The organism is Plantactinospora sp. B24E8 (genome assembly GCF_039871735.1).
Classification (GTDB): domain Bacteria; phylum Actinomycetota; class Actinomycetes; order Mycobacteriales; family Micromonosporaceae; genus Plantactinospora.
In genome coordinates this window covers 1-114673 of record NZ_JBDPMH010000006.1, presented here as the reverse complement: position 1 = coordinate 114673, position 114673 = coordinate 1, and the positions used below count along the sequence as shown (strand labels likewise).

The 114673-nt window shown below is 71.4% G+C and carries 103 protein-coding genes, 2 tRNA genes, 1 other RNA gene and 5 pseudogenes (1 of these 111 cut by a window edge); 50 read left to right on the top strand and 61 right to left on the bottom strand.

Going from position 1 to position 114673, the window contains the following annotated elements:
* From ABGB21_RS12235 to ABGB21_RS12225, 3 genes are all read left to right on the top strand, one after another.
* On the top strand, positions 1-531 hold the 3' portion of the coding sequence (locus tag ABGB21_RS12235; protein WP_347651498.1) for a hypothetical protein. 15 nt of this gene lie to the left of the window's left edge; 531 of the gene's 546 nt are visible here — the last part of the coding sequence; its start codon lies off the left edge, out of view; the stop codon is at positions 529-531.
* A 25-nt stretch (positions 532-556) separates the two neighbouring features.
* A complete protein-coding gene (locus ABGB21_RS12230) occupies positions 557-1678 on the top strand; it encodes a M23 family metallopeptidase (protein ID WP_347651497.1) in 1122 nt (373 codons plus the stop codon).
* Between the two features lie 139 nt (positions 1679-1817).
* Positions 1818-2699: a DUF1963 domain-containing protein gene (locus ABGB21_RS12225; RefSeq protein WP_347651496.1), complete on the top strand. Its 882-nt coding sequence runs from the start codon at positions 1818-1820 to the stop codon at positions 2697-2699.
* 185 nt (positions 2700-2884) lie between these two features.
* Here the strand turns inward: ABGB21_RS12225 and ABGB21_RS12220 are convergent, their stop codons facing one another.
* Together ABGB21_RS12220 and ABGB21_RS12215 are read right to left on the bottom strand one after the other, a co-directional pair.
* Positions 2885-3679 (bottom strand): MarR family transcriptional regulator, encoded by a 795-nt coding sequence (locus ABGB21_RS12220; RefSeq protein ID WP_347651495.1) that lies wholly within the window; start codon positions 3677-3679, stop codon positions 2885-2887.
* 227 nt (positions 3680-3906) lie between these two features.
* On the bottom strand, positions 3907-4146 hold the full coding sequence (locus ABGB21_RS12215; protein ID WP_347651494.1) for a hypothetical protein: 240 nt from the start codon (positions 4144-4146) through the stop codon (positions 3907-3909).
* 781 nt (positions 4147-4927) lie between these two features.
* Between ABGB21_RS12215 and ABGB21_RS12210 the strand changes: the two are divergent.
* Positions 4928-5662 (top strand): annotated as a pseudogene (locus ABGB21_RS12210) (class I SAM-dependent methyltransferase); the annotation flags it as partial.
* Positions 5663-5668: 6 nt separating this feature from the next.
* Here the strand turns inward: ABGB21_RS12210 and ABGB21_RS12205 are convergent.
* Positions 5669-5989 (bottom strand): annotated as a pseudogene (locus ABGB21_RS12205) (SDR family oxidoreductase); the annotation flags it as partial.
* Positions 5990-6040: 51 nt separating this feature from the next.
* On the opposite strand from ABGB21_RS12205, the gene ABGB21_RS12200 reads away from it, so the two are divergent.
* The 6 genes from ABGB21_RS12200 to ABGB21_RS12175 all read left to right on the top strand — a co-directional run bounded on the left by ABGB21_RS12200 (position 6041) and on the right by ABGB21_RS12175 (position 12372).
* On the top strand, positions 6041-6961 hold the full coding sequence (locus ABGB21_RS12200; RefSeq protein ID WP_347651493.1) for a tetratricopeptide repeat protein: 921 nt from the start codon (positions 6041-6043) through the stop codon (positions 6959-6961).
* Positions 6962-7132: 171 nt separating this feature from the next.
* Entirely contained in the window at positions 7133-8836 is a 1704-nt protein-coding gene (locus tag ABGB21_RS12195; RefSeq protein ID WP_347677756.1) for an ATP-binding cassette domain-containing protein, read from the top strand.
* 87 nt (positions 8837-8923) lie between these two features.
* The gene (locus ABGB21_RS12190; protein WP_347651491.1) at positions 8924-9922 is read left to right on the top strand and encodes an RNA polymerase subunit sigma-70; all 999 of its coding nucleotides are present in this window, start codon (positions 8924-8926) and stop codon (positions 9920-9922) included.
* Between the two features lie 5 nt (positions 9923-9927).
* On the top strand, positions 9928-10779 hold the full coding sequence (locus ABGB21_RS12185; protein ID WP_347651490.1) for a DUF6069 family protein: 852 nt from the start codon (positions 9928-9930) through the stop codon (positions 10777-10779).
* Between the two features lie 2 nt (positions 10780-10781).
* The gene (locus ABGB21_RS12180) at positions 10782-11429 is read left to right on the top strand and encodes a hypothetical protein (RefSeq protein ID WP_347677754.1); all 648 of its coding nucleotides are present in this window, start codon (positions 10782-10784) and stop codon (positions 11427-11429) included.
* A gap of 67 nt (positions 11430-11496) precedes the next feature.
* Entirely contained in the window at positions 11497-12372 is an 876-nt protein-coding gene (locus tag ABGB21_RS12175) for an alpha/beta hydrolase (protein WP_347677752.1), read from the top strand.
* Positions 12373-12396: 24 nt separating this feature from the next.
* On the opposite strand, the gene ABGB21_RS12170 is transcribed toward ABGB21_RS12175, so the two are convergent.
* The 5 genes from ABGB21_RS12170 to ABGB21_RS12150 form a co-directional block, all read right to left on the bottom strand.
* Positions 12397-13185, bottom strand: coding sequence for a methyltransferase domain-containing protein (locus ABGB21_RS12170; protein WP_347677751.1), 789 nt, complete (start codon positions 13183-13185; stop codon positions 12397-12399).
* 75 nt (positions 13186-13260) lie between these two features.
* Positions 13261-13554: a DivIVA domain-containing protein gene (locus tag ABGB21_RS12165; protein ID WP_347651486.1), complete on the bottom strand. Its 294-nt coding sequence runs from the start codon at positions 13552-13554 to the stop codon at positions 13261-13263.
* 85 nt (positions 13555-13639) lie between these two features.
* Complete coding sequence (locus ABGB21_RS12160; RefSeq protein ID WP_347677750.1) at positions 13640-14251, bottom strand: GNAT family N-acetyltransferase; 612 nt, start codon at positions 14249-14251, stop codon at positions 13640-13642.
* A complete protein-coding gene (locus ABGB21_RS12155) occupies positions 14244-14510 on the bottom strand; it encodes a hypothetical protein (protein WP_347677749.1) in 267 nt (88 codons plus the stop codon). Before ABGB21_RS12155 ends, ABGB21_RS12160 begins: the two co-directional genes overlap by 8 nt.
* A gap of 82 nt (positions 14511-14592) precedes the next feature.
* Positions 14593-14754: a hypothetical protein gene (locus ABGB21_RS12150; RefSeq protein ID WP_347651483.1), complete on the bottom strand. Its 162-nt coding sequence runs from the start codon at positions 14752-14754 to the stop codon at positions 14593-14595.
* A 512-nt stretch (positions 14755-15266) separates the two neighbouring features.
* On the opposite strand from ABGB21_RS12150, the gene ABGB21_RS12145 reads away from it, so the two are divergent.
* Positions 15267-16601: a helix-turn-helix transcriptional regulator gene (locus ABGB21_RS12145; protein WP_347651482.1), complete on the top strand. Its 1335-nt coding sequence runs from the start codon at positions 15267-15269 to the stop codon at positions 16599-16601.
* Here ABGB21_RS12145 and ABGB21_RS12140 read toward each other — a convergent pair.
* Positions 16598-17308, bottom strand: a complete 711-nt coding sequence (locus ABGB21_RS12140; protein WP_347651481.1) for an HAD family hydrolase — start codon at positions 17306-17308, stop codon at positions 16598-16600. The two genes, ABGB21_RS12145 and ABGB21_RS12140, sit on opposite strands and share 4 nt — an antisense overlap.
* Before the next feature lie 271 nt (positions 17309-17579).
* On the opposite strand from ABGB21_RS12140, the gene ABGB21_RS12135 reads away from it, so the two are divergent.
* The 3 genes from ABGB21_RS12135 to ABGB21_RS12125 all read left to right on the top strand — a co-directional run bounded on the left by ABGB21_RS12135 (position 17580) and on the right by ABGB21_RS12125 (position 20880).
* Positions 17580-19034, top strand: coding sequence for an alkaline phosphatase PhoX (locus ABGB21_RS12135; RefSeq protein WP_347677748.1), 1455 nt, complete (start codon positions 17580-17582; stop codon positions 19032-19034).
* Positions 19035-19202: 168 nt separating this feature from the next.
* The gene (locus tag ABGB21_RS12130; RefSeq protein WP_347677747.1) at positions 19203-20102 is read left to right on the top strand and encodes a GyrI-like domain-containing protein; all 900 of its coding nucleotides are present in this window, start codon (positions 19203-19205) and stop codon (positions 20100-20102) included.
* A gap of 148 nt (positions 20103-20250) precedes the next feature.
* Entirely contained in the window at positions 20251-20880 is a 630-nt protein-coding gene (locus ABGB21_RS12125) for a hypothetical protein (protein WP_347651478.1), read from the top strand.
* Between the two features lie 14 nt (positions 20881-20894).
* On the opposite strand, the gene ABGB21_RS12120 is transcribed toward ABGB21_RS12125, so the two are convergent.
* A complete protein-coding gene (locus ABGB21_RS12120; RefSeq protein WP_347677746.1) occupies positions 20895-21479 on the bottom strand; it encodes a hypothetical protein in 585 nt (194 codons plus the stop codon).
* Between the two features lie 287 nt (positions 21480-21766).
* Here ABGB21_RS12120 and ABGB21_RS12115 point away from each other — a divergent pair, with 287 nt between their 5' ends.
* Positions 21767-24460 carry an FtsK/SpoIIIE domain-containing protein gene (locus tag ABGB21_RS12115; RefSeq protein ID WP_347677922.1) on the top strand — a complete coding sequence of 898 codons (2694 nt, stop codon included), beginning with the start codon at positions 21767-21769 and terminating at the stop codon, positions 24458-24460.
* Positions 24457-24774, top strand: a pseudogene (locus ABGB21_RS12110) (hypothetical protein); the annotation flags it as partial. The gene ABGB21_RS12115 and the pseudogene ABGB21_RS12110, both read left to right, overlap by 4 nt.
* Positions 24775-24994: 220 nt before the next feature.
* Here the strand turns inward: ABGB21_RS12110 and ABGB21_RS12105 are convergent.
* The 6 genes from ABGB21_RS12105 to ABGB21_RS12080 form a co-directional block, all read right to left on the bottom strand.
* Positions 24995-26041 (bottom strand): hypothetical protein, encoded by a 1047-nt coding sequence (locus ABGB21_RS12105; RefSeq protein WP_347677745.1) that lies wholly within the window; start codon positions 26039-26041, stop codon positions 24995-24997.
* The gene (locus ABGB21_RS12100; protein ID WP_347651476.1) at positions 26041-26541 is read right to left on the bottom strand and encodes a SigE family RNA polymerase sigma factor; all 501 of its coding nucleotides are present in this window, start codon (positions 26539-26541) and stop codon (positions 26041-26043) included. Before ABGB21_RS12100 ends, ABGB21_RS12105 begins: the two co-directional genes overlap by 1 nt.
* Positions 26542-26914: 373 nt before the next feature.
* Complete coding sequence (folE, locus tag ABGB21_RS12095; protein ID WP_347651681.1) at positions 26915-27520, bottom strand: GTP cyclohydrolase I FolE; 606 nt, start codon at positions 27518-27520, stop codon at positions 26915-26917.
* A gap of 188 nt (positions 27521-27708) precedes the next feature.
* A complete protein-coding gene (ftsH, locus tag ABGB21_RS12090; protein WP_347651475.1) occupies positions 27709-29739 on the bottom strand; it encodes an ATP-dependent zinc metalloprotease FtsH in 2031 nt (676 codons plus the stop codon).
* 394 nt (positions 29740-30133) lie between these two features.
* Positions 30134-30709 carry a hypoxanthine phosphoribosyltransferase gene (gene hpt / locus ABGB21_RS12085; RefSeq protein WP_347651474.1) on the bottom strand — a complete coding sequence of 192 codons (576 nt, stop codon included), beginning with the start codon at positions 30707-30709 and terminating at the stop codon, positions 30134-30136.
* A gap of 99 nt (positions 30710-30808) precedes the next feature.
* Positions 30809-30943: a hypothetical protein gene (locus ABGB21_RS12080; RefSeq protein ID WP_347651473.1), complete on the bottom strand. Its 135-nt coding sequence runs from the start codon at positions 30941-30943 to the stop codon at positions 30809-30811.
* 187 nt (positions 30944-31130) lie between these two features.
* Between ABGB21_RS12080 and ABGB21_RS12075 the strand changes: the two genes are divergently transcribed.
* Complete coding sequence (locus ABGB21_RS12075) at positions 31131-32108, top strand: helix-turn-helix domain-containing protein (protein ID WP_347651472.1); 978 nt, start codon at positions 31131-31133, stop codon at positions 32106-32108.
* A gap of 25 nt (positions 32109-32133) precedes the next feature.
* Here ABGB21_RS12075 and ABGB21_RS12070 read toward each other — a convergent pair whose 3' ends face one another.
* From ABGB21_RS12070 to dacB, 5 genes are all read right to left on the bottom strand, one after another.
* Positions 32134-32862 carry a hypothetical protein gene (locus ABGB21_RS12070; protein ID WP_347651471.1) on the bottom strand — a complete coding sequence of 243 codons (729 nt, stop codon included), beginning with the start codon at positions 32860-32862 and terminating at the stop codon, positions 32134-32136.
* Positions 32863-32911: 49 nt separating this feature from the next.
* On the bottom strand, positions 32912-34561 hold the full coding sequence (locus ABGB21_RS12065) for a gamma-glutamyltransferase family protein (protein WP_347651470.1): 1650 nt from the start codon (positions 34559-34561) through the stop codon (positions 32912-32914).
* Between the two features lie 71 nt (positions 34562-34632).
* Positions 34633-35658 carry a tRNA lysidine(34) synthetase TilS gene (tilS, locus tag ABGB21_RS12060; protein ID WP_347651469.1) on the bottom strand — a complete coding sequence of 342 codons (1026 nt, stop codon included), beginning with the start codon at positions 35656-35658 and terminating at the stop codon, positions 34633-34635.
* An 11-nt stretch (positions 35659-35669) separates the two neighbouring features.
* Positions 35670-36740, bottom strand: a complete 1071-nt coding sequence (locus tag ABGB21_RS12055; protein WP_347651468.1) for a zinc-dependent metalloprotease — start codon at positions 36738-36740, stop codon at positions 35670-35672.
* Between the two features lie 105 nt (positions 36741-36845).
* A complete protein-coding gene (dacB, locus tag ABGB21_RS12050) occupies positions 36846-38297 on the bottom strand; it encodes a D-alanyl-D-alanine carboxypeptidase/D-alanyl-D-alanine-endopeptidase (RefSeq protein WP_347677920.1) in 1452 nt (483 codons plus the stop codon).
* A 671-nt stretch (positions 38298-38968) separates the two neighbouring features.
* On the opposite strand from dacB, the gene ABGB21_RS12045 reads away from it, so the two are divergent.
* The gene (locus ABGB21_RS12045; RefSeq protein ID WP_347651467.1) at positions 38969-39475 is read left to right on the top strand and encodes an inorganic diphosphatase; all 507 of its coding nucleotides are present in this window, start codon (positions 38969-38971) and stop codon (positions 39473-39475) included.
* Positions 39476-39577: 102 nt separating this feature from the next.
* On the opposite strand, the gene eccD is transcribed toward ABGB21_RS12045, so the two are convergent.
* Positions 39578-41005, bottom strand: a complete 1428-nt coding sequence (eccD, locus tag ABGB21_RS12040; protein ID WP_347651466.1) for a type VII secretion integral membrane protein EccD — start codon at positions 41003-41005, stop codon at positions 39578-39580.
* Between the two features lie 291 nt (positions 41006-41296).
* On the opposite strand from eccD, the gene eccCa reads away from it, so the two are divergent.
* On the top strand, positions 41297-45295 hold the full coding sequence (gene eccCa, locus ABGB21_RS12035) for a type VII secretion protein EccCa (protein ID WP_347651465.1): 3999 nt from the start codon (positions 41297-41299) through the stop codon (positions 45293-45295).
* Between the two features lie 319 nt (positions 45296-45614).
* On the top strand, positions 45615-46817 hold the full coding sequence (mycP, locus tag ABGB21_RS12030; protein ID WP_347677918.1) for a type VII secretion-associated serine protease mycosin: 1203 nt from the start codon (positions 45615-45617) through the stop codon (positions 46815-46817).
* A 93-nt stretch (positions 46818-46910) separates the two neighbouring features.
* On the opposite strand, the gene ABGB21_RS12025 is transcribed toward mycP, so the two are convergent.
* From ABGB21_RS12025 to ABGB21_RS12000, 6 genes are all read right to left on the bottom strand, one after another.
* Positions 46911-48089, bottom strand: coding sequence for a MarP family serine protease (locus ABGB21_RS12025; protein ID WP_347651464.1), 1179 nt, complete (start codon positions 48087-48089; stop codon positions 46911-46913).
* A gap of 170 nt (positions 48090-48259) precedes the next feature.
* Positions 48260-48952 carry a CoA pyrophosphatase gene (locus tag ABGB21_RS12020; protein ID WP_347677744.1) on the bottom strand — a complete coding sequence of 231 codons (693 nt, stop codon included), beginning with the start codon at positions 48950-48952 and terminating at the stop codon, positions 48260-48262.
* Complete coding sequence (locus tag ABGB21_RS12015) at positions 48949-49746, bottom strand: TlpA disulfide reductase family protein (protein ID WP_347677743.1); 798 nt, start codon at positions 49744-49746, stop codon at positions 48949-48951. The genes ABGB21_RS12020 and ABGB21_RS12015 overlap by 4 nt, the downstream gene beginning before the upstream one ends.
* Positions 49743-50471 carry an endonuclease III gene (gene nth / locus ABGB21_RS12010; RefSeq protein WP_347651678.1) on the bottom strand — a complete coding sequence of 243 codons (729 nt, stop codon included), beginning with the start codon at positions 50469-50471 and terminating at the stop codon, positions 49743-49745. The genes ABGB21_RS12015 and nth overlap by 4 nt, the downstream gene beginning before the upstream one ends.
* 174 nt (positions 50472-50645) lie before the next feature.
* A complete protein-coding gene (locus ABGB21_RS12005; protein ID WP_347677742.1) occupies positions 50646-51845 on the bottom strand; it encodes a CapA family protein in 1200 nt (399 codons plus the stop codon).
* A 166-nt stretch (positions 51846-52011) separates the two neighbouring features.
* Complete coding sequence (locus ABGB21_RS12000) at positions 52012-52728, bottom strand: adenosylcobinamide amidohydrolase (RefSeq protein WP_347677740.1); 717 nt, start codon at positions 52726-52728, stop codon at positions 52012-52014.
* Positions 52729-52967: 239 nt separating this feature from the next.
* On the opposite strand from ABGB21_RS12000, the gene ABGB21_RS11995 reads away from it, so the two are divergent.
* Positions 52968-53645, top strand: a complete 678-nt coding sequence (locus ABGB21_RS11995; protein ID WP_347651459.1) for a Crp/Fnr family transcriptional regulator — start codon at positions 52968-52970, stop codon at positions 53643-53645.
* Between the two features lie 114 nt (positions 53646-53759).
* On the opposite strand, the gene ABGB21_RS11990 is transcribed toward ABGB21_RS11995, so the two are convergent.
* The gene (locus ABGB21_RS11990) at positions 53760-54068 is read right to left on the bottom strand and encodes a hypothetical protein (RefSeq protein ID WP_347677738.1); all 309 of its coding nucleotides are present in this window, start codon (positions 54066-54068) and stop codon (positions 53760-53762) included.
* Positions 54068-54268 (bottom strand): hypothetical protein, encoded by a 201-nt coding sequence (locus tag ABGB21_RS11985; RefSeq protein WP_347651457.1) that lies wholly within the window; start codon positions 54266-54268, stop codon positions 54068-54070. The genes ABGB21_RS11990 and ABGB21_RS11985 overlap by 1 nt, the downstream gene beginning before the upstream one ends.
* A gap of 320 nt (positions 54269-54588) precedes the next feature.
* On the opposite strand from ABGB21_RS11985, the gene ABGB21_RS11980 reads away from it, so the two are divergent.
* The 3 genes from ABGB21_RS11980 to ABGB21_RS11970 all read left to right on the top strand — a co-directional run bounded on the left by ABGB21_RS11980 (position 54589) and on the right by ABGB21_RS11970 (position 56898).
* Complete coding sequence (locus ABGB21_RS11980; protein ID WP_347651456.1) at positions 54589-55371, top strand: GntR family transcriptional regulator; 783 nt, start codon at positions 54589-54591, stop codon at positions 55369-55371.
* 10 nt (positions 55372-55381) lie between these two features.
* Positions 55382-56335 carry a DMT family transporter gene (locus tag ABGB21_RS11975; RefSeq protein ID WP_347651455.1) on the top strand — a complete coding sequence of 318 codons (954 nt, stop codon included), beginning with the start codon at positions 55382-55384 and terminating at the stop codon, positions 56333-56335.
* A gap of 272 nt (positions 56336-56607) precedes the next feature.
* Positions 56608-56898 (top strand): hypothetical protein, encoded by a 291-nt coding sequence (locus tag ABGB21_RS11970; RefSeq protein ID WP_347651454.1) that lies wholly within the window; start codon positions 56608-56610, stop codon positions 56896-56898.
* A gap of 15 nt (positions 56899-56913) precedes the next feature.
* Here ABGB21_RS11970 and ABGB21_RS11965 read toward each other — a convergent pair whose 3' ends face one another.
* The 8 genes and pseudogenes from ABGB21_RS11965 to ABGB21_RS11930 form a co-directional block, all read right to left on the bottom strand.
* Positions 56914-58377 (bottom strand): hypothetical protein, encoded by a 1464-nt coding sequence (locus ABGB21_RS11965; protein WP_347677736.1) that lies wholly within the window; start codon positions 58375-58377, stop codon positions 56914-56916.
* Complete coding sequence (locus ABGB21_RS11960; protein ID WP_347651452.1) at positions 58374-59309, bottom strand: transporter substrate-binding domain-containing protein; 936 nt, start codon at positions 59307-59309, stop codon at positions 58374-58376. The genes ABGB21_RS11965 and ABGB21_RS11960 overlap by 4 nt, the downstream gene beginning before the upstream one ends.
* A 150-nt stretch (positions 59310-59459) precedes the next feature.
* Positions 59460-61232, bottom strand: coding sequence for a protein kinase (locus ABGB21_RS11955; RefSeq protein ID WP_347677916.1), 1773 nt, complete (start codon positions 61230-61232; stop codon positions 59460-59462).
* A gap of 70 nt (positions 61233-61302) precedes the next feature.
* On the bottom strand, positions 61303-61746 hold the full coding sequence (locus ABGB21_RS11950) for a hypothetical protein (protein ID WP_347651451.1): 444 nt from the start codon (positions 61744-61746) through the stop codon (positions 61303-61305).
* Positions 61747-62521: 775 nt separating this feature from the next.
* Positions 62522-65821 (bottom strand): annotated as a pseudogene (locus ABGB21_RS11945) (adenylate/guanylate cyclase domain-containing protein); the annotation flags it as partial.
* Complete coding sequence (locus ABGB21_RS11940; protein WP_347651450.1) at positions 65818-66723, bottom strand: MBL fold metallo-hydrolase; 906 nt, start codon at positions 66721-66723, stop codon at positions 65818-65820. The pseudogene ABGB21_RS11945 and the gene ABGB21_RS11940, both read right to left, overlap by 4 nt.
* 56 nt (positions 66724-66779) lie before the next feature.
* A complete protein-coding gene (locus ABGB21_RS11935) occupies positions 66780-67241 on the bottom strand; it encodes a RidA family protein (protein ID WP_347651449.1) in 462 nt (153 codons plus the stop codon).
* Entirely contained in the window at positions 67238-67393 is a 156-nt protein-coding gene (locus ABGB21_RS11930; RefSeq protein ID WP_347651448.1) for a hypothetical protein, read from the bottom strand. Before ABGB21_RS11930 ends, ABGB21_RS11935 begins: the two co-directional genes overlap by 4 nt.
* A gap of 256 nt (positions 67394-67649) precedes the next feature.
* On the opposite strand from ABGB21_RS11930, the gene ABGB21_RS11925 reads away from it, so the two are divergent.
* From ABGB21_RS11925 to ABGB21_RS11915, 3 genes are all read left to right on the top strand, one after another.
* Positions 67650-68420: a hypothetical protein gene (locus ABGB21_RS11925; RefSeq protein WP_347677734.1), complete on the top strand. Its 771-nt coding sequence runs from the start codon at positions 67650-67652 to the stop codon at positions 68418-68420.
* Between the two features lie 88 nt (positions 68421-68508).
* A complete protein-coding gene (locus tag ABGB21_RS11920) occupies positions 68509-69483 on the top strand; it encodes an ArsA-related P-loop ATPase (protein ID WP_347651676.1) in 975 nt (324 codons plus the stop codon).
* Between the two features lie 155 nt (positions 69484-69638).
* On the top strand, positions 69639-70811 hold the full coding sequence (locus ABGB21_RS11915) for an ArsA-related P-loop ATPase (RefSeq protein ID WP_347677732.1): 1173 nt from the start codon (positions 69639-69641) through the stop codon (positions 70809-70811).
* Between the two features lie 63 nt (positions 70812-70874).
* On the opposite strand, the gene ABGB21_RS11910 is transcribed toward ABGB21_RS11915, so the two are convergent.
* A complete protein-coding gene (locus tag ABGB21_RS11910; RefSeq protein WP_347651445.1) occupies positions 70875-71171 on the bottom strand; it encodes a WhiB family transcriptional regulator in 297 nt (98 codons plus the stop codon).
* A 408-nt stretch (positions 71172-71579) separates the two neighbouring features.
* Here ABGB21_RS11910 and ABGB21_RS11905 point away from each other — a divergent pair, with 408 nt between their 5' ends.
* A complete protein-coding gene (locus ABGB21_RS11905) occupies positions 71580-74021 on the top strand; it encodes a transglycosylase domain-containing protein (RefSeq protein ID WP_347651444.1) in 2442 nt (813 codons plus the stop codon).
* A gap of 87 nt (positions 74022-74108) precedes the next feature.
* Here the strand turns inward: ABGB21_RS11905 and ABGB21_RS11900 are convergent, their stop codons facing one another.
* Positions 74109-74567 carry a GatB/YqeY domain-containing protein gene (locus ABGB21_RS11900; RefSeq protein WP_347651443.1) on the bottom strand — a complete coding sequence of 153 codons (459 nt, stop codon included), beginning with the start codon at positions 74565-74567 and terminating at the stop codon, positions 74109-74111.
* Between the two features lie 25 nt (positions 74568-74592).
* Between ABGB21_RS11900 and ABGB21_RS11895 the strand changes: the two genes are divergently transcribed.
* The 6 genes from ABGB21_RS11895 to ABGB21_RS11870 all read left to right on the top strand — a co-directional run bounded on the left by ABGB21_RS11895 (position 74593) and on the right by ABGB21_RS11870 (position 78247).
* Positions 74593-75486, top strand: coding sequence for a metallophosphoesterase (locus ABGB21_RS11895; RefSeq protein WP_347651442.1), 894 nt, complete (start codon positions 74593-74595; stop codon positions 75484-75486).
* 123 nt (positions 75487-75609) lie between these two features.
* Positions 75610-75686, top strand: a tRNA-Pro gene (locus ABGB21_RS11890).
* Positions 75687-76065: 379 nt separating this feature from the next.
* Positions 76066-77172: a hypothetical protein gene (locus tag ABGB21_RS11885; RefSeq protein ID WP_347651441.1), complete on the top strand. Its 1107-nt coding sequence runs from the start codon at positions 76066-76068 to the stop codon at positions 77170-77172.
* 117 nt (positions 77173-77289) lie between these two features.
* A complete protein-coding gene (locus ABGB21_RS11880; protein WP_347651440.1) occupies positions 77290-77571 on the top strand; it encodes a hypothetical protein in 282 nt (93 codons plus the stop codon).
* 39 nt (positions 77572-77610) lie between these two features.
* Positions 77611-77874: a hypothetical protein gene (locus ABGB21_RS11875; RefSeq protein WP_347651439.1), complete on the top strand. Its 264-nt coding sequence runs from the start codon at positions 77611-77613 to the stop codon at positions 77872-77874.
* A 61-nt stretch (positions 77875-77935) separates the two neighbouring features.
* Entirely contained in the window at positions 77936-78247 is a 312-nt protein-coding gene (locus ABGB21_RS11870; RefSeq protein WP_347651438.1) for a hypothetical protein, read from the top strand.
* A gap of 90 nt (positions 78248-78337) precedes the next feature.
* Here ABGB21_RS11870 and ABGB21_RS11865 read toward each other — a convergent pair whose 3' ends face one another.
* From ABGB21_RS11865 to ABGB21_RS11850, 4 genes are all read right to left on the bottom strand, one after another.
* The gene (locus ABGB21_RS11865) at positions 78338-78898 is read right to left on the bottom strand and encodes an SMI1/KNR4 family protein (RefSeq protein ID WP_347677730.1); all 561 of its coding nucleotides are present in this window, start codon (positions 78896-78898) and stop codon (positions 78338-78340) included.
* A 95-nt stretch (positions 78899-78993) separates the two neighbouring features.
* Positions 78994-79707, bottom strand: a complete 714-nt coding sequence (locus ABGB21_RS11860; RefSeq protein ID WP_347651436.1) for an LPXTG cell wall anchor domain-containing protein — start codon at positions 79705-79707, stop codon at positions 78994-78996.
* Between the two features lie 332 nt (positions 79708-80039).
* Positions 80040-80543 carry a GNAT family N-acetyltransferase gene (locus ABGB21_RS11855; RefSeq protein ID WP_347651435.1) on the bottom strand — a complete coding sequence of 168 codons (504 nt, stop codon included), beginning with the start codon at positions 80541-80543 and terminating at the stop codon, positions 80040-80042.
* A 41-nt stretch (positions 80544-80584) separates the two neighbouring features.
* A complete protein-coding gene (locus ABGB21_RS11850; RefSeq protein WP_347651434.1) occupies positions 80585-81031 on the bottom strand; it encodes a hypothetical protein in 447 nt (148 codons plus the stop codon).
* A 441-nt stretch (positions 81032-81472) separates the two neighbouring features.
* Here ABGB21_RS11850 and ABGB21_RS11845 point away from each other — a divergent pair, with 441 nt between their 5' ends.
* Positions 81473-82906: a diguanylate cyclase gene (locus tag ABGB21_RS11845; RefSeq protein ID WP_347651433.1), complete on the top strand. Its 1434-nt coding sequence runs from the start codon at positions 81473-81475 to the stop codon at positions 82904-82906.
* A gap of 196 nt (positions 82907-83102) precedes the next feature.
* Here ABGB21_RS11845 and ABGB21_RS11840 read toward each other — a convergent pair whose 3' ends face one another.
* A complete protein-coding gene (locus ABGB21_RS11840) occupies positions 83103-84164 on the bottom strand; it encodes an aspartate-semialdehyde dehydrogenase (protein WP_347651432.1) in 1062 nt (353 codons plus the stop codon).
* A 5-nt stretch (positions 84165-84169) separates the two neighbouring features.
* Positions 84170-85435, bottom strand: coding sequence for an aspartate kinase (locus ABGB21_RS11835; RefSeq protein ID WP_347651431.1), 1266 nt, complete (start codon positions 85433-85435; stop codon positions 84170-84172).
* 392 nt (positions 85436-85827) lie between these two features.
* Here ABGB21_RS11835 and ABGB21_RS11830 point away from each other — a divergent pair, with 392 nt between their 5' ends.
* The 4 genes from ABGB21_RS11830 (at position 85828) to ABGB21_RS11815 (ending at position 91130) form a co-directional block, all read left to right on the top strand.
* Entirely contained in the window at positions 85828-86685 is an 858-nt protein-coding gene (locus tag ABGB21_RS11830; RefSeq protein ID WP_347651430.1) for a hypothetical protein, read from the top strand.
* Between the two features lie 78 nt (positions 86686-86763).
* A complete protein-coding gene (locus tag ABGB21_RS11825; RefSeq protein ID WP_347677728.1) occupies positions 86764-87330 on the top strand; it encodes a nitroreductase family protein in 567 nt (188 codons plus the stop codon).
* A gap of 286 nt (positions 87331-87616) precedes the next feature.
* Positions 87617-89368, top strand: coding sequence for a 2-isopropylmalate synthase (gene leuA / locus ABGB21_RS11820; RefSeq protein ID WP_347651428.1), 1752 nt, complete (start codon positions 87617-87619; stop codon positions 89366-89368).
* A 166-nt stretch (positions 89369-89534) separates the two neighbouring features.
* On the top strand, positions 89535-91130 hold the full coding sequence (locus ABGB21_RS11815) for a glycosyltransferase family 39 protein (protein ID WP_347677726.1): 1596 nt from the start codon (positions 89535-89537) through the stop codon (positions 91128-91130).
* A gap of 20 nt (positions 91131-91150) precedes the next feature.
* Here ABGB21_RS11815 and ABGB21_RS11810 read toward each other — a convergent pair whose 3' ends face one another.
* A complete protein-coding gene (locus ABGB21_RS11810) occupies positions 91151-92638 on the bottom strand; it encodes an MFS transporter (RefSeq protein WP_347651426.1) in 1488 nt (495 codons plus the stop codon).
* A 105-nt stretch (positions 92639-92743) separates the two neighbouring features.
* Here ABGB21_RS11810 and ABGB21_RS11805 point away from each other — a divergent pair, with 105 nt between their 5' ends.
* The 4 genes from ABGB21_RS11805 to ABGB21_RS11790 all read left to right on the top strand — a co-directional run bounded on the left by ABGB21_RS11805 (position 92744) and on the right by ABGB21_RS11790 (position 95245).
* The gene (locus ABGB21_RS11805) at positions 92744-93385 is read left to right on the top strand and encodes an HNH endonuclease family protein (protein ID WP_347677914.1); all 642 of its coding nucleotides are present in this window, start codon (positions 92744-92746) and stop codon (positions 93383-93385) included.
* Entirely contained in the window at positions 93385-93735 is a 351-nt protein-coding gene (locus ABGB21_RS11800) for a hypothetical protein (RefSeq protein WP_347651425.1), read from the top strand. The genes ABGB21_RS11805 and ABGB21_RS11800 overlap by 1 nt, the downstream gene beginning before the upstream one ends.
* 77 nt (positions 93736-93812) lie before the next feature.
* A complete protein-coding gene (locus tag ABGB21_RS11795) occupies positions 93813-94367 on the top strand; it encodes a helix-turn-helix domain-containing protein (RefSeq protein ID WP_347651424.1) in 555 nt (184 codons plus the stop codon).
* Positions 94364-95245 (top strand): SRPBCC family protein, encoded by an 882-nt coding sequence (locus ABGB21_RS11790; RefSeq protein ID WP_347651423.1) that lies wholly within the window; start codon positions 94364-94366, stop codon positions 95243-95245. The genes ABGB21_RS11795 and ABGB21_RS11790 overlap by 4 nt, the downstream gene beginning before the upstream one ends.
* Positions 95246-95351: 106 nt before the next feature.
* Here ABGB21_RS11790 and ABGB21_RS11785 read toward each other — a convergent pair.
* The 9 genes and pseudogenes from ABGB21_RS11785 to ABGB21_RS11745 all read right to left on the bottom strand — a co-directional run.
* Positions 95352-95537 (bottom strand): annotated as a pseudogene (locus ABGB21_RS11785) (IS5/IS1182 family transposase); the annotation flags it as partial.
* A gap of 261 nt (positions 95538-95798) precedes the next feature.
* Complete coding sequence (locus ABGB21_RS11780) at positions 95799-96569, bottom strand: dienelactone hydrolase family protein (protein ID WP_347677724.1); 771 nt, start codon at positions 96567-96569, stop codon at positions 95799-95801.
* Between the two features lie 296 nt (positions 96570-96865).
* Positions 96866-97996, bottom strand: coding sequence for an ABC transporter ATP-binding protein (locus ABGB21_RS11775; protein WP_347651421.1), 1131 nt, complete (start codon positions 97994-97996; stop codon positions 96866-96868).
* The gene (locus tag ABGB21_RS11770) at positions 97993-99120 is read right to left on the bottom strand and encodes an ABC transporter ATP-binding protein (protein ID WP_347677722.1); all 1128 of its coding nucleotides are present in this window, start codon (positions 99118-99120) and stop codon (positions 97993-97995) included. The genes ABGB21_RS11775 and ABGB21_RS11770 overlap by 4 nt, the downstream gene beginning before the upstream one ends.
* Before the next feature lie 193 nt (positions 99121-99313).
* A complete protein-coding gene (locus tag ABGB21_RS11765) occupies positions 99314-100291 on the bottom strand; it encodes an ABC transporter permease (RefSeq protein ID WP_347651419.1) in 978 nt (325 codons plus the stop codon).
* Between the two features lie 289 nt (positions 100292-100580).
* Positions 100581-101585: an ABC transporter permease gene (locus ABGB21_RS11760; RefSeq protein WP_347651418.1), complete on the bottom strand. Its 1005-nt coding sequence runs from the start codon at positions 101583-101585 to the stop codon at positions 100581-100583.
* 135 nt (positions 101586-101720) lie between these two features.
* The gene (locus ABGB21_RS11755) at positions 101721-103385 is read right to left on the bottom strand and encodes an ABC transporter substrate-binding protein (protein WP_347677720.1); all 1665 of its coding nucleotides are present in this window, start codon (positions 103383-103385) and stop codon (positions 101721-101723) included.
* Positions 103386-103845: 460 nt separating this feature from the next.
* On the bottom strand, positions 103846-104439 hold the full coding sequence (recR, locus tag ABGB21_RS11750; RefSeq protein ID WP_347651416.1) for a recombination mediator RecR: 594 nt from the start codon (positions 104437-104439) through the stop codon (positions 103846-103848).
* Positions 104440-104449: 10 nt separating this feature from the next.
* Positions 104450-104761, bottom strand: coding sequence for a YbaB/EbfC family nucleoid-associated protein (locus tag ABGB21_RS11745; protein ID WP_347651674.1), 312 nt, complete (start codon positions 104759-104761; stop codon positions 104450-104452).
* Positions 104762-105309: 548 nt separating this feature from the next.
* Between ABGB21_RS11745 and ABGB21_RS11740 the strand changes: the two genes are divergently transcribed.
* On the top strand, positions 105310-105468 hold the full coding sequence (locus ABGB21_RS11740; RefSeq protein ID WP_347651415.1) for a hypothetical protein: 159 nt from the start codon (positions 105310-105312) through the stop codon (positions 105466-105468).
* 198 nt (positions 105469-105666) lie between these two features.
* Here ABGB21_RS11740 and ABGB21_RS11735 read toward each other — a convergent pair whose 3' ends face one another.
* Positions 105667-106047: a hypothetical protein gene (locus ABGB21_RS11735; protein ID WP_347651414.1), complete on the bottom strand. Its 381-nt coding sequence runs from the start codon at positions 106045-106047 to the stop codon at positions 105667-105669.
* 241 nt (positions 106048-106288) lie between these two features.
* On the opposite strand from ABGB21_RS11735, the gene ABGB21_RS11730 reads away from it, so the two are divergent.
* Entirely contained in the window at positions 106289-107224 is a 936-nt protein-coding gene (locus tag ABGB21_RS11730) for a hypothetical protein (protein WP_347677718.1), read from the top strand.
* Between the two features lie 56 nt (positions 107225-107280).
* Here the strand turns inward: ABGB21_RS11730 and ABGB21_RS11725 are convergent, their stop codons facing one another.
* Complete coding sequence (locus ABGB21_RS11725; protein ID WP_347651412.1) at positions 107281-107538, bottom strand: hypothetical protein; 258 nt, start codon at positions 107536-107538, stop codon at positions 107281-107283.
* A gap of 226 nt (positions 107539-107764) precedes the next feature.
* On the opposite strand from ABGB21_RS11725, the gene ABGB21_RS11720 reads away from it, so the two are divergent.
* Together ABGB21_RS11720 and ABGB21_RS11715 are read left to right on the top strand one after the other, a co-directional pair.
* Entirely contained in the window at positions 107765-108502 is a 738-nt protein-coding gene (locus tag ABGB21_RS11720) for an SDR family oxidoreductase (protein ID WP_347651411.1), read from the top strand.
* 50 nt (positions 108503-108552) lie between these two features.
* Complete coding sequence (locus ABGB21_RS11715) at positions 108553-109467, top strand: LysR family transcriptional regulator (protein WP_347677716.1); 915 nt, start codon at positions 108553-108555, stop codon at positions 109465-109467.
* 12 nt (positions 109468-109479) lie between these two features.
* On the opposite strand, the gene ABGB21_RS11710 is transcribed toward ABGB21_RS11715, so the two are convergent.
* Entirely contained in the window at positions 109480-111984 is a 2505-nt protein-coding gene (locus ABGB21_RS11710; protein WP_347651409.1) for a DNA polymerase III subunit gamma and tau, read from the bottom strand.
* Between the two features lie 245 nt (positions 111985-112229).
* Positions 112230-112319: signal recognition particle sRNA small type (gene ffs / locus ABGB21_RS11705), an RNA gene on the bottom strand.
* Positions 112320-112403: 84 nt separating this feature from the next.
* Between ffs and ABGB21_RS11700 the strand changes: the two genes are divergently transcribed.
* The 3 genes from ABGB21_RS11700 to ABGB21_RS11690 all read left to right on the top strand — a co-directional run bounded on the left by ABGB21_RS11700 (position 112404) and on the right by ABGB21_RS11690 (position 113939).
* Positions 112404-112488, top strand: a tRNA-Ser gene (locus tag ABGB21_RS11700).
* A gap of 337 nt (positions 112489-112825) precedes the next feature.
* Positions 112826-113356 carry a helix-turn-helix domain-containing protein gene (locus tag ABGB21_RS11695; protein WP_347651408.1) on the top strand — a complete coding sequence of 177 codons (531 nt, stop codon included), beginning with the start codon at positions 112826-112828 and terminating at the stop codon, positions 113354-113356.
* A 4-nt stretch (positions 113357-113360) separates the two neighbouring features.
* Positions 113361-113939 carry a PIN domain-containing protein gene (locus tag ABGB21_RS11690; RefSeq protein ID WP_347651407.1) on the top strand — a complete coding sequence of 193 codons (579 nt, stop codon included), beginning with the start codon at positions 113361-113363 and terminating at the stop codon, positions 113937-113939.
* A 338-nt stretch (positions 113940-114277) separates the two neighbouring features.
* On the opposite strand, the gene ABGB21_RS11685 is transcribed toward ABGB21_RS11690, so the two are convergent.
* Entirely contained in the window at positions 114278-114505 is a 228-nt protein-coding gene (locus ABGB21_RS11685; RefSeq protein WP_347677714.1) for a UTRA domain-containing protein, read from the bottom strand.
* Between the last annotated feature and the right edge of the window lie 168 nt (positions 114506-114673).

Here is a 114673-nt window from a genome sequence, read left to right as displayed (position 1 = left end):
GAGTATCTCTTCACCCGGGTGCTGCGGTCCCGGCTCGGGGTGGCGCTGGTCCTCGCCGTGCTCATCCTCGGCATCGTCGGCGCGACCAGGCTGATCGCCGGCCCGGGCGAGAACCGGTCCCTGCTGCCCGGCGGGGCGGTCCCCCCGATCACCACCACCGACGCGGAGGCCGGTGACGACGGTCTGAACGAGGTCGCCGAGCCGACACCGTGGACCAGCCCCGGCGCCCCGGAACCGGCCGAGGCGGCCCGCTCGTTCGCCGAGGCGTGGCTGCGGCACGACGGCGTGGACGCCCGGCAGTGGCACGACGGGCTGCGGCCGTACGCCACCGAGACGCTGCTCGGCAAACTCGCCGGGGTCGACCCGGCCGGTGTACCGGCGGACCGGGTCACCGGCGACGTGAGCGTCCGGCCGGTCAACGACAGCCTGGTCGAGGTGGTGATCCCGGTCGACTCCGGCGTGCTGCGGCTCGGCCTGCTCGCCACGGAGGGCCGGTGGCGGGTCGACACGGTCGACTGGCAGCGACGCTGAGACGATCCGGGGAGGTGGAGACGACATGGCCGCGCTGACCCGACGGCCCCGCCGGGCCGTCCTGGCGTTCGGGCTGACCGCCGTACTCGCCCTGCTCTGCTGTGCCGGCGGCACCACCGCGTTCCTGCTGACGATGCAGGCGGCCGAGGAGGGCAACCCGTACACACTCGCCCTCGGCTGCGGCACGGAGGGGCACATCACACTCGACGGCGAGATGCCGCTGGTGTCGCCGTACGACGCCCACCAGATGCGCAACGCCGCCATCATCATCAACGTCGGAAAGGACCGGGACCTGCCGCCCCGGGCCTGGGTGATCGCGGTGGCGACCGCGTTGCAGGAGTCGACGTTGCACAACTACGGGTACCTGGGCTCGAAGAACGACCACGACTCGCTCGGGCTGTTCCAGCAGCGCCCGAGCATGGGCTGGGGCAGCCCGAAACAGGTGCAGGATCCGGTGTACGCGTCGACGAAGTTCTACGAGAAGCTGGAGAAGGTACCGGACTGGCAGAACCTGCCGCTGACCGTGGCGGCCCAGCGGGTGCAGATCAGCGGCTACCCGGACGCGTACGCCAAGCACGAGGCGACGGCGACGCAGATCGTCAACGTGCTGACCGGCGGTGCTGGCCTGGCCGACGGCGCCAGCGTCGATCTGAGCTGTGCGGACGGCGCCGACATCGCCGCCTCCGGCTGGACCGCGCCGATCCCGGGCACCGTCGGCTCCGGGTTCCGGACCGCCGCCCGGCCGTCGCACCACGGGGTCGACATCGGGGCCGGCTACCGGACCGAGATCCGGGCGGCGGCGGCCGGCAAGGTGGTCGTCTCCACCTGTGACCCGGACAACCGGGGTCGGTTGAGCTGCGATGCCGAGGGTTGGCCGGGCAAGGGCGGCTGTGGCTGGTTCGTCGACATCCTGCACGCCGGTGACGTGGTCACCCGGTACTGCCACATGATCCGCAAGCCGATGGTGGGCAAGAACGACGAGGTCCGGGCCGGCCAGGTGATCGGCCTGGTGGGGTCGAGCGGCAACTCCTCCGGTCCGCACCTGCACTTCGAGGTGCACCTGAACCGCGACCGCACCAGCAAGGGCGCGACCGACCCGGTGCCGTTCATGAAGGCCAGGGGCGCCCCGTTCACGGCCGACGGCTGATGGAGGTTCTCATCGCCGATGGCGGATTCTCACGATCTTGGCCCCGGCGCTTCGGCGCAGCGGCGATCCCGGCGACAGCGCGTACAAGCCGTGGGGCGCCCGGGCGCCGGGCTCGCCCCTCGTGGCACCATGTTGCGCCATGGATCATCAGGGGCAGTTTCGTCGTGCAGCGCTCGCGTTGGGCATCCCGGACGACGAGGTCAGCCGGTTCATCCAGCACCTCCGTTTGTCGATCCGGTTGAGCGGAGGATCCAGCGGTGTTTTGGTCGGGCAGTTCGGTGGGCTGCCCCGGCTGCCGGTGGACATGGGCTGGCCGTCCGACGGGGTCAGTCCGTTGCCGTTCATCTTTTCGGTCGACTGTGCGGCGCTGCCAAGAGTCGACGGCTTCGGCCTGCCGGCAGACGGCTCGCTGCTGTTCTTCCTGGATCACGAGCAGGCCGCTGCCACCGGGGAGCGGAGGTACGGGCGAGTCGTGTATGTGCCGGCCGGCACCGATACCGAGGTGGCGGCAGGATCCACCGACCACGTGTTCGTCGACAAGCAGTACGACGTCGGCGCCACGCTGCGCGCGGAGTTCCCCGATTGGTTCGGGGCGGACGAGGACGACGAGGACGAGGACGACCTGTCGCCCTTCCAGCAGCAGTTGGCCCGTGACCTCGAGCGTGACCTGCCGCACCTTGACGAACTCCGTGCTCTGGCCAACGATCTCTGGCCGCCTGACAACGGGTACGCGAGCGCCTATATCGGCGGGTATGCCGACGCGGAGGTAATCAAGAGTATTGCGGAGCAGACCCTCGCGTGGCGCGAGAAGACCGGAGAGATCGTCATCCCGGTCGCGAAATGGTATTCCCACGTGGAGAAGGAGACGCACCGGCTGACGACTGAGTGGGTGTCGCTCGCCCGCTTCCCCGTAGACAACGAGTTCTACTACCGGAGCGACGGGAGTTTCGTGATCCGTCACGACGACCTGGCCGCTGGTCGGCTGGACGAGGCGGTTCCCGTGGCTGAGTTGATCCCGTAGCACACCGGCGGCGCCGGATACGGCCACGATCTGCGTTGCCGACGATGCCGACGCCAGGTGCCGGACATCCGCTATTGCCGCAGTGCGCTCGCTACCGGACCAACACATTCGAGTGACCGCGCGAAGAGCGACCGGCTGATCGTGGTGGCCACGCTGGCGGGGTCGTGGCCATGGCCTGCGCCCGTTCAGTGGTCGGTGGCCTGTAACGCGGTCGCGATCGGCTCGAGCCCTGCGACCAGTTCGTCGAGTTCGTCCCCGGTGAGCACGTCGTACGCCGACGCCGCCAGCTCGTCGGTGAGGGACTCGATCCGCTCCCTGGTCTCCCGGCCGGCGTCGGTGAACCCGCCGGCGGCGTCCACGAGGCCGCGACCGCGTAGCCCGTCGACGACGGCGGCCAGCTGTGCCTTGGGCAGGTGGTGGGTCCGGCCGAACTCCTCAGCCCGCATGCCGAGGGAGAGAGCGAGCAGGACGTGGGCCTCGGTGCCGCCGATGCCGTGGGCGAGCAGGGCGGCGTTGTGGCCGTCCCCGCGGTGCTCCCGCAGCAGCGTCGCCGCGTGCCAGAGCCGGGCAACCGGCTCCTCCGGCACGTCGAGCGCCCGGAGCCCGGCGTACAGCGCCCGGCCCTCGGTCGGCGCGCTGACCGAGGCCCGGGTAGCGAGGTCGGCGACCCGCACCAGACCGGGCGAGTCGGCGAGCTCCCCGATCATCTGCCGCAGCGCGGCGGCGCTGCTCCGCTCGCGCACGGCGATCGCCTCCTGAGGGGTGGTCTTCCCCCACACCCACGGGATGTGGCGCGCCACCTCGCCGTCCGCGAAGTTGTAGAAGACCGCGTGCACCACCTCCGCCGGTGCCATCCCCAGCGGCGCGGCCCGGCCCGCGAAGTAGCCGTCCCAGTAGTCGCGCACGCCGAGGGCCAGGAACGCCTGGTTCGGCACCTCGGAGAAGGTGACAGTGGCGATCGGCTCGACGAGCTCGAACATGCGGCGAACCTTGGCGTACGAGTGCGGCATTCGTCATCATCTCCTGTGATCGCGACAGCGCCCCTACGGGCTGCCCCTCACCCTGACTACGAACAGTCCTGTCCGAATACGACACCTCTGGTCGACATCAGTCCAGCCAGGATCAGCCCTACTCTCGTAGCCGCCAGGCGTGCGCCGGCAGGGCACGTTGTGCGCGCCGCTGGCGACTGACGTACGGGCAGAATCGACTACGAGCCTTGGACGAGGAAGCACCCGTGCCGGCCGTCGGTAGAGATGAACGCGAACGCCACCGGTGAGGCACCGAGGTTGAGGTAGGACGGCTTCCCATCCGCCTCCAGGCGCAGCAGGGGCCGCCACGGCCCGCCCTCGGGCCAGTCGTCCCCGTTGAACAGCAGTGCCGTCCCGCCGACCTTGTCCTGGTCCAACGCCTGGAAGTAGCGGTCCCGATCGTGTGGGGGCAGCGCCATGTAGGGGCGTCGAACGGCAGGTACTCAGGGTCCTCACCGCGGACCAGCTCGACAGTGAACTCCGCCGGCGACCCATCGCCGCGGTAGAGGGTTGGGCCGCTGGTCGGTGGGCTGGTGGGCCCGTCGAATACGCCACCGGGCTGGATGATGACGGCGTTCTCGCCGCCGTCGGGAAAGATGACGTCCGGATCGAAGTCCTCCACGTCCCTGCCGTGGTCGCCATGGGTGACGAACACGTAGGCCAGCCGCCCCGGACCGGCTCCGGCGAGCCCGGGCTCCAATGCGATCTGGCAGACAAACCGCATCGGGGTGTCCCAGCCTTGGCTGACCGGCCACTGGGGTTGGGTGAGCCAGACGGGCTGACCGCCGAACTTGGTGACCGGCTCAGTCACCGGCGCCTCGGCCCGGTGAAAGTTCGCGATCCGCCACACGGCAGCCATGGCGGCGACCATAGCAGGCACCCGCAGCACCCGGCCCGCGACCAATCGTGACAGCGTTGGTCGCCGGCTTTCCGGGTCGTCGCCGGCTTTCCGGGTCGCCGCCGGCTTTCCGGGTCGCCGCCGGTAGCGACGTTTTCGGCCGGGCGGGCGACGTCTCCGGGTTGGACCGGGCAGCAGGAACCTTGCCGGGCACTGTCCCAACGCGTACCTTTCGCTATATCGGGCCGATACATCGTGTAGATGCATCGCAGTGCCGTCACCGAGTCTCGGGACGGCGAGGCCGGGCCACGAACACGGCGCGGGATCGCGCCAATCAGGGAGGCAGCGAGATGTCCAGCGGGCAGTTGTACGACACCATCGGCGCCACCTACACCGTGACGCGGCGTACCGACCCCCGGTTCGCCGCACAGATCTGGGCCGCGCTCGGCGACGCCCGGACGGTACTGAACGTCGGGGCCGGCACCGGCTCGTACGAGCCCCCGGACCGTGACGTCACCGCGGTGGAGCCGTCGGCGCTGATGCGGGCGCAGCGCCCCGCCGGCGCCGCCCCGTGCGTGGCCGCCGGCGCGGAGAGCCTTCCGTTCGCGGACCAGTCCTTCGACGCCGCGATGGCCGTCTCCACCGTCCACCACTGGCCGGACCCGATCGCCGGGCTACGCGAGATGCGGCGGGTGGCCCGCCGGGTGGTGGTGTTCACGCACGACGGCACCGAGGCCGGATGGCGCAACCGGTTCTGGCTCACCCGCGACTACCTGCCCGAGGTCGCCGACCTGCTCACCGGCCGACCGTCGTTGACCGGGCAGGCCCGCGCGATCGGAGCCCGCATCGAGCCGGTACTCATCCCGTGGGACTGCACCGACGGTCTCTTCGAGGCGTACTGGCGCCGGCCCGAGGCGTACCTGGACGAGCAGGTACGCCGGGGCGTGTCGGTGTGGGCCAGAGTCGGTCCGGAGGCCGAGCAACGGGCGGTGCGCAGCCTGCGGGCCGACCTCGCCTCGGGCCGGTGGGTCGACCGGAACCGGGAGCTCGTCGCTCTCGACGCGGCAGAGCTCGGCCTTCGCCTGCTCGTCGCCTGACGGAGTTCAGCCGGCGCCGGTGCCGCCGCTGGCGGCGACGGCGGTGCCGGTGAGATAGGTGAGTTCGGGCGAGGCGACACCGACGGCGAAGGCGGCGATCTCCTCCGGGGTGGCCATCCGGCGCAGACCAGGTACGTTTGCCCGACCCCACCGGGCGGCGCCGATCTCCCAGGCCGCGTCCGGAACGCCGGCCATCCCGGCACTGCCTCGCACCAGTGCGGAGTTTGTCGTACCGGGCAGGATCGCGGTGACGCGGATGCCGGCGTCGCCGTGGTCGAGGGCCGCAGCACGCACGAGACCGATCAGGGCTGACTTGGTGGCGGTATACGCCCCGTGACGACCAACCCGTCAACCTCGGCCGGGGCTAGACTGTCGACCGTGTCGAAGTCGGGAACGCTCGCGTTCGCCCAGGTGATGGCCCACTGTGGCGGCTCACCCGAGGCAGCCACCAGCTTCGTCGCCAAGGCGGTCGCGGCGGATCCGCGCGATCCGGAGCCGTACGCGGCGCTGGAGAACCTGCGGCGTGAGATGCCCGCCGAGATGGCGGAGGTCGTCGCGACGGCGAACACGATCGGCCCGGTCCTGGCCCGCGCCTATCTGTCCTTCGTGGACGGTGACATGGACGAGGCCGCGATGTCGCTCGGCGCGGTCACCGGCTACCAGCCCGACGTCCCGTGGGCGTCCGCGCCCTGGTTCGGCGACGAGCGGTTCCTGGGTACGGTGACCGCGACCGCCTTCGCCGAGGCGACGATGCGGATCCGGGACTACCACCGTGGCCTCGACACCGCACCCGTCCGCGAGTGCCTGGCACCCTGGTTGCGGGCGATCGAGGTGGTCTGCGACCGGGATCCGGATCCCGACTCGATGGCCCGGATGGCGATCCTGTTGCGGGCGTGTGGCCGCGTCGACGAGTCATTCGCCCTGTGCGACCGGGCCGACGCCGTACGGCGGGTGATGTTCACCGAGGTTGTCCGGGCCGGCACCTGGCGGCAGTTGGGCGACCGCGCCGAGACGGCCGCCGCGTTCCGGCGTGCCCTGGCGCTCGACCCGGACAACTGGTCGCTCCACCTCGACCTGGCCGATCTCGCCGCCGAGGACGGCGACTTCGCCGAGGCCGCCGCCCTGGCCACCCGGGGCGAGGAACTCGAGCCGGGCGACGTCACGATGCGGGCGGCCGCCGCCGCGTACCGGGCCCGTGCGACGGGGTCGGTCGCCGACCTGGAGAGGTTCACCGAACTGGCGCCGCAGGTACCCGAGCCCTACCGTCGGACGCTCACCAGCCGTGCCCGGGGCGGTTGAGCTATGGTTGCCGCATGCATTCAGGCATCGCCGTGATGAAGCCCTGGTCCCTCCGCTGACGGCGGCAGGGTTGACCAACTTCCTCTGATGTAACTCTGCTCCGCCGTCCTGGCGTTCCCGTCGGGCGGCGTTTCTGTGCTGCCCGGCTCCACGACGAGCTGAGAGCACACGATGAAGAATCTTGAACGGGCATCTGCTGACCAACTGACCACCGATCTCGCCTGGGGCGGCCGACTACCGGCCGGTCACCGGGCGCATGTCCGGGCGGACGGCGTACGGGTCGTGCTGGGCGGGCGGGTGGTCCTCTCCGACGTCAGCGTGACGGTCTCCGCCGGCTCCCGGCTGGCCGTCGTCGGCGAGAACGGCCGGGGCAAGACCACCCTGCTGCACGTACTGGCCGGCATGATCCTGCCGGACCAGGGCACGGTGGAACGGAACGGCACCATCGGCGTCGCCCGACAGGCGTTGGAGGCGCGCGGCGGCGAAACGGTCGGCACCCTCGTCCGGGGTGCGATCCGGGACTCCGAGCGCGCCCTGCGGGCCCTCGACGACGCCGCGACCGCGCTGGCCGAGGGCAGGGCGGGCGCGGAGACGGCGTACGCCACCGCTCTCGACGCGGCCACCCGGCTGGACGCCTGGGACGCGCAGCGGCGGGTCGACGTGGCCCTGGCCGGGCTCGACGCCTGCCCCGACCGGAATCGTCCGCTGTCGACGCTGTCGGTCGGACAGCGCTACCGGGTCCGGCTGGCGTGTCTGCTCGGGGCACACCACGACCTGCTGCTGCTGGACGAGCCGACCAACCATCTCGACGCCGACAGCCTCGCGTTCCTCACCGCCCGGCTCCGGGAACATCCCGGCGGAGTCGCGGTGGTGACCCACGACCGCGCCCTGCTCCGGGATGTCGCCGTCGAGTTCCTGGACCTCGACCCGAGTCCGGACGGCCGACCACGGCTGTACGCCGGAGGCTATTCCGGCTGGCAGGAGGGTCGTCGGCGGGAACGGGACCGCTGGGAACGGGACCACGAGGCGCAACAGGCCGAACACCAGCGGCTGGCCGACGCGGTGCAGGAGGCGCAGGGCCGGCTCAGCACCGGCTGGCGGCCGGAGAAGGGGCACGGTAAGCACCAGCGCCAGTCCCGGGCTCCCGGTCTCGTCCAGGCGCTCCGGCGGCGGCAGGAGGCGCTCGACGCCCACCGGATCACCGTGCCGGAGCCGCCGCTGCCGCTGCGCTGGCCCGGCACCGGCACCCGGCCCGGGATGCCCGTCCTGGCCTGCCACGACGTGACCGTTACCGGGCGTCTGCACCGGCCGGTCTCCCTCGCCCTCGACGGCGGGGACCGGCTGCTGGTCACCGGTCCCAACGGGGCGGGCAAGTCGACACTGCTGGCGGTGCTGGCGGCGGATCTCGCACCGACGACCGGGGAGGTCCGCCACCTGTCCCGGGCCCGGATCGCCCACCTCGGGCAGGAGGTACCGGACTGGCCGGCGACCGCGCTCGCTCACGAACTGTACGACCAGCACGTCGGCCGGCTCCGGTCCGCCGGACGGCTCGGCGGCGACGAGGCCGTCTCCCTGACCGGGACCAACCTGCTCGACCGGGAGGCCCTCCGTACCCCGGTCGGGCGAATGTCCCAGGGGCAGCAGCGGCGGCTCAACCTCGCGCTGCGGCTGGCCGAGCGGCCCGACCTGCTGATTCTCGACGAGCCCACCAACCACCTGTCGGCGTCACTTGTCGACGAGCTGACCGCCGCACTGGTCGGGACCCCGGCGGCGGTGGTCGTCGCCACCCACGACCGTCAGCTGCGCGCCGACCTGGCGGCCTGGCCCACCCTGCACCTCACCGTGCCCTCCGTGTCGTCCTCCGGCGCGGGATGAGCCAGGTTCACCGACCCTGGTGATGAGTTGTCGCGCCCGCACCCGTCACACCTACGACGGGACACACCACGGCGGAAGGATGACGTGATGGGTGCGGAGACGCGGCTGGCGGAGCTGGGCGTGAGCGGTCTGGGCGAGGTCGACGAGCCGACCTTCTCGGGGCTGGCGGAGCGGCACCGGCGGGAGCTGCACGTGCACTGCTACCGGATGCTCGGGTCGTTCGAGGACGCCGAGGACACTGTGCAGGAGACGTTCCTGCGTGCCTGGCGGCGGCGGGAGACCTTCGAGGGGCGGTCGACGTTCCGGGCCTGGCTGTACCGGATCGCCACCAACGCCTGCCTGGACCTGCTCGCCAGGTGCCGCCCGGAGCCGGCGACCGGCGGTGAGGTGCGGTGGCTGCAGCCGTATCCGGACCGGCTGCTCGACGAACTGCCCGCCGGCGACGCGGACGAGCCGGAGACCGTGGCCGTCGCCCGGGAGACGATCGAGCTGGCGTACCTGGTCGCGGTCCAGCATCTCGCGCCGCGCCCGCGGGCCGTGCTGATCCTGCGGGACGTGCTCGGCTGGCCGGCGAAGGACGTCGCGGAGTTGCTCGGGGACTCCGTCAACTCGGTGAACAGCGCGCTCCAGCGGGCCCGTGCCGGCATGCGGGAGCACCTGCCCGCCGAGCGGCAGGACTGGACCGGCGACGAGGTGGACGCCGGAACCCGCGAGCTGGTACGCCGCTTCACCGACGCCGCCGTGGCCACGGACGTCGGCCGGCTCGCCACGATGCTGCGCGACGACGTCCGCTGCTCGATGCCGCCCACACCGGGTCTGTACGTCGGCCGCGACGCGGTCGTGAACGACTGGATCGCGGACGGCTTCGAAAGCATGACGGGCCTGCGTGGCATTCCCACGTCGGTGAACCGGCAGCCCGCCGTCGCCTTCTACCACTGGCGGGAGGCGGAGGGCGCGTATCTGCCGCTGACGCTCGACGTCCTGCGGATCACCGGTGGGGCGATCACCGAGATCGTCACCTTCCACGACGACCAGTTCCCGCGGCTCGGGCTGTCGGAGCGGCTGCCGGCGGACGGCACGGAGTAGCCCCGGTGCGGACCTTCGCACTGCGCGGTGGCGCGCGGGTCGAGGTGGTCGCGGCCCAGTGGTACGACGCGTTCGGCGTCGTCACCCACGGACGGGTGCAGCTGGAGCTGCGCGACGGCCGGCCCGGCCCGGTCCTCGGACGCAGCGCCGGATTCTGGCTGCGCGGCACCGGCGTCCGCGCCCTGCGCAACCCCGGCCGCCGTACGGCGAGGGTGCGCGTGTTCACCCGCCAGGGCCAGGGCCGTCACACGCCGGTCGCCACATTCCCGCATCCAGTTACCGAATTGTGGAGGAACGACATGCACAGCATGAACGACACCGGGGGCGTCGTAGCCCCGGCCTCGGACCGGACCAGCCACCGCCACCGACTCCTCGGCCTCGTCGGCACGGGCCTCGTCGCGGTGTTCGTGGCGACGGCGGCCACCACCCTCGCCGCTGCCCTTGCCCGGGCGATTGGCGTCGATTTCGAGATCCCCGACGGCGGCGAGACGATCCCGTTGGGCGGGTTCGCCGTGGTGACCGGCTTCTTCTCGGTCGTGGGGATCGTCATCGCCGCCGCCCTCCTGCGGTGGAGCGCTCGGCCCGCCGAGCGATTCGTCTGGACGACGGTGTCGCTGACCGCTATCTCGATGGTCCCGCCCTTCCTCTCCGGGGCGAACACCGCCACCATCGTCGCCCTGCTCGGGCTGCACCTCGTCCCTGCGGCGGTGAGCCCGACCGGGCCGCCCCGCAAGGTCTACGCCCTGACCGCTCCCGGGCGACACCACCTGGATGCCTGGCAGAAGCAGTGGACCCGGTTCGTCGAAACCGTCGACGGCATCCTCAGCGCACCCGATCCCACGCCGACGAGGAGTTGATCGTGGAATCCATCAACAGCATCCTGGCCGAGGCCGACCGCGCGTGGCGGGCGTACGGGGTCAGCTCCGCCGACCGGGCGGCCTTCGCCGCCGAACTCCGCCTCGACCTGCAGGCCGCGGCCGACGACGGACGCGACCCCGGGGAGCTGCTCGACGGTGACGTGGCCGGCTTCGCCCGCCGGCTCGCCGACGAGGCCGGTGTCCACCGGGTACGCGGCGACTACTCCCGTCTGCTCGGCACCGCACTGCTCGGTGCGGTGGCCGGCGTGGTGCTCGGCTTCGGCCTCCTGTCCGTGCTGTATCCGCTGCTCGTGCACTTGATCGACATCCCCCGCTCGATCGAGGTACCGGTGCTGCTCGCCGTCACGGTCTACTACGGTGTGCCGGCCGCCGTGGTGGTCGTCGGAGCGGTCACCGCGGTACGACTCCTGCTCGGCGACCTGCCCCGGATCCGGCAAACCACCCGGCTGATGACTCTGCTGGTGCCGGTCACCGGCATTCTCGTCACCCCGGTCACGATCCTCTACGCGCGGTCCACCGACTACAGCACCGCGCCGTCCGTACTCGTCGCGGAGGTCGCCATCGGGCTGGCAGCGTTCGCCGGCGCCACGATGCTGGCCCGTCGCCTGTCGCTGCGCCACGCCGGATGATCGTGGGCTCCGGCGACCGGACCACACACAGCAGATTTTGTCGCCCACGGACCGTAGTCTCACCGGCATGACAGAGGCCCAGACCCACACCCTCGCCGTGCCCGGCGCCGACCTGGTCTACGACGTACGCGGCCCGCTCCCGCCGGCCGGCGGACGCCCGTCGTTGCTCATGATCGGCCAGCCGATGACCGCCGAGGGCTTCGACGCCCTCGCCGCCCACTTCACCGACCGGACCGTCGTCACCTACGACCCGCGTGGACTGGGCCGCAGCACCCGCAGCGACGGGCGGTCCGAGCACACGCCGCAGCAGCAGGCGGCCGACCTGCACCTGCTGATCGAGGCGCTCGGCACCGGCCCGGTCGACGTCTTCGGCAGCAGTGGTGGTGCGGTGACCGCGCTCGAACTCGTCGCCGCGTACCCCGGCGACGTGGTCACGTTGGTGGCGCACGAGCCGCCGATCAACGCCGTACTGCCCGACGCGGCGGGCGCCGAACGGGCCCGGGCCGCCTTCCACGAGGCGTACCAGGCGAAGGGCGCCGGCGCGGGCATGGCGTCGTTCATCGCGATGACGTCCTGGCAGGGCGAGTTCACCGACGCCTACTTCGCCCAGCCGGCCCCGGACCCGGCGATGTTCGGCCTGCCGACCGAGGACGACGGCAGCCGCGACGACCCGCTGTTGTCGAAGAACTCGTGGGCGATCACCGACTACCGGCCCGACGCGGCCGTCCTCACCGCCGCACTGACCCGGATCGTGATCGCGGTCGGCGAGGAGTCGGCGGGTACGTACACCGCGCGTACCTCGCTGGGCCTGGCGGCGCTGCTCGGCCAGGAGGCCACCGTGTTCCCGAGCCACCACGGCGGCTTCCTCGGCGGCGCGTTCGGGTACGCCGGCAAGCCCGAGGAGTTCGCCGCGAAGCTGCGCGAGGTGCTGGACGCCGGCTGAGGCGCCCGCACCCACGCCCCCGGACTATGCCGTCCGGGGTTTCACCGCCCGGGTGGCGTAGTAGCCAGGCAACCAGCCGGCGGTGGCGTCGGAGTGGTGCGGCGCCTCGGAGAAGCCGACGATGGTGAAGCCGGCGGCGAGCTGGCCGCCGAGCTGCTCGCCCATGGTGTGGCTGAACTCCAGCGGGGCGTCCGGACCCCACAGCCGTTCCCGCTCCTCCGCCGGTACGTGCGTCAGGTCGCTGTACGGCAGCCGGTGCCGCACCACCAGCTCGCCGCGCCTGTCCAGCGCCTCGCTGTCGAAGAGGTAGACGTCGGGGTTGAGGAAGCCGCAGAGCAGCGCACCGCCGGGCCGCAGCACCCGGAAACACTCCCGCCAGACCGGTGCCAACTCGGGCACGAACAGGTTCGAGACCGGGTTGAAGACCAGGTCGAAGGAGGCGTCGACGAAGACCGCCAGGTCCCGCATGTCGCCGAGCACGGTACGCAGCTCCAGGCCCTCCCGGTCGGCGACCGTCCGGTCCTGTTCGAGCTGGCGCGGCGAGTTGTCGAAGACGGTCACCCGCGCGCCGGCCGCCGCGAGCGTCGGACCCTGCTGCCCGCCCCCGGAGGCGAGGCAGAGCACGTCGACGCCGGTGAGGTCGGCCGGAAACCAGGACCGGTCGACGGGCTGGTAACCGATCAGCACCACGGACCAGTCCCCGGCCCGCGCCCTGGCGATCGTCTCCGGGGAGACCGGGCGGGACCACTCGTTGCCCCGCTCGACCTGCCGGTCCCAGGCGGCCCGGTTGTGCGCCACCGGATCAGAAGTCATCGGCCCACGCTAGCGGCCCCGACGACTCACGCGCCTCCGGAACTCCCCGCTCTACCAGCCGCCGCCGGAATCTACTCACCAGTGGCCGCCGTTCGGTGGCGGGTCACCCCTCCCCGCCCGGCCATGTCGCCCTGTCCCGTCGTACGGCTGCCCGGCCTGTCGGGACTGCCACTGCCGCAGCCCCTGCCGGATCCGTTCCGCCTCGGTCCGGGCCGTGGCCGCCTCCCGGTGCAGCCGGTCCATCTCGTCGGCGACCCGCCGCAGGAAGGCGTACACCTGGTCGGGGTCGAGGCCGCGCCATCGTCGTACCCGGAACGTCGCGGCCCGGACCAGGTGCGGGCCGAGCCGTTCGCCGGATCGGTAGATCATCGCCGTTCCTCCAGGATGTCCGGTGCTGTCGCGGCTGTGCGTCCATTGATCACGTAATCGCCGGCCGGTCCTGGCCGGCCGGCGATTACGTGATCATGGGCGTCTGTGTCGGAGGTGCCGGTCGCCACAGCACGCAGACCGCGCTGCCGCCCGGGACCCGGACCAGCCGGGTGGGCCGGTAACCGAGCCGCCGGTGGAAGTCACGGCCGCCGGTGGTCACCACCTCGGCGTACGTCGGGATGCCGGCCGCGTCGAGTCGGGCCAGATGGTGGGTGACCAGCGCACGCCCCCGGCCCTGGCCGCGCGCCCCGGGTGCGACCGTGACAACCGCGAGGCGCTCGTAGCCGGCGGCGGGCCGGTGGTCGGCCAGCAGCGTGTCGAGCCGGACGAAGCGGCGGGTGTTACTGCCGGCAACCTCGGCGAGCCGCCGGCCGTAGTCCGGTGGCGCCGGCAGCGCCCGGTGGTGGTCGAACCAGACCGCGACCCCGCTACGGTCGGCAAGCAGGTGCACGGCGCCGTGGAACATCGCGTGCTCGACATGGATCCGAGCAACCTCGCCGAGGATGGTCCGCCGCTGTCTGCGGTTCGGCACCAGCCAGGCGGCCTGGTCGAACTCGGCGCACGAGTCGGCGATCAGGCGGGCGATCCAGTCGACGTCGGCCGGTTCGGCGGCGACCACCCGGGCCGAGTCAGCCACCGGCGCCGGCCGTCGGCTGGGCCGCGACCGGGGGTCGGCGCAACGCGGTGGCACGGACGATCAGCGGGTACGGTTTCCCGTCCGGCTTCCCGAGGTTGACCGCAAGAATGCGGATCCATTCGAGACCGGGAAACCGGTCCAGGCCGGGGTCGATCCCGGCGACCCGCACCGTGACGGCGCCCGCGCCGTAGAGGTAGTCACCGTCGGGGATGCACACGATGTCACCGGGGCCGGCCAGTGGTGCCGGTGGGCTGGGCACGACAAAGTCCCTTCGTGAGTGGAGGAGTGGAGTCCTGCCCGCCGCCGCGTCCTGCGGTTGACAACGACGGCGGGCAGGAGCCTCAGGTACGCCAGACGAACGTCAACTCGTCCGGCAGCGCGCCGACCCGTACGGCCGCCAACGTCCGGGCGAACAGGTCCGGCCAGTTCGGTTCCGGTACGCCGTCGGCGGGCACCAGGCCGCGCCGTTCCAGCGCGGTGCAGGTCAGCCGCTCGACCGTCACCGCGTCGACCGGGCACAGGCGGCACCCGCACGGCGACCGGTAACACCGCCGCCCGTCAACCGCCACTATCGGGTGGAGCCGCAGGTCACAGCCACCGCAGACCAGCAGCCCCGACAACGGATGACGCTGACTCGGGCACCCAGAGCCGCCGAGCATCACAACGGTCGCCCTGTGATCAAGACCCGAGGAGACATTGCCCACGCCCGCTAGATCGCCGGCAGGTACGCGCAGTAGGCGGCTATGGCGGGCTGGCGATACACCTCGGTGAGGTTGCCCGTGTCACCCTGGAGCCGGTTGCCGCCACGCATGATCAACATGGGCGAATGCCATCGAGCTGCCTGCATCTGTCCCTCCGCGTCGCTTCGCTGTCGACTCGACCAGTGCCATCGACACCGCTTCCCGCCGTGACACCTGGCTCGCTCTCAGCAAACATGACGCGTAGGGTGTCACCTACGCGCGCTCGCCATCGTTGACAATCCATTGACAGCGTCTGACGTGCACCCGGGGGATCCGTGGCCGATTCCGAGGCAACCGACGAAGCTCGCCGCCTTCTTGGCCGACAGTTGGCGGCCTACCGCCGCGCCGCTGGCTACAACCAACATCAGTTCGCCTCCCTCGTCCGATACACTCGCAGCACCATCGGCAACGTTGAGACGGGTCGGCAAAAACCGCCGCGCGACTTCTGGATGCTGTGTGACGAACTGCTGGACACAGGCGGCGTCCTCGTTGCGAGCCACGACAGCATCCATCGCCGAGAGCGCCAGCAGGAGATCGAAGCCGTCGGCCCTCTCTCGGTCGGCAAGTTCGATTCCTTGGCGACAGATCCTCAACGGCAACAAACCTCACCAGAAGCCGATGCAGAACCAAGTACCCCATCGCACGTCGAAACCCTGCTCGCCGGACTCACCATCGGCCAATTCTCCTCGAACACATCCATTGACGACCAAGCTCTTGACGACCTGTCAGTCACCGAGCAGGCAGAGCTGCTACTGAAGCTCTTTTTGAAGCTGGATGACGAGCAGGGCGGGAACGAACTGATCCTGCCCCTGTCGCGCTACGTGGCCGACATGGCTCGCAAAGTAGACCGCGAACCCGGCATAGGGCTGAGTGCTTTTGGGCAACTCAGCCAACTTGCCGGTTGGATCGCACTCGACAGTGGTCGACAGAGCGCGGCGCGACGCTATTGGAATGCCACCGTCTACGCAGCCCACGAGGCGGATGATTCCGCGTTGGCAGCCAGCGCCCTTGCCTATATGAGCTTACAAGACACTTATCGTGGTCGAACCAAGTCCGCGTTGTCCCTAGCTCAGACAGCGTTTGAAACGAGCGGGGGCAGCATCACACCCCTCGTCCGGACCATGCTCGCGACCCGTCTGGCCCGGGCGCATGCCGCAGCAGGGAACAAAACAGCCGCCCTGCGCGCACTTGAGTTGGCTCGACGCGCTTTCGGCACGCCATCCCAACAGGTCGAGCCGCTGTGGATCTCGTACGTCGACCAAGTCGAGGTCACCGCGCAGATCGGGGCCTGCTATCTCGAACTGGGCATGACCAAGCCGGCCGGCAAGGCGCTTGTTCACGCACTCCGGTTAATCGACACAACAGCACCGGACCGGACGCGAGACTCCGTCCACTATCTCTCCCGCCTGGCCCGCTGCCATCTGCTCGACTACGAGGTGGAGCGGGCTTGCGAAACGGCGACCGAGGCCGTAAGCCGAGCAGCTACGCTCGGGTCAGCACGTGTGGTTGCCCAACTGCAGGAGTTCTTCACCGCACTCGAGCCGTTTAGCGATAATCGCGCGGCCAAAGAATTTCGCGCGCTGTTTGAGGCGGCCAGATCAGGCGACTAACCATGGTCGCCAACGATAGCCGCCCGCAGTTCGGCGACATTTCGGAGATCGGGCAGCACAACGTCAGCGTCAGCTTTATGCAGCGCTTCTATCGAACTATTTCCAGATGCCACGCCGACCGAACGAACGCCAACATCTCGCGCTCCCCTGATATCGTGTGGCGTGTCTCCGATCACAAAAGTCCGATTGGCGGAGAAGTCCTGACCATAAAAGGCCGCAGAGCGCTGCCGCGCCAGCCGCACCAAGGTCGCCCGATCGATTCCGTCCGAGCCGTAACCGCCCACCTCGAAGTCTATGTATGAGTCGAGTCCGAACGACTCGAGCTTGATCTCGGCGATCCGCCGAATATTGCCGGTGACTACCGTCTGAATGAACCCCTCGACAGTAAAGGCGGTAAGCGCCACCTCCGCACCAGGCATCGCCCTTCCCTCTTGAATAATGGTCGGGCGCAGTTCCTGTGCAGCTTCCGCCAATCTTGAATAAAAAACCTCGAGCATCTCGTCGTGTGCCGACAGGCCGTGTAGAGCCAGCGTATCGGTCACGATCGCCCGCTCGGTACGACCAGCCATGTCAGCCAGCACCTGAAGTGTATGCCCCGTCGCTTTGCGGAACGCCACCTCGTACAACTTCCGGCTCGCGCTGCCGATATTGACAAGCGTTTGGTCGATGTCCCAAAGGATGAGGATCGGGTCCGGTCGGCTCCGCATCCGACCATGGTGACACGTACATCGACACACAGGACATCGATTGTCGTGCCCGCCTCTCGGAGACCCTGGTTCACCCCGCTACCACCTCACCGGTCCGGTTCCTCCGACGGCACGGCCCACGCCGTGACCAGCACGACGTTGCCGGGTCGATGCGTGATCAGCAGCGTTTCTTAACGTCGATGTCGCCTGTCCATCGCCTGGATGACGCGTCGGTGTCGGGCCGCCGGGGTTGGTTGGTCCTCGCACCCCTCGTGAACAGGAGCTCATCGACGTGTCTTCGTCTCGTCGTACCTTCCTTACCGGCGCTGGCGCCGCTGGCGTCGGCATCGCCGTCGCCGGCGCTCTCCCGTCCCTGGCCCAGGCGCACCCGGGCCGGCCGCACACGCCGGGCAAGACCGGCCACGTGCCGTTCCCGCCGCTCGTCGACGACCCCGACGGCATCCTGGCCCTGGCTGAGGGCTTCAGCTACACGATCGTGACCCGGACCGGCGTCACCCGGCTCGACAAGGGCCAGGGCCTGACCCCGGCCGACCACGACGGCATGGCGGTCTTCGACGCCGGCCACGGCCGCTACACCCTGATCCAGAACCACGAGCTGGACCCGGGCGCAGAGTTCGGCGTACCGCACGTCAAGGGCACGGTCTACGACCCGGGCGCGGTCAACGCCGGTGGCTGCACCGTGATCAGGACCGACCGGGCAGGTCGCAACCTCGGCGAGTTCGTCGCCCTCTCCGGCACCGTCGCCAACTGCGCGGGCGGCCCCACCCCGTGGGGGACCTGGCTCAGCTGCGAGGAGACCGAGGACCGGGCCGGGGACGACTGGGAGGAGGACGGCCGGACCGGCACGTTCCAGAAGGACCACGGGTACGTCTTCGAGGTCTGGGCCGACGGCAGCGCGGACCCGAAGCCGATCAAGGCGCTGGGCCGCTACTCGCACGAGGCGCTGGCGATCGACAAGGACCGCACCAGGATCTACCTCTCCGAGGACGCCGACGAGCCCAACGGTCTGTTCTACCGCTGGACCGCCCCGCGCGGTGTCAAGCTCGGCCCCGGCGTGCTCACCCGGCTCGCCCCGAACGCCGGCACCCTCGCCGCGATGCAGATCATCATGGACGACGGCTCGGTGCTGCCGGACGTCGCCTACCTGACCTCCTCCCAGCTCGGCCGCCCCTTCAAGGTGCGGTGGATCGAGGTGCCGGACCGGGACGCCCGGACCACGCCGGTACGCGAGCAGTTCACCGACGGCCAGGTCACCCGCGGCCGCAAGTTCGAGGGCGTCTGGGGCACCGACGAGGGCGTGTACGTCGTCAACTCGTACGCCTGGGACGAGGGCGACCTGCCGGCGGACGCGGCGCCGCACGACGGCATGGTCTGGTTCTACAACTACCAGGACGAGACGATCCAGCTGGTGACGTACTTCCCGCACCAGACCCAGTCGGAGGAGGGGACGGCGGTGAAGTACACCGACCTCACCTTCGACGGCCCGGACAACGTGACCGTCACCCCGTGGGGCAGCCTCGTGCTCGCCGAGGACGGCTCGGGCGCCTCGCACGTGCTCAGCACGGTCCCGGGCGGCCCGACGTACGCGATCGCCCGTAACCAGCTGAACGACTCGGAGTTCTGCGGGCCGGTGTTCAGCGCCGACGGCAAGGTGCTCTTCGTCAACATGCAGGACCCGGGCCTCACCCTGGCCATCACCGGCCCGTGGGAGAAGTACCTGGGCTGAGCACGGATTCACCCGTACGGGGGGCCAGGCGATTCGCCTGGCCCCCCGTCGCGCTTCCGACGGCGTGTGCGGGACGGCCGCCGCGTGATCGGATGATCGGATCGGACCGCAGCGGTCGGGCGCTACCAGGGTGCCTCCGGCCAGGCTTGACGTCGAAGGGAGGCCACCGTGATCTCGGCACTCAACCGGCTCGTCGACCTCGTCGAGGAGCACCTCACCGAGGAGTACCTCGCCGGGGAGCACCTCACCGAGGAACTCGACGTCGACGGACTGGCCAGGACGCTCGGCACCACCGAGTACCACCTACGGCGGATGTTCTCGTCGTTGGCCGGCATGCCGCTGTCGGAGTACGTACGCCGACGCCGGATGACGGTCGCCGCCGCCGACCTCGTCCGGGGTGGTGACGACCTGCTGCGCATCGCCGTCCGGTACGGGTACGGCTCGACCGAGGCGTTCGGGCGGGCGTTCCGGGCGGTGCACGGCGCCAACCCCGGTGACGTACGCCGCGACGGCGGCCCCCTTCGCACACAACCGCAGCTCAGGTTCCGCCTGACCGTCGAAGGGAGTTTCCCCATGCACACCCGCATCGTCGACCGGCCCGCGTTCCGGCTGGTCGGACACGCGACCCGGGTCCCGCTCGTCCACCGGGGCGTCAACCCGCACATCCAGCAGCACATCGCCGCGCTGCCGATGGAGGAGCACGTCCGGCTGAAGGCGCTGAGCGACACCGAACCGGGTGGCCTGCTGCAGGTCACCGACGACGTCGACCCCGACGCCGCCGAGGGCAGCGAACTGACCTACCTGCACGGGGTCGCGATCGCCGGGGAGACGCCGACCCCGGACGACCTCGACGCGATCGAGGTACCGGCCGGCAGGTGGGCGGTCTTCCGGACCAGCGGGCCGCACCCGGAGACGCTGCAGAACACCTGGGCGGCGACCGCGACCGACTGGTTCCCGTCGAACCCGTGGCGGCTGCGGCCGGGTCCCTCGATCGTCGCGATTCTCGACCGCGCGGACGACTTCAGCACCGCGACCTGCGAGCTGTGGCTGCCCGTCGAACCGAACTGATCAGCCCGGCAGCAGGAGTCCCGGGCCGGCCGCCTCCCGCCATCCGGTGGGGCGGCCGGCCCCGGCCGTTAGACTCATCTCCGTCGTCGGCGCTCGGTACGGTGGGACGACAACGTCCGGAGCGGCCCACGACCCCGGAGCGATCCAGATGAGTCACGACCCCCTCCCCGATCCCTTCGCCGGACAGCCCGACTGGGCCCCGACCCCGCCCCGGCCGGTCCTGGTCGTCTCCGCCGGCGACCGGGTCGAGTTGCGCGGTCGGCGGGTGCTGGTCGGGCTGCCGGGGCTCGGCTGGCGCGGCGACCTGCGCGCGGACGAGCGGGTGGTGCAGGGCAGCCGGACCTACGTGCCGGTGCTGCCGGAACAGGAGTGGTACCGCGCCGAGGCCGAACGGGTCGAGGTCTTCGCCCCGCTGATCCCGGCCGAACGGGTCTGGGTGGAGACCCTCGGCGACCCGCCGCAGTGGACCGTCGAGGGGCTGACCATCCCCCGGCCGGCCCGCGGCGACGTGATCTCCCGACTGGTCTCGCTGGACGCGCCGAGTCACCCGCTGCCGGTGCCGGTGGTCGAGGCGGACGCCGTCTCCGGTCGACGGGTCGTCCAGGTCGACGAGACCGGCGAACGGCGTGACCTGCGCGCGGTCACCGAGGTCTACACCAGCGCCGAGGGCGACATCTGCGTACGCGTCGCCGCCGAACTCGACTGGTACCGCTGGGCCTGGAGCGGCCGCCCGCCGACCACCCTGGAAGTCCCCGTCCACCTGCTCTGGATCGAGTAGTCGGCCCGGCCCGGTCAGGTGGCGCGGGCCGCCTCGCAGACCCGCCAGCCGTCGCCCTGCCGGGTGACGAACCGCCACCGCTGCCGGTCGGTGTTCGAGATCGACTCCACCCGGTACGAGATGACCAGGTCCACAGAAACCTCGGCGACGTCCTCGTCGGTGGTCCGTACGTCGAGCGGCCCCCACTTGACGATGAAGGTGACCTGAAACCGCTGCTCCCGGGCGGCGAGGTCGTCGCGCAGGGCGGACAGCGGGGCCAACCCGGCGGCCGAACCCGCACAGGTCATCAGACCGGCGAGGACGTCGTTCTTGTCGACCATGAAGGCCTGCAGGTAGTTGTTCACGACCACGTCCGGCGCGCTCCGGTCGGGTGCGGTGAACCGGTCGTAGAGGGTGTACGCGATCGCCGCGCCGGCGAGGCAGAACAGTGCCGTCGCGGCGGCGACGATCACCAGCACCCGCCGCCAGGGGAAGCGGCGACGTGCCGGCGGCGCCGGTGGCGGGGCGACCGGCTGTTCGGCACCGGCCTCTCCGGACGGGGTCCGTTGGGTGGGTACCCGGGACACCTGGGAATCGGCCGGGGGGTGCACGGATTCCACCCCCTGAGGCTATCCGCTGCCGGCCCGCCGCCCAATGGTCGCGAATTCCAGCTTGGTAACCAAAAGAGAGCAAGTTATAACTTTCTGCTATCGATGCCACTTGTCCCGGCCTGGCGGTCCGGGCGGCTCCACGAAGATGCCGGACCGCTGGGATACCGTCTCAGTCCAGAACAGAGGCGCCGGCCACGGCCGACGGCGGAGGAGTTGGTGCGGTGGACACCTGGAGGGATCGGGCCAGCCACGCCGCCGCGCTCAGCTGGCGGGCCGCCAGCACCACGGCCGCCGCCCTGCACCGGCAGGCCGCCGCCACCACCGCCGCGGCCGCCACCGTGCTGGAGACGTTCCGACCGGCTCCGGCCGGCCAGGCCCAGCAGCACGAACTCGCCGAGCAGCTCCGGTCGGCGGCGAGCCGACTCACCCCCGGCTGGCTGGGCGCACCCCTGGACGCCCAGTCCGAGGACACCCCGCTGGGCGGGCCGGGGCTGCCGACGTACGTCCGGATCGGGGTCGCCCAGCCGCTCGACGACGCCCGTTTCCCGGCGGTGGTGCCGCTGCTCGGCACCGGCCACCTCACCGTCGACGCGGACAGTCGGGACCCCCGGGTCGCCGGCCTGCTCCGCGCCGTACTGCTGCGGCTGCTGGCCGCCGCACCCGCCGGGTCGCTGCTGGTCCGGGGCGTGGACGCGGCCACCGAGGGCGAGCTCTTCGCACCGTTCGCCCTACTCGCCGACGCCGGCCTGATGCCACCGCCGGTCACCGACCGCACCGGCCTGCGGGCCGTGCTGGCCGAGGCCGAACAGTGGGTACGGCCGGCACGTCCCACCGCCAGCCGCCACCAGCGGCACGACCGGACCCTGCTGCTGGTGATCGGTTCCCTGCCGGAGCTGACCGAAGGGATCGACCTGGCCCGGATCGGCGCACTGGCCCGGGAGGGTCCGGAGGCGGGGCTGCACCTGCTGGTGGCGGGCTGGCCGCCGCCGCCGTTGACCGAGGAGACGACCCAGCCGCCGCTGCCCCGGAGCACGATGGTCGCGGTACGGAACCCGTACGCGCTGGTCGGCGACCCGCCAGGCGGTTCGTTCACCGCTCCGGGGGCCACCCCGCCGCCGTCCGGGCTGAACGCGCCGGTTTTCCTCGACGAGGCACCACCGCCGGCGCTGCTGGACCGGGTCTGCCGGGAGTTGGCGGCCCGCCTGGCGGCCGACTACCGCCGTACCCTGGCCGACCTGCTGCCCGACCCGGCGGAGAAGCTCTGGGCCGAGAGCGTGGCCGACGGGCTCAGCACCCCGGTCGGCCACGACGGGGACCGGACCGTGATCCTCGGCTTCGACGAACGTACCCCGCACTGGCTGGTCGGCGGCCGGGCCGCCGCCGGCAAGAGCGGATTCCTGGTCAACGTGCTGTACGGCCTCGGCACCCGGTACCACCCGGACGACCTGGCGATGTACCTGGTCGACTTCGCCGACGGGGCGGCGTTCGACGAGTTCGTACCCGCCGAACGCGGGCCGGCTCCGGAGGCCGCCGGCTTCCTGCCGGAGAGCGACGAACCCTCGACCACCGACGACGACCGGGACCGGCCCTGGCTGCCGCACGTCCGGGCCGTCGGGGTCCAGGCCGACCGGGAGTACGGCCTCGCGCTGCTCCGCGACCTCGACGCCGAACTCGACCGCCGGACCGGCACCGGCAACGCTCCCGCCGAGAGTCCGCCCGCCGGCAACCCGGTCGAGGCCGCCGCCGGTGCCGGGTTGCCGCCCCGGATCCTCTGTGTGCTGGACGAGTTTCCGGTGCTGCTGAGCGGGGACGACGAGGTGGCGGCCGAGGCGCTGCGCCGACTCGAGTCGGTGGCCCGCCGTGGGCGCGCCGCCGGCGTACACCTGATCCTGTCCAGCCGGCCGACGCCGGCGCTGACGGCGCTGCGGGACCGCCGGGAATCGTTCCTCGGCCAGTTCCCGGTCCGGGTGGCGCTGCCCGGCGGTACCGAGGTGCTGGAGCCGGCGAACGATTCCGCCGCCGGCCTGCCGCTGGGTACCGCGGTGGTGAACACCGCCGGTGGGCTCGGCGGCCCCCGGGGTGCGACCCGGGGGCACGAACGGGTGGTCCGGTTCCCCGATCCGCACGTGGCGGAGGGGGTCCTCGACGGGCTGCGGCAGCGGCTCTGGGCCGAACGCCCACCGTCGGCCCCGGCCCCCGCGGTCTTCACCGGCTACCTGACCCCGGTCCGCCCCGACGAACCGCCGGCGGCGCAGCCGCCGTCGGGCGACGCGCCGCCGCCGGCCGGTTCGGCCGCGCTGGCCCGGCTGGGCCGGGTGGTGGAGGTGCGACCGAGGCTGGCGGCGGTGGAGTTCGCTCCGGTGCCGGGCCGGCACCTCGCGGTGTTCGGGCCGGCCGGCGCCGACCTGCTGGACACCGCCGCCCGTGACCTGGCCGCCCAGCACCAGCCCGGCACCGCCCGGTTTGTGGTCGCCGCGCTGGTCGAGCAGGGCACGGCGGTCGCGGACGCGCTCCGCGCCGACCTCGCCGGGCGGCATCCGGTCGAACAGGTCGACAGTGCCGGCCTCACCGCCGCCCTGGACCGGAGCGAGCCCGGCTACCTGGTGGTCTTCGGCATGGACGGCTGGGACGCCGGCACCCTGCCGCCGGGCCGGCTGCCCGCCGTGCTGCGGGACGGACCCGCCCGGGGATCGCACCTGCTCTCCTGGTGGCGGACCACCGCCCGGTTCGTCGACCAGTTGGCGGCGCCCACCGGGCCGGGCGAGGCACCGGACGAGCCGGGGGCGGCGCCGGACCACGAGCCGGAGACCGGTCCGCTGGTCGACAACCTGGTCTTCGTGGACGTACCGGGGCGGGAGGTGGGCCTGGTGCTGGGCCGGAGTGTGCCGTGGCGGCCCCGGACCGGCCGGGCACTGCACCACGACCTCCGGACCGACTCGGCGACCCTGCTCGTGCCGTTCGCCCCGCGCCCGAGGAGGCGTACGCCATGACCACCGACGACGCCTGGCAGGAATACCTGGCCGCCGCACAGCAGCTGGACGCGGTACGCCGGGAGGCGGCCACCGCCGCCGGTGCGCAGGCCCGGGGGGTGCACGCCGCCCGGGAGGAGTTGACCGTGGTACGCGCCCGACTGGTCCCGCAGCAGTCCCGGTTACGGGCGCTCGGCGTACCGGAGGCGGAGCTGCTGCCGTCGGAGCCGGAGGTGGCGGCGGCGGCCCGGGCGATCTCGACCGGCCCCGAGGCGGTACGCGCGGCGCTGCGCCAGGCCCGGGTGAACGCCGACGCGGCGGACGCGGCCACCCGGCTGCCCGGCTCCGGCCCGCTGCTGGCCCGCCCGGACACCTGGTGGCAGCTGCTGTTGGTCGGTGCGGTCGGCCTGGCCTTGGTGGCGGTGGCCGTGGCGCTCTGTCTCGGCGGGCTCTACCTGCTCCGCTGAGCCCGGCACATCCGGGTCACTCCCACCAGAACCAGATGAGGGACGGTTAGGTTGGACCCGCAATGACTGTATCGGCGCCCGGGTGGTGTCACCAGGTGCCGGGGTCGTCGAGGTCGAGGGCCGGCTGGTACCCGCTCAGCACCGTCAGGCCTTCCGACTCGGTGTAGCCGTTCCCCCAACCCTTGAGGAACGCCTCGACGACGCAGGGCCTGACGAACATCTCCAGCACGTCGCTGCCCTGCCGGCGTGCGCGGTAGGACCCCGCGACGAGGTTGGCGGTCCCGGGGTCGCGGCCCGGCACGGGTTGCGCCCGAACCGTCAGCCAGCGACCAGATTCGTCACCGATTACGAGTGAGCCCTCGGTGAAGGAGCCACGCTCAATCCGGGCCAGCGTGATCGAGCATCCGAGCAGGCGCCCGCCTGGTGGCAGCGTCTGCAGGCGGAACGGCGCCACGCAGCGGTGTGCGGCGTCGAACCGGACCCGGCCCGCCGCGTCCGTCGCCTCGTCGCGGCCGGTCGCGTAGATGTCGAGCTGAGCCCAGAGCCCGTCGACGGGTTGCCAACGAACGAACCACAGTTTCGTGTCGCCAGACGGATCGAACCAAGCGACCCCCGGGCGGCCTCCGACTCGCGTGTCGGTCGGTGGTTGCGGTCGCCCCGCCGACGACAACGTCTGCGGCAGCCCGTCGAGCGTCGCGACGCTACGCGCCAACACGAACCGAGCCTGCCCGGTTGGACCCCGGAACTCAACACTCTCGACCCCGCGCCCGGCGCTCCAGGTCGCGGACCAGGCACCGCTGACCAGGCTGTCGGTCGTGAAGTGCACCACGCCGGGATCGGTCCCCACAGCCTCGGGCCGTGCGATGGCGCCGGGCTGGCCCGGTGCGTCCGGCAGCACGAGTGCCGTGGCCGGCATGGTCGCGCCATCGGGTGCCCGACCGGCCGGAATCACCATGACCGCCGTGACCAGGACGACGGACGCCGCTGTCGTCGCCCCGGTGATCAGCCAGCGTCGACGCAGTCGCAGCTGGTGCCCGCGACGCCGGGCGTGTTCCACGATCGGCGCGGGGGCGATGTCGCCGCCCGCGTGGTGCTTGAGCGTCGTGGCGAGCTGCTGATCGAGATCGCTGAACATCAGAACTCTCCTCCTGTCCGCGCGGGGACGGATGCTTCCTGCCGCTTACGAAGTGCCGTCAGAGCCCGCTTCGCGTGGGTACGAACCGTGCCGGTCGAACAGTCCAGAATCTCGGCGATCATCGCGTCGTCAAGATCCTCGTAGTAGCGCAGGACAATCACGGTGCGTTGACGTATCGGCAGAGCACAGACGAGCCGCCACAGCGCGTCACGTTCGGCGATGCCGGCAGCTTCGTCCGTAGCGTCCGGTTGATCGGCCACAACGGCGACAGAGATCTCTTGGCTGCTGCGCCGGCGCCACCAGGAGTGATGGGCATTGACGAGCATCCGACGGACATACGCATCGGGTCGATCCGTCCGGGAGATACGCGCCCAGCGGGCATACGCCCTGGCAAGGACATCCTGAACCAGGTCCTCGGCCCGATGCTCGTCACCGGTCAGCAACCGGGCGAGCCGCACCAGCGCCGAAGTGCGGGCGAACGCGTACTCCTCGAACGTCACACCCTTTTAACGTCGCAAGTCAGCCAATCCGTAGACATCCCAGGAGCACCTCGCGAAGGAGAACCGCAAGAGGTCCGGAGGCCGAGCCGCCACCCCTCCTGCGCCCGCGAACTCGCGCTGCGCCGAATTGAGGTACGGGATCGGCGAGCACCGCAGCCACTCGTGACCGTCCCGCTCCGCCGCCGGTCGCTGCTGCCGGGCAATCCCTGATTGAGGGATATGACTGTCCGTCATATTTATGCCGGAGAGTCATGTCATCGCAACCGGATATGCCGCTGCCGGCGGCACCCAGCGTGCCTGCGGCACCCTGCGTAGCGGCCGGACCACGGCGGGCAGCGCCGGCCAGGATCGGTCCGGCGGGCAGCCGCCGGGGTCAGGAGCGGAGGATCAGCGACATCGCCTCGGACCGGGACTTGGCGTCCCGCTGCAGCAGTCCGCGGACCGCCGAGGTGATGGTCTTGGCGCCGGCCTTGCGGATGCCGCGCATCGCCATGCACATGTGCTCGCACTCCAGCACCACGAGCACACCGCGCGGTTCGAGCCTGGTCATCAGCAGGTCGGCGATCTGCGAGGTGAGCCGCTCCTGCACCTGGGGACGGCGGGCGTAGACCTCGACCAGCCGGGCCAGCTTGGACAGGCCGGTGATCCGGCCGTTCTCGCCCGGAATGTAGCCGATGTGCGCGACACCGTGGAACGGCAGCAGGTGGTGCTCGCAGAGGCTCATCACGTCGATGTCGCGGACCAGCACGAGTTCCTCGTGGTTGGCCTCGAAGGTGGTGCTGAGCACCTGGGCCGGGTCGACCCGGAGCCCGGCGAAGAGTTCGGCGTACGCCCGGGCGACCCGGGCCGGGGTCTTCCGCAGGCCGTCCCGGTCCGGATCCTCGCCGACGGCGACCAGGATCTCCCGGACCGCCTTCTCGATCCGGGCCAGGTCGACGCTCTGTTCGACCGGACCGCCGCTGAGCCGTCCGTTGACCAGCCGGGCGGCGAGATAGTCGAGCCCGGCGGCCTCGTCGAAGTCGTCGTGTCCGTCGAACTCGGCGGGCTCGTCATCCGGCTCCGTGGAGGAGACCGCCTGGGAAGCCGCGGAGTCGGCGGCGGCAGCGGCAGCGGCTCCAGACGCGGCCAGGCCGCCGGCGTGATCGCCGACGGCCTGGTGGTTCCCGGTCAGTGGGTGCCGTCCGAGGTGGAGTTGTTGTTGGTCGACTGCGGCGGGTTGCCCCCGATCGCCGCCTGGCCGTCCGCCACGGCCTGCGCCTTCAGCGCCTCCTTCTCGGCGGGGGTGAGCACCGGCGGCTCGGTCGACGGCTGCCGCTTGCCGAAGCCGTTGTACGGCGCCATCGGCGGCCGCTTCACCACCCGGGCGCAGATCCGCGCCATGTCGGCGGTGGAGAGCGTCTCCTTCTCGATCAGCTCCAGCACGAGGTTGTCCAGGACGTCCCGGTATTCCACCAGGATCTCCCAGGCCTCGTCGTGGGCCAGTTCGATCAGCGAGCGCATCTCGGCGTCGATCTCGGCCGCGACCGCGTCGGAGTAGTCCCGCTCGTGGCCCATGTTGCGGCCCAGGAACGGCTCGTCGGCGCCGGTGCCGTACTTGATCGCACCGAGCTTGGAGCTCATGCCGTACTGGGTGATCATGGCCCGGGCCAGCGCGCTGGCCTTCTCGATGTCGTTGCTGGCGCCGGTGGTCGGCTCGTGGAAGACCAGTTCCTCGGCGGCCCGGCCACCCAGCGCGTACGCCAGGGTGTCGATCATCTCGGCCCGGGTCTGGGTGTACTTGTCCTCGGTCGGCAGCACCAGGGTGTGCCCGAGCGACCGGCTGCGGGACAGGATCGTCACCTTGTGCACCGGAGCGGAGTGCGGGAGCGCCCAGGCGACCAGCGCGTGCCCACCCTCGTGGTACGCGGTGATCTTCTTTTCCTTGTCGCTCATCACCCGGGTCCGGCGCTGCGGGCCGGCGACCACCCGGTCGATCGACTCCTCCAGCGCGTCGTTGGTGATCGCGCGCTTGTCGCCGCGGGCGGTGAGCAGCGCCGACTCGTTGATCACGTTGGCCAGGTCGGCACCGGTGAACCCGGGGGTACGCCGGGCCACGGCGTCGAGGTCGACGTCCGGCGAGAACGGCTTGCCCTTGGCGTGCACCCGCAGGATCGCCTTGCGGCCCTCCATGTCCGGGGTGTCGACGGCGATCTGCCGGTCGAACCGGCCCGGACGCAGCAGCGCCGGGTCGAGGATGTCCGGCCGGTTGGTCGCGGCGATCAGGATGACCCCGCCCTTGGTGTCGAAGCCGTCCATCTCGACGAGGAGCTGGTTGAGCGTCTGCTCCCGCTCGTCGTGGCCGCCACCCATACCGGCGCCACGGTGCCGACCGACGGCGTCGATCTCGTCGACGAAGACGATCGCCGGGGCGTTCGCCTTGGCCTGCTCGAACAGGTCCCGGACCCGGCTCGCGCCGACGCCGACGAACATCTCGACGAAGTCGGAACCGGAGATGGAGTAGAACGGCACGCCGGCCTCGCCGGCCACGGCCCGGGCCAGCAGGGTCTTACCGGTACCGGGCGGGCCGAAGAGCAGCACACCCTTGGGGATCTTGGCGCCGAGTTGCTGGTACTTCGCCGGGTTCTGCAGGAAGTCCTTGATCTCGTGCAGTTCCTCGACGGCCTCCTCGGAGCCCGCGACGTCGGCGAAGGTGGTCTTCGGCGTGTCCTTGGTGATCATCTTGGCCTTGGACTTGCCGAAGTTGAGCACCCGGGAACCGCCGCCCTGCATCTGCGACATGAAGAGCAGCAGCAGGATCACCAGGATGGCGATCGGCAGCAGGTTGACCAGCAGCGAGACGAGCAGGTTGTCGCCGGAGACCTCGGTGTCGGCCGGGCCGGTGATCCGGTTGTTGGCCTTGGCGTCGAGGACCTGGTGCCAGACGTCCTGGCCGATCTCGTACGGGAACTGGGCCTGGATCTTGTCGGTCTCGGTGTCACCGAACTTGGTCGGCTGCGCCAGGTCGAGTTGGAGCGTCTGCTCCTTGTCCTGGAAGATGGCCTTCTTGATGCCGCCCTTGTTGAGCTGGTCGAGGGCCACCGTGGTGTCGACCCGGTGATAGCTCGGGCCGCCACTGAAGAATGAGCTGAGCGCGATCGCACCGATGATCACCAGGATGATCCAGACCACCGGCCGGCGGAAGAAACGCGTACGTTCCATGCTGTTGTCGAGCGCCGAAACGCCCGGACCCTCCTGATCGACGTCCTGATCGTCTGGTTGCCTGACTGTCGCCGCCTGAGCGGCGGCCGGAACCGTCCCCCTGGGGGTTGACTCCGGCACCGGGGCACTTGGTACCGCGCCACGGTCATTCGACGGTACACCGTGAACGCGAGGAGCGAGCCCGCGAGCCCCCGGGGTGACCGAGAGCCTCCCGCGCCTTCTCGGGGTCAATCAGGGCAGGAGACCCGGCGCGGAACTGCTCCGCGCCACCACCGCATACCGTAACCGCGATTCCTGGGAGCGCGCTGTACGTCGGCTCCACATTTCGCCACCGGCGATCAGGATGGACAGGCCGGGCCAGACCCGCCGAGCGGGTGGCGGACCGGACGCAGCGTCAGGAACGGCTGTACACCTCGGGCTTCAGCACCCCGACGTAGGGCACCTCCCGGTAGCGCTCGCCGAAGTCGAGGCCGTAGCCGACGACGAACTCGCTGGGGATGTCGAAGCCGACGTACTTCACCGGCACCGAGACCTTGATCGCGTCCGGCTTGCGGAACAACGCGACCACCTCGACGCTGGCCGCCTCCCGGGACTCCAGGTAGCGCAGCAGCCAGGAGAGGGTGAGGCCGGAGTCGACGATGTCCTCGACGACCACCACGTGCCGGCCGGCGATGTCACGGTCCAGATCCTTGCGGATCCGCACCACGCCCGAGGAGGTGGTGCCCTGCCCGTACGAGGAGAGGGCCATGAACTCGATCTCGGTCGGCGGTCCCTGGCGACCGAGCGCCCGGGCGAAGTCGGCCATGAACATGACCGCGCCCTTGAGCACACCCACCAGCAGGAGACCGTTGTCCACCGACGCATAGTCCGCCGCGACCTGTTTGGCCAGTTCCGTGATCTTTTCCCGAATCTGCTCCTCCGAGATGATCACGTGGTCAATGTCGGCGTCGTACCAGGAGCCCTGAGCCATGCCGCCTAGCCTGCCGTACGCCGGTTCCGGCCTGTCGCCGGGGCGGCACCTTGCTGCGCTCGCCACCCCGGCTGGCCAGGCGGACATCGACAGCACGGCTCATGGCCGGCGGGCGGCGCGCCAGCCCCCGTCGGTCGGCCGCCAGTCGGCGGAGTCGCGGCTGTCGGCGGTGAGCCCGAACGCTGAGGCGAGGGCGAGGAGGAGAAAAAAGACGAAGGGGACGAAGTATTCCATGGCGGCGGGACCTCCCGGTCGGGTGCTCCGCCGGCCATTGGAGCCGGCCGGAGCAGGTGGTATTCGGTTCGCCGCCGGTGCGCACCGGCTGTTGCGACTCCAGTCTCCGCCGCCCGGTCGACACCGGACAGTGGCAGCTTTGCCAGACACCATCGAATTTCTGCCACACCTGGCGTACGCTCACGACATGCTGGAGAAAGTGGCCGTGATCGCGCTCGACCCGGTGGCCCCGTTCGAACTCGGCGTGCTCTGCGAGGTCTTCGGCACCGACCGGACCGCCGACGGTTTCCCCGGTTACCGGTTCGACCTCTGCACCGTCGACGGTCGGCCGGTCAGGACCAGATCCGGCTTCGGCCTGACCCCCGACGCCGATCTGGCCCCGGTCGAGGACGCCGACCTGGTCGCCGTACCGGCCGCCCACGACCTCGACGCGCCGATCCCCGAGCCGGTGCTCGACGCCCTGCGCCGGGCCCACGCCCGGGGCGCCTACGTGTTGAGCGTCTGCTCCGGCGCCTTCGTGCTCGCTGCCGCCGGGTTGCTCGACGGCCGGGAGTGCACCACCCACTGGCGGTACGCCGACGACCTGGCCCGGCGCTACCCGTCGGCCCGGGTCCGGTGCAACTCCCTCTACGTCCAGGACGGCACCGTGCTCACCGGAGCCGGCACCGCCGCCGGCATCGACGCCTGCCTGCACCTGGTACGCCAGGAGCACGGCTCCGCGCTCGCCACCAAACTCGCCCGACGGATGGTGGTGCCGCCACACCGCGACGGCGGACAGTCCCAGTACATCGAGGCACCGATCCCGCGTACCCCGGACGCCGCGACCCTGGAACCGGTGCTGACCTGGCTGATCAGCCACCTCGACCGGCCGGTGACCGTCGACGAACTCGCCGCCCGGGCCCACATGGCGCCCCGGACCTTCGCCCGGCGGTTCCGGGCCGAGACCGGGACCACCCCGCACGACTGGATCACGAACCAGCGGGTGCTGCTGGCCCGGCAACTGCTGGAGGAGACCGACCTGGGCGTCGAGGCGGTCGCCGTCCGGGCCGGGTTCGGCGACGCCGCCACCCTGCGACACCACTTCAGCCGCCGGGTCGGCGCCACCCCGCAGGCGTACCGGGCCACCTTCCGCAGCCGGGAGGCCGTCGGCGCGGCGGTGGGCTGACCGGCCGCTCCCGTGACGCCGGCGGTCAGGTACCGGAGCCGGCGGTCCGGCCGGCCGGGTCCTCCGGTCCGGTCCGGCGTGCCGGGTCGCCCGGTCGGGTCCAGCGGGCCGGGTCGCCCGGTCGGGTCCAGCGGGCCGGGTCGCCCGGTCGGGGTCGGCCGGCGAGCATGCAGAGACCGGCAATGACCAGGAATCCCCCGACGGTGGCCGGGCCCACCCCGGTCTGGGCGGCCAACTCCTCCGGTAGCCGGGGGTGGACCAGCCCCTTCGGGTCGACCACCACCCTGACCTGGTCGCCGACCTCGCCCTCGGGATTACCGGACGCCCCGCTGACCGCGCCCGGCCACCAGGTCAACTCGCCCGGGATCCAGTTGCCGTCCGGTCCGAGCAGCGAGTACCGCAGCTGCCGGCCCTTGCCGCTGCCGTCGCGGATCTCGATCACCGTGGCGGTCACCTCGACGCCCCGCCGCTCCAACACCGACGACCAGAGCCAGGCGGCCGACATCGGCGCGACCAGCAGCACGGCCAGCCCGGCCAGGACCAGCGGAATCACCCTCGGCAGGGGCAGGTTCTGGTTGACCAGGCCGAGGCCGACCATGCCGGCGACGCCGATCAGGATCACCAGCACGGAGTTGTCGGTGTTGACCCAGGTCGTCGCGAAGACCAGGCCGACCGCGATGGTCAGCCCGATCACCAGCAGGTAGGCCGCACCCAGCGCGTTGACCGGTCGCCAGCGTGAAGGTCGAATCCGCACAACCCATTGATGGCACAGGCCGGCAAGTCGCCCGGGGCTGCGCGCCTGGTCAGTACCCCACCGCGCAGCCGTCGGCCCGAGGCTCCGAGCCGGCGACATAGCCGCTGCTGTCGGGAAGCCGCCAGATCGCCTGGCCGTACCCGAAGCTCGACGCCTCGGGCTCGACGGTGACCTCGTGGCCGCGCGACCGCAGCCCGGCGACCACGTCCCGGCCCGGGTCCTCCGCCGACAGGCCCGGCTCGACCAGCACCGACCGGCCGGCGTGCCAGTACCAGCGGGGCCGGTCCAGCGCCGCCTGCGGGTCCAGGCGGTCGTCCACCGTGGACGAGACCACCTGTACGTGCCCCTGCGGCTGCATGTGCCCGCCCATCACCCCGAACGGGCCGACCGGCTCCCCGCCCCGGGTCAGGAAACCCGGGATGATCGTGTGGAACGGCCGCTTGCCCGGCGCGACCACGTTCGGGTGGTCCGGGTCGAGGCTGAACCCGGCGGCCCGGTTCTGCAGGCCGAACCCGAGCCCCGGCGGTACGACGTACGAGCCGAAACCCAGGTAGTTGGACTGGATCAGGCTCACCATCGTCCCGTCCGAATCGGCGGCGCTGAGATAGACCGTGCCGCCCCGGGCCGGGTCCCCGGGTGCCGGGACGCCGGCCCGCTCGGTGACCAGGGCACGGCGGGCCGCCGCGTACTCCGGGGTCAACAACGCGGCGGTCGGTACGTCGACCCGGGCCGGGTCGGCGACGTACGCGTGCGCGTCGGCGAAGCCGAGCTTGACCGCCTCGATCTGCCAGTGCAGCCGCTCGACCGGCGACAGGGCCGACAGGTCCACCCCGTCGAGGATGTTGAGGGCGAGCAGCGCGGCGACCCCCTGCCCGTTCGGCGGCAGCTCCCACACCTCGTGCCCCCGGTACGTCGCGTGCACCGGATCCACCCAGGTCGACTCGTGGCCGGCCAGGTCGTCGCCGTCGAGCGGGCCGCCGGTCGCCGCCGCGTACCGGGCCAGCGTCGCGGCGATCTCACCGGTGTAGAACGCCCCGGCCCGGGTGGCGGCGATCCGGCGCAGCGTGTCGGCGGCGTCCGGGTTGCGCCAGCGTTCGCCGACCCGGGGCGCCCGACCGCCGTCGACGGTGAAGATCCGCCCCCACTCGGCGTACTCCGGGCCGGTCAGCTCGGCGTGGGTGTCGACCGCCCTGGCCCAGCCGGCGGCGACCCGGGGCGAGACCGGAAAGCCGTGCTCGGCGTAGCCGACCGCGTCGGTGAACAGTTCGGCGAAGGGCAGCCGGCCGAACCGGTCGTGCAGGTCCCGCCAGCCGGCCGGCGCCCCCGGCACGGTCACCGGCAGCCAGCCCCGGGCCGGCATCGCCGCCCCGCTCGCCTGGGCGCCGCCGTGTGCCGGCGTCGGCGCCGCGCCCCGCCCGTCGGTCGCGGCCAGCACCGCCTCGCGGGTCAGCGCGGCGGGCGACCGTCCCGAGGCGTTCAGTCCGTGCAGCCGCCGGCCGTCCCAGACGATGGCGAAGAGGTCACCGCCGATGTCGTTCGAGCCGGGCTGGACCACGGTGAGGGTGATCGCGGTGGCGAGCGCGGCGTCCACCGCGTTGCCGCCCCGGCGCAGCACCGCCAGCCCGGCGGCGGCGGCGAGCGGCTGGCTGGTGGCGACGGCACCCTGTGGGGCGAAGACCGGTTGGCGAGGCGACGACATGGCACATGTCTACTCCGTGATCAAAAAATCGCCACCCCCGGCTCGCCCCGTTGCCGACCTCCGGCCCCGGCCTACTCCACGACCAGGGCGGCGCCCCGGCGGGTCACCCGGATCCCGCCGGGCAGGTGGGTCGGGCCCTGCCCGCGCCAGGCGGTGACCAGGGCGTCGAGCGCGCCGACGTGCCGGTGCGACAGCGCCGCCGGCGGGGCACCCAGATCGCGGGCCCAGCGGTGCAGGATCCGGGTACGCACCGCCGGCACCATCCCGGCCAGCACCGGTACCGCCAGCCCGGCGGCCGGCCCCGCCTCCCTGTCGCCGTCGTCCTCCCCGGTCTCGGGGCGGAGTCGGGCCCGGGCGTACGCCTCGTCGGCCAGCGCGTCCAGGGCGGCGTTGTCGGCCGCCACCAGCCGGGCGGTCCGGGCCAGGTTGTCCAGCACCCCCGGCCCCAACGCCTGAACCAGCGCCGGCAGCACGTCGGCCCGGACCCGGGCCCGGGCGTACCGGTCGTCGCGGTTGTGCGGGTCCTGCCACGGGGTCAGGTCCAGCGCCGCGCAGGCCGCCCGGGTCTGCTCCCGGGTGATCTCCAGCAGGGGCCGGGCCAGCAGCACCCCGTCGACCGTCCGACCGGCCGGCATCCCGGCCAGCCCGCGCGGTCCCGCGCCCCGGGCCAGCGCCAGCAGCACCGTCTCGGCCTGGTCGTCCCGGGTGTGCCCGAGCAGCGCCGTCGAGGCGTCGTACCCGTGGGCCAGCTGGACCAACGCCTGGTAGCGGGCCTCCCGCGCGGCCGCCTCCGGGCCGCCCGGCCGGCCCGCGACCTCGACGGTCGCCACCTCGACCGGGGCGAAACCGGATTCCGTCGCCCACTTGGCCACCCGCGCGGCCCGGTCCGCCGAGCCGGGCTGCAGGCCGTGGTCGACGGTGACCAGCCCGGCCGCGATGCCGAGCCGGGGCGCGACGAACGCGGTGGCGGCGGCCAGCGCCAGCGAGTCCGCGCCGCCCGAGCAGGCGACCAGGACCGGACGGTCCCGGGGTACGTCGACCAGCGCCCGCCGCACCGCGACCCGGACGGCCGCCAGCGCCGGCGGTACGGAGGCCATCGCCGCGCCGCTCAGCCGGTGGCGGCGACCGGGCCGACCGGTCCGTGCACCCGGGCCACCCAGGCGTCCGGGTCGGCCAGTTCCTCGAGCCGGGGCAGGGTCAGCGGCGAACTGAAGATCTTGTTGAAGCCGTCCATGCCGACCCGGTCCACCACACCGTGCACGAACTTGCGGCCCTCGGCGTACTGCCGCATCTTCACGTCGACGCCGAGCAGCTTGCGGATCGCCTTCTCGAGCGGGTTGCCCGACTCCCGACGGCGGTTGAACTTGGACCGGATCGACTCCACGCTCGGGATGACCGCCGGCCCGACGCCGTCCATCACGAACTCGGCGTGCCCCTCCAGCAGCGTCATCAGCGCGGTCAGCCGGTCCAGTACGGCCCGTTGGCCCGGCGTCTGCACGATGTCGAGCACACTGGCCCGGCTCTCCGGGTTGCGGATCGCGTCGGAGAGGGTGCCGATGCCCCGGCGCAGCCGGTCCAGGAAGTTGTCCCCGCCGGCCTGGGAGGCGTCGACAAACGCCTGCACCTCGCCGAGGAAGTGCCCGCGCATCCACGGTACGGCGGTGAACTGGGTACGGTGGGTGACCTCGTGCAGGCAGACCCAGAGCCGGAAGTCCCGGGGGTCGGCCTGCAGCTTCCGCTCCACCTCGACGATGTTCGGTGCGACCAGCAGCAGTTGGCCGGGGTCGGCGGAGAAGACCTCGTACTGGCCGAGCACCCGACCGGAGAGGTACGCCAGCACGGTGCCGGCCTGTACGCCGGTCAGTCGGGAACCGATCGCGTCGGTGAACGCCCCGGGTGGCTTGTCCCCGGAGAGCCGGTTGACCAGTGGAGTGATCACCTCACGCAGTCCGGCGATGTTGGTCGCCGCCCAGTCCCGACGGTCCACCACCCGGACCGGCGGGTGGGCGACCTGGGGCCGCAGACCGGTGTACCCCAGCACGTGCCCGGCGGCCTCGTCAGTCAGCCGTCGCAGGTCGGCGACCACGTCCGTCGCCTCGTCGTACGAGACCCGTGGTCCCGATTTTCCCAACGCCCCGGCGGTGGCGGCGGCCAGATCCCAGTCCACGAACTGCGCCATGCACCCACCGTACCCGGCTGCGGACACCCCGGCCCGGGTGTGCGGAAGGGGCCCTTCCTGCCCACCGGCCACCGCTTCGACGACGGCAGGGCCCTTCGTGACAGCTCAGCGGCAGCCGCAGGCGGCGAGGGCGGCGGCGATCCGGTCGAGCTCGAGCCGCGCCCGGTCGATGCCGACGCTGTCCGGCACCTTGTTGGCGAGCACCGCGAAGGTGAGCAGCCGTCCGTCGACGGTGGTGACCATCCCGGCGATCGCGTGCACCCCGCTCAGGGTTCCGGTCTTGGCCCGTACCGCGCCGGCGCCGGCGGTGGTCGGCTCGGCGCCGTCGGAGCGGTCGAACCGCTCGCTGAGCGAGCCGGACCAGGCGCCGACAGGCAGACCGGGGAAGAGGTCGCCGAGTTCCGGTCGGCTGCCCTTGGCGGCGAGGGTGAGCAGGTCGGTCAGCCCGCTCGGGGTGATCCGGTTCGACCGGGACAGACCGCTGCCGTCGAAGACGTCGATCTCGTTCGCCGGTAGCCCCAGTTCGGCGACGACCTCGTCCATCGCCGCCGCCGCGCCCTCGAACGAGGCGGGTTTGTTCCGGGCCAGCGCCACCTGCCGGGCCAGCGCCTCGCCGACCACGTTGTCGCTGTTCTCCAGCATGAACTCGACCAACCGGATCACCGGCGGCGATTCCACCCGCCCGAGTTCGGCGCCGGCGGCCGGCGGTCCGGCGCCCGGGCTGGCACCGGCGGCGGGTGAGGCGGTGCCGGTGGCGCCGGCCGGAGCCTGGCCCTTGCGCACCGCCGACGCCGGCAGTCCGAGCTGCTCTGCGAAGAGCCGACCGGCGGCGATGTCCGGGTCGGCGTACCGGGCCTGGGCCCGGCCCGGGTCCTTCGGGTTGATCCGGGCCCCGTCGGTCATCAACGCGGTGATCACCGCACCGAAGCCGCCGGTGGGGATGTCCGAGTCCCAGGCGGGTTCGAGTTCCGGCCCGGGGAAGAGGCTGCCGTCGACGATCACCTTCGTCGGTCTGGTGCCGCCGAGCGCCGTCTTGACCTGTCCGGCGAGCCGGTCGAGCCGGCCGGCGCCCGGATACCACCCGGTGCCGTTGACCGCCAGGGTCGGGTCGCCGGCCCCGACGATCACGACCTCGCCGGGGTTGGCGCCGGCCACCACCCTGGTCGCGATCCGGTACGCCGGACCACGGGCGGCCAGCACCGTGGCGGCGGTGACCAGTTTCGTGGTCGAGGCGGGCACGGTCGGGGTCTCCTGGCCCGCCTCGTACAGCACCTCGCCGCCGGCCGGGTCGACGACCGAGATGTTCACCTCGTTGCCGAGGATGCTGCCGTTGATCAACGGGGTCAGCGCGGCACGTATGCCGTCCGGGGTCGGGGCGGGGGCGGCGGTGCCGGCGGCGGTCAGCACCGGCGGGGGCGGCGGCTCGCTCGGGTCGGCGGCCCCGTCGGGCGTGGCGGGGGCCTCGCCCAGCCAGCCGGCGACCGGACCGGGCTGGACCACGGCCACTCCGGCCGCGGCGAGGCCGACGACCAGCACGGCCGCGAGTGCGGCGAGCAGTCCGGTGCGGCGGCGCCGGGGCGGCTCCGCCGGTTCGTCCGCCGGCTGCGGTTCCCCGGTCGGTGGCGGGCCGTCCGGGACACCGCCGGCCGACCGGGCCGGAGAGCCATCCGGTCCACCCGCGCCGGACCAGGCTGACGGCGTGGTCTGGCCGGACTGGGCCGCTCCGGACGGCGTACCGGGCCAGGCCGTCCCGGACGGTGGGCCGGACTGGGCCGCTCCGGACGGTGGGCCGGGCCAAGCCGTCCCGGACGCTGGGCCGGACTGGGATGCCGTCCGGTTCGGGCCGGGCCAGACCGGGGGCGCCGGTTGGCCCGACGGCTGAGGCGGCCGGGCGGGAGACGGCGGAATCGGTAGCGTGGTCGGCAGCGGCACGGTGGCCCGGCCCCGGTGCGGGGCCTCCGGCGGGCTGACCTGCGGCCCGCCGACGCCCGGTATCACCACCCGGCCGCGCGCCGGCGGTTCCTTCGGACCCCCGTCCGTCGGGCCCGAGTGTGAATCTTCACTCCCCACCGGCCCCTCCTCCCCCTTGAAACTTGCCTAGGCGACACTACTTTGGTCCGAACACCGCACGGCGGCCGGCGCGGCCCGCGAAATCGCCAGATAACCCGCGCCGATGCCGGCTGTTGTGGTTCCGTTGGCCAGCGCCGGCAAACGAGGGAGCGTGCGAGATGGATTTCGACGTCACGGTTGAGATCCCCAAGGGTCACCGCAACAAGTACGAGGTGGACCACGCGACTGGCCGGATCCGGCTGGACCGGACGCTCTTCACCTCGACGCAGTACCCGGCGGACTACGGTTTCATCGAAGGCACGCTGGGCGAGGACGGCGACCCTCTCGACGCTCTGGTGCTGGTACCCGAACCCACGTTTCCAGGCTGCCTCATCCGGTGCCGGACCATCGGCATGTTCCGGATGACGGACGAGAAGGGCGGCGACGACAAGGTCCTCTGCGTGCCGTACGAGGACCCGCGTCAGGAGCACCTCCGGGACATCCACCACCTCGGCGAGTTCGACCGGCTGGAGATCCAGCACTTCTTCGAGGTCTACAAGGATCTTGAGCCGGGCAAGTCCGTGGAGGGTGCCACCTGGGTGGGGCGTACCGAGGCCGAGGCGGAGATCCGCACCTCGTACCGCCGCCACCAGGAGGCCGTCGAACGGGGCGAAACGGCGCACTGAGCGCCGGACCGCCCGGAAGCAGACGAAAGCGGCCGGCTCACCCACAGGGGTGAGCCGGCCGTTCCGTGTTGTCGTCGGGGCGTCAGCGTTGTTGTCGGTGCGTCAGCCGACCAGGCCCCGGGCCCGGCCGTACAGGCCCAGCACGGCGCAGGCGACCGGGACCACCGCGACCACCATCAGCGTGTCGACGATGTCGGCGGTCCGCCCCAGGTACGGCCCGGGCTCCCGCCGGGAGTACGTGGCACCGGCCCCGACGACCACCAGCGCCAGCACCAGCCCACCGGCGGTCAGCAGCAGCAGTTCGGTCTCGCCGGCCCGCAGCAGCAGGGCGACGCCGAGCACCACCGCCGAGACCACCCCGGCGAGCACCAACGGCACCCGTTGCCGGATCGTTACGAAGAGCCGGGACCGCAGCAGCAGGGCGGCCGCCGAGACCGCCACCATCAGCCGGCCACCGACTCCGCCGTCGGCGACCAGCAGCAGCGCGGCCGCCACGGCCAGCACGGCATGCCCGACCAGCATCCCGGTGAGCATCTCCTCGGTCCGGGCGACGGCGGCGAAGACCCGTCCCCGGTCCGGCCGCTCCCGTACCCCGCTCTGGCTGGGGCTGGCCGCGGTGAAGCCCTCCGCCGCCTCCGCTCCGGTGGGCAGCGTGATCGGCGGCATCGGCAGCTTGCCGAACCGGATCGCCAGCAGCGGCAGCAGCCCGATCGCGCAGACCAGGGTCGCCATCAGGACCGCGGCCGCGCCGCCGGCCGACAGCAGGAAACCGAACAACGCGGTCAACGCGCCGAGCAGGCCGATCGAGGCCCCGGCGGCGAAGACCCGCAGGCCGGACGCGACCCCGACCATGCCCAGCACGGCGATCAGCAGCAGCGCCACCGAACCGGCCAGCGCCTCCGGCGCGCCGAGCCAGCCGACCGGGCCGAGCACCCCGGCCGGGTCACCGGTGGCGACCAGCAGGGCGCCGCCGAAGAAGGCGAACGGCATCGCGTACGCGCCGAGCGCGGCACCGGCCGTGGCATCCCCGTACGCCCGGGAGGCGACCACCGCACCGAGGGCGAGCAGGACGGCGGCGCCGAGCGCCACGAAGGTGCCGAGTTCCCAGAGCGGGCCACCGGCGATCACCGCGAGCAGGCCGACGGCGAGCAGCCCGCCCGCCCCGCTCAACGTCGCGATCCGGGTGTTCCGCCCGGCCCAGGCGCTGCCCCGGCGGCGGGCGCCGTCGGCGATCGCCTCGACGACGTCGTCGTACTCCAGTTCCGGCCACTGTGCCCGGGCGGGCACCAGGTGCAGGACGTCGCCGTCGCGGATGCCCTGCGGCAGCAGGGCCTTGCCCGGGGCCAGCGGTTCGCCGTCGGTCCGGCGCAGCAACCAGCCGCCGTGCTTCTCGCCGTCGTCGGCCAGCCCCTCACCCGCGTGCCGCAACACCTCGGGGAGGAGTTCGGCCAGTGGCAGGTGTTCGGGCAGTGCGACGTCGACCCGTCGTTGTGGCGCGCTGATCGTGACGCGGGCGAGCCCGGTACTCATCGACAGTCCTCCATCGAAGGGGCAACCCATGGCTGCGCGGACGACCGCACTTTACCTAGGATGGGGCGGGCTCGTCCGACCGAGCACGAGGACATTTGCGGCGCGAGGCGCCGGACAACCCGCCCGGCACCGGACATCGGCTCCATCGGCGCGGCCTTAGGGGAGGTCTCACATGGACACGGGTAGCCTGCGCCGGTACGGCGCCGGACGCGCCGAACGGCTGACCGGGGGATGCCTGCCGCACCTCCGGTCCGAAGCGAAAACCGCTGGCCAACAGGGTGGAGGCGCCCGGTGAGCACGGTTGTCATCAAGCGTCCGCCGCGGCGACCCGCCCCGGACATTCCCACCGGCGAACTCGTCGTCGAGGCGCCGCCGGAGATCCCACAGGCGACCGGCGGCAAGTGGCAGCAGATGATGATGATGCTGCCGATGCTCGGTGGTGGCGTCGCGATGGCGATGATGTTCGGTCGAAGCGGCGGCACCTACTCGTACGTCGTCGGCGCGATGTTCGGCATCTCCTCGCTCGCCATGGTGGCGACCTCCTGGAGCAGCTCGTCCGGATCGCCGAAAAAGTCGGAGATGATGGCGGCCCGCCGGGAGTACCTGCGGCACCTGGCGACCCTGCGCCGGCGGGTCCGGGAGACCGCCTCCATGCAGCGGTCCGGTCTCTTCTACCGGCACCCCGAGCCGAGCCAGCTCTGGTCCACGGTGGGCAGCTACCGGGTCTGGGAGCGGCGCCCCAACGACGGGGACTTCGGCGTCGTCCGGGTCGCCGTCGGCCCGCAGACCCTGGCCACCCCACTGGTGCCCCCGGTGACCCGCCCGCTGGAGGACCTCGAACCGATGACCGCCGGCGCGCTGCGCCGGTTCCTCGACGCGTACTCGGTGGTGCCGGACCTGCCGGTGGCGCTCTCCATCCGCGGCTTCGCCCGGGTCTTCGTCCGCAGCGCCGCCGCCCGCGACCAGTACCGCGACCAGTATCGCGACCAGTATCGCGACCAGGCGGGCGGCGGCGAGGCCCAGGCGCTGGCCCGGGCGATGCTCGCCCAGCTCTCGGTCTTCCACGCCCCGGAGGAACTGCTCGTCGCGGTCTGCGCCGGTCCGGAGCGCCGGGACCGCTGGGAGTGGGTCAAGTGGCTGCCGCACAACCACCACCCCACCGCCGTGGACGCGCTCGGCCCGGTACGCCTGGTCGCCAGTTCCGGCGCCGAACTGGAGCGGCTCATCGACGACGTGGTCGGCAACCGGTCCCGGTTCAGCCTGGCCGGCCCGGCGACCGACGGCCCGCACGTGGTCATCGTCCTCGACGGCGGTGACCTGAACGGGGCCGGCTACCTCGGCGGCGACAGCGGCATCGACGCGGTCACCATCATCGACCTGGACAGCCCGCCGCCCCGGCTGCTCGACCGGGCGATGCTGGTGCTGGAGGTCGAGGGCAAGCGACTGAACACCTACTCGATGGACGGCCAGGCCGAGGTCGGCACCCCGGACCAGCTCAGCGTCGAGGAGGCCGAGGCGGTCGCCCGGCGGCTCGCCCCGCTGCGGCTCGCCGCCGCCTCCAAGGCCACCTCGGACGCCCCGACCGTCACCGAGTTCACCTTCGACGAACTGCTCGGCATCGGCGACCCGGAGAACTTCAGCCTCGCCCAGGTCTGGGCACCCCGCCCCAACCGGGACAAGCTCCGGGTGCCGATCGGCGTCGGCCCGGACGGCGGCGCCATCGAACTCGACCTCAAAGAGTCCTCCCTGGACGGTATGGGTCCGCACGGCCTGCTGATCGGCGCCACCGGTTCCGGAAAGTCGGAGGTGCTCCGCACCCTGGTCCTCGCGCTGGCCGTCACACACTCCTCCGAGGTGCTCAACTTCGTCCTGGTCGACTTCAAGGGTGGCGCGACCTTCGCCGCGTTGGACCGGCTGCCGCACACCGCCGCGGTCATCACCAACCTCGCCGACGAACTGGTCCTGGTCGACCGGATGGTCGACGCGATCAGCGGTGAGCTGAACCGCCGGCAGGAACTGCTCCGCAAGGCCGGCAACTACCCCAACGTCATCGAGTACGAGCAGGCCCGGGCCGGCGGTGCCGCGCTCGCCCCGCTGCCCTCGCTGCTGATCATCTGTGACGAGTTCTCCGAACTGCTCACCGCCAAGCCCGACTTCATCGACCTGTTCGTGCAGATCGGTCGGGTCGGTCGGTCGCTCGGCGTCCACCTGCTGCTCGCCTCGCAGCGTCTGGAGGAGGGCCGGCTGCGCGGGCTGGACACCCACCTGTCGTACCGGATCGGTCTGCGGACCTTCTCCGCGTTGGAGTCCCGGGCGGTGCTCGGCGTACCGGACGCGTACGAACTGCCCCGGGCACCCGGTCACGGCTACCTGAAGTTCGGCACCGAACCGTTGCAGCGGTTCAAGGCGGCGTACGTCTCCGGCCCGTACCGCAAGGCGAGCACGAGCGGTCCCGGCGCCCAGGGCTACACCGGCCCGAAACTGTTGTCGTACTCCACCCACTTCGTGCCGGTGCCGAAGCCGGTGGTGCAGGAGAAGCCGAAGCAGGTCCAGGAGGACCCGACCGCGCCGACCCTCTCCGACGTCATGGTCTCCCGGCTGGTCGGTCAGGGTCCGCCGGCCCACCAGGTCTGGCTGCCGCCGCTGTCCCAGGCGCCGGCCCTGGACGAGATCCTCGGCGCGGTGGTCACCGACCCGGCCCGGGGTCTCACCTTCGGCAACCCCGAACTGCACGGCGCCCTGCAGGTCCCGGTGGCGCTGGTCGACAAGCCGTACGAGCAGCGGCGTGACCTGCTCTGGCTGGCGCTGGAGGGCAGCGCCGGGCACGTCGCGGTGGTCGGCGGTCCGCAGTCCGGCAAGTCGACGCTGCTCCGTACCCTGGTCTGCGGGCTGGCGCTCACCCACACCCCGGCCGAGGTCCAGGTCTACTGCCTCGACTTCGGTGGTGGCTCGCTCGGCACGCTGCGCGACCTGCCGCACGTCGGCGGGGTGTCGGGGCGGTCGGAGGCGGCGGCGGTCCGACGCACCGTCGGCGAGATCACCACGCTGCTCGCCGCCCGGGAGCAGCGCTTCGCCGAACTCGGCGTCGAGTCGATGGCGTCGTACCGCAAACGGCGGGCCGCGGCCGGCGGGGTCGGGGTCGGCGCCGACCCGTTCGGCGACGTGTTCCTGATCGTCGACGGTTGGCCCACCCTGAAGAGCGAGTACGAGGACCTGGAACCCCGGATCACCGACCTGGCCACCCGAGGTCTGTCGTACGGCGTGCACGTGGTCGCCGCCGCGCCCCGCTGGATGGACTTCCGGCCGGCGATCCGCGACCTGTTCGGCTCCCGCCTGGAGCTGCGCCTCGGTGACCCCACCGACTCGGTGATCGGCCGGAAGGCGGCGGCGAACGTGCCGCAGATCCCGGGCCGGGGCATCACCCCGGAACAGTTGCACTTCCTGACCGCACTGCCGGAGCTGTCCAGCGTCGGCGGGCAGACACCGGCGCTGGTCAAGGCGGTCGCCACCAACTGGAGCGGCGCCCGGGCGCCCCGGGTCCGGCTGCTCCCGCCGGTGCTCAACTACACCGACCTGGACATGGCGCAGAGCTCCGGGCTGCGGATCCCGATCGGCATCTCCGAGACGGACCTCCAGCCGGTCTCGGTCGACTTCGCCTCCGAGCCGCACTTCCTGCTCTTCGGCGACGCCGAGTGTGGCAAGTCGTCGTTCCTGCGGGCGCTGGCGACCTCGATCACCAGCCGGTTCCGCCCGGACGAGGCCCGGGTCATCCTGGTCGACTACCGGCGCAGCCTGCTCGGGGTGATCCAGTCCGACCACCTGATCGGCTACGGCACCGCCGCCGCCGGGACGAGTGACCTGATCGAGTCGGTGGCCGGCTACATGCAGCGCCGGCTGCCCGGGCCGGACATCACCCCGCAGCAGTTGCGGGACCGCTCCTGGTGGGACGGTCCGGAGCTGTTCGTGCTGGTCGACGACTACGACCTGGTCGCCACCGGCCCGAACAACCCGCTGCTGCCGCTGGTCGAGTACCTGCCGCAGGCCCGGGACGTCGGGCTGCACCTGGTGGTCACCCGGCGGTCCGGTGGCGCCTCCCGGGCGCTCTACGAGCCGATCATCCAGCGGCTCCGGGAGCTCGACTCGCCCGGTCTGGTGATGTCCGGCAACAAGGACGAGGGCGCGCTGCTGCAGGGCGTCCGGCCGATGCCGCATCCGCCGGGCCGGGGTCAGATGGTCACCCGACGCGAGGGGATCCGACTGGTCCAGCTCGCGTTCCTGCCGCCGACCTGAGTCACCGGGTGAGCTCGCCGTGCCCGTCCGAGGTACGGCGGGCCGCCCGCAGGTGGGGACGGGTCCCGAAGTTTGGCCACGCGAGCACGGTGAAACGGGGTAACCTCCGTGCATCATGTGTCCCCCGGGGTGAAATGGCCATGCTGTGACCAGGCTGCCGCATCAACACCAACGCGCTGCCGCCCGAGTCGCCGGGACGGCGTTGCTCGCCACGGCCGGAATCGCCGTGTCGCTGGTCGGCACGGTGCCCGTACCGGCCGCTGCCGCCGTGCCCGAGTCAGCCGTCGTGCCCAGTTCCGCCGTGGTACCGGAGTCCGCCGTGGCCCGGTCGGCGACCACCGTCGTACCGGCCCGGCCGGTGGGCCTGCCGGTCAGAACCGACCCGATCCGCGACGAGCAGTGGCAACTGGACCTGTTCCACGCCCGGGACGCCTGGCGGGTCTCCACCGGCAAGGGGGTGACGGTCGCCGTCATCGACTCCGGGGTCGACGCCAGCCACGCCGACCTGGCCGGGCAGGTGCTGCCCGGCATCGACCTGGTGACCGGCATCGGCAACGGCCAGACCGACCCGGTCGGACACGGCACCACCGTGGCCGGGCTGATCGCCGGGCGCGGCGACGACAACCGGGGCGTGGTCGGCCTCGCCCCCAAGGCCAAGATCCTGCCGGTCCGGGTCCTCGACGAGGAGAACCGCTACGACGATGCCCTGATCGTCGCGAAGGGCGTCCGGTGGGCCGTCGACAACGGCGCCCGGGTGGTGAACCTGTCGCTGGGCGGCACCGGCGACAGCCCTGCGCTGGCCGCCGCCCTCGACTACGCGTTCGCCCGGGACGTGGTGGTCGTGGCCTGCACCGGCAACGTCGGCTCGTCCTCCAGCAAGGACGTCTGGTATCCGGCGCGGGAGCCGGGTGTGGTGGCGGTGACCGGCCTGGAACGGGAGAGCAACGCCCTCTGGTCCGGCGCGATCACCGGCCAGGAGACGGTGCTCTCGGCCCCGGCCACCGGCCTCACCGGTGCCCGACCGGGCGGCTTCTGGCGGGTCCAGGGCACCAGTTTCGCCGCCCCGCTGGTGGCGGCCGCCGCCGCGCTGGTCCGCTCGCACTGGCCGGAGATGTCCGCCGGCGACGTGGTCAACCGGCTGATCAGCACCGCTCGGGACATCGGACCGGCCGGCCGGGACGACCAGTTCGGCTTCGGGGTCGTCGACCCGGTCGCCGCGCTCAACGGCGAGGTCTCCGCCATCGACCACAATCCGCTCGACGACGGCGAGGCCGCCCCGGGCGTCGCCGGCTTCGGTGCGGCGCCCGGGCGCGAGCAGGCCGAGGACGCCCGCGACGACGAACGGAACGAGATCGGTACGGCGGCCTCCGGGCGCTCCGGCAACTGGGACGCCGAGCCGGCGGGTGGCCGTATCCCCGGTGGGATGGACGGGCTCTGGAACGGGGTCGCCCTGTTCCTCGTGGTGGTCGTCGGCGGCGTGCTCGCGGTCCGCCGGTTCAGCCGGCACCGACAACCGGACTGATCGCCCCCCTCACCCCCTGGAGGATCGCCCCGGGGCACCCCCTGGAGGCTCACCCACCGCCGTCCCCACGGACGGCCGGCCCTCGTCGGTCAGTCAGGTGCAGTCGCCGGTGCTGGTCGCCCGGGTACGCTCCAGCCCGGCCGTCGCCGTCGACCGGGCCTCGTCGGCGGTGACGGCGAAGCCGGTGTTCCGGTCGTCCGCCGCCGCCGCGAAGATCACCCCGAGTACCTGACCGTCCGGGCCGACCAGCGGCCCGCCGGAGTTGCCGCTGCGGACGAGTCCCCGGATCGTGTAGATCTCCCGGGTCACCCGTCCCGACTCGTAGATGTTCGGGCCGGGGATGTCGCCGACGTCGCGGATCCGGGCCGGCTGCGCGTTGTAGGGGCCGTCCAGTGGGAAGCCGAGCACGATCGCGTCGTCCTCGACCGCCGCCTCACGGCTCGCGAAGGGCATCACCGGGGCCGACAGACCGGGTACGAAGAGCACGGCCAGGTCGCGGTTCGGGTCGTACACGACCACCCGGGCGCTGTGCCGGTCGCCGTTCAACTCGACCGAGACGGTCCGGGTGCCGGCGACCACGTGCGCGTTGGTCATCACCCGGTCCTCGGCGTACACGAAGCCGGACCCCTCGATCCGACGTCCGCAGATGTCGGCCGTACCCAGCACCTTCACCACCGAGCGTCGGCCGTTGACCACGACCGGCGAGTTCGCCAGCGCCGGGTCCGGGGAGGCCACCTCGCGGGACCGGGTGGTGGCGAGCCCGCCGAAAACCTCCGGGAAGCCGTTGGTGTCGACGGTGTCCCGCAGCGCCCGGGACAGTGTCTGGGCCTCCGGCGGCAGGACCCGGTCGACCACGGTCAACAGGGCGCTGTTGCGTACCGCACTGGCCAGCCAGGGCATCGACGAGGAGGCCAGCGGCACCGCGACCAGCCACGCCACCAGTAGCACGGCGAACAACGAGACGACCGCGCCGCCGACGTCGTCCACCCTGCGACCGATCTTGCTGGTGATCGCGTGCCGCAGGTGGGAACCGAGCCAACCGGCGAGCGCCTGGCCGAGTACCGCCAGCCCGAACACCGCGATCAACGCCACCACGACCCGGGTCACACCGCTGGAGAACCGGTCGGCCAGCAGCGGTCCGATCTGCAGCCCGATCAGCGCACCGCCGAAGAAGCCGGCGAAGGAGAGCAGGCCGATGACCAGGCCCTGCCGATAGCCGCTGATCGCGAAGAGCAGCATGAGCAGGACCAGGACCACATCCACCACCGACACCCGTTCAGGGTACGGGGGCCAGCTGTGAGTTCGCCCGGCCGCGACGCAGACCGTCCGATCTCCCGGCCGGCCACGCCGATGCCCGGCCGGCCACGCCGATGCCCGGCCGGTCGTGCCGATGCCCGGCCGGTCGTGCCGATGCCCGGCCGGTCGTGCCGATGCCCGGCCGGCTAGGTGGCCGCCGGCCCGGTCAGTTCGTCGGACCCGACCGTCGGCGGCGGTGGAGGGGTCGGCGGCAGGTCGAGTACCCGGTCCTGGGACCACGGACGCGACCAGCCCGCCATGTCGAGCAGGGCGGCGAGCACCCCGGCGGTGAAGCCCCAGACCAGCATGCCGCGGGCCTGGAAGGCCGGGCCGATCCAGCCGCTGGAGTGCCGGACCCGGACCCGGTTGGCCGGGTCGACCAGTTCGGCGATCGGCAGCCGGGCCACGTGTGCCACCTCGGCCGGTTCCCGGGAGTGCACCGGATGCGGCCGGTGCCACCAGGCGAGGACCGGGGTGACCACGAAGTTGCTGACCGGGATCCAGAGCCGGGGCAGTTCGGCCAGCACCGTGACGCTCGCCGGGTCGAGCCCGACCTCCTCGTACGCCTCACGCAACGCGGTCGACGCGGCGTCGGTGTCCTCGGGGTCGCAGGCGCCGCCGGGAAAGGCCGGCTGGCCGGCGTGGGTACGCAGGGTCGCCGCCCGTTGCAGGATCAGCACGTCCGGCCCGTGCTCCGGGTCCTCGCCGAGCAGGATGAGGACGGCGCTGTCCCGTCCCCCGTTCCGGGGCGTACGCAGCCGGGTGAAGTCCTCGGCGCGCGCGGACCGGACCCGGGCGAGCAGGGGCTCGCACCACGTGGGCAGCTCGCGCTCGGTCACGGCCGTACCGTCACCCCCAGATGCTCGCGTACCAGCTCGGTGAGTTCGGCGTAGTCCAACGCCCCGGTCTGGTCCTCGTGCCGGATCCGCCCCTCCGCGTCGACGAAGAAGGTGACCGGTACGAGTGGGCGCTTGGCGTGCCGGAGCAGCCGCTTGTCGCGGTCGAAGAGGCTGGGGAAGCGCAGCCCGAAGTCCGCGCCGAGGGACTGCGCGGCGTCGCGGTCGTCGCCGCTGTTCACCCCGATCACCCGTACCGCCCCGCCGGCCTGGTCGGCGAAGCGTTGGAACACCGGCAGCTCCTTCAGGCACGGCGGGCACCAGGAGGCCCAGAGGTTGATCACGGCGGGTCCGCGCAGCGCGCCGACCTCGACGGTGCTCTCCCCGACCAGGCAGGGCAGGGAGAGCCGGGGCAACGGCCGGACCGTCGTGCCGCCCGGCGTCGCCGTGCCGGTCGGGGTCCCGCTGCCGCCCGGCGTCGGGGTGCCGGCCGGTGCCGTCCCGGCCGACGCGCCGGTCAGTGGCGTGCTCAGGGTCGCGCAGTCGGCGAACGCTGTCGTCGTCCCGCCCTGGTCGGTCGCCCCGGGCCGCCGGCCCTCCGCCGGGTCCGACGACCCGGTGCAGGCGGTGGCGAGCAGCAGCACGCCGAGCAGAAGGCCGCCGAGCGCCGAGTGGCGGACGTGGCGGAGCTGCGGTCCGGTCCGGGCCGGCCGGCCGCTCACGGTACGGACCCCGAGTCGGCTGCTGGCGGTACGGATCCGGCTGGTCCCGGTACGGGTCCCGAGTCGGCGGCTCACGGTACGTCGTCCGCGACGACAGCCTGCACCGGCACCAGGTCGGGGTCGACTCCCGCCTGTACCGCGAGGTCGCGGGCCCGTGGACCCTTGAGCAGCTTCGCCGCTCCGGCCGCGTCCGTGGGTCCGGTGCCGTAGGAGGGGCAGAACCGGGCCAGCGTGCAGGCGCCGCAGGCGGGCTTGCGGGCGTGACAGACCCGGCGGCCGTGGAAGATGATCCGGTGCGACAGCATCGTCCAGTCGCGCCGTTCGAAGAGCGCCCCGACGGCGTGCTCGATCTTGACCGGGTCGCTCTCGGCGGTCCACGCCCACCGCCGGACCAGACGCTGGAAATGGGTGTCGACGGTGATCCCCGGTACGTCGAACGCGTTGCCGAGGATCACGTTGGCGGTCTTCCGGCCGATTCCCGGCAGAGTCACCAGGTCGACGAGCCGCCCCGGCACCTGGCCGTCGTACCGCTCGACGAGGTCCTGCCCGAGCTTGATCAGCGAGGTCGTTTTGTTCCGGAAGAAGCCGGTCGGCCGGATCATCTCCTCCAGCTCGGTACGGTTCGCCCCGGCGTAGTCGGCGGCGGTGGGATACCGGGCGAAAAGCTTCGGCGTCACCTCGTTGACCCGCTTGTCGGTGCACTGCGCCGAAAGGATCGTCGCCACCGCCAGTTGCAGCGGGCCCTCGTGGTCGAGCTCGCAGTGCGCGTCCGGGTGGGTCTCGGTCAGCAACCGGCCCATCCGCCGGGCCCGCCGCTTCCGACCGAGATCGGACTCCGCGGTCGGATTCAGCCGCCGGATACGGGGTCGGCCGGCCCCGACACCGACCACCGCGACCTCGGGGTCGACGGAATCTGTCGCGCTCACGCCGGCCAGCCTACGTCGCGGGGCGCGCCCCGGAGCCCACGCCCGGCCTCAGGTGTCGTCGCCGGGCGGGGAGATCTCGCCGTCGGCGGAGAACCGGGCACCGGTCTTCGGGAAGTCCGACCGGGACAGGTCGCGGACCAGGCCCAGGCCGCGCTTCTGGCCGTCCATGGTCGGCTTCCCCTCACCGTTCATGTACGTCGGAACGAACTCCCCGCCCGCCCAACTGCCGTCGGCGGCCAGTGACACCTTGAGGATCCCGCCCCAGCCGAGTCGTCCGTTGTTGCTGAGTGTCCCGCCGCCACCGGCGAAGTTGCCGAGGCTGTACGCGATCAGGCGCCCCTGGTAGAACTCCAGCCCGCGCAGCACGTGCGGGCCGTGTCCGACGATCAGGTCGGCGCCCGCGTCGATCATGGCGTGGGAGAACTTGACCGGATCACCCCGGTTCTCGCCGAGGAACATCTCCGTTCCGGGCCGGACCCGGGTCTTGTCCGCGCCCTCGCCGCCCATGTGCACCTGCACGACCACCAGGTCCGCCATCCGGTCGGCCTTCTCGACGACCTTCTTCGCCTTCTTGATGTCGATCAGGCTGTTCGACCAGGCGTACGACGAGAAGCCGGCGACGGCCACCCTGACGCCCTCGACCTCGGCGACGGTGATCTGGTCCGGCGCGCCGGTGTGCTGGAGGTCGTACTTCTCCAGCGCCTCCTGGGTGTTCCGGTAGCCGGCCCGGCCGTAGTCGTACCCGTGGTTGTTGGCCTGGTTGAGCAGTTCGAAGCCGGCGTCGGCGAGGTGTTTGGCGTAGGACGGCGGGGCGCGGAACTGGTGGCAGTTGCTGGAGCCGGGGCCGCACTTGCCGGTGCCGGTGTCATCGGTGAGCGGTTCCTCGAGGTTCCCCATCACCAGGTCGGCGGCGAGCGCCTTCTTCACCGAGTTGAAGAAGCCCTTGCCGCCGTTCGCCGGCAGCCGGCCGGGCGCGTTACCCAGCACGATGTCCCCGGTGGCGGACATCGTGATGACCTTGGGCTCGGGTTCACCGGTCGGTGACGGCCCGGTCGAGGGGGAGCCGTCGGTTCCGGTCGCGCTGGCCGGTCCGGTGGTCCTGTCGTCCGCCATGTCGACTATCGCCACCCCGGCGACGCCGACGCCGAGCAGCACCGCGAGGACCGCGGTCACGATCAGCAGCGTCTGCCGGCCGGACCGCCGTCGCTTGCGACGGGGCCGCGGCGTGGGCGGATCGGTGTCGTACATCGCCCGCCGACGTTACCGTCGGGCGGCCGGGGCGGGCGACAGCCGTCAGGCCAGGTTTCCGCCGCCGATCCGGTTGCCGTCCCCGGTCAGGGCCGAGGCCGACGCGGGACGGACCGGCCGCGACTCGGCCCGGGGCGACGCCGCTCGGGGGCGGACCGGCCGGAGGTCAGCCCGGGGCGACATCGGTCCGCCGGGCCGGCTGGTCGGACCAGGGCACGCAGGGGGTGGCACCACCGGTCCGGACCGCCCGGCAGGCGGCCCGGGCGAGCGGGGCACCCCAGCGCGAGCGCGGTCCGCCGTACGGGGCGACGGGGCCGTCGGGCGGGCAGAGCAGGGTCACCGAGTCGGTGGGCGTACCGGTGCCGGGCAGGCCCAGCTCCCGGAGTGCCTGGACCTTCGCCTCGGTCACCGTGGCGACGGCGTTGACCAGGGCGGCCTCGCTCAGGCGTACGGGCAGCAGCGCGACGATGTTGACGGTCCCGACCGGCCGTGCCGGTTCGGCGTCCACCGCCCCGACCTCGTCGGCCTCGGCAGGCTCACCGGCCTCGGCGGCCCAGATCGGGGTACCGAGCCCCACCGTGGCCCAGACCCGGACATCCTGGTCGACGGCGCTCACCCGCTCGGTCACGTCCACCCCGGTGAGCAGTCCGACGCCGGGTCCGCGCAGGTCGAGCTGGTCGGCCAGGGCTGTCAGGTGGGCGTCCGGGTCGTCCCGCCGGTACGTCATCGGCACGGTCGCGTTGACCACCCACTGCCGTACGCCGATCCCGCCGCCGAGCGGCCCGGAACTGATCGCCAGCGCCGGGCTGGCGAGTCGCCAGACCAGCAGCGGAATGTCCCACCCGTCCTCAAGACGGTGGGTGAGTACCGGCTCGGCCCACATCCGGTCGACCCTACGAGACGTCCCGACGCTGTCCCGGGCCCACCCGGCCGACACCGGTTTCGCCCTGAACGGGCACGTATTCCCTGCTCAATACGTCGACGTCGGGTTCGCGACGGATCAAGATTCCAGGGGTGCAGCTCCGATTACTCTTCACATGCGCCTAGACTTGGCGGCGCGCGGCGGATCACGACCGGGAACTCAACCGGGGGCAGGCGGCCCGCGTAGGCGGAGGTGGCGCGATGGACGAGGTATTGGCCCGCAGCGGAATCTTCCAGGGTGTCGACCCGGAGGCTGCCGAGGCGCTCGCCAAGGACATGGAGACGATCGAGTTCCGTAAGGGCGAGATCGTCTTCAACGAGGGCGAGCCGGGCGACAGTCTTTATATTGTGCTCAGCGGCAAGATCAAGGTTGGTCGGCGGGCTGCCGACGGCCGGCAGAACCTGATCGCCGTGATGGGCCCGTCGGACATGGTCGGTGAGCTGTCGCTCTTCGACCCGGGTCCGCGTACGGCGACCGCCACCGCGGTGATCGACACCCGGCTGGCCCGACTGCGCAAGCAGGCGTTGCGGCCGTGGCTGAACAACCGGCCGGAGATCGCCGAGCAGCTGCTCCGGGTGCTCGCCCGCAGGCTGCGCCGGACGAACGACAACCTGGCCGACCTGATCTTCACCGACGTTCCGGGCCGGGTGGCGAAGAACCTGCTCCAGATGGCGGGCCGGTTCGGCACCCGGGACGGCGGCGTACTCCGGGTCACCCACGACCTGACCCAGGAGGAGATCGCCCAACTCGTCGGCGCCTCCCGGGAGACCGTCAACAAGGCGCTGGCCGATTTCGCCTCGCGTGGCTGGCTCCGGCTGGACGGCAAGAGCATCATCATCCTCGACCCGGAGCGGCTGGCCCGGCGCGCCCGGGTCTGACCCGTACGTCACGCAGCCGCCGCTGCCTGCTGTCCCGCTGCCGACCGGTCCTCCGTCAGGAACCGGTCGGCAGCGGCGTGTCCGGGGCCCGGGCCGCCCGGCTCCCCATCCGGATCACGGCCGCGACGCCGACGCGTCGAGGGCGCCGACCCGGACCGGAAGTTGCAGGCATGGCGGGTGCGGCTCCACGTGTGGCCAGGTGCAGGCCGGATGTTCGTGTCCGACGACCCAGACCCAGCAACCAGACTCGTCGTGGCGGGTGACGTTGCGGTGGATCCGGCTCAGGGTCAGCTGAACGCACGCCCCGACCGGCAGCGTGGCGCCGTGTGACCAGTCGGCGGGGGCCAGCCGCAGCAGGGTGCCCTCAGGCAGGTCGGGAATCACGACCTCGGGCTTGATTACCGGTGGTCGTTCGTCGGCCATCACCGGCTCCGGAAGCGGTGCCAGCACCGGCTGTTCCAGCCCACGGTGCCGTGTCCGTCGTCGTACCGCTGGAGACGGGCCAGATCGAGGACCCGCTGCCGGGCAGCCTCCGCCTCGGCGGCGTCCTGTTCGCGGGCGGCCTGTTCGCCTTGCGCGGCGAGTCTCTGACGGCGGGTACGCCATCCGATCCACAGCTTCATCCCCGGATCTCCATTCGGCTGACGGGTTCGGCGGCCGTGCCCGGAGCAGCAGACACCGCCATCGGGGCAGGCGGTGTGGGACCGGAAGGGGAACCGGGTCCCACACCGCCTGCGGATGGGCACGGTGCGCAGGGCCTACCGCTTGCCGACGAAAGGTCCTACCGCCGTCTCCGGTTCGGGAACACGAAAGCTCCGCAGAGCACCAGGAGTGAAAACTGGCTTAAGCCAGTTGACCAGAGATGAACGTCTCCGTCAATAGGTGGCTTGAGCCAGTTGGGCTAGGCTGTGCGAGGGAACTTCACAGGAGGCGGCGAATCCACATGGGCCAGGCAGCGAACTCTGACAGGCAGCCCCCAAGTAGGCGTGTCGCTGACGAGTTGCGTGCCGCCATCACAAGCGGCGACCTGCCGGCGGGCAGAAAACTGCCCTCGGAACGAGAACTCGCCGCTCAGTACGGGATCGCCCGCAACACCGCCCGAGAAGCCATCGCGATCCTTCAACGCGAAGGTCTGGCGATCAGCCAGCACGGACGCGGCGCGTTCGTGCGGAGCCGACCGCCGCTGATGCGTCTCGGCGCCAACAGGTACTCGCGAAGGTTGCGCGAGGAGACCGGCGTCTCCCCGTTCCGGATCGAGGTGACCAAGCAGGGTCGGACGCCACGAACCGAATGTCGCTCGGTCACCCGAGAGCTGCCACCGGCCGATGTGGCTCAGCGACTCGGAGTCGATCCACAAGCGAGTACGGTGGTCCGCCGCGAGAACTGGTACTTCGCCGACGACGAACCCGTACAGGTGGGCGTTACGTACATCCCGGAGGCAGTCGCCGGCACCTCACCACTGGCCAGCGAGCAGGTACTCGGCCGTGGAAGCATCTACGCCCGGTTCGAGGACCTCGGCTACGTCATCAGCCGAATCCGGGAGGAGATTTCCGCCCGGATGCCGAGCCGCGACGAGACGGAGGGACTCCAGATCCCGCCCGGCGTACCTGTCATCGAGGTGTTGCACACCAGCCTCGACGACAAGCAGCGGCCCTTTGAGGTGACCCGCTTCGTCATGCGGGCCGATCTCAACGGGCTCGACTACGAAATGCCGGTTGAGGACTGAGGGAGCCGGGATGCGGCGCGGCAGTGTGCTCCGGCTGGGGCTGCTCGCCCTGCTCTGGGGCTCGGGCTTCCTCTGGATCAAGCTGTCGCTGCAGGGCTTCGCCCCGGTGCAGATCGTGCTCGTCCGCCTGGTCCTCGGTGCGGCCGTACTGATGCCGATCGCGCTGGCCCGGGGGCTGCGTCCGCCGACCGACCGCCGGACCTGGCTGCATCTCGCGATCGCCGCCCTGGTCGCCACGGTCATCCCGTACACCCTTGTCGGGTACGGCGAACGTACCGTCGGTTCGAACGTCGCCGGGGTGCTCAACGCGACCACGCCGGTGTGGACGGTCCTGATCGCCTTCCTCGCCGGCACCGACCGGGTGACCGGTCTCCGGCGTGGGCTCGGCATCGTGCTCGGCTCCGCCGGAACCGTGCTCATCTTCTCGCCGTGGCAGTCGGCCGGTGAGATCGCGAGCTGGGGCGGCCTCGCCTGCCTGGTCGCCTCCGCCAGCTACGGCGTCAGCTACGTCTACCAGGGCCGGTTCCTCACCAACCGGGGGATTCCGCCGATCATGCTCGCGGCGTGTCAGCTCGCGGTCGGAGCCGTACTGATCGGGTTCGCCGTGCCGGTCGGCGGGCTGACGGCGCCGACCTGGCGTACCGACGCGGTGGTGAGTCTGCTGGTCCTCGGGGTGCTCGGCACCGGTGTCGCGTACCTGTTGAACTACCGGCTGATCACCGACGAGGGGCCGACGACGGCCTCGACCACCACCTACCTGCTGCCGGTTGTCGCGGTGGTGCTCGGCGCCCTGGTGGTGAACGAGCCGACCACCCTGCCGATGCTCGGCGGGATGCTGCTGGTGCTCGCCGGGGTGGCGCTGGCCCGGTCGAACAGCCGGGACGCGCCGGCCACCGTCCGGCGGCACCGGGCGGTACGCCGACCCGGTAATGTCCGGAGTGGAGTTGGTCGGGGTACGGGGTGACCGGCGACCCGGCCACCCCGGGCACTCACTCGCCGTCGAGTTCGACGTCGATGCCGATGTCCTCCAACGCGTCCTCGAGATCGTCCAGAGCTTCCTGGATCTCCTCCACCGGGTCGTCCATTTTGTTGCCCTGCCCCTCGGTCAAGAGCGATGAGTCAACTTCACAAAAGCGTGAAGTAGCGCACAAAGTACTATCCACGCATAACAGCGTCAACAAACCTGGCACGAATCCTCTTCGAATTACCGACTGCGGAACGACCCCTATCGGCAAGTTGCGGGTCCGGCTCTTGGCGACCATCGCCTGCCTCGCTCTCCTCGCGTCGCCCGCATGGGCGCAACCCGAGGGGGCCGTCGAGGCCATCATCATCGTGACCGGCGGACCGCCGGGCAGCAGTTGCCCGCCGCCGGGCAGCACCCCCGGCTGCACCTCGACCACCACCGTGGTCGAGCGGTCGATCACGCTCACCGACCTGACCCCGGAGTTCGCGCTGACCGGCATCCCGGGCGACACCCTGCAGCAGGAGGGCGTTGTGATGATGACCGTGACCAGCAACAGCCGGTGACGATCCCGCTCACCGTCACCACCGGCGGGTACGTCGCCACCCTGCACTACGTGGCGGTGGCCCGGTGAGCGGCGGCCGGAGCGCGGTCGGTGGGCTCAGTTCGTGGCGGGTGGGATGCGGCAGGCGGCGTCGACCCGGTTGACCGGCACGTAGTGCAGGGTGGCGACGTACCCGCCGGCCCAGTCCCTCCAGCAGCGAGTCCTCGACGTGGAAGCCCCACACCCGCAGCCGGTACCGGGGCAGTTCACCCTCGGTGGGGCAGAGCACCTGGGCCTCGATCCGCTCGACCGGGACGTACCGCACCCCGCCACGTTCCTGCAGGATCACCGCGTGCACGTCGTCAACGGTGATGACGTGACCACGGATATCCTCGGTCCCGCCGTCAGGCTCGGTCCCGCCGTCAGGCTCGGTCCCGCCGTCAGGCTCGGTCCCGCTGTCGGGCACGACACCGCGCTCCGGACCGGTGTCGTCGTCGGGCTCGCCGGGTACGGCGGTTCCGCCGGTCCGGACCGTGGTCACGGTCAGCGGCAGCACCGGGGTCGTGATCACCGGTAACGCCGCCCAGCAGAGCGTGACCAGCACCGCCAGCTGGGTCGTCATCGCCACCGGTCGGGCCACCGCCGCCGGGATCGGCCCGGCGACAAGAAGCGCGAGCAGCGGTGGTGCCGCGATCACCAGTACCGCGAAATACTCCCGCTGTGTCCACCCGGCACCCAGCGTCGGCGCCATCAGCACCCCGTACCCGGCCAGCAGGGTGAGCAGCCCGAGCGCCCGGGGAATCCGTCGGTCCTCCACCGTCGCCGGGGAGAGTTGGAACGCGGCGGCGAACGCCGGCAACAGCAGCGGCAGGTAGAGGATCGGCCAGGTGGCGAGCGCGATCCCGAAACAGGCGATCACCGCCCAGTGCGGCGTCATCCGCCGCCACCGGGCGAAGAGCGGCGGACGGCGCCCGATCCGGTGGGTCGGCGCGGCCTCGGCGCTGACCGCCAGCGTGCCGCCGATAGCGAAGATCGCCACCAGGCCGGCGGAGACCAGTCGGGCCGCCGTGGTGACCAGCGCGGCGGCGAGGTTGACCGGGTTGACGTTGGCCACCAGCAGCAGCGTGGTCTGCAGCTCACCGCCCGCCTCCACCCCGAGTCGGAGGACGGAGAAGAGCGCCGGTACGCCGACCGCCAGGGTCCAGAACGACTGGCTCGCCCGGGACCGCTGATCCGTCGGATCCGCTGCGGGGGCTCCACCGCCGGGTTCGGCACCCTTTCCGACGTACGTCGTCGGCAGGTCACCGTCCCCGTCCGGCGGCAGGTCCGGGTCCGTATCCCGCCCGGTCCGGGCCGCCGTGGGCGTACCCGTCGGTGCTGAACCTCCAGATGCCGGAACGCCCGGCCGGACCGTCAGCGGCGCGGACGACGGCTGCGCCGGCTCGGACGCGACGGCGGCCGGCCCGCGTACGGCGGCATCCTCCCGGCCCGCCGTGCTCATCTCGGCGGCGCCTTCTCGTCGAAGTCCACCAGGTCGGGCACGTCCAGCGGCGGCGGCTGCTCCCGGTCCGCGCCGAGCCACGGCCCGAGATGCTTGTGGTACGCGGCCAGCCACGGGCTGGTCCGGCCCTTCCGCCCCTCCAGGTAGCTCTTCTGCAGGAAGTACGCGACCAGGTCGCGTAGTGCCGGATCGCTGATCGGCACCCCGACGCCGAGCTGTTCACTGGTGCCGAACGGCATGTCGACCATGCGGAGCTGGGTCGGGTGCTGGGCGAGGAAGCCGGCCAGGATGGTCTCGTCCGAGCTGACCGCGTCGTAGCGACCCGCCAGGATCCCGTCCACACAGTCCCCGACGTTCTTGACAACCAGCGCCTTGACCTCGTGCCGGCCGAGTTCCGCCTCGCTTGTCGAACCGCCGCTGGTGCAGACCCGGTACCTCGGGTCGCGCAGGTCCTCGATGGTCCGGATGGCGTCCCGGTGCTTGTTGTGGATCATCACCTCCTGGGTGGTGACCAGGTACGGGCCGGCGAAGCTGACCAGCTTCTGCCGATCCTCGGTGATCGAGAAGCTCGCCACCACGATGTCGACCTGGCCGCTCTGCAGCGCGGGGACGCGGTCCTCGGTGTCGAGCGCCTTGAACTCGATCCGCTCGTCGCCGGCATAGCCGAGCGAGGCGGCGATGTAGCGGGCGATCTCGATGTCGAAGCCGACGTGCCTGCCGTCCTCCAGTCCGCCCATCAGCGGTTCGAAGGTGGCCACCCCGATCTTCAGTTTGCTCTGGCCGTAGATGTGCGACTCCCGGAGCTTGTCCTGGACGGAGACGCCCGGATCCCGGCCGTCGCAGCCGGCGCCGGCGGCGAGCAGCAGGGTGAGGACAACCGCGAGGGTACGGCCGAACACCTGGACCCGGCCCCGGTGTGTTTCGTCGCGCATCGTCGGCCTCCGGAGGAGGGAGTAGCGAGCGCTCAGCGTAGCCGATCAGGTCCACTGTGGTAACCGCGCGGAACGGTGGACCGCGCCCCGACCCCCGCCGGCGCGGGGCGGACCGGGCCGTCAGCCGGCGACAGGGCGGCCGGCCGGGGCTCAGCCCTGGGCGAGGGTCGGGCCGCCGAGTGCGTTGACCCCCTTGCCGGCCAGACACCGGAAGGTCCGGTCGGTCCCCCCGGCCGGCGACGGCAGCACCTCGAACCGCCACCCGTCGACCTCGATCAAAGTGGTGGTCAGCCGGAACACGTACGGGCTGCAGATCTCCTGCACGTCCGGATGCTGCTTCACCGTGGCGTGGTCGGCCGGGTCGAGGCCCGCCGGCAGTTCACCCAACGCGTACGTCTCCCAGGTGTGCCGGCCCTCGCAGGACTGTGTCCGGACCTCCGCCCGCCCCCGCTGCACCCGCACCGGTCCGAAGCACTCCGGCTCTGCCGGACAGCTGACTCCGGAGGGGAGCGGGGCGAGGCAGCCGCGCAACGCGCCGATCTTGGCACTGCGAGACGGGCCGGGGTTGACCGGAGTGGCACTGCTGCTGCGCCCGCCCCCGTTCGGCGACGGACCGGACCCGGTTCGGTGGGCGACGTACCAGGAACCGCCGGCGATGGTGGCGACCAGGATCAGGGCGCCCAGGCTGCCCAGGAACCAGTACAGGTGTCGGCGACGGCCGGAGTGCGGAACCGTCGGATGCGGGTCGGTCCGGGGCCCGACCGTCCAGGGAGGCGGCGGGGTGTAGGCGCTGGACAGGTAGACCTTCGGCGGGGCGCCGCCCGAGGTGGGTGCCGCCGGGGCCGGCGCGCCGGAGGTGGGGGTGTGGGCGGGACGCGGGCCCGGTACGCCCGCCGGACCGGCCACGGCCACCCCGCCCGGCCCGGTTGCCCCGGCGGCGGGCGCACCGTTCGACGTCGCTCCGGTCAGCCCGGCGGCCGGCGGACCGACACCGCCGGGCACCGTCCCAGCCGGCATCGTCCCAGCCGGCATCGTCCCGGCGGGGACACCGGAGACCGGGGTGCCGGGCACCGGGCCCGGGGAGACCGGCACGGCCGCGACCACGCCGGAGATCGGGGGTACCCCGGTCTCCGGGAAGTCGAGGGAGACCGTCGCGAGCAGGTCCCGCAGCTGGGCCGCGCTGGGCCGGTCGGCCGGGTCGTTCGCCATCCCGTAGCGGAGCAGGTCCAACAGCCGGCTCGGCACACCCGGCAGCTCCGGGATCGGCTCGGCGAAGAGTTCCATCAGGGTGAGCAGACCGGGGTTGCGGTCGGCCTGCCAGCGCGGCGGTTTGCCGTACATCACCGCGTAGAGGGTGGCGCAGAGCGCGTACACGTCGACGGCCGGCGAGGGCGGGCTGTGCCGGAACATCTCCGGTGGCGCGTACGCCGGGGTGAGCACCTCCAGGGTGATCGCGGAGTCCCGGACCTCGGCCAGGACGGCCAGCCCGAAGTCGGCCAGGGTCGCGTCGTTGAACCGGGAGTAGAGGATGTTGGCGGGCTTGACGTCCCGGTGCAGCACCCCGAACTGGTGGGCGTCGGCGAGCGCGTCGGCGATCTTCACTCCGACGTCACGGGCTTCGGCCGCGCTCAGCGGGGAGGTACGCATCCGGTCCGCGAACGACCCGTCGCAGAGTTCCATGATCAGATAGGGGTGCCGGTCCTGGGTGACCCCGACATCGAAGAGGTCGACCACGTGCGGGTGGGACGACATCCGGGCCGCTGCCCGCGCCTCCCGGAGAAATCGTCGCTGGTCGCGCTCGTCGTCCAGAGTACGGTTCTCGATCTTGACCGCTACCTCCCGCCCGACGGACTGTTGGGTGGCCCGGAACACGGTGGCGTAACCACCTCGGGCAATCACCTGCAAGTCGGTCAGACCCGGCACAACAGGCAGGGGCAGCGCGCCTCGTGGAGTGTCGGTCACAGAGTCGAAAATACCGAAGACATGAGACGATTCAGCCCCCTGAAGCGGTGGCTGTTACCGGCTGGTTGCCATTCCGAGTCCGGTCGAGCCACAGCCCGACCCCGGTGGCGACCGCCCCGAGCCCCTCCCAGACCGCCACCCCGAGGAACCGCAACGGCGCCGTCCCGGTCACCACCAGCACAGTGAAGACGGTGAACGTCACCAGCCGGAAGACCACCGTGAACCGGAAGAAGGGCCGCCAGTCCATGGTCGCGGCGAGCAGGTAGTAGACGCCCATGTTGAACGACGCCATCGACGAGGCGGTGACGAACGTCCGGGTGTAGTCACCGGTCGCCCGCTCGGCGGAACCGAGCACCTCGAAACCGAGCAGTCCGAGCAGCACCTCGGGGCGGATCAGACCGACGGCACCGAGCAGCACCGCCAACCCGCCGAAGACGGCGATCGTCCATGCCGCGACCGAGCGGGGCAGCCTCATCGTGCGGATCCTCCGGTGCAGCAGCACCCGCCCCCGGTGGACGGAAGTGGATCTAGGCTAGCGCCTGACCCGGCTGCGCGGTATCCCGCAGATCGAACGATCCGGTCCCGTGCGCGGTCGCCACCTCGTCGCGTACGCCCCCAGCACGACGGGGATCGCCGCCACCGGTCCGCTGCCGGACGACCCGTACCGGGTTCCGCTCGCCGACCGCCCCCGACACCGTCGCCCCGTCCGGGCCGGAGACCGATCCGGTGTCCGCACCGGACACCGCCCCGACCACATCGGACAACGCCGTCCTGGCGTCGGCCGCACCGACCAGGCGGGCCCGCAGCGCCGTCACCCGGCTCCGCTCACTGGCCTGCTCCGTCGCGTACGCCAACCGGACCGCCTCCTCGGCGGCGGTCACCGCCGCCCCCGGCTCACCGGCCGCGGCCAGCGCCTCGGCCAGCACCTCGGTCGCGACAACCTGACTGCGGATGTCCTCCCCCGACGCGTCGACCGCCCGCCGGGCCCAGTCCAGTGCCGCCTCGGTCCGCCCGTCGGCGAGCAGCGCGGCCGCGTACCGGGCCAGGATCTGGCGGCGGGAGAAGAGCACCGACGGCAGCGCGTCCGAGACCACGATCGGTTCGAGCAGGCGTACCGCCGCCGCGGCGTCGCCCTCGGCCAACCGACTCTCGGCGAGCAGCACCTGGGGCCCGAGCTGGATCAGCGCCATCGGGGTGTGCGGCTCGACGGCCGCCAACACCGCCTCGGCGTCCCGGCCGGCCGCGGCCGGGTCACCCCGGTCCAGCGCGACAACTCCACGCAACGTACCGGCCAGACCGGTGAGCAGCGGATGGGAGGTACGTCGGGCGTACGCGAGCGCGTCGGTCAACAGGTCGGCGGCGTGTTCCGGCTCGCCCAGCCCCCGGGCCACCGCCCCCCGGACGACCAGCGCGAAACCCCGCCCCCAGTCGTCGGAGGCGGCGGCGAAGTCCCGGTACGCCCGCCGCGCCTCCCGGTCGGCCTCGGCCAGTTCACCCAGCTCGGCGGCGGCGAACGCCTCCACGGCCCGCAACGTGCCGACCGCCCAGGCGTCGCCGACCCGTTCGCCGAGCGGCAGGAAGACCCGGGCCAGTCGGCGGGCCTCGGCGAGCCGGCCGGCGAGCAGCCGGGCGAAGGCGGTGGTGCCGCGCAGCCACGCCTCGCCGACCGGGTCGTCGATCTCGGCGAAGAGCTGCGCCGCCCGGTCCAGCACCGCGTCGGTGCCGGCGAAGTCGCCCCGGGTGGTGGTCACCCAGGCCAGGTTCTGCAACGACCACGCCTGCCCACGCGGATCGTCGGCGTCCAGGTTCACCTGGTACGCCCCGGCGAACCGACTGCTGGCCTGGCCGAGTCGACCGGCGACGAAGTCCGCCATGCCGAGCCGGCGCATCGCCGAGGCCCGGGGGCCGGGCAGGTCCGCCTCGGTGGCCACCCGCAGCGCCTCCTGCCAGATCTGCACCGCACGCGTCCGGTCGCCCTGGGCCCGGTACGCCTGTCCGAGCACCAGCAGCGCCCCGGCCCGTACGGCCGCGTCGTCCCCGGCGTTCGCGCAGATCTTCTCGGCCAGGGTGAGCGCGTCGGCGATCCGGCCCACCTGGAGCAGTGCCCGGGCGTGGACCAGGCGGGCACCGCCGGGCACGGCGGCACCGGCGAGCCGGTCGGCCCGCTCGGCGTACTCGACGGCCTGCAGCGGCTCGCCCACGGCGAGGGACCGCCGGGCGGACCGGTTGAGCGCGGCCATACCGAGCGGGGCCACCTTCCGGGCCGTCGCGTCGGTCGGCAGGTTGATCACGTCGGCGAGCGCGGTGGCCCGCTCGGTATGCTCGGCGATGAACGCGTCCCGGGCCGCCTCCGGCAGCACCGCCGGGGTGACGCCGCCCCGGCCGGGAAGCCCGTCGGCACCGGTCGGCGCGGCCCACTCGACGAGTGCGGCGTGCCGGTCGGCGAGGTCCGCCTTGCCGATCCCGGCGTACGCCGCCTCCCGCATCAGCGGGGTCGCGAAGAGGTAACCGTCGCGGTTGCGGTGCAGCATGCGACGTTGGAGCAGTTCCTCGACGGCCCGTTCGAGTTCCACCGCGACGACGGCCGACGGCCGGCCCTCCCGGCCGGCCCGCCGCTCGCGCAGCGCCTCGAGCGCGCCGGCCGGGACGGTGTCGCCGATGACGGCCGCGTCCCGCAGCGCCGCTCGCGCGTCCGGCGGCAGGGCGTCGATCCGGGCCGCCAGCACGGCGGCGAGGTCCCGGGAGAGCAGTCGGCTGCCGAGCGAGCCGGGCACCAGCCGCCAGACGGTGCCGGGTGCCGGGCCGACGGCCGGCCCCGGTTCCGCGCCCGGCGGTCGGGTGGTCGGGGCGGTCTGGCGGACCGCCCGGCCGGCCGGCGGCGCCTCGGTCGGGGCGACGGCGGAACCGGAAGCGGTACCGAGGGCGGCAGCGGAGGCGCGGGCGCCGACGGAACCGACCCGGGCGGGCTCCAGCACCGTGGTGAGCGCGCCGCGTTCCATCAGCAGCGTGACCAGTTCGGCGAGGTAGAACGGGTTTCCCTGGGCGGTGGCGAGCAGCCGGTCCACGTCGTTCTGCGGCAGCCGCCCGCCACCGAGGTACGTGGTGAGCAGCCGGGCCGCGTCGGCACCCCGCAGCGGCGGCAGCGCGTGCACCTCCGCGTCCGCGACGCGGGTCAGCGCACCGGCCGCCCGGACCAGTTCGGGACGGCCGAGCAGCAGTACGAGCACCGGACCGGTCAGCCGGGACAGGGTCACGCCGAGCGCGTCGACGGTCTCCGGGGTGGCGTTGTGCAGGTCGTCGACGATGACCGCCAGTGGGGTCTCCGCGGCGAGCGCGCTGAGCAGTTCGGCGACGGCGCCCGGGATCGCGTCGGCGGCGGCCACGGCCTCGCCCGCCGACCACTCCGCCGGGCCGGCCGGCACGGTGCCGGTCGCCGACGGCAGTTCGGCGTAGCCGAGCAGGGCGAGCAGCAGGTCGACGGCGACCGGCGGCGGGTCGGGCCGGTGCCGGGCCAACCGCTGGCCGAGCCGGCGCAGCCGCTCCTCGACAACCGAACGGGTCAACGCGGTCGCCGGCCCGTCGGGCAGGCCGACCGCGGCCCGGACCAGGTCGGCCAGCGGACCCAGCCGACGTCGTTCGCCGAACGCCGCGCACTTCACCGAGAGGACCCGGGCGCCGGTGTGGGTGGCGTACCGGCCGGCGCCGACGTCGTATCCGGTGGCGAGTCGTTCGACCTCGGCGGCGAACCGGGACTTGCCGATCCCCGCCTCGGCGGTCATCAGCAGCACCCGGGGTTCCCCCTGGTCGATGACCTCGGCGAGTCGGCCGGCGACCCGACCGATCTCGGTCTCCCGACCGACGAACGGCGCCTCGTCGCCGAGCCCGGAGCGGGTGCCGGGGGCGTCCAGCAGACCGAGCAGCTCGTACGCCTCGACCGGCTCGCGTTTGCCCTTGAGTCGCAGCGGCCGGAGCTGCCGCCAGGAGGCGACCCGTCGGGTCGCGGCGGCGGTCCGGGCCCCGGCGTAGACGGCGCCGATCGCGGCGGCGTCGGCGAGCCGGGCGGCGGTGTTGACGGTGTCGCCGATGACGGTGTACTCGATGGCGGCCTGGATCCCGGCGACCACGTCGCCGGTGTTGAGCCCGACCCGCAGACCGAGCGGGGCTCCGCCACCGCGCTCGTCGTCGAGCACCCGGCGGACCGCACGCTGCATGGAGAGGGCGGCCCGGACGGCGCGCTCGGCGTCGTCCTCGTGGGCGACCGGGGCGCCGAAGACCGCCATGATCCCGTCGCCGGTCAGCTTGTCGACGTGGCCGCCGAAGGTCTTCACCGCGCCGGCGAGGGCGGCCAGGACCCGGTCGGTGACGGTGCTGACCCGCTCGGGGTCGAGATCCTCCGACCAGGAGGTAAAGTCGGACAAATCGCCGAAGAGGACCGTAACGACGCGTCGTTCCGCTTGCGGCAGGGTCGCGGCGGCCGGCAGCGCGACTCCGCAGTTGTGGCAGAACCGCGCGCCGGGCACGGCGACGGTTCCACACACCGGGCAGGTCACGCTGGGTCCAACCCACCCGCCCCGGGGCGGGATTCCCGATTCACCTGATCGGCTTGCCGGTTCGGCCGATCAGACCGGTGATCCGCACGGTCGAGGTAGGCGAGCTGGGCCTGGACGGACCACTCCGCCGCCGGCCAGAGCGCCCGGTCCACGTCCGCGTAGACCGTGGCCACCACCTCGGCGGCGGTCCCCGCCCCGGCCGCGACCGCCTGCCGGACCTGGTCGAGTCGGGCCTGCCGGTGGGCCAGGTAGAACCGCGCCGCCGCCGCGCAGTCGGCCAGCGCCGGGCCGTGTCCCGGCAGCGCCGGAACCTCCTCGTACGCGGTCAACGCGGTCAGGCTGCCGAGATAGTCGCCGAGGTCGCCGTCCGGATGGGCGACCACGGTGGTCCCCCGGCCGAGGATCGTGTCCCCGGTGCAGACCACCCGCTCGTCGGCCGACTCGACCAGGAAACAGAGCGAGTCGGCGGTGTGCCCCGGCGTGACCAGGGCCCGTACCGACAGGCCGGCGATCTCCACCACCCCGCCGACCATCGCCGCGGCTGACCCGGCCGGCCCCTCCGCCAGCCCCGGCGCCCCGGCGCCCGCCCGCGCCCCGTCGAAGGTCAACCGCGCGGCACCGGTCAGCGTCAGGAACCGCTCCAGCCCCTCGCCGTGGTCGGGGTGCCCGTGGGTGAGCAGCACACCGAGCACCGGGCCACGCGCCGCCACCGCCGCCAGATGGCCCTCGTCCAACGGCCCCGGGTCGACGACCACCACCCCGCCCGCACCGGGGAGGCCCAGCACCCAGGTGTTGGTGCCGTCCAGGGTCATCGGCCCCGGATTGGGTGCCCTGACCAGGGCCGCCCAGCCCGGTAGCTGGGCGGCCAACGCCGCCGCCGGTGCGGTCACATGCCCGGTCACGGTTGTAAGGGTACGACCGGCAGCTGACAGCGCCATGTCGTACGCCTGACCGACGGTCAGGCGACCTCGACGATGACCTCGATCTCGACCGGTGCGCCCAGCGGCAGTTCGGCCACCCCGACCGCGCTCCGGGCGTGCCGGCCCGCCTCGCCGAAAACCGTGCCGAAGAGTTCGGAGGCGCCGTTCACCACGCTCGGCTGGCCGGTGAAGCCCTCCGCCGAGGCGACGAACCCGGTCACCTTGACGATCTTCACCACGCTCTCCAGGCCGACCAGAGCGTCGATCGCGGCCAGCGCGTTGAGCGCGCAGCGGGCGGCGAGGTCCTTCGCCTGCTCGGCGGAGACCCCGGCGCCCACCTTGCCGGTGGCCAGCAGCTTCCCCTCGGCCAGCGGCAACTGGCCGGAGACGTACACGTGGCGGCCGGACTGCACCGCCGGTACGTAGTCGGCCAGCGGTGGTACGACCTCGGGCAGGACCAGACCGAGCTCGGCGAGCTTGCCGTGCGGTCCGGTGGTCACGACTTGACCCGCTTGAGGTACGCGACCAGCTGCTCCGGGTTCGGTCCGGGCACCACGGCCACCAGCTCCCAGCCGTCCTCACCCCAGTTGTCGAGGATCTGCTTGGTCGCGTGCACCAGCAGCGGCACCGTGGCGTACTCCCACTTCTGCATAACTAGAGGTCTCCCTCGGTCTCGGGCTTTTCGGCGACAGCCTACGGGCTGGTCCGACGGCCGACGTACGGCTACCGGCAGGCCCGCCGCCAGGCGTACGTCGGCGTCGGGCCTCGCGGCCGGGCGCTACCCTCGCCGCATCGGCCCCACTATGCTCTTCCGCCACACTGAACGCAGCATGCCAGCCCGTCACATGGCCCGCCGGGGCCGACCGTGCGCACCGGCGTAGCCAGGTCCGTCGTCGATTGGGGACGTCATGACGCAACCGCCCACGGGTGACGAGACGGCGACCGCCACGAACCCGGACACGCCCGAGCCGTCGTCCGGTCAGACGCCCGCCGCGCCGGAACCCCGCAGCGCGACGACGTCACCGGTCGACCCCGGGCCGCTCCCGGACCCGGACCCGGCCCCGCAACCCCGGCCCACGGCGGGCGGCCACGACCCCACCGCGCCCGTCCCCGGGCCGGCGACACCGGTGGGTTTCCCGGTCGCCCCCGGACACCCTGTACCGCCCGGTCAGTTCGGCGTGGGCTACCCGCCGCCGCCCGGTCAGCCCCCGTTCGGAGCGGTACCGACCCCGCTGAAGAAGCGACGCACCCTGCTCATCGTGTCGATCGTCCTGGCCGCGACCCTGCTGCTCTGCGTCGGCGGCGGGGTCTCCGCCTTCCTGGTGATCCGCAACGTGGAGAACGGTGAGGGCGCCGCGGATCCGGTGGCCGCGGTGGACGGCTTCCTGGAGGCCGTCTACGCCGACCAGAACGCCGAGAAGGCGGCCAGCCTGGTCTGCGCCGAGGCCCGGGACAGCGGGCAGATCGAGGCGAAGATCGAGGAGGTGGCGGGCTACGCGCGGACGTACGACAGTCCGCGGTTCCGGTGGGTCGAGCCCAGGCTCGACGAACGCAACGCCGAACGCGCTCTCGTCTCCACCACCCTGACCATGGTGACCGGCGACGAGCGGGCGGTGGAACAGCAGCTCAGGTTCATCGTGGTCGAGAAGACCGGCTGGTGGGTCTGCGACGTCAACTGATCACCGCCGCCCGGCGGGCGCGGCCTCGCCGACGGGATCGGTGCCCGGCCGGGTCAACTACCCTCGAAGGGTGCGAGGGAGCGAAGATTTGGTCGACCCGGTCGGCGCCGACCAGGGCGGCGCCGGGTGGCCCGCCCGGCTGCACGTGATCACCGGCAAGGGTGGGACCGGCAAGACGACCGTCGCCGCCGCCCTCGCCCTCGCCCTGGCCCGGGGTGGCCGCCGTACGCTGCTGGTCGAGGTGGAGAGCCGGCAGGGCATCGCCCAGCTGTTCGGGACCGATCCGCTGCCGTACGAGGAGCGGACGATCGCCACCGCCCGGGGCGGGGGTGAGGTCCGGGCGCTGGCCGTCGACCCCGAGGAGGCTCTCCTCGAATACCTGGACATGTTCTACAAGCTCGGCGCCGCCGGTCGGGCCCTGCGAAAGCTCGGCGCGATCGATTTCGCCACCACGATCGCGCCCGGCCTGCGTGACGTCCTGCTCACCGGCAAGGTCAAGGAGGCCACCACCCGGACGGTCAACCAGCGCCGGGTGTACGACGCGGTGGTGCTGGACGCCCCGCCCACCGGCCGGATCGGCCGGTTCCTGAACGTCACCGCGGAGACCGCCCGGTTGGCCAAGGTCGGCCCGATCAAGACCCAGAGCGAGGGGGTCGCGGCGCTGCTCCGGTCGCCGATGACCGCCGTACACGTGGTGACGCTGTTGGAGGAGATGCCGGTCCAGGAGACGATCGACGCGATCGCCGACCTCGACAAGCTGGGCATTCCGGTCGGGCGGCTGATCCTGAACGCGACCCGTCCGGCGCTGCTCGCCGGCAAGGTCACCCAGGCGGAGCTGCGGCGTGGCCTGGCCGCCGCGGGTCTGCCGGCCGACCGGGCGGCCGTCGCCGGGTTGCACGCCGAGGCCCGCGACCAGGCCGTCCGCCGTGATCTTGAGGAGTCGCTCCGGGCCGACCTGGTCGAGCTGGGCCGCCCCCTGGTACGCCTGCCGCTGCTGGCCGAGGGAGTCGACCGGGCCGGGCTGGAGGTCATCGGGGACAGTCTGCTGACCGGCTCCTCCTGAGCGGGGTCAGGAAGAGCACTTCCGCACCATCGGCTACCGCCTGGGCGATAACCGGGGGGCCTTTCCCTACACCCAACGGGTGGGAGGTAGCCGACTGACTCACACCTGAGCGCCAGCAGGCCGTCCGGGCCGCGCGGTCCCGATACGCTCGTTTCGTGCGTTCCGATCACCCGGCGGCGGAGTCGGCGACCTCAAGCGCCGCTGACCTGGACATCGACCGGATCCTCGCCGACCCCGGCGTACGGATCGTGGTCTGCTGCGGCGCGGGCGGGGTCGGCAAGACCACCACGGCGGCGGCGCTGGCGCTGCGGGCGGCGGAACGGCACGGTCGACGCACGGTGGTGCTGACCATCGACCCGGCCCGACGGTTGGCCCAGTCGCTGGGGCTGACCGAACTGGACAACACGCCGCGCCAGGTCAAGGGGATCGACGCCGAGGCCAGCGGCGGCGAACTGCACGCCATGATGCTGGACATGAAGCGGACCTTCGACGACGTGGTGCTCGCGCACACCGATCCGGCGAAGGCGGCGGAGATCTTCGCCAACCCCTTCTACCAGGCGATGAGTTCCACCTTCGCCGGTACGCAGGAGTACATGGCGATGGAGAAGCTGGGGCAGCTGCACGCCCGGGACGAGTGGGACCTGATCGTGGTCGACACCCCGCCGTCCCGGTCCGCGCTGGACTTCCTGGACGCGCCGGCCCGGCTCTCCCGGTTTCTGGACGGTCGGATGCTGCGGCTGCTGCTCGCCCCGGCGCGCAGCGGTGGCCGGAGCATGTTCAGCCTGGTCACCGCCTCGTTCGGGATGTTCTCCCGGGTGGTGCAGAAGGTGCTCGGCGCGCAGTTGCTCACTGACCTGTCCGGTTTCGTCGCGGCGCTCGACTCGATGTTCGGCGGTTTCCGGCAGCGGGCGGAGCAGACGTACCGGGTGCTGCAGGCTCGGGAGACGGCGTTCCTACTGGTCGCGGTCCCGGAGCCGGACGCGATCCGGGAGGCGGCCTATTTCGCCGGCCGGCTGGGTGAGGAGCGGATGCCGCTGGTCGGCCTGGTGTTGAACCGGGTGCACCAGACCGCGCCGGGGACGCCGGCCGCGGCGGAGAGTCTGGCCGCCGCCGACCACCTCGCCGACCTGGGCGGCCACGAGGCGACGGTGGAGACGCTGCGGGCGCACGCGGCCCTGGCCCAGCAGGCGGCCCGGGAGCGCCGGGTGGCCCGGGTCTTCACCGACGCGTTTCCGGCGGTGCCGACGGCGGCGGTCACGGCACAGCCCGCCGACGTCCACGACGTCGACGGGCTACGCACGATCGGTGCCGCGATCAGCCACCGCTGAGCCGCGACCGGCCCCTCGCGAGCCACGATCAGCCCCTCGCCGGCTGGTACGGCGGCGGCGCCGTCAGCCGGCGTTGACGAGGACCTTGTCCTTGTTCTTCATCGCCGCCTCGAACATTTTCCGCCAGCTGGCCACGTTGGGGTGGCGACGCAGCAGTGCCCGGCGTTCCCGCTCGGTCATGCCACCCCACACCCCGAACTCGATGCGGTTGTCGAGCGCGTCGGCCAGGCACTCGTACCGCACCGGGCAGCTGCGGCAGATCCGTTTCGCCACGTTCTGTTCGGCACCCTGTACGAACAGCGCGTCCGGGTCACCGTTCTGACAAGCCGCCAATGTGGGCCAGTCTGTGATCATGCCCATCTGTTTCTGTCCCCCCTTGCTGTCCCGCTACCGACCAGAGCCGGTCAGCCGGCGATAACCCCCCGGCCACCCGTGCCGCCCTCCCCCCGGGCACCACGGACGACGTGCGATTCTCTCGCTCGACCATCATGCTCTGTAGTCAACTGATTACGCAACGTTGTCAGCCAAATCCATCAACCCGGACGGTCCGTGATGCTCTGTCCGGCAATCCGGCCCTGACTACCCGGCGACGATCCTGGAAAACGCTGCGAAGACTCGTCTGATGGAGGAGACTTGGCAGCGGAAGCCCGCAACCGCACACCAGGGGTCGTGCGTTTAGCACAACGAGGTCGGCGCCCGCAGGAAATGGGGAAAGTACGCCGGAGGCGACCTCGGTGCAGATTCACGTACCCTGTCGAGGTGACCTGGATGCGGAAGCGTGACCACAATGTCTTCACCAACGCCGCGTCGCTGCTGATCTGCGGACTACTGGCCGGCGTGGTGGTCGCCGCAGCCGCCTTCCCCGCGGTGGCGATGTCCGGCCTGGCGGCGAAGGCAGGCGCGGAGACGTTCGACAAGCTCCCCACCGAGCTGACCGTCAAGAAGGCGCCCCAGATCAGCTACCTGTACGCGTCGGACGGCAAGACGCCGCTGGCCACCATGTACGACGAGAACCGCCGCGACGTGCCGCTCAAGGACGTCAACCCCTTCGTGGGCAAGGCGTTGATCGCCGCCGAGGACAAGCGGTTCTACGAGCACAACGGCGTCGACATGAGCGGCGTCGCCCGGGCGTTCGTGGCCAACCAGAACGCCGGCGTCACCCAGCAGGGCGCCTCGACGTTGACGATGCAGTACGTCCGGCTCAGCATCGCCTACTCCGCCACCCACCCGCAGGACGTGGTGGCGGCGACCGAGGACACCAGCGCCCGGAAGCTGCGCGAGATGCGGTACGCCCTGCAGCTCGACGCGGACCTCAGCAAGGACCAGATCCTGGAGGGCTACCTGAACATCGCCCCGTTCGGCAACGGGGCGTACGGCATCTTCGCCGCCAGCCAGGTCTACTTCGGAAAGCACCCGAAGGACCTGAAGCTCGAAGAGGCGGCGATGCTGGCCGGCATGGTCAAGGCGCCCTCGGACAACGACCCGACCACCAAGAGCGGCTACCCGGAGGCACTGAACCGGCGCAACTGGGTCATCGGCGAGATGGTCAAGACCGGCGCCATCACCCCGGAGGAGGCCGCCAAGGCCATCGCCACCAAACTGGTGGTCAAGGACAAGCGGACCCCGAACGGCTGCGTCGCGACCAACAAGAACGACTGGGGCTTCTTCTGCGACTACTTCTACCGCTGGTGGATGCAGCAGCCGACCTTCGGCACCACCCAGTACGACCGGGAGCGGCGGCTGAAGAGCGGCGGCTACAGCATCGTCACCACCCTTGACGCGAAGGTACAGAACGCGGCCAAGAAGGCCGTCGAGCGCAACGTCAAGACCGGCAAGAAGGAAGCCATGATGGTGGCGGCCGTCGAGCCGGGCACCGGGCGGGTACGGGCGCTGGCGGTGAACCGCAACTACAAGCTCGACGACCCGGACAAGCCGAAGAACAAGATCTCCACCAACCCGGCGAAGGCGCGGAAGGGAATCCGGGGCACCTACCCGAACACCACCAACCCGCTGCTCACCGGCGGTGGGGACATCACCGGCTACCAGGCCGGCTCGACGTTCAAGATCTTCACGATCGTGGCGGCGCTGGAGGCGGGCTACCCGCTGGCGTACTCGATCGACTCGCCGGTGCAGTACAAGTCGAACTACCCGGTGGAGTTCAACTCCCCTGCTGCCTGCCGGGGCACCAGCCGGTACTGCCCGACGAACGCCAGTGCGAGCATGGCCGGCCGGCACAACATGTGGGGCGCGTTCGGCAGGTCGGTGAACACCTACTTCGTACCGCTGCAGGAGCGGGTCGGTGCGGACAAGGTGGTCGACGCGGCGGAGCGGATGGGTATCCGGTTCCGGGCCAGCAACGACGCCGACTTCGCCAGCAACAAGCAGTACGCCAAGCAGTGGGGCGCGTTCACCCTCGGCGTCTCCCAGACGACTCCGCTGGACCTGGCGAACGCGTACGCCACGCTCGCCGCGGACGGCAAGTACTGCGAGCCGATCCCGGTGCAGCAGATCCGCGACCAGGAGGGCAACAAGCTCGACGTCGCCAACCCGCGCTGCCAGCAGAACCTCAAGACCGAGGTGGCCCGGGCCGCCGTCGACGCCGCCCGCTGCCCGGTCGGCGACCAGGCCCAGAGCGGTCGGTGCACCGGCGCCACGGCGCCGAACGTCCGGGGCGCGGTCGGCAAGCCGGTCGCCGGCAAGACCGGTACCACCGACAGCGAGAAGAGCGCCGCCATGGTGGTGATGACCAAGCAGCTCTCGGTCGCCGGCATCCTGACCGACCCGGACTGGCCCGAGACCACCCAGAACATGGGCCACAACGAGCCGGGCGGTGTGAACCACGCCGTCTACCAGACGCTGCGGGACGCCATGAAGGACAAGAAGGCGATCCAGTTCACTCCGCCGAGCGGCAAGATCGTCAACGGTGACCAGCGGGTGATCCCGACCGTGACCTGCCAGTCCATCGACACCGCCCGGTCCCGGCTGCGCGGCGCCGGCTTCGAGGTCGAGGTCTCCGGCAACCGGGTCGACTCCCGCTGCCCGGCCGGAACCGCGGCCGGCACCAGCCCGGACGGCCGCACCATCAAGGGCGGTGCGGTGACGATCCTGGTCAGCAACGGCCAGGGCGGCGGTGACGGCCCCGGAGGCGACGGCCCCGGTGGTCCGGGCGGTCCCGGCGGTCCGGGCGGTACGCGACCGCCGGGCCGCTGACCCGCCGACTCACCCTCCGGTACGACAGAAGGGCGGGCACTCCCAGCCGGGGGTGCCCGCCCTCGTCGTCTGGCGGAACGGGTACGACTATCCGGCGCCGAGCTGTCGACGTACCTCGGCGGCGACCCGGCCCCCCTCGGCCCGGCCGGCCACCGCGGCCTGGGCCGCCTTCATCGCCGGGCCCATCTGCCGCTGCTCGGTGAAGCCGCCGGCGGTCAGCGCCCCGGCGACCAGCTCGGCCAACTCCTCGTCGGAGAGCTGCTTCGGCAGGTAGCGGTCCAGCACCTCACCCTCGGCCCGCTCCCGCTCCGCCTGCTCGGCCCGGCCGGCGTCGGCGAAGGCGGCGGCCGCCTCCCGGCGCTTCTTCGACTCCTTGGTCAGCACCGTCCGCACCTCCTCGTCGGAGAGCTCCCGCTTCGCCTTACCGGCGACCTCGGCGTTGCCGATCGCCGCCAGCGCCATTCGCAGGGTGGAGGTGGTCAGCTCGTCACGGGCCTTCAGCGCGGTACGCATGTCGGTGGTCAGGAGGTCCTTCAAGGTGCTCATGGAGGGTCAAACTACCCTGAGCACCATGCGAAAGCGCACAGTATTACGGTTGGCCGCCGGAGCCGTCGTCGCGGGCGGGGCCACGCTGGCGTACGCCTCGCTCATCGAGCGCAACCTCTTCACCCTGCGCCGGTACGACGTACCCGTACTCGGCACCGACGCCGAACCGCTGCGCATCCTGCACCTGTCGGACCTGCACATGATGCCGGACCAGCGCCGCAAACAGGCCTGGGTGGCCGCGCTCGCCGGCACCGACCCGGACCTGGTGGTGGTGACCGGGGACAACCTGGCCCACCCGGAGGCGGTCCCCGGGGCGCTGCGGGCGCTGCAGCCGCTGCTCGACTTCCCGGGGGCCTTCGTCTTCGGCTCCAACGACTACCGGGGCCCGGTCTGGAAAAATCCGTTCAGCTACCTGCTGCCCGACCGGGAGTACGTCCAGGGCGTCGACCTGCCCTTCGAGGACCTGCGGGAGGTGCTGGTCGGGTCCGGCTGGGCCGACCTGAACAACGCCCGTACGTCGATCAAGGCGGGCGGCCGGACCATCGAGCTGGTCGGCGTCGACGACCCACACATCGAGCGGGACGACTACGCTGCCGTCGCCGGACCGGTGGACGCCGCCGCCGACCTGGCGATCGGGATCAGCCACTCGCCGGAGCCGAGGGTGCTGGACAAGATGGCGGCCGACGGCTTCACGCTGCTGCTCGCCGGGCACACCCACGGCGGTCAGGTCCGGGTGCCGCTCGTCGGCGCCCTGACGACCAACTGCGACCTGCCCCGGTCGATGGCCCGGGGCCTGCACCGCTGGCCGGAGTCGGACTCCTGGCTGCACGTCTCGGCCGGGCTCGGCACCCACCCGACCGCCCCGGTCCGGTTCGCCTGCCGGCCCGAGGCGTCGCTGCTGACCCTGATCCCCCGCTGATCTCCCGCTATACAACCGGCCCTGATCGGCCCGGCCCGGCGAGCCGTGTGCGCCCCGTCTCGCCGGGCCGGATACCGAATTTGCCCCACGGGGCGGGTGGGCTACTATGGCTCAGCACGGTTTCGGGGTGTGGCGCAGCTTGGTAGCGCGCTTCGTTCGGGACGAAGAGGTCGTCGGTTCGAATCCGGCCACCCCGACCAGGCAAGAAGGGCACATCCATTCACGGGTGTGCCCTTCTTCTGTGTCTGAATGACCATCCTAGTGACTGAACCTCGCGGCCGACCCGTGCCGACCGAGACGGCGAAGACGATCCGACACGTGCTGCCGGTCGGCGCCGGCGTCTCCGGTCCGGTCCGGCACCTGCCGTGCCGGCGCATGGCGAGTTGACGTTTCGGAGCGGCAGCGCGAGGGCGCGGGGTGTCGTCCGGCAGCCGTCAAGATCGAGCGTTCCCGGGTCGGTACCCCTCTTGTCGATCGCGCCCTTGGCCACCCCGCCGAGTTCCGGGGCTGAGCCGGCCCTTCACCCCGTATCGGACCGCGATCATCAGTCCGGTCGGTCGTGCTGGATAGGGTCACCACGTGTCACCAACGCTCCCGCGCCTGATCACTGAGGAAGCGGCTTTCTCCGTCGCCGGAGCCGGGCTCCGGCGCTACGAGATGGGCCCGGCGACGATCGGGGCGGGGGCGGACGCGACCGTGGTCATCGTCGCCCGTGGGGACAACCCGGGGGTCAGCGGCGTCCAGGACTCCACCAAGGTGCTCCTGTACGGGGACAGGATTCCGGACCTTCACTCACGGTTCTGCTTCCAGTCTCCCCTGCCCATCCACGTCTTCGCCCGTCTGGACCAGGGCTGCCTTCCCCTGGGCACCGCCCGCTGCCGACGAACTTCGGCGTACCCTGCCGATTTCCACCACGCCGAACTGGAGCTCTACGAGCCGCTGACCCGCGACATGCTGGATGCGGTTCGACCGGTCCCGCCGCCCGGGGCGGTGCCCGGAGTGGAGTGGGTCGACCACGTGGAAACAGATCCGAGCCAGGCCCTGGAGTCGTTCGTGCTCGGCTGGTTTTCCGCCGAGGAGTACGAGCCGGCCGAGAGCGAGAGCGCGGCGGGCGAGTTGGACCACCTGCCGGAGGCGTTGGCTGCCTTCCACCGCCTGGCCCGTCTCCGCCCGGCCATCCACAGATTCGTCGATCCGGTCCTGACGGAGCCCAGGCTCGCTTCCGGACCACTCGGCGACCGGCTGGTCTTCGCCGCGTGGAACGGAGGCGGGATGGACTGGTCCATCCGGTGGCCGCCGGAGGAGCCGGGTGACGCGGGTCCCCGCGTGTGGCTCACCGAAGACCCCTACGCCGCGGAACCGGAGACGATTCTCGAAGCGGAGCCACTCAGCCGTTTCCTCCTGCAGTTCACCCTCAACGAAGCCATGAATGCCGCCCCCTACAGAGCATCGACGTACTGCATGCCGGTTGCGCGCCTTGACGGGCTGTGGGACATGCTGCGTCCCGTACCCCTGGATCCGTTCCTGCCGACCTACACGGCCGAGCGGTTCTTCGTGGCCCCGGGCTTGCTCACGTCGGTCAGCAGCGACGCGAACGAAGCCGTTGTCTTCTTCGGCGCGCTCCACCGCGGGACCCTGTCACCGTTGCTCGAACACGGATTCCGCTGGTCTCGCTTTGACGGGTGAGGCATCAGGTGGGCAGCCCTGCTTTGCTCCGGGTGACTACGCTTCCGGCTCCAGGGCGGAGATGCGGTCCCGCTGACCGGCGGATCGACACGACTGCCCAGACCCGGTCGGAGAGGCATGGTGATGTGGCGGGCCTGGCTCGGGTTTCCGTTCGGAGTGCTCCTGATCATGGTCGGAGCGACGCTCGCGCACGATTACCGTGGCATCGCGACAAAGCACGTCGAACTGTCTGAGCGGGTTGTCCGCCCGCTCAGCCCGTTCCGTCGGTCGGATGAGCAACGCGCCCGGCTACGCGCCTTCTCCGTCATGTTCGACAGGCTCTTCGGAGTGTTCATGATGGGGCTGGGCCTGGTGTCGCTGGTCGTCAGCGGGTACCTGTTGTTCAACGCACCCACCTGACCCGGCGGGGCCGCCGCGCCGGCGGTACGGTCCATCGCCATGACCTACGACCTGTTCTTCGCCGCTCGCCGCGCCGAACAGCCCCAGGGTGAACCGTTGGACACGGCGGGAGAGGTCAACAGCGACGACCCTCCGGGTCGGGAGGTGTGGCTCCGGCTGGTCGCCGCCGACACCTTGCCGCTTCGCTCCCGACACGAGGCGGCTGCTTTCACACAACCGACTGTTGACCGGCTTGCCGCACACTCCTCGGATCTTGTCCCATCGCTGCGGACGGCCCCGGTCGTGCCTTGCGGCGTTGAGTGAGGTGCGGATGTCGGGGCCCGACAGCGCTTCGGAGTCGAGGACCCGCCAGGGTTGGTGGCCGTTGATCGGTGGCATCGGCCTGGCCACGCTCGGTCATGCACTGGCTGTTGTCGCCCTGAGGATCCCCGCCGAGAGGTACGGTGCCAGCAGTCCCGATGAGGACCTGGACGCCGGTGGCCGGTTCGCCGTCGTCGCTTCCGTACTGATCACGTACTACGTCACGCACGTACTGCTGTTGATATCCGGCCTCATCCTCATTCTGTCCCTGCGCGGCAGGCAACGCTTCAAACGAGGACTGATTGTCGGCTGGGCCGGCGGGTGGGCTCTGATCCTCGGCACGGTTATCGTCGCGGCCGTTCTCGCCGAGCCGTAAGGTCCTCTGCCGGTCGTCGGGGCGAGTGCCGGGACCAGTACGGGCCGGTCACCCCCTGCGGGACGGAGCCGGCGGCCGGGCGCGGGTCGGTCAACCGGCCGCCCGCTGCCGGGCTTCCGGCCAGGGTGCCAGGTCGTCGACATCCTCGCCTTCCTCGAGCTTGACCCACCAGCCGGTGTCGTTCACGTAGTGCGCGAACCACTCCACCAGGCTGGGCGAGTCGATGAACCATGCGGCATCGGGATCTCCCGGGTTCGGTTCGAACAGCAGGACCGTGCCCTGGTCGCTTCGGCAGTCGACGCAGGCGTACATGCCGCAGCCCCAGGTCAGGATCGGGAGGACCCCCTCCGGCCAGGCCCACTCGGTGCCGGCGTGTTCGGACCGCATCTGGAGGTAGGTGTCGACCACCTGCTCGTCGGTGGGTCCGTCGGTCAGGCTCATCAGCTGGTAGTCGGGGCCGAATCCGCCGTTCGCAAAGTCACGGTAAACCGCCCGCAGCAGGGGGTGCAGCCGTACGCCCAGTCGCTGTTCGGCCCGGTCGATCTCGCGCTCGGAAAGCGGAGCGGGAAGGCCACCGTCGAGCAGCGCCTCGGGCCCGTCGCGGTGAACCCGGGCAGCGACATCCGCCAGGACGGCGGCGAGATCCGACATGCGGCGAGCCTGCCAGGCGGGTATGTCAATCTTCGAGCCCCAGCGCGAGCCCGGGCCCGGCCCGACGGAGCATCGAGCCGGGCGCGTCGAGCGAGCTATGCCACGAAGCGGGAACGGCGTCGGCGTCCGAACAGGTAGCCCGCACCGCCGAGGAGCAGAAGCGCACCGCCAATGGCGGCCACGGTCGCGGTCCCCGCACCGGTCACGGGCAGCCCACCGCCCTCGCCGCCCTCGCCGCCGGGGGCGCCCGGGCTGGCGGAGGAAGCAGGGGTCGGCGTGGCGCTGGGCGTGCCACTGGGCGTGGCGCTCGGAGTCGGCGTGGGCTGAGACGCGCAGTCGAGCGCACGTGCGTCGTACAGGCCGTTGTTCAGGTAAGCCAGGTATGCATCGATGGTTCCGTCGTCGAGCACCTTCTGGGCGGCCGCCTTCACGTTGGCACCAGCGCCCGTCAGCGTCCGGACCACCGAAATCCGCAGATCAACCGACCAGGCGTTCTGCATGCCCGACTTGAGGAATGCGCGAAGCTCATCCGGGGCGCCGTTGAGTCGCTCCTGTATCGCGCCAGGCAAGACGCTCAACGAGTCGGCCATCGCCGCAGCCAGAATCTGCGCGGTCAACACCCGCACCTCTTGCTCGGTGGCGGTATCCAGGTCGATGGTGACAAGCTCCCGAAGGTCCTTGTACACCTTGCGTTCAACCGTCTGGCAGGCCTCGTTCAACCCGGGCGTTCCAGCCTGGGCCAGCGCCGGTGCTGCCGGAATCAAAAAGGCCAGCGCTATCAGGACGCCGGCCGCGGTCTTCCATCGCATGTGGAGCTTCCTCCCCGTTGTGCATCAAAACATGGAGATATTACCGTCAGTGGATGAAAAGCAAGGAGGGAACGACGCCCACAATTCTTGAACCGTGTGGCCGTATCCGTGCAGCCATTCGTACAGCCATGCCGGCAACCCGAGCCGATGGCGAGTGGACACGAGCCGACGGGACGAGCCGGGCCGCGACGCGAGCCGGCCAGGGACCGGTCGCCGCGGCTCCCGGCGGACCGACGCCCCCACCGGCGCAGTCCACCGGCCGCTCCGTCCGTGTCACCATCGGATCATGCCGCGCCCGGTCCCGGCACCGGCCTGTCGGCCGTACCCGGAGGTCAGCCGGCGGATCCGACCGGTTCGGTGGCCAGGACGAGGTGGCTCGCGGTGAACGGGCTGCCGTCCCGCAGCGGCATGGTCCGGCCGTCGGGCCGGAAGCCGTACCGCTCGTAGAGTCGGCGGGCGGCCGGGTTGGCGTCGGCGACCCAGAGGTGCACCCGGAGGTCCCGCGCCGCGCCCCAGCCGACCACGTGGTCGAGGACCTGCCGGCCCACCCCACGCCCCCGCCAGGTCGGCTCGGTCCACATCGCCACCACCATCAGCTGGCCGGGTTCGTCGCGCCAGCCCGCACCCAGCCCGACCGGCCGGTCGTCCGCGTACGCGATCACGTCCGGGCCGCTGGTGACGTCGAGCCGGGACCGCCAGTCCGCCTCGCCGAAGGCCACCTCCCGCTGGTAGGTCGAGCCGAACGCGTCCGGGGCGTCCCGCAGCGAGCGCAGCCGCAGGTCGCGCCAGGCCGACCAGTCGTCCGGCGCCACCTCTTCGATCCGTACGTCGCCCACGCCGGTTTCCTCCCTGACCGCCGCAGGGCGTCCGATGCGGCTCAGGACGCCGGGACGGCCTCGTTGTTGAGCTGGGCGGTGACGATCTCGACCAGCCGGTTGCGTGCCTCCAACAGCTGACGGGCCAGTTCGTCGAGGGCGCGGGCGTCGACGAGCTGCCGGATGTGGGTCTTGTCGTCGAGCAGTTCCCAGCGCTGCGACTCCTCGGGCGCCTCGCTGACCCACATCGCGGAGACCACCGCGTGCCGCTTCGCCAGCAGCTTGGCCGCGATCTCGATGATCGGCAGGTACGCCTGCCGGTACTGCGGGGCGGCGAACTCGACGGCGCTGCGGGCCGCGCGGACCGGCTCGCCGGGCCGGGCCAGCACCTCGAACGCGTTGCCGCCGGCCTGGTCGGCCCCGATCCAGGCGAGAATGAGTTCCAGGTCGCCGGCCGCGATCGTGACCCGGCCGACCGCGGACACCACCTCGTCGGGCAGCCTCGTCATTTTCGGCTCTCCGTCGTCTCCGGCACTTCGTGACCACGATCGCCAGGACGGGATCATGATCATCAAGGTCCCGACCGATCCTAGTCCGGTACCCGCCGACGATCCCGCCGTTCCGCCCGGCGTGTTGTGATCCCACCCCGGATCAGCCGCCCGGACCCGTCACCGCCGTCCCGAACCTGCCGACAACCCCGAACCTCGTCCCGAACCTGCCGACGGCCCCGAACCTCACGGTACGAGACGAGGCTCACAGCCGACGAGCTCCCAGGAAAGAGCCCTTCCGCTGTCAAAAGCGCTGATAGGGGGCCCTTCCTCAGTCGGGTGCACAGCGGCTTTCCAGCACCCTGAGTAATCTTGGACGGGCGCTGCCCCTTGCCCACCCTGCTTTCCGCCCACCCACTCCTCGGCCCGGCACCCTCGGACCCTCTTCCCCGGATCGGAACGGTGTCCCCCCTCGATCACGCGCGTGTCGTCCGCGACGTCACCGCCCGGCTCTCCACGGCGTCCACCGCCGTCGAGTGCTGCCAGGCGACGGTGACGGCGCTGGTCCGGTACGCCCCGGCCCGGATCGCCGTCCTGCTCTGGGTCCACGACCGGCTCCGGTGTGTTGCCGCCACCGGATCCTGGCAGGTCTTCGCCTCGGTGCCGGCCGGCGCCGGCACGGTCGGTCGGGTCTACGCCTCCGGCAAAACCGAGGTGGTACCCGAGGGCGGGCTCGACCTCGATTACGCGGCGCTGCGCCCCGACGTGGTGGCCGAACTCTGTGTTCCGATCCTCGACCCGGTGGGCCGGCCGATCGGCGTACTGGACCTGGAATGGACCCACCACGTCGACCTGGACGGCTGGCAGGAGACGGTGGAACGGATCGCCGCCCGGCTCGGCACCCGGATCGACGCGCTCGGCGGCCCGCCCGCCGAGACCCGGAGCGAGAAACTGCTCCGGCACGCCTCGGCGCTGACCGCCGCCGTCACCGAGCCGGAGCTGATGACCGCCGCGGTGCGGGCCGCCCGGGACGTCTCCGGGCTCACCTCGGCGGTCTTCGTCCTGGACGGGCCGACCGGTCCGCGGGTGGCTACCCCGAGCGTCGTACCGGACGGGCTCGAGTCGCGGGTGCACGCCGCCCTGGTCGGCGCCGGCCGTCCGGTGCTGGAGCGGCTCCGGACGCTCGCCCACCGGCACGGAGCCTCGTACACGTTGGGCGAGGACGGCCACCCGACCACCCCCGACCAGGAGCTGCTGATCGCCGCCGGGGTACGGACGATGATCTCCGTACCGCTGGGGCCCACCGAACTCTGCGGGGTGCTGCTGGTCGGCGACACCCGGACGGTGCACCCCGACCCGACCACGGTCAACCTGATCGAGCTGCTCGGCGCCCAGGCGTGGATCTGCCTGGAGCGGCTGCGCGGGCTGGCCCAACTGCGGGAACGGGCCAGTTCCGACCCGTTGACCGGGCTGCGGCACCAGGGCTCGTTCGGGGAACGGATCGCCGACCTGCGGCCGGAGGGGCGTACCGCGCTGCTCGCCATCGACGTGGACGACTTCAAGTCGATCAACGACACGTACGGCCACCAGGCCGGCGACCAGGCTCTGGTCGAACTGGCCCGGGCGCTGCAGGGCGCACTGCGACACGGTGACGAGCTGTACCGGACCGGCGGTGACGAGTTCGTCGCGGTGGTCGACGTGCTCCGTGCCGAGGAGGCGGCCGGCATCGCCCAGCGGCTGGTGGAGGCGGCCCGTCGGACCGGCCGGACGATCAGCGTCGGAGTCGCGGTACGCCGGGACGACGAATCCCCGGACCGGACGCTGCGCCGGGCCGACGAGGCGCTCTACGGCGTGAAGCGGCAGGGCCGCGACGGCGTCGGCCTCGCCGCCGGCTGACCGCCCTCGGGCCCGGGCAGGACGGCACGACCCGGCGGCGAGCCGGGGCCGGGGCTGCCGTGACCGGCGAAGGGATCAAGCCTGACCGCCCTGAGCGGGCACGGCAGCCCCGGCCCACCCCGCCCACGACGCACCGCACATTGAAACCACCCAGCCCACGACGCACCGCGAGCTGGAACCGACCACCCAGCCCGGATCAGCGGTTGGTGAACTCCGCCGCCAGCAGCTCGGCGATCTGTGCCGTGTTGAGCGCCGCGCCCTTGCGTAGGTTGTCACCGGTGACGAAGAGGTCCAACGCGCGCGGGTCGTCGACCGAGCGGCGGATCCGGCCCACCCAGGACGGGTCGGTGCCGACCGCGTCGATCGGCATCGGGAACTCGCCCGCCGCCGGGTCGTCGACCAGGATCACCCCGGGCGCGTTGCGCAGCGCCTCCCGGGCGCCCTCCGCGTCCACCTCGGTGCCGAAGACCGCGTGTACGGCGACCGAGTGCCCGGTGACCACCGGCACCCGTACACAGGTGGCGGAGACCTTCAGGTCCGGCAGGCCGAGGATCTTGCGGGACTCGTTGCGCAGCTTCAGTTCCTCCGACGACCAACCACCGTCGCGCAGCGAGCCGGCCCACGGCACCACGTTCAGGGCCATCGGGGCGGGGAACGGGCCGAGGTCGTCGCCGACGGCCTGACGTACGTTGCCGGTCAGTGAGCCGAGCACCCGATCCCCGGCAATCTTGGAGAGCTGGTCGTGCAGGGTGTCCACCCCGACCTGTCCCGCCCCGGAGACCGCCTGGTACGACGCGAGCACCAGCTCACGGAGGCCGTACTCGCGGTGCAGCGGCGCCACCGCGATGATCATCGTCAGGGTGGTGCAGTTGGCGTTCGCGATGATGCCCTTGGGGCGGTTACGCACCTGCTCCGGGTTGATCTCCGGCACCACCAGCGGCACGTCCTTGTCGCTGCGGAACGCCGCCGAGTTGTCGACCGCGACCGCACCCCGGGAGACCGCCACCGGCGCCCACTGCGCCGAGACCTCGTCCGGTACGTCGAACATCGCGACGTCCACCCCGTCGAACGCCTCGGGGGTGAGTTCCTGGACGGTCAGCTCCTCGCCGCGACACATCCGCTTCTGCCCGGCGGAGCGGGCGGAGGCGATCAACCGGATCTCGCCCCAGACGTTCTTGCGGGAGGAGAGCAGGTCGCACATGACCGTACCGACGGCACCGGTCGCTCCGACCACCGCGAGCGTGGGCAGCGCAGCCATCGCGGCTACCTCCCGGTCCCGGCGTAGACCACCGCTTCCTCGTCGCCACCCAGCTCGAACGCCTCGTGTACGGCGCGGACCGCGGCGTCGAGGTCGGTGTCGCGGCAGACCACCGACACCCGGATCTCGGAGGTCGAGATCATCTCGATGTTGACCCCGGCCTCGCCGAGCGCGGCGAAGAAGCTCGCCGCCACCCCGGGGTGCGACCGCATCCCGGCGCCGATCAGGGAGACCTTGCCGACGTGGTCGTCGTAGAGCAGGCCCTTGAACTTGACCTGCTCCTGCACCTTGCTCAGCGCCGCCATCGCGGTCGGCCCGTCGGCCTTCGGCAGGGTGAAGGAGATGTCGGTCCGGCCGGTCCCCTCGGTGGAGACGTTCTGGACGATCATGTCGAGGTTGATCTCGGCACCGGCCACGGTCTCGAAGATCCGGGCCGCCGCCCCCGGCTCGTCCGGAACGCCGACGACAGTGATCTTCGCCTCGCTCCGGTCGTGGGCGACCCCGGTGATCAGTGCTTGCTCCACGGGTAGGTCCTCCGTCGATCCGGTCACCATGGTTCCGGTGTTGGTCGAGTATGACGAACGTACGCGGATCGGCAACCCCGCCCGTCGGGCGTATTCGACGCTCCGTAGGTGCAGGATCTTCGCGCCGCAGGCCGCCAGTTCGAGCATCTCCTCGTAGGTGATGGTCTTGATGTGCCGGGCGTTCGGGACGATCCGCGGGTCGGCGGTGAAGACCCCGTCGACGTCGGTGTAGATCTCACAGACGTCCGCGTCGAGCGCGGCGGCCAGCGCGACCGCGGTGGTGTCCGAACCGCCCCGGCCCAGCGTGGTGATGTCCTTGGTGTCCTGGGCGACGCCCTGGAAGCCGGCGACGATCACCACCGCGCCCTCGTTGAGCGCGCTGCGCAGCCGCCCGGGGGTGACGTCGATGATCCGGGCCCGCCCGTGCACCGAGGTGGTCAGCACGCCGGCCTGCGAACCGGTGTACGACCGCGCCTCGTACCCGAGGTTGTGGATCGCCATGGCGAGCAGGGCCATCGAGATCCGCTCCCCGGCGGTGAGCAGCATGTCCAGTTCCCGGCCGGGCGGCAGCGGGCTCACCTGGTTGGCCAGGTCGAGCAGCTCGTCGGTGGTGTCGCCCATCGCCGAGACCACCACGACGACGTCGTCGCCGGCCTTGCGGGCCGCGACGATCCGTTCCGCGACCCGTTTGATCCGCTCGGCGTCGGCGACCGAGGATCCGCCGTACTTCTGCACCACCAGTGCCACGACGGTCCACTCCTTCCGTGGCCGGGCGAGGCGCACCGGCCCTGAGCGTGCCAACGCCGCCGGTACGAGGCCGGCGGCGCTCTGTGAGACGTCCTCAGGGTACCGGCCGGCATCGTCGCCCCGACCAGGCGTTCCCACCATCCGGCTCGGGCACCGCTTCGAAGCACCGCCATCGGCGGCGATCAGCGGTGACGGTGCCGACACGCGAGACGGCCCGGTGACCGCCGAATCCGACGGTCTGCCCGGAGAATGGCGGAGTGTGCCGTGTGAGCCCCTCTCACCCCACCTCCGCGCCGGCCCGGACCCTCCGCCGACACCTGCCGCAGCTCACCTGTCGCCGGTCCGTCCGCTGCCGATCCGTCGGCCGCCGGTCCGCGCGCGGCCGGACGTGGTTGTCGCCGGGACCGGTCCGGGCCACACTCGGGCTGCTGCTGCTCGCCGGCGCCGGTCTGCCGGTCGCCGCCTGCGCCTCGGAGACGCCGCCGCCGGCACCGACGCCGACCGTCGCCGCGACGACGCCGGACAACCAGCCGACCGAGCCGCGCGACCAGCTGGCCGCGTACGCCGCCGCGGCGCAGGACCGCCGGCTGGTGGCCGCGTACACGCTTTCCGCCGCCGGGCGGCCGGACCGCACGGTCTCGGTCACCCGGGCGCTGGACGGGTCCTGGCGGGTCGACATCCCGGGCGGTGCCCTCGGCGGTGGTGCGGACGTGTCGATCGCGCAGAACGGCAGTGGCCTCTTCCAGTGCGCGCTGCCCGGCACCGGCGGCGGAACGGTTCCGGCCGGCTGTGTACGGGTGGCCGACCCGGGTCAGCGTCTCGACGCCGGCATCGACCCGCGCCTGCAGCACCTGTTCGCCGACTGGCCGGAGGTGTTGACCGACCGTCAGGCCCCGCTCGCCGTCTCGGCCGCGCCGCTGCCCGGGGCGCGGGGGCGCTGCTTCGCCGTCGAGCCCACCTCCACCTCGGTCAGCCCGCCGTTGGACTCCGGCATCTACTGCTACGACCCGGACGGCACGCTGACCGCGGCCCGGCTCTCCGCCGGTGACCTCCGGCTGGCCGGTACGCCCGCCGCCGGACCCGCCTCGATCACGCTGCCCGGTCCGCTCGTCGACCGGGCGCCGCTGCGGATCGCCGGGGCGCCCGACGACACCGCCGGGAGCGACGGCAGCCCGACCGGGAGCGACAACTCCGCCGGGAACGACCCCGCCGGGAATCCGGGCGCCACGGCGACCAGACCCACGGGATGATCACATTAGGAGTGCGCCCGGTCACGTCGGGTGACCCCGCTGAACGGACAGACGGGGCGATACGGCACACTCGGCGACATGGCCCAGCTCTCCCCGCTGCTCGCGGTCCGGTGGAGTCCGCACGCGTTCGACCCGGTCGCGGACCTGACCGACGCCGAGGTCGCGTCGCTGCTCGAGGCGGCCCGGTGGGCACCGTCCGCCGACAACACCCAGCCGTGGCGGTTCCTGGTGGGCCGGCGTGACGACGAGGCGTACAAGCGGATCCTGACCAACCTCTCGGCCGAGAACCAGCGCTGGGCGGGCCGCGCCGCCGCGCTGCTGCTCGGCGCGCACACCACCGTCGACCCGACCGGCGAGCCGCTGACCCACGCCGCGTACGACCTGGGCCAGGCCGTGGCGCATCTCACCGTCCAGGCCACCGCACTGCGGCTGCACGTACGCCAGATGGCCGGCTTCGACACCGCCGGACTCCGCGCCGACCTGGACCTGCCCCCGACGGTACGGCCACAGGTCGTGGTCGCGGTCGGCCGGCTCGGTGACCCGTACTCCCTCCCCGAGGACCTGCGGGTCCGGGAGGTCGGCCTGCGCCAGCGCCGCCCGGTGGCGGACCTGCTGCTCGGCCGAACGGGCGAGCAACTGTCGTGAACTGGGCACATCCCAGATTCCGGACTACGCTTCCGGACCGGACGGCAACCACGTAGGGTCACCAATGTCATGTGGCAGGGTCTGCTCCTTCGCTGCCGCGACGAGGCCAACCGGATCGGCACCTCGTCGCGGAGTTGACGCACGCCGTCCTGCTTCTCTCGGCCGGTCCCCGTTGCGGCCAATCTGATTCGACACCAGACCCAGAGTTCCGGCACCGGACCGTCGGTGCCGTCCGCGCGGTGGCGACCTCGCCACCGGAGCCACATGACCACGGGAGTCCCGCACCATGTCACAACCGACCGGTACCACCGACGCCGATCCGATAGCCCGCCAGCGGCCCAGCCGGATGCCGTACCAGCGCTACCAGCCGTACCACCAGCAGTTCGCCCTCGACCTGCCGGACCGCCGGTGGCCGACCCGCCGGGTCGAGGCGGCGCCCCGGTGGTGCGCGGTGGATCTCCGGGACGGCAACCAGGCGCTGATCGACCCGATGTCGCCGGAACGCAAGCGGCGGATGTTCCAGCTGCTGGTCCAGATGGGCTACAAGGAGATCGAGGTCGGCTTCCCGTCGGCGAGCCAGACCGACTTCGACTTCGTCCGGCAGCTGATCGAGCAGGACCTGATCCCGGACGACGTGACCATCCAGGTGCTGACCCAGTGCCGGGAGCACCTGATCGACCGTACGTTCCAGGCGATCCGCGGCGCCAGGCGGGCGATCGTGCACTTCTACAACTCGACCTCGACCCTGCAACGCCGGGTCGTCTTCGGCCTGGACCGGGCCGGGATCACCGACATCGCCACCCAGGGCGCCCGGCTCTGCCGGAAGTACGCCGAGATCCACGCCCCGGACACGGACGTCTTCTACGAGTACTCCCCCGAGTCGTACACCGGCACCGAACTCGACTACGCGCTGGAGGTCTGCGCGGCGGTCATCGAGGTGATCGACCCGACCCCGGACCGGCCGCTGATCGTCAACCTGCCGGCGACGGTGGAGATGGCGACCCCGAACGTCTACGCCGACTCGATCGAGTGGATGCACCGGCACCTGCCCCGCCGGGACAGCGTGATCCTCTCCCTGCACCCGCACAACGACCGGGGCACCGGGGTCGCCGCCGCCGAACTGGGGCTGCTGGCCGGCGCCGACCGGATCGAGGGCTGCCTGTTCGGCAACGGTGAGCGCACCGGCAACGTCGACCTGGTCACCCTGGGTCTGAACCTCTTCTCCCAGGGCATCGACCCGCAGATCGACTTCTCCGGGATCGACGAGATCAAACGGACCGTCGAGTACTGCAACCAGCTGCCGGTGCACGAGCGGCACCCGTACGCCGGTGACCTGGTCTACACCGCGTTCTCCGGTTCGCACCAGGACGCCATCAACAAGGGTTTCGCCGCGCTGGAGGCGGACGCCGCCGCGGCCGGGGTGCCGGTCGACGAGTTCACCTGGGCGGTGCCGTACCTGCCGATCGACCCGAAGGACCTGGGCCGCAGCTACGAGGCGGTGATCCGGGTCAACTCGCAGTCCGGCAAGGGCGGCGTCGCGTACATCATGAAGACCGAGCACCAGCTCGACCTGCCACGTCGGCTCCAGATCGAGTTCTCCGGCGTGGTGCAGCAGGTCACCGACCACAACGGCGGCGAGGTGGAGCCGGACGCGATGTGGCGGCTCTTCGCCGCCGAGTACCTCGTCGACCGGCAGCCGCAGCCGGCGGTGCGGGTGGACAGCTACACGATCGGCACCGTCGACGGCAAGGTCGAGATCGAGGCGGAGACGGAGTTCCGGGAGGTTCGGCACACCCTCGCCGCGACCGGCAACGGCCCGATCGACGCGTACGTCAACGCGTTGCAGTCCCTCGACGTACGGGTCCGGGTGCTGGACTACCACGAGCACGCGATGTCCTCCGGCGGTGACGCCCAGGCGGCCGCGTACGTCGAGTGCGAAGTGGACGGTCAGACGGTCTGGGGCGTCGGACTCGACGCCAACATCGTGACCGCCTCGGTGCGGGCGGTGACCAGCGCGGTGAACCGCGCCCTGCGCTGACGCGACTGATTTCACACTCTCCGCGTACGCGCCCTGAGCTGCGGCGCGGGGTGGACCGGTGATCCCGGCCGCCCCGCGCCGCAACTGATCGTTTTTCCAACTTCGCGCCGCGCTCCTAGCATTGACCGGGACAGGCACGTGCGGTCTGGCGGAAGCGAGGGCACGGATGTCAACGGACGCGGTACGGGGCGGAGCCGCGAGAGCGGTCGAATCCGTGGCGCCGGTCCTGGCGGCGTCCGGTCGGCCCGTCAGCGGGCCGGCCGACGGGATCCCGCCCGGGTACGGACGGCGGTGGACCGCCGTGGTCGCCGGGCTTCCCGCCCTGGTCATGCTGATCTGCGGACTCATCGGTATCGGTGACCGCCAGCTGTGGCGAGACGAACACGCCACCTGGTGGGCGGCCAGCCAGGTGTCCACCACCGACTTCGTCCGGCTGCTCAGCCACATCGACATCGTCTTCGCGCCGTACTACAGCTACATGCGACTCTGGACCGCGGTGTTCGGTGACTCGGCACCCGCGCTCCGGCTTCCCTCGCTGCTGTGGATGTCGGTCGCCGCGGCCCTGCTCGGGCTGCTCGGCCGTCGGCTCTACGACGCGCCCACCGGGCTCCTCGCCGGGCTGATCTTCGCCATCCTGCCGACGGTCTCCCGGTACGCGGCCGAGGCCCGGCCGTACGCACAGACCCTGGCGGTCACGATCGGCGCGACCCTGCTCCTGCTGCGTGCCCTCGACCGGCCTCGTCCCCGCCGTTGGGTCTGGTACGCGCTCGCGGTCGTCGCCGTCGGGCTCAGCCACCTGGTCGCGCTCGCGGTGCTGGTCGCGCACGCCCTGCTCGTGCTCGGCGAGGTACGCGGACAGGACCGGCGGATCGTCGTCCGGCGGTTCCGACCCTGGCTGCTGGCGGTGGTGGTCGGGCTGGCCCCGGTGGTGCCGGTCGTCTTCCAGGCACGGCAGCAGAGTCACCAGATCGTCTGGATCCTGCCACCGGAACCGCTCGACCTGCTCCGGCTGCCGGGCGAGCTGTTCGGCAGCCGGTCGGTGGCGATCGTGCTGTTCTTCGTGGCCCTGGTCGGGCTTGCGGTGTCCCGTTGGCCCAGCCTGGCGCTGAGCGCCTGGATCCTGGTCGCGCCGGCGTTGACCTACCTCACCTTCGACCAGTTCCAACTCTTCTACCACCGGTATCTGCTGTTCACGGTGCCGGCCTGGGTGTTGTTGGCGGCCGCCGGGACGCTGTGGATGGCCCGGCTCGGCCAGGCCGCGCCGGTACCGGACGGCCGGCCGGTGCTGCGGCCGGCGCTGTCCGTCGCCGCCGGCGCGCTGGCGCTGGCGCTGGTGGCCGGGTACGGGCTCGCCGGCCACCGGTTCGTCCGCAGCGACCTGCTGGAGGACGAGCACGCCTTCCGGGCCGCCGCCGGCTTCGTCCGGACCCACGCCCGGGAGGGTGACGGGATCGCGTACAGCAACTACCGCTACCTGCGTCGCGCGTTCGCCTACGAACTGCGGCACGATCCCCGCCCGATCGACGTCTTCCTGGACGTACCTCCGGCAGAGAACGGCTGGTACCACGCCGAGGAGTGTGGCCGGCCCGCCCGGTGCCTCGGCGACGTCCGCCGGATCTGGTGGGTCAGCACCAGACTCGGGCCGGATCCGCTGGATCGGGAGCCGGGCCGCATCGGTGACCTGCTGCGGGACCGGTTCGTGGTGGCGCAGGTCGTGGAGTTTCACAAGATCCGGGTACTGGAGCTCGTCGCCCGGGAGTGAACCGCCCGGCCCGCCGCGGGCTACCGGATTTCGCCCGGGTTCCGGGCCGTTTCGGGGTGCACCGGGGGCGGCAGTGACGGGCAGGGCCGGGACGGCTGCGGCGGGCGGTGCGGCCGGTGCACCAGCAGCAGGGCCAGCACCGCGCCGGCCACCATCAGCCCGGCACACCACAGCAGTGCGTTCCGGTAGGCGGGGGTGAGTTCGCCGGCGACCCGGTAACCCCCGCCGGAGAGCCCGACCAGCAGTGGCAGCCCGGAGACCGCGAGCAGCCCGCCGACCCGGGAAGCCGCGTTGTTGAGTCCGCTGGCCGCGCCGGCGAACCGGTCCGGCGCGGCGGCCAGCACCGAGGCGGTCAGCGGGGCGACCACCAGGGTCACCCCGAGCCCGAAGAGGGTGATTCCGGGCAGCACATCCACCCAGTACGACGCGCCGCGCCCGATCTGGCGCAACAGCAGCAGCCCGCCGGCGGCCAGCAGTGGCCCGACGGTGAGCTGGAGACGCGGCCCGATCCGGGCGGCCAGCGCCCCGGAGCGGGCGGAGCCGACCAGCAGCAGGATCGTCATCGGCAGCGTGGCCAGGCCGGTGACCAGCGCCGAGTAGCCGACGACGTTCTGCAGGTAGATCGAGAAGAAGAACGTGAGCCCGCCGAGCCCCGCGTAGACCAGCACGGTGTAGAGGTTCAGCACCCCGAAGAGCCGGTTGCCGAAGAGCGCCGGCGGCAGCGTCGCCCGTTCGCCGCGCCGCCGCTCGATCAGGACGAACACCAGTACGGCGAGTACGCCGGCCGCTGCGGCGCCGACCACCGGTGCGGCGCCGCCGCCGAGCTGGTCGGCCTCGACCAGGGCGTAGGTGATGCCGGCCAGGCCGAGGGCGCCGAACAGCGCGCCGGCCAGGTCGAACCGGGCCGGGGTCGGGTCGGCGCGGCTCTCCGGGATCCAGCGCAGCGTGGCGAGGACCACGACGACGGCGAGCGGCACGTTGAGGAAGAAGATCCACCGCCAGGAGAACGCGTCGATGAGCCAGCCGCCGAGGAAGGGACCGAAGGCGGTGGAGACGCCGGCCAGCCCGGACCAGGCGCCGATCACCCGGCCCCGCTCGTCCGGGTGGAAACTCGCCTGCAGCAGGGCGAGGGAGCCCGGGGTCAGCAGGGCGCCGCCGAGCCCCTGCAGGAAGCGGGCCGCGATCAGCCAGCCGGTGTTCTGCGCCGCGCCGCAGAGCACCGACGCGACGGTGAAGGCGAGGACGCCGGCCAGGAAGACCCGTCGCCGGCCGAGCCGGTCCCCGACCGCGCCGCCGAGCAGGACAAACGCGGCCAGGCTGAGCAGGTAGCCGTTCAGCGTCCACTGCAGACCGGCGGTGCTGGCGCGCAGCTCCGTACCGAGGTGGGGCAGGGCGACGTTGACCACCGTGGCGTCGAGGAAGACCATCCCGGAGGCCACGACGGCCGCGAACAGGGTCCCCCGACCGGCCGGACTGGCCAGCCTGAGCGCGGCTGCGGAGTCACTCACAGTGCCAGACTTCCCCTTCTCGGCGTAAGATGCCGCGAAACACCGGAACCAGATCCGGCTGCCCTGTCCACCGGTCGACCCGACAAGCTGGAAGCCGTGCCGTTCATCCGTACCAGATCAGGATCCCGGCCGGGAATCGCCGTCCTGGCCTCGGTGGCGCTCGCCCTCGGCGGCGCCGCCGGTTGTGGCGCCGACGAGGCGTTGCCTCCGCGCCCGGCCGGTAGCGCCGGCCCGCAGGCGCAGTTGGAAGAGTTGACCACGGCGTCGGCCGGCTCGATGCGGGGTTACAGCCGGGACCGGTTCCCGCACTGGCGCAACGCCGGTAAGAACTGCGACGTCCGGGACACCGTGCTGCAGCGGGACGGCACCGACATCAAGTTGTCCGGCTGCAACGTCGTCGGTGGGCGCTGGCCCAGTCGGTACGACGGCCGCACGCTCACCGACCCGAGTGACGTCGACATCGACCACATGGTGCCGCTGGCCAACGCCTGGCGTTCGGGTGCCGACGAGTGGAACGACGACAAGCGGGGCGACTTCGCCAACGACCTGGACCAGCCGCAGCTGTTCGCCGTGTCGAAAACGACAAACCGCTCCAAGGGTGATCAGGATCCGTCCCAGTGGAAGCCGCCGAACCGGGACGACTGGTGCCGGTACGCGGCGGACTGGATCGCGGTCAAGCACTACTGGCGGCTCACGGTCACCGAGGCCGAGCGGGCGGCGCTCGGCGACATGCTGGGCAGCTGCTGATGGCCCCGCCCGGCACCCCACCGGACGGCGAGCCGGCCGCCGAGCAGGTCACGTCCGACGGTGAGCCGCCGGCCGGGCAGACCCCACCCGACGACGAGCCGTCGGCCACCCGGACCACCGACATCGTCCCCGGTCCGGGTGGGGTGATGACCGACGAGGTCGGCGTGGTGACCGGGGAACTGACGCTACGCACCGAGCTGCACGGCGACCAGGTGGCGCTCCGGGTGCAGTACAAGGACGCCGCCGAGTGGTACGTGGTCACCGGCGGCCGGACCCGGCTCTCCGATCCGGCGGACCTCGACGCGGTGCACACGATCGCGGTCGGCCTGCTCGACCGGCCTGACGGCTGACCCTCCCGCTCGACCCGGCCCGACTTTCGCGTGAGCGATTGACAAAATTTTGTTTTACATACAGGATGATTTTTGCCATGAGAGACGTGATCTACCTCGAACAGATCGAGCAGGCGGAGACCCTGCTCAAGCCGCAGCGCATCGAGGTGCTGCGGCAACTCGCCGAGCCGCGCACCTGCACCGAGGTGGCGGCCCGGCTCGACCAGACCCCCCAACGCGTCTACTACCACGTGAAACGCCTGGTCGAGGCCGGCCTCGTCGACCAGGTCTCGGAACGGAAGGTCCGCGGCATCCACGAGGGGATCTACCAGGCCAGTGCCCGGTCGTACTGGCTGTCGCCCCGGCTGGTCGGCCGGCTCGGGCTACGCAAGGCGCAGGACGAGCTGAGCCTGGGCTACCTGCTCAACCTGATGGAAGAGGTCCAGGCCGACATCGCCGCGCTCGACCGGACCGCGCCAGAACTGCCCTCGATCGGAGTCTCCGGCGAGATCCGGGTCCCCGCCGAGCAGCGCCAACAGTTCCTCGACGACCTGCGGACCGCACTGCAGGACCTGTTCACCCGCTACGGCGGAGCCGAAGGTGACGCCTTCAAGCTCGCCGTCGCCTGCTACCCACACAGGAGTACGCCATGACCGCACCGCTGACGCTGCGCGCCCGCGCCGCCGCTCCGCTCAAGACCGTCCGGCACGCCCTGACCGACCCCGCCGAACTGCGGATCTGGCTCGCCGAGCACGCCGAGGTCGAGCTTCCGCACCGGTACGAGTTCTGGGGCCGGCACACCCCCGAGGGCGACGCCCCGCACCAGACCCCGCAGCACGTCGACGACCACACCATCCGGTTCAGCTGGCTGCTCGACGGCGAGCAGACGAGCACCGAGATCACCCTCGTCGAGGAGAGCCCGGAGTCGACCCTGATCACGCTCTCCCAGAGCCACTGGAGCTTCGCCGACGCGATGAGCGGCACCACCATCCGGGGCGTGCTGCAGACGTACTGGTCGCTGGCGATCGCCAATCTGGTCGACCACGTCGAGGGGCGGCCACTCACCCCGAAGACCGACTTCACCTCGGCGACCTTCCGCGAGGAGATCGTGATCGGCGCCTCGGCCGACGCCCTCTACCGGTCTCTCACCGACTCCGAGCAGGCCAGCACGTGGTTCGGCTACCCGATCGGAATCGAGCCGTACGTCGGCGGCCGGTGGGCGATGGGCGGCTTCGACAACAACCCCAACCCGGCGAAGGTGCTCGAGGTGACCCCCGGCAAGGGCATGACGGTCGACTGGGGCCCGGTCGGCGTCGTCACCTGGGAGCTGGCGGAAAGCGACGGCAAGACGAAACTGTCGTTCGTGCAGAGCGGCTTCGACACCACGAACCCGCCGTACGGCGCCTGGAGCGGTTGGCTCAGCGGGCTGGCCGAGCTGCGCCGCTTCCACGAACTGGCCGACTGGCGGCCGATCTGGCTGCACGACCCGGACGAGGTCATCGCCGCCTCGGAGCAGCAGGTCGCTGGCTGAGCACCCGGTCGCATCCCGGCAGGCGGGCGGGTCCGGCGTACCGGCCCCGCCCGCCTGCCGGTCGACGGACTCCCAGACGAAGTCGAGCGAACGCCTGGGCCGTGTGTCATAAGTGCCGTTCAAGTCGTCTGAGCCAGACGTCGATCATGCTGAGGGTGGGGGTGGCTTCGTACCGCATCGCGAGTGTGTCGTGGCGCGTGGCCACGGCGCGGTGCTGTTTGAGCGGGTTGATGCCGCATTCGACGGCATGGCGCTGTCGATATGCGCTGGAGTCAAAGGCGGGCGGGCGGCCCAACGCGTGATCGGCCGGCGCAGCGCTCGCCAACGCCGCCCAGCCTGCCTTCTTCGGTCGGGGCAGCAGCGGCTCCAGCACCGCCCACTGCGCGTCAGTCAGGTCGAATCGCCTCGTCACCGCTACACCGGCCACGAGGTCTCCGCGCAGATGGTTGTCTTGGTCGATACCCATCTACCAGGGGACCTCGCCTCGTATCGATCATCGACACGCCCGACCGGTCAACCCGGCCCCGTCACCCGACCACTCTTGACACACGGCCTAGCAACCGGGTGACTGCGCCCCGATGCTTTCGCTGAACAAGTCGAGAACCGCCCGCCACGCCCGCGCGGAGTGGGCAGCGTGGTAGCCCACTCCGGGCACGGTGGGGCTGAGGTGGTCAGCGCCGCCGGTAGGTGTCCCGTCAGGCTGAGTCGGAGCGGCCCAGAAGGCATGTTTGGCTCCGCCATAAATGTGTGCTCGCCAATCGACGCCAGCGTCCTGGAGCGCGCTGCCGAACGCTGAGATTTGAGCGGGAGTACAGAGCGGATCTTCGGAACCCGTACAGAGCAGGAAGGTCCCACCGGCATTCGTCCAGTCCTCGGCGCGCGGGGTTGGCAGGCCGGGGTGGATTACGGCGAGCGCTTTGAAGGGCACTCCCGTCCTGGCGAGTTCCAGCACGATTCGGCCGCCGGCCCCGTAACCGAGCGTGGCAAGTTGATTGTGATCGGCGCCGGGTTCAGCGAGTAGCACGTCAAGCGCGGCCTGACCGATGGTCAACATGCGGGCGGGGTTGGCCATCAGCGGCAGGGCCCGATCCAGCATCGCTTGCGGCTCGCCGAAGAAGGTCCGGCCGCCGTGGTAGTCCATTGCGAAGGTCAGATAGCCGTGTTCGGCGAGGTCGTCGGCTCGGCTGCGTTGATAGTCATCGAGACCGACGCCGTCATGTCCAAGAAGCACGGCCGGCCACGGCCCGTCGCCACTTGGCCGCGACATGTGACCGACCATCGTCAAGCCGTCGATGTCATACCTGACTTCCCGTCTTGCGATCATGAGATCGACACTAGCCGGACCGTGTTGCTTTGTTGGACTGCGTTCGCTTCCAGCGAAGCTGAATGCGCAGTGGTGAATTGCGATCTGACCAGAATCTACGCGCGAAGGACGAGGCTGCACGGTCGCACCAGCCGCGCGGGGTAGCCGATTCCTTCGGTGTGGATGCCGCGCGGTGCGACCACACCCCTCCCCGTTCCACCGGGTACGGCCACCTCGACAAGGCCAGCATCGGCAGACGACCCCGACCGTCCGGCAGCGATGCCGCCCATGTCGCCCAACCACCTTTGACACACGGACTAGACAAACGAGCCGGGTTCGCTGGGCGCCGAGACGGTGTGCGGCGCCTCGCCCTCGTCCTCCGGCCGGGTGACCTGGCCCGTCACCTTGTGCGGCCGCAGTTCACCGCTGGCGATCTGCTCGGCCCAGTGACAGGCGACCCGGCTGGTGCCGATCTGGCGCAGTGCCGGCCGCTCGTCGGCGCATCGGGTCGGCTGCGCCCACGGGCAGCGGGTGTGGAACCGGCAGCCGGCCGGCGGGTTGGCCGGCGACGGCAGGTCCCCGGCGAGCAGGATCCGCTCCCGTCGGTCCTCCACCTCCGGGTCCGGCACCGGCACCGCCGACATCAGCGCCCGGGTGTACGGGTGCAGCGGCTCGGCATAGAGCCGGTCACTCGGCGCCTCCTCCACCAACGCACCCAGGTACATCACCCCGACCACGTCGGAGATGTGCCGGACCACCGCCAGGTCGTGCGCGATGACCAGGTAGGTCAGCCCCAGCTCGTCCTGGAGCTCATCGAGCAGGTTGACGACCTGGGCCTGGATCGACACGTCCAACGCGGAGACCGGCTCGTCGGCGACGATCAGTTCGGGACCGAGCACCAGGGCCCGGGCGATGCCGATCCGCTGCCGCTGGCCACCGGAGAACTCGTGCGGGTAGCGGGACAGCGCCCACTTCGGCAGGCCGACCGCGTCCAGGGTCTTGGTGATGATCTCCCGACGGGCGGCCCGGTCGGCACCGATGCCGTGCGCCTGCAGACCCTCGACCAGGATCGACTCGACGTTCTGCCGGGGGTCCAGGCTGGACATCGGATCCTGGAAAATCATCTGCATCCGGCGGCGCATGGTCCGCATCCGGTTCGCCGGCAGGCTGGTCAGCTCCGTACCGTCGAAGGAGACCTGACCCGACGTCGGCTTCGTGAGCTGCAGGAGCGCCCGGCCGAGCGTCGACTTGCCGCAGCCCGACTCGCCCACCAGCCCGTACGTCCGGCCGCGCGGGATCGTCAGGTCCACCCCGTCGACCGCCTTCACGTGCCCGACCACCCGGTCGAAGACGACACCCCGGGTGATCGGGAAGTGCACCTTCAGGTCACGGACCTCGACCAGGTTCCCGCCGCGCTCCGGCGTCATCTCCGCGCTCCGCTCGGTCATGCCGACTCCTCCTCACCCCGGGTGGGCCGCGACGCCGGCTCGGCGGCCGGAGGCTCCGGCGTACGCGGCGCCGGCGTACGCGCTGCCGGCTCCGCCTTCGGAGCGGCCGCATCGCCCCGGGTCTCCGACGCCGCCGGGTCGACCGCACCGGCCGGCGGCACCGGGTTGACACACCGGTAGGTGCGGTCGGTGTGGGTCAGCACCATCGCCGGCGGCTCCCCGACACACGCCTCCATCTGCCGGCTGCACCGGGGCGAGAAGGCGCAGCCCTCGGCCCACGGCAGCACGTCACGGACCGAACCGGGGATCGGGGAGAGCCGCTCGCCCTGGCCCGCGTCCAGGCGTGGGATCGACCCGAGCAACCCCACCGTGTACGGGTGCCGCGGCTCGGCGAAGAGCGGCCGGCGGCGGGCGGTCTCGACCACCCGGCCGGCGTAGAGCACATTGACCGTGTCGCACATGCCGGCGACCACCCCCAGATCATGGGTGATCATGACGAGGGCGGTGTTGGAGTCGCGTACCAGGTCCTTCAACAGCTCCAGGATCTGCGCCTGGATGGTCACGTCGAGCGCCGTGGTGGGCTCGTCGGCGATCAGCAGCCGGGGCTGGCAGGCCACCGCGATGGCGATCAGCGCCCGCTGACGCATCCCGCCGGAGAGCTGGTGCGGATACTCCTTCAGCCGCCGAGTCGGGTCCGGGATGCCGACCCGGTCCAGCAGCTCGGCCGCCTCCTTGCGGGCCGCGTCGCCGCCCAGCCCCCGGTGCCGGGTGAGCACCTCGGTGACCTGTCGGCCGATCGGGATGACCGGGTTCAGCGAGGAGAGCGGATCCTGGAAGATCATCGCCACGTCCCGGCCCCGGATGTCCCGCATCGTCCGCCGGTCGACCCTGAGCAGGTCGGTGCCGTCGAAGTCCGCCCGCCCCTCGACCGTGATCCCGGCCTGCCGAGGCAGCAGCCCCATCAGGGCCAGCGAGGTCACACTCTTGCCGCAGCCGGACTCGCCGACCAGACCGACGACCTCACCCGCGTCCACCGAGAACGACACCCCGTCGACCGCCCGGACCGTACGCTTGCCGCGCTGGCGGAACGTGACGGAGAGATTGTCCACCTCAAGCAGTGCCATGCTGTGCCGGCCTTTCGTTCGCGACTGCGGGGCTCGCAAGCTCACTCCTCGCGCTCACCGTTCCGGCCTTTCGTTCGCGACTGCGGGGCTCGCAAGCTCACTCCTCGCGCTCACCGTTCCGGCCTTTCGTTCGCGACTGCGGGGCTCGCAAGCTCACTCCTCGCGCTCACTGTTCCGGCACTCACGGGAGCCACTACTTCCGCAGCTTCGGGTCGAGGGCCTCGCGCATCGCCTCACCGAGCAGGGTGAAACCCAGCGCGGTGATGATGATCGCCAACGCCGGATAGATCGCCAACGCCGGCCGGATCCCGAGGTACGGCTGCGCGTCGGCGAGCATCACGCCCCACTCCGGGACCGCCGAGTCGGGGTTGCCGAGGCCGAGGAAGGAGAGCGCCGCCGCCTCGATGATCGCGGTGGCCAGGGTGAGTGTCGCCTGCACGATGACCGGGGCGAGCGAGTTGGGCAGCACGTGACTGAGCGCGATCCGGGTGCGCCGTACCCCGAGCGAGGTGGCGGCGAGCACGTAGTCGCTGTTCGACTGGGCGATCATCGAGCCGCGCAGCAGCCGTGCGAAGACCGGCACCGAGACCACACCGACCGCGATCATCACCGTGGTCAGGCTGGCGCCGAGCAGTGCCGCGATGCTGACCGCGAGCAGCAGGCTGGGCAGCGCCAGCAGCATGTCGACGATCCGCATCAGGGTGGTGTCGACCCAGCGGCCCCAGCGCCCGCCCAGACCGGCGGCGGCGCCGGCGATCCCGCCGACCAGCGCGCCGACGGCCAGACCGATCAGGGTCGAGACCACGCCGACCAGCAGGGTCTGCCGGGCACCAACGATCAGCCGACTGAACTCGTCCCGCCCCTGGTGGTCGAAGCCGAGCCAGTGGTCGGCGGACGAACCGGGAATGATGCCCTGGCCGGACTTGACCAGCCCTTCCCGGATGCCGACCGTGTCCGTCGGCCCGTACGGCACGAAGAACGGGCCGACGATCGCGACGAGCACGAAGATCCCGAGGACCACCGCGCCGACGATCGCCGCCGGGTTACGCCGCAGCCGACGGAACGCCTCCTGCCAGAGGCTGACCCCGCGTTCGTCGTCGCGCATCGCGGAGAGTTCGCCGAGCCGGTCGAGCTTCTCCGCCTTCTTCCGAGCCCTGTCCGTGATGGTCATCGGCGCCGTCCTTCGTTCGCGACTGCGGGGCTCACTCGCTGCGCTCGCTCACTCCTCGCGCTCACCAGAGCCGTCCTTCGTTCGCGACTGCGGGGCTCACTCGCTGCGCTCGCTCACTCCTCGCGCTCACCAGAGCCGTCCTTCGTTCGCGACTGCGGGGCTCACTCGCTGCGCTCGCTCACTCCTCGCGCTCACCAGATCCGTCCTTCGTTCGCGACTGCGGGGCTCACTCGCTGCGCTCGCTCACTCCTCGCGCTCACCAACACCCCGCTCTTGAACCGGATCGTCCTCATCGGACCCTCACCCTCGGGTCGATCAGGCTGTAGGAGAGATCGACGATCAGGTTCACGAGGACGAACAGCACCGCGATGATCATGATGAAGCCCATCAGCACCGGGTAGTCCCGCTGGCTGATCGAGTCGGCGATGAACGCGCCGATGCCGTTGAACGCGAAGACCGTCTCGGTGAGCACCGCACCGGAGAGCAGACCGCCGGTGAGCAGACCGATGGTGGTCGCCACCGGCAGCATCGCGTTGCGCAGCACGTGCCGGCCGCGTACCACCCGCTCGGTGAGGCCCTTGGCCTCGGCGGTCCGGATGTAGTCCTCGCCGAGCACCTCCAGCACGCTGGCCCGGGTGATCCGGACGATGATCGCCAGCGGGATGCTGGCCAACGCCAGACCGGGCAGCACGAGGTGCCAGAGCGCGTCGGCGGCGGCGTCCCACTCGCGGGTCAGCAGTCCGTCCAGGACGAAGAAGTTGGTGACCCGGGTGGCGTCGATGGTCGGGTCCTGCCGTCCGGTGGACGGGAACAGGTGCAGGTTCTCGGCGAAGATCGCCTTCAGGACGTACGCCAGGAAGAAGACCGGGATGCAGATGCCGACCAGCGATCCGGCGACCGAGACGTGGTCGAGCAGTCGGCCGCGACGACGGGCGGCGAGGTAACCGAGGGGAATGCCCACCGCGATCGCGATGATCATCGCGGTGACCGCCAGTTCGACGGTGCCCGGGAACCGCTGCAGGAACTCGGTCGTGACCTCACGTTTGGTGGCGATCGAACTGCCGAGGTCGAGACGGATCATCCGCCGCATGAACCGGCCGTACTGCACCAGGATCGGCTCGTCCAGGCCGAGGTTCGCGCGGATCGCGGCCCGCATCTCCGGCGTGCCACGCTCGCCGAGGATCGCGGTCTCCGGGCCGCCGGGCAGCCGGTGCAGCCAGATGAACAGAAGGATGGAGAGCCCGAACAGCGTAGGTATCAGCTGCAGCAGGCGTCTGACGATGAACCGGAACACAGGCGGCCTCTGGCGGGGGTGCGGAGGGTGGCGCGGGCGGGCGCTCGACTGGCCTCCGGCCGGAACTGCCGGCCGACGGTCAGGGCGCGCCCGCCCGCGACTCCCTATTCCTCTATCTCAGCGCTTCCTCGACGGTCAGGACGTGAACTCGGCGGTGGAGTACCGCTCGTCGGTCAGCGGGCTCGCCTTGACCCCGGTGACGTCCTTGCCGAACACGATCGCCGGCGGCGAGTGCGAGATCGGCACACCCGGCAGGAACTTCATGATCTCGGCGTTGAGCTCCTTGTACAGCTCGGCCCGGGCGGCCAGATCAGCGGTGCTGTCAGCCCGCTTGAAGAGGTCGAACAGCGCCGGGTTGTTGAAACCCCACTCGTCCTTCTGCCGGTCGAAGAACGTACCGATGAAGTTGTACCCGTCGGCGTAGTCACCGGTCCAGCCGAGGATGTGCAGGTCGTGCGCGGTGCCGGTGCTGGTGGCGTTCAGGTAGTCCGGGGTCCACTTCAGCGGGATCGCCTCGACCTTGATGCCCACCGCCTGGAGGTCGGCCGAGAGCAGTTCGAAGAGGTCCTTCGGGTTCGGCATGTACGGCCGGGTGACCTCGGTCGGGTAGTGGAACCGCAGGGTCAGGTTGCTGGCACCCGCCTCGGCCAGCAGCGCCTTGGCCTTGTTAACGTCGTAGTTGTACTGCGTGACGTTCGGGTTCCAGCCGTCGACGGTGTCCGGCATGAACTGGAGGGCGACCTTGGCGCCCGGGGGCAGCTTGGAGTCGACCAGCGCCTGCCGGTTCAGGGCGTACGCGATCGCCTGCCGGACCCGGATGTCGGCCAGCTTCGGGTTGCCCTTCTGGTTGATCGCCAGGTAGAGGATGTTGAACGCCGGACGGGTCAGGACGTTGAAGCCCTCACCCTTCAGTGGCTCGACGTCGGCCGGACCGACCAGGTCGTAGCCGTTGATGTCGCCGGAGCGCAGCGCCTGCTTGCGGGCGTTCTCGTCCGAGATGGTCTTGAAGATGATGGTCTTGATCTTCGCCTTCGGACCGCCGGTGTAGTCCTCGTTACGCTCGATCGTCAGTGTCTTGTTCGCGATGTCCCAGGACTTGAACTTGTACGGCCCGGTGCCGGTCGGGTGTTGCATCGCGTACGGCGGGTACTGGATGTTGTCCGCCTTACCGCCGATGTTGCTGGCCTGGAACTCCTGCAGCGCCTTGGGGCTGTGGATGGAGAACGAGGGAAGCATCAGCGCGGCCGGGACCTTGCTGGAGACCCGACTGAAGGCGAGGTCCACAGTGGTGGCATCCTTGGCGGTGCAGGACCTGAAGAGGCTCTCGCCCAGGTCCTCGCGCTCGTTTTTGGCGAAGCCGCCCATCACGTCCTGCCAGTACGGCGTGACGTCCGGGCTCTGCATCAGACCGGTCGCGTTGTACCACCGGTTGAAGTTGACGCAGACTGCCTCGGCGTTGAAGTCCGTACCATCGTGGAACTTCACGCCGGAGCGGAGCTTGAAGGTCCAGACGGTGCCGGTCGAGTCCGGGGTCCAGCTCTCGGCCAGACCGGGCGTGACCTTGGTGCCGCCCTCTTCGGGCTTGACCAGGGTCTCGAACATCTGCCGGGCGATCCGCAGCGACTCGCCGTCACTGGCCAGGCTGGGGTCGAGCACCTTCGGGTCGCCGGCCACGCCGAAGACCAGGGTGTCCTTCGAACTCGAGCCCGAATCTCCGCGGTCGCTCTCGGCACAGCCGGCTACCGCGAGGGCCGCGACCGCGGCGGCCGCGATCGCGACCTTCGGTCTTGGTGCACGCATGGTGCTTCACCTCGTCCTGTGGATACGACAAACGCGGTGACGGGGGCCACCGATGGCGAGACATTAGCCGCCATGCGGACGGGGCGGAAACGGCCCGGGAGGGGGTTGGTACCTGATCGTGTCCTGACCGTCATGATGCGGACGACAGAGCGTACGACATGGTCAACAAACGGGCTATTTTGTCCTGATCAGACTATGCGAAGTTGTTACATGCATCGTCGTGTTGATCTGCCCCGATGTCAGACCCGGACGGCCTGTCCGCCCCCCACCACGCGGACCGCTCCGACGGCCGTCGGACAGCCCGCCGGCGCACAGGCGTCGACGAAGGGCCGCCGACGAACCAGGCTTCAGGCGAAAGAGCCGCCAGCGAACAGGCGCCGGCGAACAGGCGCCGGCGAACAGGCGTCGGCGAACAGGCGTCGATGAAAGAGCCGCCGGCGGACGTGACGGTCGCCGTCGGTCAGATCGCCCGACGGCCCTCGAAGGCGCGGCCGAGCGTGATCTCGTCGGCGTACTCCAGATCGCCGCCGACCGGCAGGCCGCTGGCCAGTCGGGTCACCGAGATGCCCATCGGCTTGACCATCAGCGCCAGGTAGGTCGCGGTCGCCTCGCCCTCGGTGTTCGGGTCGGTGGCGAGGATCAGCTCCTTGACCGTGCCGGTGCCGAGCCGGAGCAGCAGCTCCCGGATCCGCAGGTTGTCCGGGCCCACGCCCTCGAGCGGATTGATCGCCCCGCCGAGCACGTGGTAGCGGCCCCGGAACTCGCCGGTCCGCTCGATCGCCACCACGTCCTTCGGCTCCTCGACCACACAGAGCACCTCGTCGGTACGACGTGGGTCACGACAGACCCGGCACTGCTCGGCCTCGGCGACGTTGTAGCAGGTGGTGCAGAACCGCACCAGTTCCTTGACCCGACGCAGCGCGGTCGCCAGCCGGGTTACGTCGGCCGGGTCGGCGGAGAGGACGTGGAAGGCGATCCGCTGGGCGCTCTTCGGGCCCACGCCCGGCAGCCGGCCCAGCTCGTCGATCAGATCCTGGATGGCACCCTCGTACATCGGGGGTTACTCAGAAACCGAGCGGGCCGAGGCCGCCGCCCAGGCCGCCGGTGACCGGGCCCATCTTCTCCTCGGTCAGCCTGCGCACCTCGTCGTGGGCGTTGTGCACGGCCGCCAGCACCAGGTCCTCGAGGGTCTCGACGTCCTCCGGGTCGACCGCCTTCGGGTCGATCTTGATCGTCTTGACCTCGCCCGCACCGGTCATGGTCACGGTCACCAGGCCGCCACCGGCAGTGCCGGTCAGCTCCGCCTCGGCCAGCTCCGCCTGCGCGGCGGCGAGCTGCTGCTGCATCTTCTGCGCCTGCTTCATCATCTGCTGCAGGTTGGGCTGTCCACCCGGGCGCACGGCGACTCCTTGGTTCGGCAAACGTCGACCCCAGCCTAGTACGGGCTAGCCCACAGTACGCTGCGACCGGCGCCGACCGGCGGCTCGCATCCCTTGGGGGCAGCGAGTGGCTGCCGTTGACCGGGGTTCGACCAGCAACGACCGGCTTCCGGCCTGCGGTTCGTGCCCGCGCCTGTGCCAGAGCGCGGCGAACGCCAGGGCTCGCCGGAGCCTCTCTCCGGCAGGCGGGCAACTCCGACATCGCGGACCTACGGGTAATCTCGTTCAGGACTAAGCCGACAGTGTTCTTGGACCCCGGCGCTCCGGGTTTTACGGACTCCGCGCACCATCGCGAGAGAAGGTCCGGCCACGACAAGGTTTCTCAGCCAAGCACGGTCAGCCGCTGATCGAGACAACTGTGCGATCGACGATGAGACCCGTCCGGTGGCGCCGACCCGTACCCGATACTGGTACTGCTGATCTTCATTTTGCAGAACGGCCAACCATCCGACGTGCACTTCATGGGCACCCAAGGTCAACTTTCGATGGGCGTCGCGCTGCTGCTGGCCGCGGTGGCCGGGGCGCTGCTGGTGACCCTGCCCATCCCGCTGCGCGCAGGGGTACGCCGTAGCGCCCGTCGCCAGGGCGGCACGGACAACCTTGCCTTGGTCGAAGTCCCGAACGACATCCAGTCGGTTTCGTGATCCAAGTTGCCGACCGTCGGCGGTAGCGTCACGCGGCCGGGCGGTACGGGATCCGGAGCTCTGGTTCGGAGCCCCGGATCCCGTGAGCGTCCTCGGGTACGACGGGACAGGCCCCTGCCCGGGCGCAGTCCTGATGCCCGGCCTTCCTCGGCAGCGCCACGTACCGCTGATCGGTGCGCCGCCTCGGCCGGTCTGTCGTCAGGCGCAGGCCGGCTTGTAGGTCGTGTAATGGGGCGAGCGGACCTCGTGTTGATTTTCCTCGTAGGCCCAGAGGTACCACTCAATGGAATCCACCGTCAGCGCACCGTAGATGGCGGGAGTGGGTGCCAGGCCACTGAACGACGTCGGACCGCTGCCGATGTTCGAACCCGCGTAACTACCGCCGCCCTTGGCGGTATGTACGACGACGTTGGTATCGGTGAAGCCGGTAGCCCGGGCGGAGACGCTGAGTACCCACCCCCCGTCCCGGCACACGGCGGTTGCGCTGCCGCTGAGGGAAAGTGCGGGCTTGTTGGAGCCCGAGCTTTTCGTCGGGCTGGCCTTGGCCGGTGCGGTGGTCCTGGGCTGCGTCCGGGGCACCTCCCGGGGCGGGGTCGTCTGCGCGGTGGGTCCCGGCCCCGCTGGTCCGGCTCCGGCTGGCCCGCCGCCGGCGGTCTGCCGGCTTGGTCCACCGCCGGCAGACTGGCCCGGTCGGCCACCGGCAGACTGCTGGCCTGGTCCACCGCTGAGCGGCGGCGGGGTCGGAGTGACGACTGCCGGATCGGGTGGTGGCGGCATCGGGCCCACCGGGGCCGGCGTGATGGGTTGCGCCGTCACCGGTATGCCGGGCGACGAGTCGCGGGTCAGCCAGACCGCGGCACCGACCAGCAGTAGCGCGACGACCATCACCATCGGCAGCAGGGCACGCGGCATTGCCGCCGGTTGGGATTCGTCCGGCGACTTCGGTGTGGACGGCCCGGGTGTCGGCGCCTCGACTACCCTGATCTTCGACGGTTCCGCGCCGGCCGACGTCCCGGTCGCGCCGGCCGTACCAGTCGACGCCGTTGCGCTCGACGCAGCCGTTGCAGTCGACGCCGTTGCGGTCGACGCAGTCGATCCGGTCGTTCCGGTCGACGCCGTTGCGGGCGACGCCGTTGTTCCGGTTGACGCCGTTGTTCCGGTTGACGCCGTTGTTCCGGTTGACGCCGTTGTTCCGGTTGACGCCGTTGTTCCGGTTGACGCCGTTGTTCCGGTTGACGCCGTTGTTCCGGTTGACGCCGTTGTTCCGGTTGACGCGGTCGATTCGGTCGACGCGTTCGTGCTGGACGCGTTCGTCGGTGCTGGAGCCGCAGCCGACACCTTCGGCGCGGTCCCGGTCGCCGATGGCGTGGCTTCCGTCGAATCCGTCGTGCCGGCAGCGCTCGTCCCCGAGGCGATCTCGGTCGCCTCGGTCGGCGTGGATCCGGGCCCGGCCGGCGTGGTAACCGGAGATGCGGGCGCCGACCCGGTCGACTCGTCGGAGGCAGGCTCGGCGGGAGTCAGCTTGACCGATGTGGACTCCGAGGGCTTGACAGAGTCTGGCTGGCCGGGATCGGGTAGCCGCGCACCGCACTCGAGACAATATGGACCTTCACTGTCATCGCCAAAACCACATTCCCCGCACACGATCAGCACGACGGGGACATTAGTCGATCAGTCGTCGGATCGGGCTCCGCCGCGAGGTCCGGATCCCACTGCGGAGCCAGCCACGGATACGGCTGGTAGGCCGCCCTGCTGACCACCGCGATCGCCGTACCGTCCGGGGTGAAGGCGCCCTTGCCGGCCAGTTGACTGTCATGGGTCAGGACGAAGCTGCTGGCGGGGACGGCGTCGCGGGTCAGTACGGTGATCCGGTCGGCGATCTGGATGGCCACCCGTGACCCCGTCCGGACTGAACGCCGCCATGTGGCCCGGCATGCCCTGGTAGCCGCCCCTGGCCGAGGCGACGTCGAGCAGCCGTCGGTACTCGCCCGTGTGCAGGTCCAGCAGTCCGATCGTGGCCGCGTCGACGTCGAGCCGGCCGTTCACCCGGCGTCCGGTCTCCCGGATCACCGCGAGGCCGCCCCGCCACCCACCGGCCGCCGGAGCCGCCCCGGAAGGGCAGCGGGCAGGCAGCTGGCGGGACCGTAGTGGCCGGCCGGATTCCGGGTAACCGCCGCCGAACGCCCTCGGATCACTTCTGTTGATACTGCCCATCTGAATGATTCGTTGGCGTTGATCGTGGTTCCGGACCACGCTTGATCCCGTCACCGAGGCAGCGGGCTAACGGAGGTTCCAGATGAGCAGCACCAACCAGCGGGTCGCGATCGTCACCGGCGGATCGCGCGGCATCGGACGGCAGATCGCCGTCCAGTTGGCGGAGAACGGGTACGCGGTGGTGGTGAACTACGCCGGCAACCAGGCGGACGCGGACAGCACGGTCGCCGCGCTGACCGATGCCGGCGGCACCGCGACCGCGGTACAGGCCGACGTCGCCGACGAACAGGCCGTCGCCGCCCTCTTCGACAGGGCCGAAGGGGAGTTCGGGGGCGTCGACGTCCTGGTGAACGCGGCCGGGATCATGCCGACCGGGCCGCTGGTCGACCTCGACCCGGAGACCCTGGACCGGGTGCTGCGGATCAACCTGCGCGGCACCCTGCTGGTGAACCAGCAGGCGGCCCGCCGGCTGCGCGCCGGCGGGGCGATCGTCAACATCTCCAGCTCGATCACCCGGTTCCAGCGGCCCGGCTACGCCGCGTACGCCGCGACCAAGGGTGGGGTGGAGTCGATGACCCTGATCCTCGCCCGCGAGCTGCGCGGCCGGGACATCACCGTGAACGCGGTCGCCCCCGGTCCGGTCGCCACCGAACTCTTCCTCCGGGGCAAGGACGAGGAGACCATCAACCGGATCGCCGCCGAGCCGCCACTGGGCCGGATCGGCGCTCCGGAGGACATCTCCGGGATCGTGGCCTTCCTCGCCGGCCCGGGCCGCTGGATCAACGGCCAGGTGCTGTACGCGAACGGCGGCGCCGTCTGAGCGGCCGGGCACGGGCCGCCCGTACCTCGGAGTATGTGATCGTTGGCGGTGTGGAACTCAGGCACCTGGAGTACTTCCTCGCCGTCGCCGCCGAGCGGAGCTTCACCCGAGCCGCGAGCCGGCTGCACGTGGTCCAGTCGGCGGTCTCGGCCGCCATCTCGACGTTGGAGCGCGAACTGGGCGCACCGCTGTTCGAACGCAGCGCCCAGCGGGTGGTGCTGACCAGCGCCGGCGAGGCCCTGCTACCCGAGGCCCGGGCCACCCTCGACACCGCGCAGGCGGCCCGGGACGCGGTCCGCCGGGTCTGCCGGGAACTCAGCGGCACCGTGGTCCTGGGCTGCCTGACCGGGGTCGGCGGTGTCGACTTCGCCGGCCTGCTGAGCGACTTCCACACCCGACACCCGCTGGTCAAACTCTGGCTGCGGGCGGCCGCCTCGGACGGATCGGCAGGGCTGGCCCGGTCACTGGTCAACCACGAGATCGACGTCGCCTTCCTCGGGGTCGGCAGACGACCGTTCCCGGGTCTGGACAGCCGGCAACTGGTCCGGATCCCGCAGGTGCTGGTGGTCCCGGCCGGGCATCCGCTGGCCGACCGGCGCTCGGTCACCCTGGCCGAAGTGGCGGACGAGCAGTTCATCGACTATCCGATCGGGTACGCGAACCGGACCCGCAACGACGACGCCTTCGCCGCCGCCGGGGTGGAGCGGACCATCACCATGGAGGTCAGTGACGTGGTCATGGCCGCGAACTTCGTCCGGCACGGGCTCGGGGTGACCATCCTTCCGGTCCGGGCGGTGCCGCCGGGGCCCGAGGTCAGCGCGTTACCGGTGACCGACCAGTCATTGGAGTGGTCACTGCACGTGGCCACGGCCCGGGGGCGACGGATCAGCGCGGCCACCACCGCCCTGCTCGAGTTGGTCGACGCGCATCTGGAGGACGACGGGCCTCCGCGACCGGCGGCCTGACCGGGGCCGCCGCTACTTCAGGTCGACCTCGCCGATCCGCTCCGCGCCCAGCGCCTGCTGGAGCAGCTGCACCGCCTGCTGCTCGCTGGTCTGCCGCGCGGTCTTCTCGTCGACCACCTCGTCGAGCGGTTCGTCGCCCGGGTCGAAGCCCTCGTAGTTGACGGTCGGGGCGCTGGCCTGGCTGGCGACGGGTGCACCGCCCCGCCGGGCCGGGCCGTCGTACTCGGGGTCGTAGGGCGGTTCACCGGCCCAGTCCTGGTCCGCCGTCTGCCCCCCTGCCGGTCGGGCACCCCGACCGGCCGCCGCCGCCCGAGCGGCCGCGAGTCCGCTGCCCGGGGCCGCCCGGCCGGCCGGTACGCCAGCTGAGGCCGATCCGTTGGCGGCGCCACCGGGCTGTGGGCTGCCGCCGTTGACGACGCCGCCCCGCAACGCACCGTTGCCACCGGCACCGCCGTTGGGAGCACCGCCGTTCGCGCCGACCGGGCTCGTCGGGGCCGGGCCGGGGCTCGACGTACCGCTGTTTCCGGCCCCGCCGGGCGGGGTCGGCTCCGGCCAGTCGTCGGCGGCGGCAATCGACGCGGTGGGGGTCGCGGCGGCGCCGCCCGGGCGGGCCGGTTCCGGCCAGCTGTCGTCGTCGGCGGAGCCGGACGACGTACCCGGGGTGGACGGGCGCTGGCCGCCACCGGCCCGGTCGCGGGCACCGTCGGCGGCCGGGCGGGACGGTGTCGGGTTCGGTGCCGGACGGGCGGGCGGCGGGGCGGCCGGAGCTGACCGGGCCGGGGCACCCGCCGGAGTCACCCCGCCCTGGGCGCCGGCCACCTCGCAGCGGATCTGCCAGCGAACCCCGAGTTCCTCGTAGAGGGCGTCGGTGATCACGCTCGCCGAGTTGGTGAGCATCTGCGCCAGGATCTGCGACTTGACGGTCAGCACCAGGGTGTCACCGTCGACGTCCCGGACGACCGCGTCCCGCATCAGCGCCGCGATCTTCTTGTTACCCCGGTTGACCAGGCCGACGATGTCGGGCCAGGCCCGGCGTACGGCGGCGGCGTCCAGTTCACCGGTCGGTGCGGCGCCGGCCGGCTCCGGATCCGGGGTGACCGGGTCGGGCATCACCGCCTCCGGGGGCACCGACGGGCGCACCGGCTGCGGGGGCGCCGCCGGGGCCGGTGCGGGCCGGGGCACAGGGGCCACCGTGGCCGGCTCCGGGCTGGTCGCGGGGGCCACACTTCGACGTACGTCGGAAGGGGCCGGCGGGGGCGGCGGTGCGCTCGCGGCCCGCGGCGCCGGTGCCGTGTCGGCCTGGGCCGACGGCTGAGCGGCCATCGGAGCGGCCGGCAGCGGGGCCGGGTCGCCGGCGACGGAGAGCCGGCGTTCCATGCGTTCGAGGCGCTGCAGCAGGCTGCCGGTCGAGTCCTCGGCGCCGGGCAGCATCATCCGGGCGCAGATCAGTTCGAGCAGCAGGCGTGGGGCGGTCGTGCCGCGCATCTCGACCAGGCCGTTGTGCACGATGTCGGCGCAGCGGGACAGCGTCGCGGGGCCGAGCCGTTCGGCCTGGGCGGCCATCCGTTCCAGCTGGTCGGCGGGGCCGTCGACGAGGCCCTTGGCGACCGCGTCCGGCACCTGGCGCAGGATGATCAGGTCGCGTAGGCGTTCGAGCAGGTCGGAGGCGAACCGGCGCGGGTCGTGCCCGGCCTCGGCGACCCGGTCGATGGTGGCGTACGCGGCGGCGCCGTCCCCGGCGGCGAGCGCGTCGCACATCTCGTCGATGAGCGCCGAGTCGGTGACGCCGAGCAGGGCGACCGCGCGGGAGTAGCTGACCCCCTCCGGGCCGGCGCCGGCGATCAGCTGGTCGAGCACACTCAGGCTGTCCCGGGCACTGCCGCCACCGGCCCGGACCACGAGTGGAAAGACCGCCGGTTCGATCTTGACGTCTTCCGCCTCGGCGAGCTGCTCCAGGTACGGCCGCAGCACACCCGGCGGAATGAGCCGGAACGGGTAGTGGTGGGTCCGCGACTTGATCGTGCCGAGGACCTTGTCCGGTTCGGTGGTGGCGAAGATGAACTTGACGTACTCCGGCGGCTCCTCGACCAGTTTGAGCAGGGCGTTGAAGCCCTGGGTCGAGACCATGTGCGCCTCGTCGATCACATAGATCTTGAAGCGGCTGCTGGCGGGGGCGAAGAACGCGCGTTCGCGCAGTTCACGGGCGTCGTCGACGCCACCGTGGCTGGCCGCGTCGATCTCGATGACGTCGATCGAGCCGGCGCCGTCGGCGGCCAGGCTCTTGCAGGAGTCGCAGACGCCGCAGGGCTCCGGGGTCGGCCCCTGCTCGCAGTTGAGGGAGCGGGCCAGGATCCGGGCGCTGGAGGTCTTGCCGCAGCCACGCGGGCCGGAGAAGAGGTAGGCATGGTTCAGCCGACCGGTGCGTAACGCCTGTGACAGTGGCTCGGTGACGTGCTCCTGGCCGATGACCTCGGCGAACGTGCGGGGCCGGTACTTGCGGTAGAGCGCCAGTGCCACCCGTCCCGCCTCCTCTCGACCGAGCCATTCTCCACCCGGCGGCATCGTGCCGCGTGCCAGGCTGTCACGCGCGCCCGACGATTTCCACGTCGATCATGCGTCGCCCGGCCTCGCCGATCACGTGGGCTACCCTCGCCGGGGCGCGGGCTGATCGGTCCCGGCCCGGCCCGTCGCCGGTCGGCCAACCCGACGGGTACGTCGTACCGGCCGCGTTTACCTGGTCAGACCGGACATCGGGGGCACAAAAAGGCCTCCCGTGCACCTGGCAGAGCTCGCTTATCCTTGCTGCCTTCCGGCCCTGGGGAGGTTCACGAGGTACCACCGCACGGGAGGTGGCTCAAGTGTACCCGGGCCTGCCGGTGGATCTCCCGGGGGCAGGTGGTGTGGGCCACAGCCGGAGAACCTGTACGATGTCCGACGGAGGATTCGCCTAGAGGCCTAGGGCGCACGCTTGGAAAGCGTGTTGGGTTAACACCCTCACGAGTTCGAATCTCGTATCCTCCGCTCGCACCACGAGCAGCATAAACGCCCGGCGGGTCCCACTCCGGACCTCCCGGGCGTTTCGCGTTCCGGCTACCTACCTGGTCTGCTCGCCGAGGCGATCGGGGCGGATGACGAGGGCGCCGACAGTCCCGTTGCCCCACACCGTCGTGTTGAGCATCGCGGGCTGGCGGCTCCCGAGCCGCCGCCCGAGCCGGTTTGACCCGCTCCAGGTCGAAAACGCGCCGACACCTCGTCGTACCCGGTCGTCCGTGCCGCCCGGCTTCCAAGAAGGACAGGCGTTCCATAGACGCAGGAAACGAAAAGGGTTACGATGCTTTCGATAAGGAGGCGAGTGCTCATGGGCAAGGCTGCACTGAAGGAAGAGACATACCTGCCAGAGGCCGATCGGCAACTCGCCGAGGTCTACGACTTCCTGAAGGCTCACGAGAGGGCCGGCCTAGGGCCCGTGGCACCGCGTTACTTCCTGGCCGGGGCAACTCCCGGCGATCGCGTCGAACTACCGGCCGAGATCTACGGAGCGCTTCGCCAGGTAGTTGAGGCTCTGCAGCAGGGTTATGCCGTCACGGTAGCCCCTCGCACTCATACCTTGACGACTCAGCAGGCGGCCGACCTGCTGGGGGTCAGCCGGCCAACTGTGGTGAAACTGCTCGACGAAGGCAAGATTCCATTTGAACGGGTGGGAACGCACCGTCGGGTCCTGCTACCCGATCTACTCGCCTACCGGGAGCGACGCAGAGCCGAGCAGTATGCCGCGCTTGAGTCGACGTCAGTGAGCATCGATGACGAAGAAGACCTTGACGCATCTCTGCGGCGGCTACGAGAGACCCGTCGCGTGGTCGCGCGTCGTCGAAGGGGCCTGACAGAATAGCCGCGTGTTCACGGCCCTCCTCGATACCTGTGTCCTCTGGCCGAGCCTGCAGCGCGACTTCCTGCTCTCACTCGCCGTGGAAGGCTTGTACCGTCCGGTATGGAACGTGGTCATCCTCGAAGAGCTCGAACACGAGGAGCGGGTGAAATGGATCGAGCGGGGGGAGGAAGACCTCGCCGCAGCCAAAAGGGCTCGACACCTTGTGAAGCAGATGCGGCAACACTTCGACGATGCTGAAGTGACCGGGTGGGAAGGCTTGGAGGGCACCTACGGCTTACCCGACCCAGACGATGAACATCTGGTAGCTGCCGCCTTCGTCGCCAACGCGGGGGCGATCGTCACGCACAACATCCGTGATCTTCCCCAAAGCAAAATGCCAGGCGGGTTGCAGGTCCTTCCGCCGCACGAGTTCGCGGCGAATACGGTAGCGGTCGATCCCGCGAGAGCACGGGCAGCCATCTCGGCGATAGCGGGGCGTTCAGGTAGGGCCGGACCCAGGCGGACCGAGGCGGAGATCTTGAAGATCCTCACCGAGCGCTACGGAATGGCCTCCGCGGTAGAGACGATGTTGGAGCTCGGTTGACATCCCGGCGCGACCAGCGCCGACTGCGCTACTACCGCGCCGCTAACCGCCCCTCTCTCCGGTCGGCGCCCGCCAGGCGACCACAGAAAGATGAGTGCGCCAAGCTCTTGCCTCGCTGTGCTGCAGCAGCAGACAAAGCCTGCCGAGAGTTTCCGGTCGGGACTAACCGCCGACCTCCGTCTTGAGCAGGCCGGCGTACGGCTGCGCCGGTCGTTCGAAGCAGGCACCCGAGACCCGCGATGCGGTTCCGGTCGGCGGCGAACGTCGATACCGATACCCGCACCACGCGATCAGTTCCTGTTAGCTGGTCGGACGCTCGTGGGGATGCGCCGTCACGATCACTCGACCGGTACGCGGTACAGCAGCTCGTACCGGTCGCCGGGAAATACGATGTCGGCGGTCTCGACGGGACGACCAGCGGCGTAGTACGTCCGCTCGACGACCAGGACGTACGAGCCACGGGACGGTAGGGCCAGCCGTTCGATCTCGTGGGTGTCGGCGGCCCGCGCGGTGACCCGCTCCGCGAACTCGTCGATCCGGACGCCGATCGCGTCGAATTGGGCCACCACGCCGACCGCCGGACCGTCCTCCGGCCGTTCGATTGCAGTGACGTGATCTCAGCATGGATTCGGTAGGTATCGGTATTCGAAGTGGGTGAGGTGGAGAGCGGCGCGGACGATGTCGCCGATCTGCCGTGGGCTGGCGGTGGTGTGACGAAGGGTCCGCCAGCGGCC

Coding starts and splice junctions, on each gene's coding strand:
- ABGB21_RS12220 (WP_347651495.1), bottom strand. CDS start 3,679: ATGTTCGAGCTCGTCGAGCCGATCGCCACTGTCACCTTCTCCGAGGTG.
- ABGB21_RS12000 (WP_347677740.1), bottom strand. CDS start 52,728: ATGTGGGCCGAGCCGGTACTCACCCACCGTCTTGAGGACGGGTGGGAC.
- recR (WP_347651416.1), bottom strand. CDS start 104,439: ATGTACGAGGGTGCCATCCAGGATCTGATCGACGAGCTGGGCCGGCTG.
- ABGB21_RS12215 (WP_347651494.1), bottom strand. CDS start 4,146: ATGGCGCTGCCCCCACACGATCGGGACCGCTACTTCCAGGCGTTGGAC.
- ABGB21_RS11880 (WP_347651440.1), top strand. CDS start 77,290: ATGGTGATGTGGCGGGCCTGGCTCGGGTTTCCGTTCGGAGTGCTCCTG.
- ABGB21_RS11720 (WP_347651411.1), top strand. CDS start 107,765: ATGAGCAGCACCAACCAGCGGGTCGCGATCGTCACCGGCGGATCGCGC.
- ABGB21_RS11770 (WP_347677722.1), bottom strand. CDS start 99,120: ATGGCACTGCTTGAGGTGGACAATCTCTCCGTCACGTTCCGCCAGCGC.
- ABGB21_RS11930 (WP_347651448.1), bottom strand. CDS start 67,393: ATGCAGAAGTGGGAGTACGCCACGGTGCCGCTGCTGGTGCACGCGACC.
- eccD (WP_347651466.1), bottom strand. CDS start 41,005: ATGAGTACCGGGCTCGCCCGCGTCACGATCAGCGCGCCACAACGACGG.
- ftsH (WP_347651475.1), bottom strand. CDS start 29,739: ATGGAACGTACGCGTTTCTTCCGCCGGCCGGTGGTCTGGATCATCCTG.
- ABGB21_RS12055 (WP_347651468.1), bottom strand. CDS start 36,740: ATGGCGCAGTTCGTGGACTGGGATCTGGCCGCCGCCACCGCCGGGGCG.
- ABGB21_RS11960 (WP_347651452.1), bottom strand. CDS start 59,309: ATGCGCGACGAAACACACCGGGGCCGGGTCCAGGTGTTCGGCCGTACC.
- ABGB21_RS12195 (WP_347677756.1), top strand. CDS start 7,133: ATGAAGAATCTTGAACGGGCATCTGCTGACCAACTGACCACCGATCTC.
- ABGB21_RS11900 (WP_347651443.1), bottom strand. CDS start 74,567: ATGAGCACCTTGAAGGACCTCCTGACCACCGACATGCGTACCGCGCTG.
- ABGB21_RS12045 (WP_347651467.1), top strand. CDS start 38,969: ATGGATTTCGACGTCACGGTTGAGATCCCCAAGGGTCACCGCAACAAG.
- ABGB21_RS11740 (WP_347651415.1), top strand. CDS start 105,310: ATGGGCGTCGCGCTGCTGCTGGCCGCGGTGGCCGGGGCGCTGCTGGTG.
- ABGB21_RS12190 (WP_347651491.1), top strand. CDS start 8,924: ATGGGTGCGGAGACGCGGCTGGCGGAGCTGGGCGTGAGCGGTCTGGGC.
- leuA (WP_347651428.1), top strand. CDS start 87,617: ATGTCACAACCGACCGGTACCACCGACGCCGATCCGATAGCCCGCCAG.
- ABGB21_RS11950 (WP_347651451.1), bottom strand. CDS start 61,746: ATGAGGCTGCCCCGCTCGGTCGCGGCATGGACGATCGCCGTCTTCGGC.
- ABGB21_RS11995 (WP_347651459.1), top strand. CDS start 52,968: ATGGACGAGGTATTGGCCCGCAGCGGAATCTTCCAGGGTGTCGACCCG.
- ABGB21_RS11850 (WP_347651434.1), bottom strand. CDS start 81,031: ATGACGAGGCTGCCCGACGAGGTGGTGTCCGCGGTCGGCCGGGTCACG.
- ABGB21_RS11780 (WP_347677724.1), bottom strand. CDS start 96,569: ATGATCGCAAGACGGGAAGTCAGGTATGACATCGACGGCTTGACGATG.
- ABGB21_RS11895 (WP_347651442.1), top strand. CDS start 74,593: ATGCGAAAGCGCACAGTATTACGGTTGGCCGCCGGAGCCGTCGTCGCG.
- ABGB21_RS12125 (WP_347651478.1), top strand. CDS start 20,251: ATGAGTCACGACCCCCTCCCCGATCCCTTCGCCGGACAGCCCGACTGG.
- ABGB21_RS11905 (WP_347651444.1), top strand. CDS start 71,580: ATGCGGAAGCGTGACCACAATGTCTTCACCAACGCCGCGTCGCTGCTG.
- nth (WP_347651678.1), bottom strand. CDS start 50,471: ATGGGCCGGTTGCTGACCGAGACCCACCCGGACGCGCACTGCGAGCTC.
- ABGB21_RS12175 (WP_347677752.1), top strand. CDS start 11,497: ATGACAGAGGCCCAGACCCACACCCTCGCCGTGCCCGGCGCCGACCTG.
- tilS (WP_347651469.1), bottom strand. CDS start 35,658: ATGGCCTCCGTACCGCCGGCGCTGGCGGCCGTCCGGGTCGCGGTGCGG.
- ABGB21_RS11825 (WP_347677728.1), top strand. CDS start 86,764: ATGGCCCAGCTCTCCCCGCTGCTCGCGGTCCGGTGGAGTCCGCACGCG.
- ABGB21_RS12230 (WP_347651497.1), top strand. CDS start 557: ATGGCCGCGCTGACCCGACGGCCCCGCCGGGCCGTCCTGGCGTTCGGG.
- ABGB21_RS12165 (WP_347651486.1), bottom strand. CDS start 13,554: ATGATCTACCGATCCGGCGAACGGCTCGGCCCGCACCTGGTCCGGGCC.
- ABGB21_RS11790 (WP_347651423.1), top strand. CDS start 94,364: ATGACCGCACCGCTGACGCTGCGCGCCCGCGCCGCCGCTCCGCTCAAG.
- ABGB21_RS11965 (WP_347677736.1), bottom strand. CDS start 58,377: ATGAGCACGGCGGGCCGGGAGGATGCCGCCGTACGCGGGCCGGCCGCC.
- ABGB21_RS11800 (WP_347651425.1), top strand. CDS start 93,385: ATGGCCCCGCCCGGCACCCCACCGGACGGCGAGCCGGCCGCCGAGCAG.
- ABGB21_RS12140 (WP_347651481.1), bottom strand. CDS start 17,308: ATGCGGAGCCGACCGGACCCGATCCTCATCCTTTGGGACATCGACCAA.
- ABGB21_RS11985 (WP_347651457.1), bottom strand. CDS start 54,268: ATGAAGCTGTGGATCGGATGGCGTACCCGCCGTCAGAGACTCGCCGCG.
- ABGB21_RS11695 (WP_347651408.1), top strand. CDS start 112,826: ATGGGCAAGGCTGCACTGAAGGAAGAGACATACCTGCCAGAGGCCGAT.
- ABGB21_RS11875 (WP_347651439.1), top strand. CDS start 77,611: ATGACCTACGACCTGTTCTTCGCCGCTCGCCGCGCCGAACAGCCCCAG.
- hpt (WP_347651474.1), bottom strand. CDS start 30,709: ATGGCTCAGGGCTCCTGGTACGACGCCGACATTGACCACGTGATCATC.
- ABGB21_RS12005 (WP_347677742.1), bottom strand. CDS start 51,845: ATGTACGACACCGATCCGCCCACGCCGCGGCCCCGTCGCAAGCGACGG.
- ABGB21_RS12170 (WP_347677751.1), bottom strand. CDS start 13,185: ATGACTTCTGATCCGGTGGCGCACAACCGGGCCGCCTGGGACCGGCAG.
- ABGB21_RS11795 (WP_347651424.1), top strand. CDS start 93,813: ATGAGAGACGTGATCTACCTCGAACAGATCGAGCAGGCGGAGACCCTG.
- ABGB21_RS11865 (WP_347677730.1), bottom strand. CDS start 78,898: ATGTCGGATCTCGCCGCCGTCCTGGCGGATGTCGCTGCCCGGGTTCAC.
- ABGB21_RS12080 (WP_347651473.1), bottom strand. CDS start 30,943: ATGGAATACTTCGTCCCCTTCGTCTTTTTTCTCCTCCTCGCCCTCGCC.
- ABGB21_RS12105 (WP_347677745.1), bottom strand. CDS start 26,041: ATGTTCAGCGATCTCGATCAGCAGCTCGCCACGACGCTCAAGCACCAC.
- ABGB21_RS12225 (WP_347651496.1), top strand. CDS start 1,818: ATGGATCATCAGGGGCAGTTTCGTCGTGCAGCGCTCGCGTTGGGCATC.
- ABGB21_RS11860 (WP_347651436.1), bottom strand. CDS start 79,707: ATGCGATGGAAGACCGCGGCCGGCGTCCTGATAGCGCTGGCCTTTTTG.
- ABGB21_RS11980 (WP_347651456.1), top strand. CDS start 54,589: ATGGGCCAGGCAGCGAACTCTGACAGGCAGCCCCCAAGTAGGCGTGTC.
- ABGB21_RS11815 (WP_347677726.1), top strand. CDS start 89,535: ATGTCAACGGACGCGGTACGGGGCGGAGCCGCGAGAGCGGTCGAATCC.
- ABGB21_RS11840 (WP_347651432.1), bottom strand. CDS start 84,164: ATGGCTGCGCTGCCCACGCTCGCGGTGGTCGGAGCGACCGGTGCCGTC.
- ABGB21_RS11765 (WP_347651419.1), bottom strand. CDS start 100,291: ATGACCATCACGGACAGGGCTCGGAAGAAGGCGGAGAAGCTCGACCGG.
- ABGB21_RS11975 (WP_347651455.1), top strand. CDS start 55,382: ATGCGGCGCGGCAGTGTGCTCCGGCTGGGGCTGCTCGCCCTGCTCTGG.
- ABGB21_RS11910 (WP_347651445.1), bottom strand. CDS start 71,171: ATGGGCATGATCACAGACTGGCCCACATTGGCGGCTTGTCAGAACGGT.
- ABGB21_RS12075 (WP_347651472.1), top strand. CDS start 31,131: ATGCTGGAGAAAGTGGCCGTGATCGCGCTCGACCCGGTGGCCCCGTTC.
- ABGB21_RS11730 (WP_347677718.1), top strand. CDS start 106,289: ATGCCGGGCGACGAGTCGCGGGTCAGCCAGACCGCGGCACCGACCAGC.
- ABGB21_RS11990 (WP_347677738.1), bottom strand. CDS start 54,068: ATGGCCGACGAACGACCACCGGTAATCAAGCCCGAGGTCGTGATTCCC.
- ABGB21_RS12065 (WP_347651470.1), bottom strand. CDS start 34,561: ATGTCGTCGCCTCGCCAACCGGTCTTCGCCCCACAGGGTGCCGTCGCC.
- ABGB21_RS11925 (WP_347677734.1), top strand. CDS start 67,650: ATGACGCAACCGCCCACGGGTGACGAGACGGCGACCGCCACGAACCCG.
- ABGB21_RS11775 (WP_347651421.1), bottom strand. CDS start 97,996: ATGACCGAGCGGAGCGCGGAGATGACGCCGGAGCGCGGCGGGAACCTG.
- ABGB21_RS11755 (WP_347677720.1), bottom strand. CDS start 103,385: ATGCGTGCACCAAGACCGAAGGTCGCGATCGCGGCCGCCGCGGTCGCG.